The sequence below is a fragment of the Pseudomonas sp. LjRoot277 genome (assembly GCF_964253845.1).
Classification (GTDB): Bacteria; Pseudomonadota; Gammaproteobacteria; order Pseudomonadales; family Pseudomonadaceae; genus Aquipseudomonas.
In genome coordinates this window covers 2,941,336-3,054,934 of record NZ_CAXURI020000001.1, presented here as the reverse complement: position 1 = coordinate 3,054,934, position 113,599 = coordinate 2,941,336, and the positions used below count along the sequence as shown (strand labels likewise).

Genomic DNA, 113,599 nt, shown 5'->3' with positions numbered 1-113,599 from the left:
TTCGTTGAGATCAGCTAGAGCATCAGATATTGGACCGCTACCAATCGGCATTGCCTCGGGGTTATGCCGTGACTCTCGGATGATAGACCGTTCAACTCGACTCGCCAGCACAAACTTAACATACCCTGGGCTAAAGTATTTCAGTGGCAAATCATCGGGTATCTCACGATATGCAATACCCAAGGGAATTTTCACACCGAAAGGCGCCTTGAGATCAGTCCTCCAACTCCTCTCTTGAACTTGCTTAAAGTACTTTGTCAGATATAAGTCATCAGCACGGATTGCCACAAGACTCTCCACCAAATCCTCTATAGACTTAAAACCTACCCATGTCATACGTAGACCTGTACCAACGAAAAACACTTGTAGTTCTTCGAGTGCACATAACGCCTCTTCAGCCGTAATATTCCCCCGACGTCCCATATGTTCATAGAGGGCTGCCGGCGTCACGGCCAAATACGTCTTGCGATCGCTCCAACCTGTTACAAACCTAGTGAACACAGTATATGACAATGCCTGCAGATCGCGGTTAGCATCAGTCAACCTGTGTTTAAAGGACTGAATAATACTATTATCTAGCACCAGATGCATCGGCCCTTCGAGTTCGTAACTTACTGCATACTTCCTTGCAAATGTCGCAGTTGACCTAAAGAATTGCAAAATCTCCTCATCAGAGCGCCCAGCCAGGCTCTCAGCAACTTCAACTACAACTCTATCCTTAATTCCTTCCAGCACTTCCATAGCCCCATAACGACAACTGAAATCAAAAACCGATCACACCCAGCTCGAATAATCTGCTGACGCTCTCTCTTCCCTCGGAGATCTTAATTCCAGACCAATGTCGGGACCAACAAAATGTCCGTTTTTCCTATTCGTTTTCTCATGCTCACTCTGATCGCGGCTCACAGCGACAGCTATGCAGCGGGAGAGCAGGAGCAGCAGCTCACTCTACTCATCCGACAGCTCGATACCCTCGACACGTTGGTACAACGGGCGTCACGTTTTGAAGCACCAGAATCAAATACACGTTATCGCTTTGACTACCCTCACCTGACTCACGATATCCAGCGCATTCGCCAAGGTGTGAAGGGCTATCTATCCCCTTCCCGCGCTCAACCCCGCGATCCCAGTGAACTGGTCGGTGATTACCGCCTCGACACTCCGCCCGCGGAGCCTTCGCCATGAGCATGACTGACGCCCAAACCTCAGCGTTCCAAAACGCCTCCGGTTTCTCCCCGCAGAGCAGCTCGACGCTCTGGCTATCCCTGGTTCTCGTTCTGGCATTGCTTTGGTGCGCCTGGGTGATGTGGACGGCTTACCGGGGATGGGCGACAGGCAGTGTGCGCTTCGGCGCGTTTGGCGGCAGTGCCGCGCGCGTGCTGCTCGCATTGTTGGTCCTGATGTTCTTCACCCTGTCCTAACCCAGGAGATCGCCGTCATGCTCAAGTGCCTTGTCCCCCTGAAAAACAACCTGCGTGATCGTGCCAGTCAGCGCCTGATCGGTCTGCTGTTGGTACTCGGTCCAAGCCTGGCTTTTGCCGAACTCCCGACCATGGAAGCGCCTTCACGTGGTGAAGGTTCCGGGTTGATCGAGACGATCAAAAACTACGCCTACGACGGCGGTATCCTGCTCGGTTTGCTGATCGCCCTGCTCGCTTTCTTGGGTGTGGCGTGGCATTCCTTGACCGTTTATGCCGACGTGCAGAACCAGCGCAAGACCTGGAAAGACCTCGGCGCAGTGGTTGGCATCGGCGCCCTGCTGGTGGTGATCATCATCTGGTTTCTGACCAAGGCCGCCGCTATTTTGTGAGGTTGGCATGAACGACACTATCGAACGCCTCGCCGACGGCACCTTGGTCTTTCTGCCAGAGCGACTCAATCGCGATCCTGCCGTATTGCGCGGTTTAACCAATGATGAGATGTGGGTAGCGCTCGGCACCGGCGCTGTCATTGGCCTGCTGCTAGGCGTTCCTCTGGCGATCGCCACCGCCTCCATTGCCGTGGCGCCGACCAGCATGATCGCAGGTATGGCGGTAGTGTTATTTGCCGGTGGCACACTACTGCGTCGGGCCAAACGGGCTCGCCCCGAGACCTGGTTGTACCGCAAGCTCGAATGGGTACTGGCTAGCCGCTGGCGCCTGGGTCGAGGGACTTTGATCCTTCACTCCAGCGCCTGGACGGTTCGCCGTTCGCGTCGACTGCGCCCTGCCCTGTCCCGGTGGCAGCCATGAGTCGTTTTCGGAACAAGGTGGATGCTCAGCAGGCCCACATCTTCAGCCTGCGCCTGGCGGTAGTGATCCTCGCTCTTGTCTGTGCCGGACTCTGGTATGGCTGGCGCTCGGCGCCGACCGATCTGACCGTGCATGTACCGCCAGATCTGCGCTCGGGCAGCACTCGCAAGTGGTGGGATATTCCCTCAGAAAATGTCTATGCCTTTGCCCTCTACATCTTTGGCCAACTCAACCGCTGGCCCTCGGATGGCGAGCAGGATTATCGCCGCGCCATCTATGGCTTGCAGTCCTACCTGACACCCGCCTGCAAGGCCTTCCTCGACGGCGACTACGAGTACCGCAAGGCCGCTGGCGAACTGCGCCAGCGGGTGCGTGGCGTCTACGAAATCCTGGGGCGAGGTTACAGCGAGGATCCGGAACTCAGGGTCAAGCAACTCGACCGCGACAGCTGGTTGGTCAAACTCGACCTCAATGCCGATGAATATTACGCCGCCGAACCGGTGAAACGGGTGGTGGTGCGTTATCCATTACGCGTAGTGCGTTTCGACCAGGATCCCGAGCGCAACAAGTGGGGGCTGGCACTGGATTGCTATCAGGGCACTCCGCAAAAAATCTCCCTGCCTGGAGGTGAGCCATGAAGCAGATTTCTACCCTGGGACTCACCGTCGCACTGATGCTATGGGGAGCTGCAGCGCAGGCCGTCGAGCTGATGCACTGGGAACGCCTACCCCTCGCGGTCCCGCTGGTGATCAATCAGGAACGGGTGGTCTTTGTCGATGAGGATGTTCGAGTCGGCGTGCCCTCAACCCTGACAGGCAAGCTGCGCGTGCAATCAACCGGCGGAACGCTGTACCTGCGCGCATCGGAAGCCATTGCCCCGACCCGACTGCAACTGCAATCGGTCACGACGGGCGAGATTATCCTCCTGGATATCGCGGCCACTCCCGGCGATCAACCGCTGGAGCCCGTACGTATTCTCAAGAATGCTCAGAGGCAAGCTACCGAGGCTGAATCTAGCGCCGTCCCTGTTCCAGAACGCACACCGATCCCGGTCGCTTTGACGCGCTACGCCGCGCAAAGCCTGTTCGCGCCGCTGCGCACCGTGGAGTCCCTGCCCGGTGTACGCCGCGTCCCGCTCAAGCTGCGCACCGAACTGCCAACCCTGCTGCCGACCGAAAACGTGTCCAGCACACCCATCGCCGTCTGGCGACTCGGTGATTACTGGGTGACGGCGGTGAAATTGCGCAATCGTGGTTCAGAGACGGTGCAACTCGATCCACGTCGACTTCAGGCCAAGCTGTTCGCCGCGGCCTTCCAGCATGCTTTCCTCGGGCCTGTCGGCAGCGCTGAAGACACCACGATCGCCTACCTTGTCACCCGCGGTGCCGGCCTCGAGCAAGCCGTGCTGCTCCCGCCCGTTGCGCGAGGTGCTGACGATGAAAGCTAACGCCTTGCTCAAATGGCTGGTACCGGCTGCGCTGCTGGGCGTGGTGCTGATCATCCTGAAAACCTGGGTCCCGGGTGGCAGCACACCTTCTCCAGAGCACCCAGTTGATCAGGGCAATATTCAATTATCCGCCGAGCAAGCCAAGTCGCTCGGCATTGCGGGCGATACCCCACGCGACACGGTCGCCACCCTGGTCGGCCAGGTGAAGGCCATGCGCAGCGACATGCTCGGTTTGAAGAAACACAATGACTCACTGCAGACGGAAAACAACCGCCTACGCGAGCGGGAAAACAGTGTCGATTCGCGTATCCAGACCGCGCTTGGCAGTGTGACCCATCAGGTCGACGAAGGCCGCCGCCAAGCCAACGAGGCCCGACTCAAAGCGGAACAAGACAGTCGTCAGGCCCGCGGCCTGCTGACGCAATTGCAGGAACAGTTGTCGGGGCTGACTGGCAAAAGCAAGGACATGCCGATCGGATTGGGGCTTGAGCCCGGCGACGGCGCTCAGTTCGAAGGGCGACACTCTACCAATGATGCGCTGCAGTGGATTGAACCCTCGGATGCTCCGTCCACCGACGCCAGAGGCAAAACCACGACTTCTTCCGCACTGAGCCTGCCTACCGCTTTCAACTCTCTGGAAGGCTTGAAAGACAACGCGATTGATCGCAGCCAGAAACAGCTACGTGCAGTTACCAAGGGTGAGCGCGACCTGACGCGATCCGTTGATCGTACCGAAGGCGCGAAGCCGGTCTACACGATCCCCGAAAACGCCACGCTGATGGGCTCGGTCGCCATGACCGCGCTGATCGGCCGAGTCCCGGTGGACGGCACCGTGAATGACCCCTATCCCTTCAAGGTGCTGGTCGGTCCGGAGAACCTGACCGCCAACGGCATCGACCTGCCGGACGTCGCGGGGGCCGTGATGAGCGGCACGGCGTCCGGTGACTGGACCCTGTCCTGCGTACGCGGACAGGTCGAGTCAATTACCTTTGTGTTTACCGATGGCACCATCCGCACGGTGCCTCAGCCGAAGGCGATAGCCAGCCGCACTGCCTCCACCACCCAGAGCTCGAACACCGACAAGATCCGTGGCGGGCTCGGTTACCTGTCCGATCCGTATGGCATTCCTTGCATTGCCGGCGAGCGCCGCTCGAACGCCCAACAATACCTCGGCAGCCAGAGCTTGATCACCGCGGCCGGCGCGGGTGTCGCTGCCTTGCTCGGGGATGAGCGGAACAACAGCAGCATGATCAGTTCGGGAGGCAGTACGCTCGGGGTCACCAATAGCAGTGGCAATAGCGCGCTGAATTCAATTCTCAGTGGTGGGGTCAGCGACATCCGCGAGTGGGTCAACAAACTGTATGGCGAAGCCTTCGCTGCCGTGTACGTGCCACCGGCCGCCCAGGTCGCACTGCACCTCGACCATGAGATCACTATCGACTACGAGCCCAGGGGCCGGAGCGTTCGCCATGAAAAAGACCATGCTTCTCTGTCTGACCTGGATTAGCTTGATCTGCTGGGTCCTGACGGGGTGTTCCACCGACAAGGAGACGCTTTTGCCCCATGGCGAGCAAACCATGCTGGACATCTGGAACGGTGCCGGTTCGCAAGGCACTCAGCAGCAACTGCTGGATGCTCGGCAGCAGTTACGCCGCCCGTTGACTCAAGCAGATTTCTCCGTTGCTCTCCAGGAACCGTACACGCGTACAGCGACGAACGAGATCCGCATTTTGTTCCCTCGCCTGCCCAATCCCGATCTAGTGCTGTACGTGTATCCGCATTTGAGTGGTACCGAGCAGGCACCGGTTCCGGGTTATTCGACAGTCTTTCCGTTTTACCAGCGCGTGCAGTACGCGCTGCCCGGTGAACGTCAGGAAGACTTGTGATGCGAACCGGTGCTCACGCGTGGAAAACCTGGCGCAACCCATTGCGCCCTCGCGCAACCTTGGCCGATGAAGCCACACTCTATGCGCACAACCCCAGCTTCACCGATCACCTGCCTTGGGTCGAATACCTCGACACCGAGCAGTGTTTCCTGCTCGATGACAATCGCTCAGTAGGTGCGGTGTTCGAGTTACTGCCCATCGGCACCGAAGGGCGCGAACCTGACTGGCTGATGGCGGCTCGTGATGCCCTCGAGGATGCCCTGCAGGATAGCTTTGACGAGTTGGATCAAGCGCCTTGGATAGCGCAGTTTTTCTGCCAGGACGACAACGACTTCACCCCCTATCTGACCCGACTCACCGACTATATCCGGGACAGCGCGCGAGGTACGGTCTTCACCCAGGCATATTTGGAGCTCAGCCGTCGTCATCTGAGGGCCATCACCAAGCCCGGTGGTCTGTTTGAGGATAAGGTGGTTACGCACCTATCCTGGCGTGGCAATAACCGACGGGTGCGCCTGGTGATCTATCGCTGGCTTGAGTCTGACGCTGAGGAGACGGGACTCACCCCGGTGCAATCCCTGCAACAGGCTTGCGAACGTATCGCGGCTTCATTGAAGGCGTGCGGGGTGCAATCGACGCGAGTCGATGGCCGCGGTCTTTATGCCTGGTTAGTGCCCTGGTTCAATCCTGCGCCCACGCTCACCAATGAAGTCCCCGAGGAGTTCTATCACCGTGTCGCCTATCCGGAGTCGGGCAATGGCGAGTCACTGGAACTGCCCTTCGATCATGACTTTGCCGAGCGGCTGTTCTTCAACGAACCGCGTTCGGATGTGCAGCACGGACTCTGGTTTTTTGACGATCAGCCACACCGGGTCATGGTAGTGGATAAGCTGCGCCGGGCGCCCATGATTGGTCAACTCACCGGAGAAACCCGCAAGGGCGACGCGGTGAATGCCCTGTTCGACCAGTTACCCGAAGGTACGGTGATGAGTCTGACCTTGGTGGTCAAGCCCCAAGATGTACTTGAGGATCAGTTGAACCGCCTGGCGCGCAAAGCCATCGGTGAAAACCTGGCCTCGACCCAGACCCGTCAGGATGTCGAAGAGGCCCGCGCGATCATCGGTCGTCAGCACAAGCTGTACCGAGGAGCCCTCGCGTTTTACCTGCGCGGTCACGATGAGCAGCAATTGCATCAGCGCTCGGTTAGCCTGGCCAACGCGCTGCTGGGGGCGGGCCTGCAACCGGTACGCGAAGGCGATGAAGTCGCCGCCTGCAACAGCTACCTGCGTTGGTTGCCGATGGCCTACAACCCGGCCCGCGACACGCGCAACTGGTACACCCGCCTGATGTTTGTTCAACACCTGGCGAACCTGGTTCCGGTGTGGGGGCGCAGCACCGGCACCGGCCACCCAGGTATCACCCTGTTCAATCGTGGTGGCTCGCCGTTGAGCTTTGATCCGCTGTCACGTCTGGACCGGGCCATGAACGGCCATCTGCTGTTGTTCGGCCCGACCGGCGCCGGCAAGTCGGCGACCCTGGTCACCCTGCTGATGCAGGTCATGGCGGTGTACCGCCCTCGCTTATTTATCGTCGAGGCCGGCAATTCGTTTGGCTTGCAGGGTGACTACTTCGCGACACAGGGCTTGTCGGTCAACAAGGTCCAGTTGAAACCTGGCGCCTCGGTCAGCCTTGCGCCCTTCGCCGATGCCTGGCGCCTGGTCGAGCAACCGGATCAGGTGGCGAGTCTGTCGATTGATGAGCTGGACGATGAGGCGGTAGCCAATCGCGAAGACCAGCGCGATGTTCTCGGTGAACTGGAAATCACCGCCCGATTGATGATCACCGGCGGCGAGGCCAAGGAAGAAGCTCGCCTGAGTCGAGCCGATCGCAGCTTGATCCGCGAATGCATTCTGGATGCGGCGCAGTCCTGTGTCGCGGCAGGTCGCCAGGTCCTGACCCGCGACGTGCGCGACGCCTTGCTGCGCGTCGCCGCTGACACGCACTTGCCGGAGAAACGCCGCGAGCGTGCCCAGGAAATGGGTGAGTCCATCGACCTTTTTTGCCAGGGTTTCGAGGGTGCACTGTTCGATCGCGAGGGCACGCCTTGGCCCGAGAGCGATGTGACCATTGTCGATCTCGCCACGTACGCTCGCGAAGGCTACGAAGCCCAGATGTCCATTAGCTACATCAGCCTGATGAACACCGTGAACAACCTCGCCGAGCGCGACCAGTACCTGGGCCGACCGATTATCATGGTCACCGATGAGGGCCATATCATCACCAAAAACCCGCTGCTGGCGCCCTTCGTGGTCAAGGGCACGAAGATGTGGCGCAAGCTTGGCGCATGGTTCTGGCTGGCAACCCAGAACCTTGCTGACTTTCCAGCTGCCGCGCAGACCATGCTCAACATGATTGAGTGGTGGATTTGCTTGAACATGCCGCCAGCGGAGATAGAGGAGATCGCCCGCTTCAAGAAGCTCACGCCAGCGCAAAAGGCCTTGTTGCTTTCCGCCAGCAAGGAACCAGGTAAATACACCGAAGGGGTCGTGCTATCGAAGAAGCTCGAAACGCTGTTTCGCGCCGTACCGCCTAGCCTCTATCTCGCGCTGGCCATGACGGAGCCGGAGGAAAAAGCCGAACGGTGGGCATTGATGCAGGAGAGCGGATGCACAGAGTTGGAAGCGGCTTACAGGGTAGGTGAGAGGATCGATAGTTGGCGTGGAATAGAGCAAAAAAAGTAGGTGGTAAAAATTGCCCGCTCCGCTTTATGCGATCTACGAAGAATACCTCTCCCTTGCTTAAACATTCGGATAACAGCTGGGCAGTGAGTTTGCTCATGTACACATCACACGATGTCGATAGCGGTATAGTCAGCGAAACAAGCCGGTAAGGGGCAGCCTCAATTGAACTTCATCATAAAAAATGGTGTAAATTTTACGCCATTCGGTGCCAGATCTAGTCGCAGAGGATAATAAATTGGCTGACCCACAAAATGTGCCCCAACAAATCCGCCGCATTTCGGCCGCGACTAAGCGCGAAGCCTTTAGGCGCTCAGGTAATCAATGTGCGTTTCCTGGATGTGAAGCTTCCCTGCTTAGCCCAAATGGCGCGATCGTTGGAGAGTTTTGCAACATAGAATCACTATCCTCTGGTGGTCCTCGCTATAATGCCCAATCTACCGCGCAAGAGCGCTTAGGTTTAGATAACCTTCTTGTACTCTGCCCTACTCACCACCGTTTGATAGATGCAATGCCTGACCTTTACACCATCGGATGGCTGCGTCAGATACGCGAAGGTTACGAGACCGCACTCGATGAAACGCGTTCAGAACAGGCTCCATTGGTACCTCGCCTTGAACCGGCAGCGCTTCGCACTTTCAAAGAGGCCATCTCTTTTTGGGAAAAGAATTCGACTAACCAAGATGAGGAGTTTTGGCAAAACTTCTTCAATACCAATCCGTTTGTGCTGGCCCAAGCATTCCCTGATAGCCTTTTAAAACTTAAGGACAAGTGCTATATGGGAGGGAAAGATATATCCAACCAAAATGGCAACTTAATCGACTTCCTGTACAGATCTAGCACAACCAAAAACGTAGTTCTTATTGAGATCAAGACGCCAGCGATGCGTTTGCTTGGAAGACAATATCGCGGAAATGCTTATTCAATTTCCGAGCAGCTTTCCGGTTCGATTGTACAAGTCCTAAACTATCGCGAGGAACTACTTAAAAGTTATTACATGCTCGCTGGGAACAGTCCTGATCGGTTCAATGCTTCTGCCCCAAGGTGTGTAGTCCTCGGCGGAAGCCTTTTAGGCGAGGAGATGGACACTACTCAGCGCCGCTCATTCGAGCTATTTAGGTGGTCCCAGCACACAACTGTGCTTACATACGATGAGCTGTTCGCGAAGCTCAGGGACATCGTGGATCTGGGCGATACATGAGAGTATTACGGATGGCTGCCCCGATCTATTTGCGGCCTGACTTCTCTGCCGCGATCACGTACGGGGCAAACCGATGCGGCGATTACCAATAAAGGATCAGCGACAATCCCCAAGAAGCCGCTGCTGAATCCTCAACAGGAATCCGGCTTCAAAGGCATCCTGGTAGTCACCGACAGGAAAGGTTTTGCGCGCTTGCGCCAACTCCCACCACAGTGGAATCTCGCCGGGCATATCAAGCCAAGCCTGAGCGCATTGCACGCCACGTTCGATCATCGGGGCAAATTCGTTGCCCCAAGGCGTCAGAAGACTTGGGCTACCATCCGCCGCAGGAATTGAAATGTAGTTTTCGTCCATACACACCCTAAATTTCTGATTTTTTGTTAGACGCTGGGCCCAGCTTCGAAAAGCTTAACGACACCAAATGAACGCTCGATAACAGACATGAACACCAAATGGCCTAGATCAATGCCAATGTAGACTATATCCCGTGGATTGAGAGTCCCTCAAGGCGCAATTTGCGCGCATGACTCAAGACTACGAACAGCTTCGTTTGCAGCTGGCGGAAAACATCCGTTTGATGCGACGCGTGAAAAACCTTACCCAAGAGCAGCTGGCGCTCATGGCCGAGGTGGATCGCACCTACGTCAGTCAAATCGAACGATGCACGGGCAATCCGTCGCTGTTGGTCCTGTGCAAGCTCGCCAATATTTTCGAAATTACCGCAGATCAGTTACTTGTGGAACCCGATAGCCTGCGCAGCGCCCTTCACGTCAAATAATAGTCTCACGTCTCACAAACCCGATAGATCCGCCTTCATAATTTCCACTGACAGTCTTCAGCCCCTAACCGAACCTGCCCAGGCCATACACCGAGAGCCTGGATCATGCCTGTTGCCTGCTCGTCAATCCCGCCCACAAAGCTACGGCCCTTGGCGCTGAGCCTCCTGCTGGCGTGCGGCCCAAGCATGGCGCTGGACACCGGCAGCATCACGTCCTCCGTGCTTTCGCCAAACTGTCTCGAATACCGGGTCGTCGGCATTTGTTTCTGGCTGCTCTGCACGCCCTTCGGCTGCACAGTCAAAACCTCAACCAAGGTTCATCATTTCATTCCTGAACAGGTGGTCTCGAGCTACGCCACCACCGGCAGTAACCCCTGGACCGAGATGGCCACCCTCTCCGCTCCCATCAGTGGTGCGGAAGGTGGCGGTAACCTGATCACGCCGAATACCCAGCGCGACAACCTACCCCGCTTCAAGAACGTCGATGGCATCGGTCACCCCGGTGGCTGGGTCGCCACACAACTGGCCTCGCAATCCGGCTACGCCTGCGCCAGCGGCGCTACTGCGTTCATGCCCTACTACCTGAGCACCCTGGACTCACTGGCCTGGCGCCATGGCATTCCGGAAAGTCTTTACCCCGAGTCGCTTATACCGGGGATCCGTGAAATTGGTCGCCAGGCTTCGGGAAACATGTGGGGCAACGTCTATCCTCGGCAGGGCTTTCTCGTGCAGCCCGACGACTTCAAAGCCGCTGCAGTCATGGCACAACGGGCCGGCGATGTGATTACCCGCAACTGGCAGCCGCATGTGTACTTACCGCTCACGCCCGCCAAACGAGACGGCTACTGGCCGCCTGGCCCGATCGTTGAAAACGACGCCTCGACCCACAAATGGCAATTGCTCTACCCCCAGGTTCAACCGACTTGCGCCATCTTCCCCAGTGATCCGGTACAGAGCGCGGATGGCGGCTACGCCTGGTCGCTGTGGCGTCCCTATCGCTGTTGCAAACGAGAGGGACAGACCTTCCTGTTCAGCATCGACTTCGAAGGAGGTGCTTCATGAGTCGGCTTCTCGCACGACCCTGGTTGGGCGTGATGAGTCTGTTGCTCTGTGGACTGCTCGCCATGGCCACGCATGCCTACGCCGCCGAGGGCAATTACCGCCTGGGTACTCAAGGCGAAGTGCTCGACGACCGGGTGATGTACACCATCGGTGGCGGCTCGACAGTCGGCTCACCGAGCTCGCTCTACCGACCTAGCGGTCTCGGGGTCGGCGGGTCCTGGCGAGCAAACATGATGTGCGGAAACATGAGCCTCACCAATACTCTGCAAAACCAGCTGAACGGCGCCACCGAAGGTTTCCAGCAGATCATGGGCAGCGTCGTGCAGAACGCGACCCAAGCGGTGATGTCTCTGCCGGCGTTGATCATCCAGCGCGCCAACCCCGGTCTCTATGAGTTGCTCAGTAACGGGGTGATGCAGGGCCGTATCGACTTCGATCGCTCCAAACTGACCTGCCAAGCCATGGCCGAGAAGATGGCGGACAAGGTCGGTCAAGCCGGTTGGGGTGCGCTGGCCAAGAACCAGGAGATGCAGGGCAATCTGGAGCAAACCGGCGGTGATGCGGTGGCAGCGGTGAAAAACACCGAAGCCCATAACGGCAACAATGGGGTGTCCTGGGTCGGCGGTTCGAAGGCCGGAGGTAACGGACAGACGCCCATTCGGGTGACCGCCGACGTGGTCCGCGCAGGATATAACCTGCTGCATAACCGTACGGTGGATGACAGTGCCTCGATCAGTAGCAGTGATTGCCTGGGAGGGGCTATTTGTCAGACATGGGCTTCGCCCCAAGAGGAGTCCGACTGGGCCGTTCGGGTGTTGGGCGAGAGCGAAGTCGCGACCTGCGACAGCTGCGAAACTCTGCGTGCGACCGCTGGCAGCGGACTGACGCCGCTGATCCAGGAGGCCTATAACGAGCGCCTCAAGGCCCTGCAAGGGCTGTTGTCTGGCTCTCTGCCGCCTACCCCTGACAACCTGGCGAAAGCCTCCAGCCCGATGCTGCCGGTGACTCGTGGCGTGGTTGAAGCCCTGCGCGACGATCCCGATCAGGATCTGTTGGCACGGCGCCTGGCCAGTGAGACGGCCTTGTCCAGCGTGCTCGACAAAGCGTTGCTGCTACTGCGCACCCTGCTGGCGGGCAGTCACGAGCCGAACATCGCTTCCGCCGAACCGGCCCAAACCGCCTTGACGAAAAACATCGACGCTCTGGAGCGTGAAATCCGCCTGCTGCAGACAGAACTGCAGGTCCGGCAGATGCTGACCACCAATACCGCCAGCCTGGTGCTCGATCGGCATGCCGGCGGTGCTGATGCTTCGCGCACCGTCGAGCAAGGCGACCCCGAGCCCGGTCGACTCAATGATGCTGACGCCAGGCGCAAGTGAGCCATGAAACGCTCACCGCTATTCACTTTGCTTTCGAGTCTGGGGATTGCCGCAGTGATGATCCTGACCGCCGCACTGGTCGCATGGATCGGCCGCACTGCGCTGGGTAGTTTCGAGGCCTGGCAGCAGGCATTCGAATCCGTACGACCGTATCTACGGGGGTGGCGTGCCCTGCTCTACGGCGCCCTCTTTGCGCTCTGGTGGGATCTGCTTCAGCGCTACCGATATCGACCCCAGGATCGACTGCGCGTGAAACGCATCGGGACATTAGGGCTCGTGCTCTTTACCTGCGTCGAACTCACCCGACTGTGAGGTCACCACCATGCTCCTGAGCACCAACAGCTACCTGGAATTTTACCTCTCCCTGCTGGCCTGGATCATTAACAACGGACTCTGGAACGTCCTGTCCGACACCGGGCTGTTTGCCGCGCCCTTTGGCGCAATCATCCTGCAGGAGTGGCTGTCAGCCCGCCAGCAAGGTGCGGATGAAGGAAACAAGGGACTGCTCTCGGTGCCTCGAATCGAGAACCGGCTGTGGCTGGCCTACATCGTAGTGTTGTTCGGCTGCGCGCCCGTCTTTCCGTTAAGCCTCGCCTCAATGGCGTTCGATGATGCGGCGAGTCAGCGCTGCGGCGTGAGTGTGGCCAAACCGACGGAAACCGCCTGGGGGACGACCTTCAATACTATCGGCGAACGCTCCGCCAATGTGCCGATCTGGTGGTTTCTGGTGCATGCCTTGAGCAAAGGCGTGACTGCGTCAGCCACTGCCTCTATCCCCTGCGCACCGGATATCCGGCAGATGCGCATGGAGATCGACAGTTCGCGCATCGACAGTCAGGTACTGCTGCAGGAAGTCGCCGACTTCACCCGCGACTGCTATGGCTATTCCCGTTCTCGGTTGTTTACCAATCGCCCGCAACTGGACAAGGCACAAAGTCACAACGCGTCCTGGATCGGCTCAAGCTATCTTCTCGACACGCCCGGCTACTACGACACGGATCGTTCACGCACACCGCGAATCAGTTGGCCGTATGACGAAAGCCGCGATGTTTCCTTGCCGCGGCTGGAGAATGGCGCGGGCTACCCCACTTGCAAGCAGTGGTGGAGCGACAGCGGTGTTGGCTTGCGCGAGCGGTTGATCCAGCAGGTTGATCCCTCTCTGCTGACTCAGCTGAAAGGTTGGCTGACTGGCCGCTCGAGCAACGAGATCGAGGATGCCACCCTGCGCGAACTGGTCAGTCCGCGCCAGCAATCGATGTCCATGTCGCCCGGACAGGTGTACCAGGACTATGGTTCCAGCGCTCGTGGCGGCTCGATCAATCAGGGGCTTAATAACCTGGCCACCAATACTGGCTTGGCCCTCGGCTCCTTCAGCAACTTCCCGGCGATGAATGCGCTACGCGCCGCCCTGCCGATGGTGCAGGCTTTCCTCATCATGGGCGTCATCATCAGCTTGCCGTTGATACTGCTGGTCAGTACCTACCAGCTGAAGACCGTCATGACGGTGACGTTCGCGCTGTTCACGCTGCACATGTTGAGCTTCTGGTGGGAGTTAGCACGCTGGGTCGACTCCAGCATGCTCGACACCTTGTACGACCAAGTTTCGGCTTCCAATCAAGTGCTGTTATCGCTGCCCACATCCGGCTTCATGGAGGGGACAGTTACGGCGCAGGTAATTGAGTATGTGATGGGTGCGATGTTCATCGTGCTGCCGATGCTATTTCTAGGAGCCATGAGCTGGGCAGGATATTCAGTCGGCAACGGGATTCAAGGTATGTTGGCGAACGGTAGCAAAGCTGCAAGTGACTCGGCGAGCAAAGGTACGGATCAAATATTGGGTGCTGCTAAGCGCTCAATTAGATGACTTGCTGTCGCCTATATAATGCCCGTTGTCGTCGAAGTCACCGATGTAGAGGTCAGCACCTAGGTAGTCTGGCCCTGGATTTTTCTCTTGTTGATCGGCACCAATAAAAACCCTGAGCCATAGCAAAGTAGTGACAGCCAGCATCATCACAATGAAAGTAACCATCCAAGCACTGACAAAGAGCAATCCTCCGATCAATGCCAGTTTGGCAATCAAAAAACTCCCGCGAACAAGTAATTTACCTGCGGGCATACCTGCCGTCACCGCACGCTCAACCACGCGGTACTCAAACGTTTTCAACTTACGGTAACCACGCTTTACCGACATGCCACATGCGTAGGCCCAGCGGTGGGCACGGGAAACTTGAACGGGGTTCTGCGTCTGCATGTTCTCGCCCTCTTCTGAGCGTTTGCATGGTTGAGACAGGAGTAACAGCCTACTACTGAAAACTGTCCGTGCTTGACCGTTTATCAGTTTTCCCGGCCAAAAAATCTTCACTGGAAGACAGAAGACAAGTCCCGTGAAACAGCTTCTTTACAGTGATTGACCCATATAAATCGTCCGGCTAAATACAAGGTATGGATCGCTGTTATCGACAGCACCTTCCCAGGTAGCCAGAGCCTTCAAGGCTACGTTCACTTCGGTGATGGTTCTCCCCAAGTGCGATTAGCGTTCGGTAGCTCGCACGGTGACCGTTTCTACGGTGATGAACGCCTACTGCTCTCCGGAGCGCCTTTCGAGCTCTGCTCGTCAGGCAAACTTTCTTGTTTTTCTTCAATCCACTGCGGGGAAATTCTTTCCCGCACGGGACAGGTTTCTTCGCGCTTTCAACGGAGGCACACCATGTCCGACTCACTGACACCGGAAGCACTGAACACCCTTCGGTTGCCCATTGTGTTCACGCCTGGCGCTTGGCAACGCGCAGCTCTGCTCGAATGCTCAGGTCCTCCTGAGAAGCTGCAGGTCGATCGGCTGAGCAACGTATTGCGCGCAGCCTTCGAGGCTCACCTGGCTTATCCACACGAGCCCTATGTAGTGTTCGAGGTAGCCCAAATCGCCTCAACGGGTCATCCACGCCATGACCCGTTGCTGCAACTGAGCCTTAGCCTGCTCCTCGAGCCAGACCAGCCTAACGCCTTACTGATAGCTCTTGCAGGAGAACATCAACGCTAAACGCATACGGCCGTACTCGGCACCCAGATCCACACTCAGGCATGCAAGTCCTGCATCAATCCAACCCACCGGGGAACCCTCCCCGACGGGTAAGGCGTTCCTCCGTTTTCTCTCGAGGAAAATGCCATGCGCGATATCTACCAAGACGTGACTGACAAGATCGTTACCGCTTTGGACCAAGGCGTTGCCCCCTGGATCAAACCCTGGTCCTCAAGTGGCTCAGCTTACATCGGTCATCAACCCTACCCCATCAACGCAATCACGCATCGTCCCTATTCAGGTATCAATTTACCGTTGCTCTGGGCCGAGGCCAGGTTGCAGGGGTTCACCCAAGATCGTTGGCTGACCTTCAACCAAGCCAAAAAAGCCGGTGGGCACATCCGTAAAGGTGAGCACAGTGCCCTAGCAGTGCTCTACAAGCCAAAGGAGCGCGAGGAACAGACCGAGTCAGGCCAACCCGTACTCGATGAAAACGGTCAGCCCAAGGTCGCTCACTTCGGTATTCTCCGGACGCATTTTCTGTTCAACATCGAGCAAACGGAGGGGCTCGAAATGCTCAATGAAAACCTGCTCGAGACGGAACCGAGTGATCCCTTCCAGCCCAACAGCGTTGCGGAAAACCTGCTGTTAAGTTCGGGTGCACACATCGTTCATCGATCTGCCGACGAAGCCTTTTACCATCCGATCAGGGATCTCATCCAACTGCCGACAAAAGCGCAATTTCACGATGAAGGTGGGTACTACGCCACCGCACTGCACGAGCTGACGCACTGGACCGGGCATCACGCTCGGTTGCAGCGCGAAGGCGTGACGTCATCCTGTCCGTTCGGCTCGCCAGGCTACGCGTTTGAGGAGTTGATCGCCGAAATGGGCGCTGCGTTTTTATGTGCCTACGCCGGTATACAGGGAGAGCTGCGGCACGAGGGCTACATCGACTCCTGGCTCGGCCTGCTCAAGGCTGACAAACGCGCGATCTTTCGTGCCAGTGGTCACGCCCGAAGCGCCTCGGAGTATGTACTCAACCTGGAGCAGCAACTGAAACAAACTGCCTTGGATGACTCGCTGTGCATGAACGATGGCGTTCAATCGTTACCTCGCCGCTGCAATCGCTTCACAGGGCCCAACGCAAGTTGAGCCCTTTTTTTTTGTGCTCAGAAAACAACCATGCCGTGGGACTCTGACGCAAGGAACAAGACATGGGAGCACACCCACGGTGTGTCAGTCCGCATCCAAGTTCTGCGCCAGAAAATCCACCAGCTCGAGCGGACTTCGGCTGTCGATCACCTTGTAGATCAGATCGCGTTTACTGCGCGGTAACTTCTTCACCACGCTCTTCGCCGAGGCCCTGACGGCTTCGTCTGTCCCATGGATACGTGCCGCGAGCAGCAGCACGAGCGTGGCGTCAGTGAGGTTCATGGCAAGACCCAGAAGAGATGCACCGCAGTGTACCGACTCTTGTCTTTTCCGTACCAGCCCTCCAACAAAACGATGTCGAGCAGTATCCATATTCCGATTGCCGCACAAAGGGACACGAGCCAAAAGGACGGGTAAGGGTTGGAAGGGAATGGGGACTCAAGGGTAAGAGCTCTATCCGAAAAGGCTAAAAGGCCACTGACCCAACCACTTCCCGGAGGTCACGATGCTCGGCCTGTTTCGCCGCAAAAGGCAGAAGCCCCCTCCGCCACCGACCGTCAACGTCGCCGAAGGTTACCTGCCCATCGAGTTGGCTCACAGCTTGTTAGCCGCAGAGCACCGCCGCCAGTTGCTCGATCGCATCTGGCAGTACACCGCCCTCTCCCACGCGCAGTTCATCCAACTCTATTTAAATCCGATCCATCGCTACGCCGAACAGGTCCAGCAACTCCCGGCCAGCGAGACGCACCACCATGCTTATCTCGGCGGTATGCTCGACCATGGACTGGAACTGGTCGCCTGCAGTTTGAAACTGCGTCAGTCGTATCTGCTTCCCACCGGCGCTGCGCCCGAAGATCAGGCCGCCCAGACTGACGCCTGGTCCGCCGGCATCGCCTATGGCGCGCTGCTGCATGACATTGGCAAGATCGCCGTGGACCTGCAGGTCGAGCGTCAGGATGGCCGTCTTTGGCATCCTTGGCACGGTCCCCTGGATCAGCCCTACCGTTTTCGCTATGTCAAAGGTCGCGACTATCACCTGCACGGCGCCGCTGCAGGTTTGCTCTACACCCAGATTCTCGACCGTCCGATCCTCGATTGGCTCAGCGGATTTCCATCACTGTGGGCCAGTCTGCTGTATGTCCTGGCGGGCCAGTACGAACGTGCCGGCGTGCTCGGTGAGTTGGTGATGCAGGCCGACCGTGTTTCCACCGCACAGAACATTGGTGGTAACCCGAGCAAGGCGCTGCAAGCGCCGATTCATTCGTTGCAACACCACTTGATCAGCGGACTGCGTCATCTGGTTCAGCAAGAGCTGAAACTTAACCAGCCAGGTGGGGCGGGATGGCTGACTCAGGACGCACTCTGGCTGGTCAGCAAGACTGTCACCGACAAGCTGCGAGCCTATCTGCTGTCGCAATCAATTGAGGGCATTCCCTCATCCAACATCGCCGTATTCGACGAACTGCAATCGCATGGATTGGTCGAGTCCACTCCGGAAGGCAAAGCCATCTGGACCGCGCTTATCGCGCAGGGAAACTGGCAGCAGAGCTTTACCTTTCTGCGCCTTCAACCGGCGTTGATCTGGGGGAACGAAGACCGGCCCGAAGCTTTCAGCGGAACAGTGAGCATTGCGGCCGATGACCACTCAACTGACACTCCGGTACCACCACCTACGCCCGAGATAATCAGCACAAGATCGCGTCAAAGCAAATCGCAGCCAGATCCCACGGCGCTGGAAGATGCCGATTACCTGGGCACGGTGCTGGATATGTTCGAAATGGGTGAAACCGAGGTGCGTGATGCACCGCCCGCAAGTGCTCTCGAAATCTCAACTCCCCTTCCGGATAACCCTGGTCAGGTATTTCTGGATTGGGTCAAGGGAGGCATCCAAAGCCACAAGCTGGTCATCAATGACAGCAAGGCCAAAATCCACACGGTGAGTGGCAGCATATTTCTGGTCACGCCTGGTCTCTTCCAACGCTACGCGCAGGAGTTTCCTGGTATCTCACAGGGTGCCGATCAAGGGATTGAAGAATGGCGTTGGGTGCAGAAGCAGTTCGAGAAACTGAAGGTCCACAGGAAGCGAGACAACGGTCTGAATATCTGGGCATGCCAAGTGCAAGGCCCTAGGAAGAAAACCACCCTGAAGGGATACTTGATTGAGGATCCGAAGCTTTTTTTTGAATTGATGCCACTCGATAATCCGTTTCTTGAAATCGAAAAAGATTAAATTTCACTGGCACTCCATTGGTGAGGGATCGAAATGCAGAGTTGACTCTGTCCAACTCCTGCTTGGTTATACGAAGCTTGAAAGCACCGTCAGATACCTGGGAATCGAGGTCGATGATGCCCTGGAAATGGCGGAACAGACGGAAGTCTGAGCATCTATAGCGACGGTCGATACTAGACCGTCGCTATCCGACCCAAAGCTGCCCTTCACGGAGGGCAGGAATCGACCCTGGCTGTGTGAAAACGCATGCCCCGTTTTGAAGTCTGCGTTGCTACGTAAAATCTGGCAGCGTTTGGCTGGTCAGCAGACCTAAAAGTTGCGTAGGAATGCGATTTCCGTTGCGGTTCTGAGTGTCAAACTCACTCCAAAACGTTTTCACACAGCCTGTACCAGAAGCTGCCGCTCGATGGTGTCTATTAACCAGGGGCGATTCACATCGCCAAGGTCAAGAAGTAGAAAACTCCGCACTTGCCTCAGAGCTTGAGGAGGGAAAATGCTTCAAATCTGACTTGCATTGTGGATGGCCTCACGCCACCATTCAGTGAATCCAGAAAGGAATTCTCTCACGGGCGAGAGACATCAATGGAAGGTGGCATGGACAGCATTACCCGAAACAATCAAGGCGCACTGCTCAGATCGTGCCCGCCACCCGCACGCAACTATTGCAAACCCTCCGCGATACGTTGCGTAGTTCGTGAGCGTGATCCCGGAAGGGAAACTGCCAATGAACATGCATTCAATCTACAACCAAGAAGTTGCATTTACGTTATCCACAACGTATCGCTCAACACTTCGCCACCATTCGACCGCAATGATTGCTTCTGCATTACACCTAAAAGCCCAGCATACTCTAGGGCGCTCTTAATTCAGCATATGCGAAACTAATCCATATGAAACTTCATGAAGTCAGCCCTAGAGAACAAAGCGGACGGGATACGATCGACCGTTTCCGAGCACAGTTCAAAGCAGCCAGCTTGGAAAGCCTGGCTCTATTAGAAAACGGGAAAATGGATAGGGTGTACTGTGATGTACACGAGGACTATGTCGTCAAGCACATAGTCAACTCAAAATCCAAATACCGGTTTGTTCAAGTAAAGACTAAAAGTAAGCTAAATCATCAATACACCATACTTGAAATTTTTGGCCTGAAGAAAAAACCGAAAAACAGCCCGACTCATGACTTGGCGGGCAGCTTCGCAGGGAAGTTACTGCTTCACGTTGAAGAGTTTGGTGAAGCGTGCAGCTCAATTGAGATCTGTACAAACGTAAACTTCGACGATGAAGTTGAACAGATTTGGCAAGAAGTTGCAGGCAAAGCAAGTCCAACCAAAAACACCGCAAGCCTGATCGGCGAGACTAAGAAACTGATACCTTCTCTCGCCACGAAAAGCGATGCCGATGTAATGGCGTTCTTGTCACACTTGGCGCTGGTACCTCGAAAGCAGATCCTCAATGAAGAAGAGGATGTTTTCGTTTCCCAAGCATCAAACCAGATATTCAAGTACAGCGAAATCAATCTTAACCCCCTTGAGGTTAGAAAAATAATCATCCAGCTTCTATCTTTAATTGAGGATAGATCTGCCGTTCCGCTTTCCAGCGGTATTACCGAAAAAGAATTGGATGCAAAGGCGAGTGTCAATCTGGATGATATCCTAGACATTCTCTGCATCTCCAGATCCGCCTATTATGTTCTTAAGACAGGCGGAGATGATAGAGCTATAAAGTCGGTTTCTATCCTACAGCGAATGCTCAAGCGCTCAGGCTTCTCAGATGACACAGTGGATACATTTGCAGGTTTCAAGTGTAGCTGGGAAGCTTGGCACAGGACCAATAGGCATGCGCTCTTGGAGTTTCGCTTGGCCGTAGCAAAGAACAAAATTATACAAGTGGCGAGAAAGATCGCTATTGGCCAGATTGACATGGACTCAATCACCGAAGAAGTTTCAAGCTTGACGATCCAAATCAGTAAAGACCTTGGGCGATCAGATATCACTGAAGAGCTGGCCTTCGGCGCCGTGCTCTCCGAATTGGTGAAAGGAGAGGCGCAATGAACTTCCGCGAGGCCGTCTCGACCGCCAAGACTGAGTCCATGGCATTGTTGACCGAAAGCAGCCCCAGGGGGCGCTATGACGTACTGGGAAATGAGAGTCTATTCCATACTCCGCTGATTGCGCTGACCATCATTTTACTCGCGCGTTCCAGAGCCAAGCCTAAGCAAGACGAGATTGGAATGTTAGTAGGCGTTTGTTTTGAGAAAAGCCTTGTAGGTTTCAAGGGGTCGAGCCAAGAACTGGGCTGGTCTGCAAACCTGAGAATCCGTACCGTGAAGGCTTTTACATTTTTAGAAAACACCGGATTCATTATTATCGACAAAAGCACTTCCCGGATTGAAGCAACAGAGTCTGGAAAAAAGCTGATTGATAATATTCTCAAAGATGAAAGCAGGCTCTGTATTGCATTACTGATAATAAAGCGTGCGTACCGTAACATCTGTAAAGAACGTGCCGTTGAGGTTAAGTTAAATGAAATTTGAATCACTTGAAATTATCCAGAACAACCCAGATGGGTGGCACTCAGGTGAGCTTGAGTTTGGTGTTGCCATAACTCAACTGTACGCAAAAAATGGTAGTGGCAAGACCCCATTGATCCAAGCCATGATGTTCTGTCTTGGACTGCATGTTCAGTTTAGGGATGATATCGTCCGAAACTGCAAGATGGCGCGATTAAAACTGCTCCTCATGGGGAAACGATTCACCCTAGACCGAATGATGGGAGACTCTTTCGATTTGACCGTGAAGGTTGACGATAAAACCGAAAATCGCTTTTACAATGAAGATGACTTTTCGAGGTTCATGTTAAAATCACTCAACCTCAGAAGTGACAGACTCATAACAAACGGCAACACTCCAACCACTCCATATTTTTCGGCGTTGCTGCCTCTTTTTTATCTGGACCAGGATCAAGGCTACTCCGAATACTATGCACCTCCGCGGCCAGGCTTCATAAAAAACCAGTTTTCAGAAATGGTAAGACTAGCTGCTAATTTTCCTCCGCAGAACTCGTACGACAAAAAGAAAAAAGCGATTGAGGTCAAAAAAGACCTAGCTTACTTGGACACCACAATCGTTGATAGTCGCAAACTGATGGAGCGCATTATTCAAGATCTTCCATCACCTCGCCGAAAGATCGAAGATGTTGATAGACTCATCGCTGAATTAAAGTCTCGCCTCGAAGACCTTAAAAAATCGAAGGATATAAAAAGCGATTCACTTTCAAGTTTAGATTATGTTATTGGCAACCTGAGGAGGAGGCATCGTGAACTGCAATCGGAAGAGGCTGCTCTCGACTCAAAAATTTCCAGTGCAACGCAAATACGTGAAGAAATACAGAGTGAGATTGAGACACTCAACCTAAATGAAGAGGCTAAGCGAGCCTTTATTTCGTTCTCTGACATATGCACCTCGCCATCGTGTGGAATATTCATGGTGAGCGCAGACTCGTACGGAAAAAGCTTACTTTACCTAAAAGATCAGATCAAGGATCTTGAGATTTCCACTGCCTCGAATATACAAAAGTCGGAGGCGATATCCACCGAGAAAAAATTTGTTGAATCGCAAATCGCGCAACTGGCCCAGCAAAGAGGTCTGGCAGAACGGGAAGCCGGGATTGAAATTTTCATTGAGGCTATCAGCAGAATTTCTTCGGAAATTTTTGAACTCGGATTAGAAAAGAATAAGCTAGAAAAATCAGAGCAACAAAAAAATACTCATCTTGATCTTTTAAAAAGAAGAGATATCGCTCTTACGCTTGAGGATTCGCTACAGACGTCACGTGAACAGTCTCCAGACATTCTTCGATTCAGGATCGAACTGGGACAAAAAATGGCAGAATGGCTCGACGTCCTCAATTCCAAGAATATTTCGAGGGACATCCGAATCGATTCAGATCTAAAACCTATATTGGGCACTGAAAAGCTTGGGATCATCAAAGGCAGCTCAAAAGCTCGAACAGTGCTGGCGTTCCACGCTGCGCTATTTGAACTGTGCACCAATGATCCGCTCTCTCCTTTCAGAGTACTGGTGTTCGACACACCTCGGCAGCAGGAAATTCACTGGGAAGATTTAGATGCCTACATCAAAGCACTCAAAGCTGTTGCTCTACGTAACAATGCCCAAGTCATTTTCTCAACTACCAGTTATCAGTACGCGATCGATGACAAAACAGACAAGGAATGGTTGCCGAAATTTGCGGGCTCCGAACAGCCCATGTACCTCGGCGGAGTTGGTCAACCTCCCATTGGTGCAGCGCCTTGACGTAAGCGGCAAAGCCGCCTTAGTTAACCGGCATCAGCACTAAACAAGGCCAGGGTGCAACTGCCCCTGGCTGGGACAAATTTAATCTCGCCCCTATCAAGTTGCTGAACTAGGTGCGGGTAGCTGAGATGTAAGCTTACGAGCTCGGAATGGCTAACGCACATCGGCGCTCCTTTCAACTGTGTCCACGAGGATGGCTAGCCAGAATAGTGGTCACTAACCACCCAAAGCTGCCGATCGTCGCTGACTGCTCCTGGACAGTAGCAACCGTTTAGACGATCACATAGCCCGGCGGCGGCCATCCGTTAGCATGCATCCGAATGCATCTATGAAGCTTTGCGCAACTCACACCCTGATATAATTTTTATTAATAGAAAATCAAATTTCTGAGCTTAGCTTGGCATTTTAGGGAGTGGAAACCGTTTAAGAGCTAGAGTCGATGAATCTCGCAGCAGCTTCAAATATCCGCTCGGCCTCATCAGGATCCGTATTAAATAAAGTTCGGAATGATCTTGCGCAATTAGTATGCTCCGATTTCGGTGATGTAAAGCCATCAATAAGCATCTTGGCTATGGCCTTTTTATTCGCGGGTTCATTTCCAGCGAAAGTCAAAAGCTGAGGATACAACGTGGTAATTACGTGAGCCCTCCCCCTAACTAAGTTCTTCCGACCTATAGCATCATCTAGCTCAAAGAAGGCAATGGTTGTAAGGGCTTTATGTCTCTTGTATCCCTGTTGGGGAATCGCCTGAGGCGATATACCGTGGAAGCCAATTAACTCTTCTGGATCATGATCAAAATCTCCAATTGGGTAAACTAGCAGCGGTTGCTCCCCCAAAAGAGTGACAGGATCATCCCCAGTGAACTGGTAAGTACCCGCAATAGGAAAACAATCGCTTTTAATAGCACTATTACAAGGTTTACAAGCGGCGCTGTAGTTGAACAGATGGTAGGGGAGTAGGTGATAACCAGGTGCCGGTTTACCAGGCTGAGTAAGTGAAACGCCTTGCTTACTCAGTGCGGCAGATATTTTCCATGTGCGAACGCTGCTTTTAGGACGAAAATGCTCGACATCATGTTCAGCCTTGCCACGCTCCTCTCCTTCTAACTTTCGTTCGCAGTACACGCACTTGGCTTCACCTTGCAGCCGCATGTACACAACCTTTATCTCGCTCCAAATCGTGCTGGGTTCATCATATTTACCAGCTATCTTAAACTTCTTTGTGCGTTCATCCGCACGAGTGCGCCATCCAGTGACTTCGGCATCTATAAGATTTTCGAGTTGGGCTAGGCTTATACGGTAACCTATCATTCGGTCGACTCCATGCCTCGACTCATTTGTGCGAGTAGTGCAAACGCAGCATCCGTATCACCCTGTCTTGCTTTCAGGCTCAGCGACTTTAGGGTGCGCTTAGCAGCCGATGCTCGAGTTGAACCCAGCCCAAAAAAATCGGTGAGAAGTACCTGATCGGCATCCAGGCCATGAACGGCACTACTAATTCTTTTGAGGTTGCTGGACTGATAGGGGCCAGACTTCATGGTAATGATGTTCATCCACTCCAAAGATCCGACAATCAGAGGGCTATGCGAAGTCACGATGAATTGGATTTTTGGAAGAGCTGCTGCAAGTGTTGGTAACACAGATAGCTGCCATTGAGGATGCAGATGAAGGTCAATTTCATCAATCATCACAATCCCTTGGTTCTCGTCGAGTCGCTTCCCGCTCGGGCATGTGGTGCAAATGTGGTAAAGCAGATCCCCGACCCAGCCCAGATAAGCTCGGTATCCATCTGAGAGAGCACGGAAAGGTACCTTAAGCCCCCCCCGCTCAAAAAGGTACTCCCCTGACTCTATCTCACCAGTAAATTTGTAGTGCCCTGTTCCGACTAGTTTATTAAGGAGGGTAACTACCTGCGTATAACGCCCTTTATTCTCGGCTTTATACCCTGGTAGCCAACTAGAGAGAGGCACTAGAGAATAGGTGTCTTCGAAGAGGCTTTGTATCCGCTGAGCACGAACGAATATGCGGCTATGCCGCATTCCTGAGTCGAAATTTTCCTTTTGCTCCACACGGCGCATTGCGCCGTAGCCTACGAAGAAGAATGCGTCGGACTCTGAGCTAAAAATGGGATGCCAGACCTTTTCGTCTAAATGAGCCCACTCAATATACTCGAGATCTCCCCGGAGATTTATGATGGTTTCAGACTCAAGGGATGAGATGCCTTTAGGCACTCGGTCTTGATGATGCGGAGTAAAAAAGGCCGAGATCGACGCTCTAGCCAAGTTTCCTCCATTTTTTTTAGACTGGTATGTTTCAGGTTCACGGCGGATCAGTCGATAGGGATAAATACCTGACTGACTAACTGCTGGCCCAAGGCAAGCCAATGATATCGCCTTCAGGAGCGTGGTCTTGCCTGCGCCATTATTGCCCAATAATAAATTGACGTTTTTCAGCTTGGGAGCCGGCATTCCGAGCTGTTCAAAATCCTGATCGGGATGAACAAAATCTATTTGGGTTTTTCGGAAGCTGCGGAAATTCCGCAAAAATATTCTGTCGATGTACATAGGAAACCCTGACGGCCGCTCACCGGAAAATTTGAGCAGTGGCTAGCGTAGCAGCTTAAATAAGCCAAAGTTAACGATTAGCCCCAATCCCCAAAATAAACCTGATTGCCAACCAAGGGTAAGAAAGAAGGCCTCCGTCAACGGCCGCTTCTGGCCCAAAGTGTGTAAAAACGCCTCCGCGAACCCTTGCTATGATTTCTGAGGACTGAATCGCCCCGGGTTTCGTAGACACCTCTTTGCCTTAAACTGAGGCCAATTAGGAGGTGCCATGAGCAACCCGCGTTACCCTGAAGAATTCAAAATCCAAGCGGTCAATCAAGTGACCGAAAAGAAGCTGCCTGTCGTGAAGGTAGCGGCACGTCTTGGTGTGTCGACGCATAGCCTCTATGCCTGGATAAAGCGCTACAGCAAACCTCAAGAGGAGCGGCAGCAGGACGATGATCAGCCATGCAAATGAGGAGTTCTACTTCTGAGCCGGATGCACCGCTTGCAGATGGTTGGAAAAACCTGCCTCAGTTTCACAACGCCAGGTCGCCCACAGCTTGCAACCGGTCTCGCCTCCCATGTCCAATTCAAACGCCAACCAGTTCCGGGCCGGCATCACATACCGATTAAAACCCGGGAACAACATCATCTCGACACAGTGCTGCACATCAATGGATTGGACCTTGCTGGCTGTATGGTTCAGCAACTGAAGAAACAGCCGTTCGGCCACTCCAATCAGCGACGGATGCACCACACCTGACGAAGTAAATTGCTGAATCTGCGCCCAGTTCGACGTCGGTGGAATATCCCGACGATAGCAACTGCCCCACGCCGCGACATGCACATCCCCAGAAGCAATGGATACACGCAGCATTCTCTGCTCAGCAATACGAGTCAGCGACTCTAGGAGTCGCTTACGCTCCCCCTCGTGATCCCCGTGCGACCAATGATCCTTAAGGTCATCAGCATTGCTGTCGAGCACATGATCCTGCCCAAACGTATCGAGCAACCCTTCAGCCAGCGACAATTTGGGGTGCGCGACCGGAACCGAGGACATGAAGATCAAGTGCTGACATTTGCTTCCCGGATGAGCAGGCTCACCGTCACGGAGCGTGTTGAGCCAAGCCTGCATAGCAGCCCAGGTATCGGCCCCCAGTACCTGGGTACGTGAACGCTCAGTGCGCAGATCAGCAACAAACAACGATACCGGCCCCAAGTGATAGCCGAAACTAAAGCCCGGTTGACCATCCAAGAGTGGCAAGGCCAATCGATCTCCCTTTAATCGGGCACTCCATTGCACCGGCTCATACTGTGGGTCCTGCTGGGAAACGTTTGCACGTTGGAGCAATTGCAATGGCGGCAGATCATCAAGGGCATGCTGCAACTGAAACACCCAGAACGCCTTGCGCGCATGACGCATCAGCACCTGGAACAGCTCGCAGTGCTGCATAGCCGGACTGTAGGACCCCCAACCGTCGAAGATGTCATGGTCGTCCCACATCATCACCGTAGGAATTCTCGCCATCGCATCAGCGGTATCAAGATTCGGCTTGGGGTGCCCCCAGTCACGCCGCGTATCTGGCAGCCAACGATTGGCATAGAGCCCGAAATAGTAAGACTCGATCTCTTTCTCCAGCGCCGCGCTTACCTTGAACGCCAATTGCTCCTTGCGCGACAGGCCGACCCATTTCTTGAGGGACTTCACATCCTCCCAAATCGAGTCAAAGTAAATTTGGTCGCCGCCCATCAGCAGCAATTGGAACCGCTTCAAGCCCTTGTCATGAATTCGTCCTTCGTGCCAAAGCTGTTCCTTGTCCAGCACGTAACCTGCAGCACGCAAGTCACTGTCATGATTGCTGATCAGGTCAGCCCAGACGGCGTTTTCTGGGCGCACCAACTTGCGCATCCCACTAGGGTCCGAAAAGCCATTGCAAGAGACGTAGGCCATTCGTGGGGCATAGTCTCGACCGGGAATGGAGAACTGCCATTGCGGCCCTTCCTGCCCTACACCAAACTTTACTGTTCGCTCCTGCGCCTGCTGATCACAGCTCAAGTCGTAACGAAGGATGGTTTCTTTCGGACGCTCCAGCAAAACCTTCGGCGTCGGACAAGCCTGACCGTCAACAGAAAGAGCAGGAAATGCGGCGCCAGCTACAACTCCGACTAACGCGGTCACCTGCCACTGCCCAGTTTTGCTGACGCCTCGGAAGGACAGCACGGGCCCCACAGTAAAAAGTGCTTTTGACATCCCTGTTATCTCCCTTCAAGTTCGATGGCAATAACTTTGACAATCTTGGCGCGTGAAGCGGCTCTCTTGGCCAGAATTTGCGCTTCACCTGTTTGATCCAACCATTCCCTAAAACGCTGGAGCGCATGGCGCGTTTGCGACGCATCGCGACAGTTGGCCAGGAAGGCAAACTGTACTTTCTGTACATCATCAGCGACAAAAATACCGAAGGAACCGCTGACAACTGTAGCATCAGGAAAGCCTAACAACGCAGTGGCCTGAGTCTCTGTCGCTCCACGGTGACAGGCGATTAAATGCAACGGTCCTTCTGCACCTTTCAACAGATCAGCATGCTCATGGTCACGCAGAAAAGGCTTACCCACCAGCTCACGCGCAGCAGCAACCGTGAACGCAGCCGGGATTGCATGGACAAACACAACGACATTCACTCCAGCAATTGGAACAATGGCGAACGCTTCGCTAGCAGGAACTTTGCCACCATTGAGCGCCTGCAGTAACACCGCTTCCATCGCTAGTTTGCGCTGACGGAAGTCCATCCGTGTCCAATCCAGCGCCTGGCCCATATCGAAACGGCTCGAAGCCGCAGCGGTTACACCACGCTGGGTCAGAACGACCAACGCATCGAGAAGCGCTTCCTGGACGCGGCTACGCAATTGCTCAACGGTTGAGACCATTCCACCTCTGAAGGGTGTCTGTTGTGCAATAAAGGCCTGGAAGCGTTGATTACGTGCTGTCTCAGCTACCTGGCCATCGCCTGCTGGGATATTTGGCATAGCGATGAAGCGCACCTTCCCCCTAGTAGTGGCTAGTCCCTCCATGTACTCCGCATGGCAAATACCAATGTCGCCGTCACCGCTGGCCCAGCCGGCATTGCCATTGGACAGCACCAGTAGCACGTCGCAATCCCTCACGGCTTGCAAACAGGCATCCCAGCTGTCCTGTATTCCGTCCGCAGGAGGTGCATCTTCGTTAATCCAAACTTCAAATATCTGTTTGCCAAATAGCTTCGTTCCCTCTATCTCACGTTTAAGTTGCTCTCGGATATTGCTGAGCGTTTGATCGCTGTCCGCAGGAAAGCGGTCGTTACAACGACTGGACAGCATTACTTTGATTCTCTTTGACTGGGCCATCCCTGCTCCTGCCCCAATTCCGAGGCTTCAACACTTTGATCAATGATTAGACGCGGCGTTGGCAGTGGTCGATTACCTGCTACAGACACGTCCGATTGTCGGTGCCTAAACACCTGCCCGGTTATTGGGCGCCGATTTGGTGACGTACTTGCCGGGCTCAGGTGAGTTAAATGATAGGTCGCATTTAGTACGCGATGCTGCTTATGCTGAGCGTCCGTATATGGACTCCTCCTCATTGCAAGCCCCGTTGCTTTGGCGCCCGTGCCGACTGCACACGTATATTCGGCCTCTTAATACGGCATCGTTTCGATGCAGGGCCATGATGGGCTATTCGCGCGCCGGCTCCCGATCGCTTTTTCGTGCTTTTCGCACTTGGACATTCGAGGGTTTTGCCGACGCCGGTTCGACCGGCATGCCATCGTTCAGGTTGCTTCGCAATCGTGGTTAAGAGTTGTTTCTCTCGTAGAACACGCCGGGTAAATAGATCAGGCCGCTGCCTGATTCGGTTGGTAATCAGTACCGTGACGCAGCATCGCCCAAGCCATGCGTGCAGTTTTGTTGGCCAGCGCAATAGCGGCCACATTGGGATGCGATCGCTCGGCTAAACGAACGGCCCACTGGCTGAGCCGATCCTCTTTGGATTTGGCTGTGCGTAGCGCCGAGCGTGCGCCATGCACCATCAATGTTCGCAGATACGTATCACCGCGCTTGCTGATACCGAGCAGTCGATCCTTACCACCAGAACTGTGTTGCCTCGGTGTCAGTCCCAGCGAGGCGGCAAACTGTCGGCCATTGGCAAACTGACGGGCATCACCGAAAGCGACGACGAGCGCTGTGGCGATCATTGGACCAACACCGCGCAGCTGTTGAAGGCGAACGGCGGACGGCTCGTTTGTCGCGATCGCAGTGATCTCGCCGTCGAGCTTGCATACACGCCCATCCAGCGCACGAAGGTCGTCCCACAAACCATCCAGCAGACGACGAAAGCGTGCCGTCAAACCGTTATCCGCATCCTCTAGCCAGCACGGTATTGCACGACGCAGCATCAGCAATTCCTTCGGTGCAACGAGACCGTACTCGGCGACCAGCCCACGGATCTGATTGGCTTTGGCCGTCCGCTGTTCGATTAAGCCGGCCCGGATGCGATGCGTCGCCTGGATATCCTGTTGTTCGATCGTCTTGATGGCGACGAAGCGCATGCTGGGACGGCTCATCGCTTCGCAGATCGCCTCGGCATCGTTCGCGTCGTTCTTGTTGCTTTTGACATAAGGTTTAACGAACTGAGGGGCGATCAGCTTGACTCGAAATCCGAGAGCTTCTAGTTGCCGCGCCCAATGATGGGCCCCACCACAACTCTCCATGCCGATCTCACAACCAGGTTCGACCTTTTCCAGCACCGTTTGAAGCCAGCGATCACGTGGGAGCCGCTGCCTCCAGACCGGCTTCTCATGACAATCCACGCCATGGATCTGAAATACGTTCTTGGCCAGGTCGACCCCAATTCGCATAAGCTTCATGTGTGGACTCCTTCTCACTGTTGACTGTGGTTCGCACTTTCAGTCTGGCACCCAAGATGCCGAAGTGAGGAGGAGTCCATCCCATTGCTTTTGGCTATGGATTCAACCGGTCCTTCATGACTTGAAAGCGAATCATCTACGCATCGCTCTGACCCTGAGAGCATGGCTTCTGACAGTAACTGTTGGCGCTGAAAACGGCACCTAATCGAGCCAATATTTCAGAATTGAATCAGGTCTAAATTTGTTCCTGAAGTTCTTTATAGGCTCGCTTGATATCCCATCGAGACAGAGATGCCCTCGCTCGATGTGCAGTTGCATGTAGCCTACAACAAGCGAATCGACGGCCACACCCACATGGACACGGCAGCTTGTTAGCCCTTCTGCGCTTCCTTGAAAGCAGATCAAGCAATCCCATGAGGACGCCAGTATCCTTCACTCCAAATATCATCCTGTAGTCGTCGATCAGCCCCTGGGAACCATGTGCAAGCTCCCCGAAAGGAAAATTAGCAATGTCCCTCTCCCTTAACGACTGCGCATACAAAAATGGCACCAAACACAGCTCGACAAACCGAGTAAGCGTCGGTGTGGCACCCAGCTGCAGCCGTTGGCTAAGCGGTGATCCTAGGCACAATGAGCTATCCGGATTTACGTGATTGTCTCTGGCAGATGAAATTCTTCCTCCAGTCTCGTAGATGACAGGAAGCGCCTTGTCCAACGGATCAACGATGTCGATCCGTATCCGGTACTCGTCAGTTACATCGGGAAGCCCCGCAGCTGACGCAGAAAATGGCAATCGACCGACAAGTGAAATCGTTCCGTCCACCGTCGGCCTAAACCTCATACGCGGGTAGTCGGCCAAAAATGATTCGATCATCGAACCATGCTTAATCAACCGTTGCTAACCCAAGGACGAGGCGGCTGAGAAACTACAATGGCAGGGGCAGCGACCTGAAGCGGTGCTGACGCAATGCCCAGAGCGGCGGTCGAGATCGGCGTTTCGAAACAATCCTCGATGTGCTCCACCAGACGTTGCCCATCCAGATCCCTGATTTGCTTGAAATCTTGAAGAGCCTGGCGAACCCAAAGGTGGAAGTGCTCTTTCAATCGATCTTTCTCCCCCTCAGGCATCTTCCAGCGATCGGCGAAGTTCTCCTTAGGGTTCACAGGGTTCGGCACAGTGTCGGAATTACTGGCCACAAAGGTACTAAGGGCGGCGAGGCACGAGGCCACGGCTTCCTTCAATGAGCCACCTGGCTGATAGGCTTGCGCCGCCAGCGTGGTGATGATGACTGAAATTGGTTTTGAGTCGGGATTGTCACGGTACATCACATCACGATGACGCTTGAGCAATTGAATTGCCCGCTGAAGATTTGTCTTTCGTTGATAAAATGGAACCTCATCAACTTGCGCTTCCAGCGTGACTAATCCTTTCTCAAAAACTGGCTCTGACTTGGACTCGAACCATTTGCAGTAACCGTCCGGATTGCTGACCATCCAGCCAGCGTTGACGTCCTTATAATCTGGACGGCGTTTGTCGGTAATGTAGACTGCAAGATTAGAAACGTCCTGAGCTAGTACCTGCTTGACGCCATAGCTCTCCATGGTGATAGCCAGCTCCTGGCGCCTACCTTCCTCCACGGGAATTCCGGGCACAACGTCCATATGGAAGCTGACCCCATCTTGGTAGTAGAGACGCCAGCATCGATTCTTTTCTTCCAGAGCTTCCTGAATACGCTTGGCTTCGCGGTACCCCTCCAACTCAATTCCCACCAACTCCTTCAGATCCGACTGGCTGTGAGTCTGCGGGTAAATCCCCTCCCTCAGTTTGCACGATAGATCCAAGTCGTAGCTCTCTCCAGCAAGCAACGGACGGATGGCCGTACCCAAAGCGAACGATCCTTGAACAAAAATGTGGGGATCGTTCGTGGCGACGGTTGATTCAGGTCGGCTGAACCACTCGCCCAGTGATTTATACCGCTGTACCGCTTTCTCATAAGCACTAGGCGGAAGCTCTAAAGCCTCTACTGCGACAAGCAAGCTGCGCTCTTCGATATCCATGTGGAAAGCCCTCATGAAGGTAATGTTGAAAAGATGTTGCTTGTACTCAGCAGGCATCCAACTGGAGCACGCTGCCAGGTGCATGCGGCGGCACGCTAATCGCATGCCTGTCCAAAGTGAAGGCGTGGAACGGCAAGGCTTTAGGAGCCATTTGGAACATGTGGATTCGCGGGTGCAAACGCGACTGAAGCTTCATGCCGAGAGCAAAAATTGCCGCCGCAGGGGCGACCGTACAAATTGAAATTTCTGAGGCGTGGAGCACATCGACCGCATATGCCCATGCTTCCTGGCAGGTATTTCTGAATCTCTCCATCGCCTCTTTGGGTGCCACAACATCAACACCATAGGTGGTGGATAAAATCCGTATGCGGGACATGTTCAGCATTTCCGCCGTTAGCGCTGCATCGGTGATTTCTGAGGTGATCTCCAGCGTGATCAAGACATGCGAGCCAACTTTCACGCCTGGGGGCTTAGTCCACTCGAATTTCACAGCAGGCTCGGAATCGTCAGGGCGTACCCAGGTTCCCGGGTTACGTCGGAAGCTAAACAGCTCCACTCGTCTCGCTTCTCCCACCAACCACCCGCCTAGCAGCATTGCCGGCATGTTGCCCAGTGGGAAGACTGCGAGCTCCTGGGCTTGAGCACCGAACGCACCATCGCCCCTGATCGCGGTATGGATGTGGAGAATTTGTGCCCGGAAAACTCGCAAGAAGTTAGCCCAATATCCGGGATCGTTTACATCGTTCCCGCCTTGGGCATCGCGCAAGAGATATTCGGCCACACGTTCGCTCACAGGCGTAAGGTGCGCGGCCAACAAGGCCTGTCGGCCATCGTGCTGTGAGTATGTCGTTGTGCGACCGGCGATATCACCTATGAATGCCAAGGCATGCACAATCGGGTAAGACAAACTAGCTGCTTGATTGGTACGCCAGTTGACCCTAGTGGCGACCATTCCCTGAAGTCGTTCCCGGCTAAAACTATCCGGATCGACCTTATCGATCAGCCGATGATGGATGTCACAACACAGCATGATATTCGAGGGTGACTGCGCCAGTTCTGCTGACAGGTGGTCATCACCGCGCGGGCCTTTTGGCTTGGCTGCAACGATGTGGGCGAGGTAACCGTAGTACCCGTAGTTGCCCAGGTTATCCCTGAACAGCTCCGCGGGGCAGCCCTCGAATTCACAGATCCCGGCTGACCTTGCGAAAACCCAATTGATGACTTCGCCCGGCAGGTTGGGGCGCTTCATGTCTTCCAGCAGAGCGTCGCGCTGCTTCAGAAATGCCTGGACAGCTTTCTTTGTTGCCTTAGCGGGCACAGATGCAAGCAGTAGAGCCGCGAACAACTCAGTGTTAACAGATACATGTGGTACGTCGTCCATTACCGCATATTCAAGCTTGGCGACGAGTTGTTTGTCGCCTGCCCATTGCAAGGCCAGGTCTCTGGATAAAACTCCGAAATCCCCGGTGATGGCTTCTTGCGGATCAGAGGTGGTTGCGTCGAACCGAAAAAAAGCAAACCTCCAGCCGCCGGCTTCCGTTGCCAGAACCACGCGGCTGGTCGAAGAGTGCTGCCATGCCTCAAGCGCGGCACGTAGCTGTTGGTCATACATCGCATCAAGAGGTACCGACACATACCACCCCTACTACCGGCCAAGGTCATGGAAACTAACCAGAACTCTTCAGCTCATGTCCCTAGCGGCGAAGATCAGTTAGCTTTCGACAAAATATGCCATCATCAGATCTAAAACACAACATATACCAATATAAAAAGAATATAGCACAACATATAGTGCTAAGCGAGGAAGAAGAAAAACCGCATCTGCTCCGCGCGCAATGCTATTGCTGTACATACAACCACCAAAAAAGGGAAAGTAATTGGATCTATTTCTCAATACGCATCTCGATCTGCAATGTTGGCTTGAGATAGCTCAACCGCTCTTGAAATGTCGCAATCTTTCATTGAGAGACAGCACGCGAAACAGCGAAGGCGCTTACTTCGGCTTCACCCCACCACACAGAGCAGACGATCCGTACCACAAAAAATTGGCTATGTGGGCGTAGACACATGCGGGTGGGCGGCGGGATTGTGCCCCCCATTTTCCCGGAAAATTACCGTCTGCGTATGGTCACCAGAGTTAAGTGCTGCGGACAACTCCCTCACCGGGATGGCGGCGCTGGAGTTTCCTCAGTTTGCGGATGAGGTGGTCGGTTTCCTGATTGGAGACGGGGCTAGGAGCAGATATTTCATGCTTCTGGGCAGCTAACGGCCATTAGCCGCCTCGTCCAACGGCAGCTTTGGGTCCAGGCTGTGTGAAAACACCTGCAATTGTCTAATCTTCTGATCGTCGAGATCGTATCGGGGGCGATCATGAAGCGATTCATCGAAGGTGAGGCACGGACGCAAGTGACGTTGCTGCCGGAGTGTCTGGACGATTACGTAGCCGAAGAAAATCCAGTGCGCGTGGTTGACGTTTTTGTCGATGAACTCGACCTGGGGGCGCTTGGTTTTGAGGGCGTCGATCCTGCCGCAACTGGTCGTCCGGCCTACCACCCTGCGGTGTTGCTGAAGATCTATATCTACGGCTACCTCAATCGGATTCAGTCCAGCCGTCGGCTTGAGCGAGAGGCCGAGCGCAACGTCGAGTTGATGTGGTTAACGGGGCGTTTGGCCCCGGACTTCAAAACCATTGCCGACTTTCGCAAGGACAACGGCAAAGCCATTCGCAGCGTATGCCGCCAGTTCGTAGTTCTTTGCCGCAACCTCAATCTCTTCTCCCAGTCGATCATCGCCATCGACGGCAGCAAATTCAAAGCCGTCAATAATCGCGACCGCAACTTCACTCAGGGCAAAGTGAAGGCACGCATGCAGCAGATCGAGCAGAGTATTGATCGCTATCTTGCGGCGATGGATTCGGCGGATCGGGCAACGCCCGAAGTCTCCGAGGCCAAAGCAGAGCGGCTTAAGGAAAAGATAGAAACACTGAAAAAGCAGATGCAGAAACTCAAGGAAATCGAGGCGCAGCTCCACGAAAGTCCAGACCAGCAGATCTCCCTCACAGACCCAGATGCACGCTCAATGGCCACGAGCGGTCGAGGCACCGGAACGGTTGGCTACAACGTACAAACAGCTGTCGACGACAAACACCACCTGATCATTGCCCACGAGGTGACCAACGTTGGTAATGATCGTGGGCAACTGAGCAATATGGCGAACCAAGCGCGTGAAGAAATCGAGGCTGAATCGCTAACGGTGGTGGCCGACCGAGGCTATTACAAAGGTCTGGAAATCCTTGCTTGCGAGCAAGCCGGCATCACTACCTTCGTACCGAAACCCCTCACATCTGGCAGCAAAGCCGAAGGCCGATTTGGTAAGCAGGACTTCATCTACCTTGCTGCATCGGACGAGTATCGATGCCCTGCGGGACAGTTACTGACCCGGCGGCATTCTTCGGTGGAAGACGGCATGCTTCTGCACTGTTATTGGTTCTCGGGCTGCCAGTCCTGCGCAATGCAGAAGCAGTGTACGACCGGTAAGGAGCGCCGGGTAAAGCGCTGGGAACATGAAGCCGTAGTCGATGCGATGCAGGTACGGCTGGAAAATGATCCAACGATGATGAGACGTCGCCGACAGACCGTTGAACATCCTTTTGGAACGCTCAAATACTGGATGGGAAGTACCCACTTCCTGACCAAAACCCTGCCGAAAGTGAGCACCGAGATGAGCCTTCATGTGCTCGCCTACAACCTCAAGCGAATGATGAGCATCTTTGGCGTCTTGGGATTGCTTGAAGCGATCAGGGCGTGATCATGCCGCTGGATCGTCGGTAAGTGGCTGTTGGGACCGCTGACGCGCCCCAACAGCCATATGAGCGCCGATGTTGGCCGCACAGACAATCTTTACTTCCTACTACCAACTTCGCAGGCAATCCAAAAGAAAATCTCAGCGCTGAACATATCAAGTGTGTTTTCACACAGCCTGGGTCGATTCTGTTGAAAAAGTCGGCCATAGTTTACTCGGCAAAAAAGTACACGCTTGGGATTGAAATCTTTACATTGAACAGAGGATATCGGGGCTCAGATTTCGCGTAGCTGCACGCAAAAAGACGTATTCAGCGGTCAGTATGGAAGGACCGACTATTTCAACAGAATCGGTCGAATGCGGACGCTTACATCTGGCCCCCATACCCAAGCCTACAGGCGCTCGTGTAAGAATACTTGCAGCCGGAAACTCGCTCATTGAGTCCCGCGGCGGAGCGCTTCTGTTAACTGAACCCTCGGGCGCTCAAACAGTGATTGGAAGCTTCCCTCCACGGGCATCTATGGAAATCGGGGTAAAAATCAAGGTCCGATCGGAGTCCGGCCTACCCCGCCCGTAGTCTGCTCGAATTCGCTGACCGTTCGCGGACGGCGATCAAGATGCTGCTTGATTCGCGCGCGAGACCAACGTACAGATCATTCGCTCGAAACCATCAATTTAGATTCGGCGTCCAGGATCATCTTTCTGATCAGCTTCACATCCATCCCAACATTCCCATAGGTAAAGCTCGACTCGACGATCTTCTTCTTGGACTTTCTCAGGTCAGGATGGAGATGGTCTGGGCCGTAGGGCACCTTATGATGGTTCGCCGAGTCGACTCGCGACAAATTCGTTCCGTCGGGCGCTTGAACGTTGTAAGCGTAATTCATGGGCGATACGTACCTGACGATAACGGCCACCCCGGAAGGCCTTCGGGCCGTGATGGCTTGGTCTTGCACTTTCTCAACAGTGCAGTCGAGTTCCGTTTTGAGGGCTTCGCACGCCAGTTCCAGTGCCTCACTCGCGCTTACTTGCTGGAAATTGTCGAACATCACCATCCCACCCAGATGCTTGGCGACGTAGTTCAGCAACGTTGATTGCTCTTGCGCCTCTGCTTCATGTGTCGAGCAAAGTTGCAATCCGATCAACAGACCTGAGCCTCCCTGTACCGTGGTCGTTGACACCCGGCCTGCTTCTGCTCCGCACACCAAACACTTGCCATTGGATGAAAGCCAGATCGCTCCGTCCACCGCCGTATTTTTGCGACGGCCCTTAAAAAGCCCTTCAAATGAGCGGGTCTCACTGTCGCGCTCCTGGCGCCAGTTGCTGAAGCGCTGAGGATAGTCACGATCTTCTATAAGCTTGGAGAAACCGGCGTCGTTGATCGGTTTGAGGGTAAATCCGTTACTCTCAAGAAATACCCCAATGCTGCCGACGTCGAGCAAGTTTCCGGTCTTTAGGTAATAAATTCTCGCCGCAGGAAACCTGTCGGCCGGTTTGTAGAGGGCGTTGAAATGAAAGACTCCCGAGACCACGTAAATATGAACGTCGTCTGCCCCTTGCATCATCCACAAAAGCGTTTCCTTGCTCCGAACCTCAATCGGCAATACCGGTTTTTGTTCGGAAAGGAAATTGCCACCGAAGACTTGTATCGCGCCATCAGTCGCGCGGCCATCGAGCTTTAGGGTTATGCAGTCTTTAATTACATCGTTGAGCTTCAACGTTATATTCCACGCCTGTGATTGTCTTGCACTCAAGTTGGGGGCAGCCAGGCGACTTCACAAGCCATCTTCATCAACAGAGCTTCGTCGCACGACAGCGCATGAACCGCCTCTGGATTTTCTATACTTTCCCTAAGGACTGCTTCGGGTCGTTTTCACCCACCCCAAGCCAGTTCGTGCACTTACATCGCGCGTACCTTGGGACGTCCGCCCTCCACCCGTTACGCTTTCGACTCCTTGATTGGAGTCGAAACGAAAGCATAAAGAATGCAGCCCTTGTGGCGCTGTCTTGGCGCCTAACCCTCTCTTCCAGAAGGCATGATCGGCCCAGGCGCTCACTCACCCCTATGAGGTAGCGGCAGGCGCTTCATGGCTGCCGTCAGCCAAGCCAAGCTGAAGATCCAGAAGATAGTGGTAAATATGGACATCCGAGCCCTTGACTGGCCGCGTTTCCCGGTAGACCTTCAAATGAGGGCGCTCTTTATCGAGCGTGAGCGTGCCCTGGCTTTCGAAACCGGAATAAGGGGTTCGATCAATACATCGCGCGTATTCAGTGCACAGGTGCAGGAAGTTGCCGGTCGAGTAGATGACAATGGCAATGGAGGTGACCCCCGGCGAATTGTACCCCGCGACCTTATTGAGGTGGTCCTCGATCGTCTTGCGCTCGAAGCTGCGCAAGCGGAAGGCCTCGACAATCGAAATGCAATGCGTGCCTACGTAAATGCCACCATCAATTTCCCCTACCCCGTTTTTCGAGGCAGAACTGCCCACCCTCGGCTGGTCTTTCACCGTCCAACCCAGGTAATCCAAACGTTGGCCCAGCAACGAAGTCAACCAGTCATTGATCATGTTTTCCTGGTCTATCACCGTTCGTTCGTCACGGTCCGTGGGGCGGTACAGGTTGTTTTTTCGAATTAGTAGCTCCTGGGTAACGCCGTGGATATTGCTGGCGATAAACTGTTCCAAGGCATCTTCGTTTTCCGCCTGACCAAACACCAGGCTTTGGTCGTGCGGTGCCAACGCGCGAATCTCCTGCCACATGACCCTCGCGTGCGTATGGTCAGGCTTGATGTACAGGTCAATCACATCACGGGAACGTTTTAAACGAGAGGCGTTGTTCTTCCTGAGGTCCATTGCCAGCATTTCGAATGCCTCTTTCTGCTCGGCAGGTAATTCGACATGCAGCTTTTCGACCTCATGCAAATGCGCCAGTGCCTCCTCCACCTGACCTTGTTCTTGAAGGTACACGCAACGGACATGCACGAGCTCGCAAGACAGTAGAAAGCGCTCCGGCACATCACGCCAGATACAATCGAACTCTTGCCACTGCTTGCATTCCAACAGAAGCCCCAGTGCCTCCTCGAAATCCAAGGCTCCTACGTCCTGCGATTCAACAGCACGATAGACCTCGCGCCACTGCACATAGCGTTGCCAGCTCTCGCTGCCTACCTTGCTCGCCCCCTCCTTTTCTGCGAGGGCACGACTCGCCTTGAGCCTTCCCGTCGCACAGGAGATCTGCCGCTGCACCTTTAGCAGGGCATCGAACAGGTTGAACGCACGCTGGGCATCGATACTCAAATAACAGGTCGCCATCAATTGCCGGGCATACCGAGAGACCTCATCACTTGCCTGCGTGGCGTCGTCGAGGAACGCGTCCAGCCTGGCAATCCGTTCCTTATCGTTGAGGGTCGCGTCGTCGGCAATCGCTTTAAGCTCAATCAACTGGTCCAGCGGCTCAAATGAGACAGAGGAATGGCTGCGTTTACAGGAAGCGCCATACTTCACCAGACGCTGTGCAAGCTTTAACTGGCCGGCGTTGGCTGCCATCACGGCCACTCGGGAAATCTCTGGAATCCAGACAATCCTTTCAGACTCGAAGTCCAGCGTGGCCACCTGCTCGAGAATGCGCGACTTCCTTGCAGACGATCGCGTCGCCTCATACAGCTCGAGCCACCCGCCAAGGGGCGTTGGCCGGTCTTGCAGTACGCCCAGGAACTTCGTGAAGTCATCTTCCGGGAACAAGTTGCTTGCCTGGCACACCCGCGACCACAGCTGGACCTTACTGTGGCCAACACTATCGTTGAAGACTTCGAATACCCCCGCCAAGCGATCGGCGGCAAATCCAAAATCCTGAATCAAGCACAGCAAGGCGTCGAACACATCTTTTCTGCATTGGGGGTCAGCATCGACGACAAGCCGTAGCAGAAAACGCAAATGAGTCCTTACCGCGCCAAATAGCCCCCTGTGAGCTTCTTCAGTGGCCCCGGCATCATGTGCGAGTAGGCCATCAAAGGCATGAATCACTGTTCGACGCAGGCGCTCATTGCAACAGCGCAGCAGCCCACTCCAATCAAAGCTGTCGAAGACGGGGCCGTCATCTATGCTGACACGCGCGCTGCCAAAGCGCTGTTTCAGATGCCTCAGGTAGTCATTTGCCAATAACGTGGCAACCTCCGCTCTTTTCCGCGCATCGCTGCCTGTGTCCCCCTCTGACAACGCCTGGATGCACCAGAACGAAAACATCCACTCAGCAACCGGTAGCTCGTCATTTCGATCCCACAGCCGCTTGCGCCTGGACACCAGAAAATCAGCAGCCAGGTGGCAATGGTCTTTGAACAGACGCGAGGCCCTGCCGTCTTCAGGCCCGCGATACTCCATACGCTCGACTGCCTGCTTGAAGCCCGGCAGCAGCCCCTTGCTCTCGGCATGAGATGCGGTCTCACGCTCCGCCATCCAGGCGAACACCTCGGCAATCGCCAGCACGGTGTCCCTGGCCGCCTCGGCGTCAATCGTCTCATCGTGGGCAATGGCATACACCTCCAGGGCCTGGGCGAATACCAATTGCTGCCACGCCATGTCGTAGTCGTAACGGTGCGACAACCGCTGAGCGGCACGGTGCAGCCACTCATGGATCTGGATCAATCCGATATGACTGGTCGCCCTGTCGCGCAGCAGCAGGCACGCATAATGTGAAGAGTGGATTTTCCTGAACAGGATTTCTGCCAGATGCGGCGCCTGCGTCGAGTGCTGCAACAACAGGCGCGTGTAAGGAGAACTGTCGCGCCCTGCGCCCTCTTCGCATTCGTACTTCACGATGCCTGCCACGAGATGATGGGTCGTCCCGTATTCGTAATAATCGCTCGTCTCTCTCCACCACTGGAAACAATCAAAAATGCGCTCGTTCGGCAGGTGCCGATAACGCTCGATCACCTCGTCCAATTGGGACAGGTCCAGTGCTGGGCAATAGGCCTCCTGCTCGCTCGCAACGGAGCCGATAAGCACCTCATCTGAATCCCGCCGTGCAGTTCGCACGATGGCATTCATGCGATTCGGGGACAATGCGATATCCGCCGCGCATTGCTCCCAAGTGTCCTGCAGGGAATCATCAGCCATCACGTACTGAAATGCACAGGCTAGAAAGTCCTCGCGCGCCTGTGCGGAGCGGAATTTTAGGTGAAAAACATACGGCTGCCTGTAAGCCAGCACCATTTTCAACCACCATTCCTCGAACGCCACCTCCGGGTTCACCCTTGAGGCCCTCAACTGCTCCCACAGCAGGGTGCCGACTCCGACAAGGTCTTCGTCCTCGAAGGAAACCTCGTACCCACCGTATGACGCAGACAACTTGTGGCATGCTTGCAAGTAGCCCAGTTCGGTGACATAGCACTCATCGACGCGCACATGCGGCGCCACCCAGCCGTCGCCACCGTGCTTGATGTCATAAAGAGAAGCCACTGTCGCAAGCTGTTGCTTCAGCTTTTGCGGCATGTCGTCGGCGACGGGAACCGGCCTGACCACCTCCAGCAGCCCACTTTTGAAGGTCACGACACGCTGCTGTTCAAGTTCGGCCAGCGGCACAGGGTCTTTCAACGCCTGCCAGCCCTCCTCGTCATGTAACCAGGTCGCCTGCCCTTGCAAAAGGCCGAGCACCGTGGCGCGGTTCAGAACGCGAGGATAAACATTGCCGGCCGCCAGCAACTCAGCGATATTGCTATGCAGGGGTGTGATGACGTCGGGGCCGCCCCAGTTCGGACTTTCGTAAAAGTCGAGTTTCTTCTCGAGATCTTGAATGAGACGAGCGGTATTCACCCCATGCTTCCTTGCGACACTGGAAATAGCCGGTCACGCTACCATTCTAGCGCCAGGGGCGCATTTGAATTTCGTGCGCGCAGCTAGATGAACGAATCTTCATGTTGCCCGTTCTTCTATACTCGGTGATGGATTTCTATCCAAGAGTATCACCACCGCAGCCCCACCCAGCACGACCACGCCGACGCTCAGGAAAGCCGGTTCGAATGAGGCACTACGGTCTTTGACCCAGCCGATCAGATAGGACAGCACGAGACCGGCTGATGCCCCCAACGCCGCGATCAAACCGATGCCCCACCCAGGCTGCCCTGCCCGACAGCAATCTGCTGGGCAATCGCCAGAACGGCGCCATCGAAGAAAAGCAGGCCGCGCAAGCGATCACGAAAGCCGTCATGATTAGCACTGGAGAAGGCTGCGCCAGTACGACGCCGATGGACACCGCGCACACCACCGGGGCAGCGCGATATGCCAGGCCTTGTTGCCTGACCTTCCGGTGTAGAGTGCGCGCAGCAGCATGCTCACCGCAGCGAAATCGAAGCGAATGGCAGTGATCTTGCCGATCTCGAAGGCCGTGTAATGAGTCTGGAAAGCTTGCTCGAAGGACTTGATCACCAACGGCCAGGCGCCTCCTCTGCAAGCCGAGACTGCCGTACACTAAAAACCATCAACGACCACCCTGGTCCGTGTCAGGAATCGCCCTTCGTGATCGCTCGTATACGGCATGTGAGTGGGGGCAAAATTGGGGGCACTTTTAACGTTTTTCTGCCTGAAAATATTGTCCTAGAGCCCAGTCAAAATGTTTTTTGGAGAGCAAGAGTTTGACTGTAAATAACAGACTCTAGACCCGCAGCGCTTTGTACGCGGAGCAAGAGCCATAGCTGGACTTACAGAGACAATCGGCAGTACCGGCGGCAGGGCTGGATGGTGGCGCATTCAACTCAAGCGCGTAATTTTTCCCTCGCAGTTGAGATGTCTTGCCAAATGGTGTTCTCCTGCGCAATAAAAAATCCGACTCAAGGGCAGCGTATCGCGATCATTAGCCCGTAGAAATCAGATGTTGACCGTCATTTTTCGAGTGTCTTCCGGTGCCTCATATGGCGCGAGAACTCCTGCCCTCCAGCGGCAACTCGAAAAACAACGAACTCCCATCAGAAGCACTCAAGTGTAGCGGTAACATCCATCGTCACCGCTCGAAGTTAACGCCTCAGTTTGAGCCCAGGGCACTACACACGATCCGCTTGGTCACGTCGAAATTATCCGAAGTGAGGGCATCAATTGGCGAACGATCTTTTTGTCGCCAATCGAGTGACATTCTCGCCTGCCAGATTCGCAAACTCATGAGGCGTGACATGCTCCTGAAGATTCGCCGTAAGGTACCGGCTCCACCAGTTCATGATCAACCGACGCTCCTCAATGAACTCTGCCTTGTGAATGTAGGCAGCTCGAACGCTGTTGCGCTCTCTATGACTCATTTGCCTTTCGATGGCCGTCTCAGACCACAGACCTGACTCGATCAGTGCGCTACAGGCCATTGAGCGGAATCCGTGGCCACAAATGTCTGTCTTCGTGTCGTATCCCATGGTGCGCAACGCTTTGTTCACGGTGTTTTCTGACATCGGCTTCCAGGCCCTAGCATCACCGGCAAACACCAGGTCGAATGTGCCCGTGAGGGTGTGGATCTGTTCAAGCACGGCCACAACTTGCGGCGATAAAGGCACAAGATGAACATCGCCCGCCATTTTCGTCCCCCGTGTTGAATGGCGTACGTCCTCCAGCTCCGGCCGAGTATCCGGGATCTCCCATACGCAACGCTTGAGGTCGAACTCACACCAACGAGCGAAACGTAACTCACTAGAGCGAACAAACACGTGCAGCGAGAGCATGAGCGTTAGCCGGGTCAGCTCTCGGCCCTTGTAGGCATAGATTCGTGCCAGCAATTCAGGCAGGCGTGACAGGGGCAATGCAGGCCGATGAGAGACTCGCGGCGCTTTGATCAAGCCCTGAAGATCGTACGCAGGGTTTATCGGAATAAGACGAAGGCGTTTTGCCTCACGCATAATACTTTGCAGGTATCTTTGTACCCTTAAGGCGACGTCAATCGTTCCACGTTTTCTGATCGCCTCCAAAGGTTGCATCAGATCATAAGTATCGAGATCAGCAATCGCGCGAGCACCGATAAACGGGAACACATAGTTATTCAGACGGTTGAACACATTTTTGGAATGGTCGGGTGTCCATCTGGCCGACATGTTCTTGTGCCAGTCCAACGCAACGCTTTCAAAAGTACGGCCGTTAACAGCATCTTCCGTTTTGGCTTTACGCTTGTTCTCGACGGGATCAATGCCGTCTACGAGCAACCGCTTCGCATCTAAACGCTTCTGGCGAGCTTCGGCCAGCCCAATCACGGGATAGCTGCCGAGGGAGGTCAACCCCTCCCGGCCGTCAGGCTTTACATACCTGAGACGCCAGCCTTTACGACCATTGGGTTGAATTAGGAGATAGAGACCGTCGCCGTCGAAAAGCTTGTAGGGACGGTCCGTTGGTCTTGCTAAACGGCAAGCAGCGTCGGTAAGCGGAGCAGTTGTGCGCGACATAAGGGTATCATCCTTAATCGAACCAAAGACTACCCCTAACTCTACCCTCTAAATGACTGGATTCCAGAAGAATGGACGAGAATCCGACGGAATGCTAAAACGAAAAAACCCGCCAGAAGGCAGGTTTTTCAAGGCTTCCAAAGAACTCAAAAGCGCTCAGTGGAATGCAAGATGGTGCCCGAAGCCGGAATCGAACCGGCACGCCCTTACGAGCGGGGGATTTTAAGTCCCATGCGTCTACCAGTTTCGCCATTCGGGCGGTAGCGCGGTGAAGCAGTCTGAAGACTGTCAAATAACGATTTGGCAGTTCTGACGCCTGTGCAGCAGAGGGGGAAATATATACATCCCGCCCCGGTGAAGCAAGTTTGCGACGGACCTTTTCAAGACTAAATCTTGCAGGACAGTGCAAATAAAAAAGCTCCGTAAATCATAGATCTACGGAGCTCGTTTAAAGTGGAGGCCGAGGTCGGAATCGAACCGGCGTAGATGGATTTGCAATCCATCCACAAAACAAGCTATTTCAATAGGTTAGCAGCTTTACCGTTCCGCAAGCTACTGATTTTTAAAGGCCTGTATCCTACGGCCCTCAAGGAGCCCGTTTTGGGTTGCGGAACGGATTTTTCCTCTTTCTCCCCCAGTCTCCGGCCCGGCATCAGCCCAAATGTACCCTTTTGGCGCTCTGGATCTGCGCCTCCGTATGTGTCACTGCCATTGCCGCCTGCTACGCTGAATCTTCCACAGAGGAATCGCCCTTGCCACATTCAGACCTGCTCCCTTCCCTGCTATTCAAGATCAACGAAAATCAGCTCGCCCTCGAAACCGCCATCCTAGAATTCACAAGTTCGGTATGTGCTGCGGGCAAGATGAGGGCTTAGTTAACCATCACCTCGTCCAGTGTCTGCTCGAGGGGGCTGACCGTGCGCTCAATATTGTGCAGCTTTTCGAGTCCGAACAGACCGATGCGGAAGGTCTGAAAGTCGGCATCATCGGCGTAGCTCACCACTACGCCAGGGGCCTGAAAACCGGCTGCGGCCACGCTTTTGATGCCTTTGCCGGTCAACATTGCGCGCACCCGATCGCCCAGAGCCTGTTGTTCGCCGCGGATCTTGTCGAAACCGTAGGCTTGCGTCTCTTTCATCACTTCGTTAAACCGCGCGAGGGAATCGCTGGGCATGGTCGCATGGTAGGCATGTCCGCCCCCTGCATGATCTGAAGCCACTTTTTCAGGTCGCAGGCGAAGCTGCTGCTATGCGTCTGTTCGATGCGCTCGAGGGCCAAAGAACTGAGCATCACCAGGGCGCAGCAAGGGGAGGCGCTCCAGCCTTTCTGCGGTGCGCTGATCAGCAGGTCGACTGCTGCCCTTCTCACAACCGGCAGTTTATCAAGATGACGCTTGCGGTCCTGATGACGCCCTTACACCTACGAGGGTCGGGTTGGATTATTGGCCGCAGCGTACTGGATCACCTCTTTAAGCGTGTCAATGTTTGGAGCATTGCTCACTAACGCTTCCGAGCGGCACCACGGGTAATCCAGATGCGATACCCACTCCATGATGCAGTGCAGATCAGTCGCTGGCAGGGTTTTCATGTGCTCAATGGTGATAGTGAGCCTCTCGACAAGTCCCGACTCGGGGCTGAACTGCCATTCATACAGACCGCAACCGACACGGGCTTCGCCGGAGTTCTTGTCGGACATGCCGACCAGCCATTTGCATTGGAATGTTTTGGCCTCCAGTTCAGGTGGGCGTCCCAGGCAAAAGGTATAGACGTTTTCGAAGGTCTGGCCGAATCGCCTGACCAGCACATCGCCGATAGGTCCAAGGCCTTCAACGTGGGAGGGAAACGAGATAGATCCCGTGTGCACGATCATGTCCAGTATCGCGTCTGGCGCAAAGGCTTGGTGTAACAAATGTGGGCGGTTGCCGTCCTTGGCTTTTATGTACTGTCGAATCGATAGTTGAGCAGTGTTCATTGTTTGTCCGTCGCATCCATATCAGGTTGAGAACAGCCTAATCCAAGGCTCACGATACTATTACACGCGAGCCTGCATGCATTTACAAAGCGTTATTCCACCGTCGAAAGTAGCTGATCGTGAAGGACCGCTTTCATAGCTGACGGTCGCGATCAGGCAGAAATCGGCCAATAGGAGCCCGTCGCAAGTGTCCAGCAACAAGATTCGAGGGACCTGTATTTATTTTTAGTGTCAGGATGACCCACTACACGGCATAAAAACGTTTGCTCACTGTTGAAAGTCTCCTGGACTGCTCTACGCTCCACGACAGGGCGTTCCGACCAACTCACAGGCTTGGCCTGACGTTGGTGCCCTGTTGTCAGTAATACTCAGCCCCAAGACTGTACTGAGGCCCTCAGCTGATAACAGGGGTGCGCCCTGTCTTTTCACCGCGAATTATGTCAAATGGAGAATTGCAAATACTCGGCCTAGCCCTATAGGTGGTCCCTAAATTGAACGAATTCATTCCTGACGCTGTGCGGTTGTCGCAAATCTTTTCACAAGCAACAGCCCCGACGTTTTTCCTCGGTGCAATAGCTGCGTTCGTTTCGTTAATGACTTCGAGGTTATCAGTTGTCATCGACCGTACACGGGTACTCAATGCGATCCCCGAAGACGACCAGAGGCGTGCGCACCTCAGGGCCGATCTGGAGCGATTGAGGCGGCGGGCTGAATTATTAAACGCTGGTATCCTGTCTTCTTTGCGCGGCGGACTTTGCGCCACCCTGCTGCTCGCTGTCATCTTTTTAACTGAGTTCATGGGCTTCAAGTACGCCTATGGTGCCGGCCTTCTTTTTGTAGTTGCCACATTCTTCCTCGGTGTGGGTCTGTTTCGCTTCGCCCAAGAAGCTAAAATCAGTGTCAGTGCGGCGGATGAACACCTTTGACCGATTCAAATTCTTGGTGATAAGTCTGGAGCCCTCGAGGCACTGCCCCCAGATGCGACGAATTTCCCCTGACTTCGGGGGCATCTCTGATAGTCCGCTATAGGTTCATTACAACCCTTCGTGACAGACTGCAATCGGCCGATTGTGACGAAAAAGTCGGCCGGGCCTGGCTAGCAATGCATTGAACGGTGAAAGCGTCTTTTTTTGCACGCGGCCACATCAAATCTGGTCCTGAGTTTTCTGCGCAAGTCTCGGACTTTAATCTCAAACGCGTACTTTTCAGCCATGACAACCGAAGTCGAGTTTTTCAACAGAATTGGCTCAATGTGAAGTCTCCCTGGTCATTGCTCGAATCAAAAGTACCGTCATGACTCCGTGCAGGATGACCACGGGCCACAAGAGAACCCCACTCGAATTGCCCGAGATGCCAACGTAGGTGAGATACACCGTCACGGCTGCGTTATAGATCAACATGCCGAACAAGGGTGAGCCGGGCCAGCAGGCGACGGCCAATGCGATGAGGGCGATACCGGCAACGCGGACGATGACGCCCGTTAGTTCGATGCCAAGCAAAAGTTGCCCTACCAGCGACGGGACAAGTATCAGCGCCACGCCAGTGGCTGCCTCGATGATCGCGGCGAAAACAAGCAGTCCTTTCGTCATATGGGCGCTCCATCCCGGGCTGCATGGGTGCAAGACTGGGGAATTGGTTAATCCGATTGCGACTAAGCCTTAGTGCTTATCGTGATTAGCCTTGGTGGAAAGTTCCAATCCAACAGCAATACTCCACTGTGCTCGAAAACCATTCGAGTATAGCGTGGGGCAATAAGTCATGAACTTAAGCGTCTGCGAAGCGAAAGAATCTCGACTTTCGTTAATCAAGCGATGCATTCGCCAGCCGTTATTGCACTTTCTAATCGCCGGTTTTGCACTCTTTGTGCTGTACGGAGGTTTACACCGCTCAACCCTTAATCAAGATCCGCAACGGATCGAAATCACCCCTGACGTTGTTCAGCGGATCGCGATTTCCTGGCTGGCGCGATGGCAACGACCCGCATCGGAGCAACAGTTGCAGGGCCTGATTGAGGAATATGTGAAAGAGGAAATCCTCTATCGCGAAGCACTGAAACTTGGCCTGGATAAAGACGACACTATTATTCGCCGCCGACTGGCGCAAAAAATGGACTTCCTCGCGGAGGATGTAGCGTCACTTCGCGAACCGGCACCCGGTGTACTGGAGGCCTGGTACAACCAGCATCAGGACCAATATGCCCCGCCGCCACTTTTGACCTTCCGTCATTTGTTTTTCGCTTTGGACAAACGTGGTGCGGATGCGCAAGCGCAGGCTCAGTCCGCACTAAGTGGGCTGTCTGACAAGAACAGTGGTGAAGGCGATGCCTTTATGTTTAAAAACGCCTACTCAGAACAATCCCAGGATCAGGTGGCGCGGATCTTTGGTTCATCGTTCGCCATTTCATTGTTCAAGCAAACGCCGGGTAGCTGGGTGGGGCCTGTGGAGTCGGGTTTTGGCTGGCACCTGGTGTGGATTGATGCGCTGGCCAAATCATCTCCTCCGCCTTTCGAAGCCGTGGCCCAGCAGGTCAAGTCCGATTGGTTGTCCGAACAACGCAGCGCATCGAAACGCGCGAATTTCGATGCACTGAAAGCACGCTATGAGGTGGTGGTGATGATACCTGCATCCGCCGGTGCGATTGCCGCCATACCCACGGAGCGGCCGCGATGAGGCGCGCAGTATGGCTGATGTTGGTGCTCTGGTTCATGGGGCTAACGGCCATCGCTCATGAGTCACGCCCCGCTTACCTGGAACTCAACGAAACGGCCGCCGGGCGCTATGACGTACTGTGGCGCACGCCTGTGCTTTCTGGCATGCGGTTGCCGATTGCGCTCCGGTTTGCCGAAAGTGTGCGCACTGTCGTTGAGCCCGTGGGAAGCGAACTGAACGACTCACTGATCGAGCGTCGGGTCATTGAAGCCGGTCCCGCAGGACTGGTCGGGCAACGTATTGAATTCATTGGCCTGCAAGCGAGCATCACCGATGTGCTGGTGCGTATCTCGCTCCTGGACGGCAGCCTGACGACCACCCTCGTCCACCCTGCGCAACCCTGGATAGAGATCGCTGCCACACCGGGAGCGTTCTCGGTAGCCGGTGCATTTCTGGTTCATGGCATGCAACACATCCTGGGGGGCTTCGATCACCAGCTGTTCGTCTTCGGTCTCCTGCTGCTGGTGGGTAATGGCTGGATGCTGGTGAAGACCATCACCGCATTCACCCTCGCCCATTCCATCACTCTGGCACTCGCGACACTGGGTGCGGTGAGGCTGCCCGGCCCTCCTGTGGAAGCGACGATTGCGCTGAGCATTCTGTTGCTGGCGGTGGAAATCGCCCGCAAGAACCGTGATGAAACCAGTTTCACCATCCAGTGGCCATGGGTGGTGGCGTTCTGCTTTGGCTTGTTGCATGGCTTCGGTTTTGCCGGTGCGCTGGCGGAAATCGGTTTGCCGCAGCGCGACCTGCCGCTGGCGCTGTTCACCTTCAATGTCGGCGTCGAGATCGGCCAGCTGATGTTCGTCGCCGTCGTGTTGGGCCTGCGCGCATTGTTGCTGCGTTGTCGACTGCCATGGCCCGCAGTCCTGTATGCCCGACCGATTGCTTCTTACGGGTTGGGTACGCTGGCTGCCTTCTGGTTTTTCGAAAGAGTCTCGAGTTTCTTGTCCTGAGTTGCACCCTGTCATTGCCGTATTCCGGAGACGTGGAATATGAAATCCCCTACACACTTCACCGCGCCAACACTGCTCGGTTGCGCCGTGCTAACTGTCAGCACGCTGGCATTGGCAGAGGGCAACCCGGATCGCGAGGTTTACTTTGGCCAGACGCACTCGCACAGCTCCTGGTCGATTGATGCCTACCTGATCGGCAACCACCAGGTCGATCCCGAGCAGACGTACCAATACTCACTTGGGATGCCGATCAAGCATCCAATGGGGTTTGAGGTGCAGCTCAAGGGTCGTCCGCTGGATTTCCATGGCGTGACCGACCACTCGGAATACGTGGGCGTGATCGCCCTGGCCAACGATCCGAAGTCAGACTTCAGCAAGCTGCCCATCGCGCAAAAGCTGATTGTCAAAACCCCGGAAGATTTCAACCGGGTGTTCAAATGGATCGCCGGCAGCTTGAGCCACCCGATCAAGGAGCTGATTGATCCGAAGGTTGCCGGCAATATCTGGCAGCAGAACATCGCCATCGCCGACAAGTACTACAAGCCCGGCAAGTTCACCACGTTTGTCGCCTATGAATGGACCTCAGCCCCCAACAATCAAAACATGCACCGCAATGTGTTTTTCCGCGACTCGAAGAAGGTGCCGGACCTGCCCTTCACGGCCATCGATTCGGACAAACCCGAGGATTTGTGGGGCTGGATGGACGATCAACGCAAAAAAGGCAACGAGGTACTGGCGATCTCCCACAATGCCAACCTCAGCAATGGCCTGATGTTTCCAGTGGACGTAGATGACCGTGGCCGCCCCATTGATGCCGCCTGGGCCGAGACGCGGATGCGTAATGAATCCCTCACCGAAATTCACCAGGTAAAGGGCACCTCAGAAACCCACCCCGAACTGTCGCCGACCGACGAATTTGCCAATTATGAAATCATGAATTTCCTGCTTGGCATCGACAACAGCACGTCGAAACTCAATGGCAGTTACATCAGGCAAGCCTGGCAAAACGGCATGGCTTTGCAACAAACCCGTGGATACAACCCGTACAAAATGGGTGTGGTCGGCGCCAGCGATTCGCACAACGGGGTGATCCCCTATTCGCAGAGCTACAACTTCGGCTCCCACGGTTTTACCGACAGCACCCCAGCAGCGCGTATTTCCGGCAAACAGAACTCGGGCATGGTGGCCCTGCAAACCAGCACGTCCGGATTGGCCGGCGTGTGGGCTGAAGAAAACACCCGTGAATCGATCTTCGATGCCATGAAGCGTAAAGAAGTCTATGGCACCAGCGGCGTGCGCATCCCGGTGCGCATGTTTGGTGGCTGGGGCTTCGACAGCAGTTTGTGGAATGAAAAAGACTGGGTGCATGCCGCCTACGCCAAGGGCGTCCCCATGGGCGGCGACTTGCCGGCAAAACAGGGTAAACAGACGCCGTCCTTCGTGGCGTGGGCGGTCAAGGATGCCGACGATGGCAACCTTGACCGAATCCAGATCATCAAGGGCTGGACCAAAAACGGCCAGACCTTCGAGAAGATCTACGACGTCGCCTGGTCCGGGGATCGCCAACCGGACCAGGCCACCGGCAAGCTCCCGCCAGTGGGCTCGACGGTCGATGTTTCCAAGGCGACTTACACCAATACCATTGGTGCCACCGAGCTGAAAAAAGTTTGGGTCGATCCGGACTTCGATCCGGCCCAACACGCGTTCTACTACGCCCGCGTATTGCAGATCCCGACACCGCGCTGGAGCACCTATGACGCGGCCAAGCTGCAAGTACCGCCGCCGGCCGACGTCTCGGCCACTGTCCAGGAACGCGCGTGGACCTCGCCGATCTGGTACACGCCAAATGCTGAGGACAGCAAGCTTGTCACTGGTGGCAAAACCATCGACCAGCTGAAAACCGAAGGCGCCAAAGCGCTCACTAACGAGCAATTACAAACCTACGTGGTGGGCAAAACCATCAAGGTGCGCAATACCGTCACCGGCCAGACGTTCGAGATCGTCTATGGCCCCGAAGGCCAACGCCTGGTCACCAGCGTCGATGGCAAGCCGTCTATGCAAGGGGAATACCTGAACATGCTGCATGGCGGCCAGTTTGGCGTGCCGGCCAAATATGAAATCAAGGACGGACATCTAGTGACAACACTCGGCGGCACCCCCTTCGAGGCCACAGTTTTCGAGCAAAACGGCAAATACATGGCGGCTCGCAACAACGAGTTCGGCTACGTGAATTATGAGGTTGAGGAGGTCAAGTAGCGCCGAAGCCAGTACAGATGTTCTGCATACATCGGTACTGGCAGATTGACGCGGACAGATATTGCCGTGGATTGGATGTTGACCCATCCACCCCGGTCGCTCTTTTTCACTTCGGTGTTGAGACTTCTTTGGCATAGGCCTGACAGGCCGCCAGGGCGATCAGTCCTTGGTCGCCGACATCGGTGATGCCGATAATTCGTTGAGCATGCGCTGGGTCAAATTGGGCTCGAGTGCCTCCATGAACCACGCCGCCGGCTGAGGTGGCGGCTGACACTGTGTCGCTATTGGTTGCATCGGTGGCGTCGAGTAGGACTGACAACCGCAGATCAGCAGTGGCAAGGCGATCGCGCAGGCGAGCCTGGTTGTGTTGAGCATCGCTCAGTTCCTTGTAGTGAGTTTGTTCACTGGCCGACAGCCGCTGCTCCAGGGCCAGACGATTGTCCTGTGCCGTGCGCACTTGGTCAGCGGCGGCGTTGCTGATGGCGATCAGATCGTCCTTGTGCAGGCCGGCCTGTTCGGCGAGTTGCTGGCCGTAACGCCAGTCCTGAACCTTCCAGGCCGACGCGGCAGATCCGCCGGCCAATGCGGTAAGCAGCACGCCAATGGCTAACAGCCGGTACGATGCGGGGATCAGGTCGACGACACGCATAACACGGCCCTCGCCCGGGTCCACAGTTGCAGCCGATCCTCCAGGCCATTGAGACCCCCGTTGATCTTGCGGGTGATCGCTTCGAACTCATCCCGATCCGCCAGGGCGTTCAGCTCACGTACCCACCAGAACCACGCCGCTGACTCGGCCGCCCATTGCGGCAGTTCGAGCAGCTCAGGGGTGCGCAGCAAACGCTCGTCGCCGAACAGTGCCAAGCTGCAGCGCAGGTAGTTATTGCGGCCGGTCACCTGGATCAGGCCGCGACCGCGATAGCGCTGGCCATCTCCATCCGCCTCTGGGGTGTTGCCCAGTTTCGCGGCCAAGTTGCCGGTGTCGTATTTGCTCAGTTACTGATCGCCACCCAACTCACGGACGTACTGCAGCTGGCCAGACTCGTGCCCGACCTGGGCCAGGAACGCAGCCTGCCGCGTCGGTGTGTTGATCTGCCGATGCGCCATGGCCGCATTGAGGGCGGATACAAAAACGCCCGCTTGGCGGCGGGCGTTTGGGAGGATTCGTAGCAATTGCTGTTTCGTGATGGACATACAAACTCCTGGTATAAAAAAACCGCACGCAGCGGATTAATCGGGACTAGCGCACATCAAAACCAGCAATGTAACAAACGGTGATGTCGAAATTCAAATCGCCAAATAGTATTTTTTACTAAATTTCTCGCTCTAGCTTCAGCTTGGTATGAATACTAAGCTGAACACGAAAGCGCGACTGTCTTGTAGCTGGATAAAAATGCTCGTATCACAAGATGCGGGCATTTTTATGCACCCGCATTATTATATTTATTCAAAGCACTCAGTTTCGATAGTTTGGCTTTAAACCACTTCTGATGTGCTACTCAGCTTTGAAGGCTGAAGCCTATATCTCCAGTATGTTGTTCCTGCCAAGCTTTAGTTCAGATTATCTAAAAAAATGACTAAGGACAAATGGCAGCATGCACCGTCTTGAAGTCTGCACAGCAACGTAAAATCTATCGGCGTTTGACTGATTAGCCAGACCTGAGAATTGCGTAGACTCGCGACTTTCTTTCTGGTTCTGACCGTAAACCTGCTCTAGAACGTTTTCCCACTGCCTGGATCGACGGCAGCCTGTCATCCTCCTGACCATAGGCGCTTCTATCTTTCTCAGTTGCGGAACACCACCTGAAAATTGCGGAACACTTCACTTTTCTACGCGCAATAAAAAACCCCGTAGATCATTGATCTACGGGGTTTTCAAGAGTGGAGGCCGAGGTCGGAATCGAACCGGCGTAGGTGGATTTGCAATCCACTGCATAACCATTTTGCTACTCGGCCTCAAACATCTGATGTCATGTAGCACAACACCAAACGCGTACAAACTTGGAGTAAGATTCGCGATCTAACTCCTTGAAAACATTGAGCTTTTTCAGCGATCAGTGCTTTCGATGGCGTGAATTATGTACTGATTTCCCAAGGCTGGCAACCCCTTGATTTCAAAAAAAATTCCGTCAGGTGGTTTCCATGTTTCTACAGGGTTGCTCAGCCCTTCAGGCCGGGATCGTCCGTCACGTCTTCGACTGAGATCAACGGTTCAATGCCCCAGTCGCCATGCAGATACCAATCGTCTCCGATCATTTCGGCTGGATGCATTGTCCTGTCGGAGCCATTGCCACACGCCAGGGAATTGGCTGGACAGTATCTGTCGCAGCCCCAGCAAATGCGCTCGGGGTGCTTGGGGCTGATGGGAAAATTCTTGGCCATGTCGCTCCCCTGTTCGCCTCTAGGATGAGCCTCCAACCTACATCGCCTGCGCAAGAACGCCCTTGATACGGATCAAGGACTGAAATCGAATGCCTTAATCGCTGAAAACTTGATAACAATCATTATTGTTCGCAGGAAAGCTTCCTAGACTCGGGCTCCTACTCGTTAGTGCCCAGGAAGACATCATGCGTACGACCTTTTCGCTGTCACTCGCCCTGCTCTTGCTCACACCGTTGGCTCAGGCCAAGGAATACCCGATCGGGGAACCCCAGTTGTGTCCGGGGCTGGAAGTCGGGGCGGTGTATTTGCAGCCGATCGAGATGGCACCTGCCGGCATGATGCGGGCCACTGCGGATTCCGATGTGCATCTGGAAGCCGACATTCGCGCCACGGCGGACAATCGACAGGGCTTCCAGGAAGGCAGTTTCGTGCCTTACCTCAATGTCTCGTTCAACCTGAAAAAGCAGGGCAACGAGAACGAACTCAAAGGCGATTTCCACGCCATGGTCGCCAATGACGGCCCGCACTATGGCGACAATGTAAAGCTGCTCGGCCCAGGCAAATATCAGCTGACCTTCACCGTCCTGCCGCCCGGCGGTCATGGGTCCCTTGGCCGCCATACCGATAAGGAAACCGGTGTGGCTCCCTGGTTTGAACGCTGCGAATTGCACTACGAATTCATCTACGCCGGCATCGGTAAAAAAGGCGGCTATTGAATGAAGCGCCTGCAGATTGCCTGGCTGATGCTTGCCGGAGCAGTGGCGCCGTTCACGGCCTATGCCGAATTACCGAGCTATGAACTCAACCTGCGCGATGGTCACTTCACTCCGGCCCTGCTGGAGGTGCCGGCCGGACAGCGCTTCAAGATCATCCTGAAAAATATCGGTCAAGGGCCAGCAGAGTTCGAGAGCACACCGTTGCGGGTTGAAAAAGTACTGTCGCCGGGCGTGACAACCTTCGTGGTCATTCACCCACTCAGGCCCGGCCACTACCCCTTCTTCGACGAGTTCAATCCGCAACTGCCCGAGGGCGGCATCCTCGCGAAATAACCCGTTCAAACACGGAGTTTTGATGAATCAATCAATGTTCATTGTCTGGCGCGAAAGCGTCGAGGCGCTGCTGGTGATCGGCATTCTCCAGGCCTGGGTCAGCCAGCAGCATCAGGGTGATCGACTGGCGAAGTACTTGTGGACGGGTGTCGTGCTGGGGTTGATGCTTTCGGGCCTGCTGGCGGTATTGATTCTGTTTGCCGGTGAGGCCATGAGCGGCTCCGCCAGTGAATGGTTCCAGGCCGCACTCGCGCTGGTGGCCAGCCTGCTGATCGTGCAAATGGTCGGCTGGATGCACCGCCACGGGCGCACGCTCAAGCACGATTTGCAACGACACGCCGATAGCCACCTGGCCCGGCAAGGTGGCGCAGGTCTGTTACTGCTGGCCATGCTCGCCGTCAGCCGCGAAGGCAGTGAAACGGTGGTCTTTCTCTATGGCGCCGGTGCTCAATTGCGAGGTCCGCAACTCGGGTTGTTTACTATCGGCGGTGCATTAGGACTGGTGTTGTCGGCGCTGACTATTACCCTGCTGCACAGCAGTCGCCGGTTCATTTCGTGGCAGCGATTCTTTGCCATCAGCGAAGCTGTTTTGCTGGTACTCGGCGCGGCATTGCTGGTCAGCGGCACCGAGCGAATCGGCGGTCAATTACTTGCCATGGATTTACCGGAGGTGATGTACCGCCTCGTTGGTGATGCGCTTTGGGACAGCAGCGCATTGCTCAGCGACAGCCATGGACTGGGTGGTTTTCTCGCGGGTTTTGCCGGTTATCGCGCGACGCCCAGCGGCATGACGTTACTGGTGCTGGCCGGCTATTGGCTGGCCGTCGGCGGTTGGCTGCGTCAACGTGCTGCGGAAAAAGTCCCATGCCTGAGCTGAGTCGCCGCAATCGATGGCTGCAGCGCCTGGGCGACGGCATGCGTCGTCACGCGCCCGTCATTCGTGCCGTGCAATGGGCCGTTGTACTGTTCTACGCATTGCTATTGGTGGTACCGGCGGTGTTGCCGCTGCCGGACAGCCAGGCACGGATGCTCGATAACCTGACCCTGTTCGCGCAGTTTTTGTTCTGGGGCGTTTGGTGGCCGTTCGTGCTGCTGTCGATCGTGCTGTTCGGACGACTCTGGTGTGGCGTTCTCTGCCCGGAAGGTTCACTCAGCGAATGGGCCAGCCATTACGGCAAAGGTTTGGGGGTGCCGCGCTGGTTGCGCTGGGGCGGCTGGCCAACCCTCGCGTTCTGCCTGACGACCCTCTACGGCCAGTTGATCAGCGTCTATGACTACGCCCAGGCGGCGCTGTTGATTCTGGGTGGTTCGACCGTCGCTGCGGTCGTTGTCGGGTTTCTGTTTGCTCGGGGCAAGCGGGTCTGGTGCCGATACCTGTGCCCGGTCAGCGGCGTCTTCGCCCTGCTCGCCCGCCTGGCTCCCGTACATTTTCAGGTCGACGAACAACGCTGGATGGACAATGCCCCGCCACGCCTGCCGCCGCCCAACTGCGCGCCCTTGCTCGATATCCGTCGAATGCGAGGCGCCAGTGACTGCCATGCCTGCGGACGCTGCAGCGGACAACGCGGCGCCGTTCAGCTGATCGCCCGCTCCAGCAACCAAGAGATTCTTCACGCTACAGCGCAGACGCTGTCACCGTGGGACGCGCGCTTATTGCTGTTCGGTGTGATCGGCCTGGCCATGGGCGCGTTCCAGTGGACAGTCAGCCCATGGTTCGTCGCCCTCAAACAAACCCTCGCCGAATGGCTGGTCCAGCACGACCAACTCTGGGCATTGCAGGACAACGCGCCCTGGTGGCTGCTCACCCATTACCCACAGCTCAACGACAGCTTCAGTTGGCTCGATGGTTTCAGCATCGTCGTTTATCTGGGTTTGAGCTCGATGGTGTTGGGCACGGCGTTGATGATCCTGCTGCGCCTGACGGCTCGACTGGCGCAAGATCCTGCACTGTATTGGCCCCTGGCGCTGACACTCACGCCCCTGGGTGGTGCGGGATTGTTTCTCGGGCTGTCGGCCACAACGGTGAAATTGCTGCGCTATGAAGGTCTGCTGCTGGAATGGGTACAACCGGCCAGGGCTTGTCTGTTAATGGCCGCGATGGGCTGGAGCCTGTTGCTGGGATGGAAACGGCTTAACCGCGAAGGCCTTTCCCAGGTTCGTCGCTGCGCTGGCAGCACTTGCCTGTTACTCGCAATCGGCTTGGTAGGGTTCGGCTGGTGGTTGCAGTTCTGGGGCTGGTCCTGAGCGCCCTCATCCACAACCACCACCCCGAATTACCTAGACTTTAAAACGCGCCACCGTCTGGTGCAGCGCCCCGGCCATCTGCGCCAAATCATGACCCGCCGTGTGAGTATGCTGGGCACCCAGCAAGACCTGCTCGGACAAGTTGCGAATCCCCATCAGATTGCGATCCACCTCCCGCGCCACCAATGCCTGCTCCTCCGTGGCACTGGCAATCATCATGTTGCGCTCGTTGATCTGCGAGATCGACCGGGTGATCTCATCCAATGCATCACCCGAGCGTTGCGCCACTTCAAGGGTGGCCCGCACCAGGTTGCTGCTGCTTTGCATGGCCGTCACCGCGTGGCCGGTATCGAGGCGAATGTTGCCAATCATCTGCTCGATCTCCTGGGTGGACTCTTGAGTGCGATGCGCCAAGGCGCGCACTTCATCGGCGACCACGGCAAAACCGCGTCCGGCATCACCGGCACGGGCCGCTTCGATGGCCGCGTTGAGGGCCAGCAAATTGGTCTGCTCGGCGATGCTACGAATCACGTCCAGCACCTTACTGATGTCCTGCACCCGGCCCGCCAGTTGCTCGATGCGTTGTGAGGTGTCGGTGACGCCCTCGGCCAGTGCACCGATTGAAACCACGGTTTCCTGAACCTGTTCACGCCCGCGCTGTGCGGTTTGCTCGGATTGCCGCGAGGCCTCGGAGGTGCTGACCGCATTGCGCGCCACTTCATCGACCGCAGCGGTCATCTGGTTCACTGCGGTGGCCGCCTGCTCGATCTCCAGCCCCTGCAATTGCAGGTTGCTGCTGGTCTGGCTGCTGACCGCACTCAGCTCTTCGGAGGAACTGGCCACCTGGTCAACCGAAGTCGCGATGTGCTTGACCATGGCATTCAGACTTTGCTGCATCTGGTGCATGTTCATCATCACGCTGCCGCCGACACTTGAGTTCACGGGCACCTGAATCGTCAGGTCGCCTTGAGCGATCTGACTCAAAAACCGTGCGGCATCATCCGGTTCGCCGCCCAATGGACGGGTCACACTGCGCGTGACGATCACCGCCGCGGCGATAACCAGCGCCACACAGAACAAAAACAACCCGAGCATATTGCGCCGGGCATCGCTGTACAGTTCCTGCGCCGACTGTTCCCGGTCGGCGAATATTTTGCCTTGCAGCGCCATCAACTGATCCAGGCTGCCATAAACCTCGCGCTCGGCCGGCACGACCTTTTGTTTCAGCTGTGTCATGGCGTCATCGAAGGCCCCTTGCCGGATCAACACCTGCACTTGAGTGAACGCCGCCACGTAGGCTTCGCGATTCTTCTTCAGCGCGGCATAAGCGGTTTTGCCCTCGGGCAAATAGAACAACGGCTCAAGCGTTTCGAGTGCCTGGGTGATCCGTTTCTTGGTGGTGTCGATCGACTGCTGAACTTGCTGATTGTCTTTATCGATCAGTAAGTCCCGAGTGTTCCTGGCGTTATCGCGCACGCCGGTGGCAATGACCATGATCGGATCGATCTTCGGCCAGTCCTGCTTGACGATGACTACCGCCTGTTCCTTGAGCGTTGCCAGATCGTGCAACGCGTAAAACGCCATGCCCATCAAAGCCAACGGCGCGATGGCAAAGCCGATGACGATACGTTGTGCTGTGGTTAATTTGGCCATATCAAATGCTCCCCGTTTGATACCTGCCGATTGGCAGCGCATTTGAAAACCTAATGATGGATGTCCCTGCTAAACGTAAAACCTCAGCCTCGGTTACCCCCGTAACACGAAGGCTGGAAACAATTCGCGCATGGCTTCCCATAAGTCAGGAAGCAAGGCTTGTGCCGAAACGCTTGGCAACAGCGGATCGAACATCCGCTCGGTGCGAACCAACTGCACGGCGAAGCGCTTGACGCCGAGTTCGCTCAAGCGCTTGGCGAGGATCAGCAGACGCGCCGGCTCAAACAGATGCCAATGCACGGTGGTGCGGCATTCGTAGTCGACACCGCTGGCCAGCAGATGCTCAAGGCTGCGCCAGTTGGCCGTTCCGCTGCCCTCGACCCGGGTGATCGCCTGGCAGTCTTCGGGCAACGCCTTGACATCGAAACCGACCCAGTCGGCCCCGGCCAGTGCCTTGGCGAACGCTACGGGCTTGATGCCGGCGCTGTGCAAGCCGATGCGAAATCCCATCGCCCGCACCTCATCCATGGCGCCGAGCAAACCGTCCTGCAAGGTGGGCTCTCCGCCACTGAACACCACCGCATCGAGCAGGTCCTGACGCCGTTGCAGAAACGCCAACACCCGCCGCCAATCCACTTCGACTGTGCCACGAGGCGGGATCAACTGCGGGTTATGGCAGTAACGACAACGCCAGGCGCAACCCTGGCAAAACAGCACGCAGGCGAGCTGTCCCGGATAGTCGATAGTGGTCAGGGGCACCATGCCCCCGACCCGAAGCGTTCGACTCATTGGCGCCCGGCCAATGCCGCGCCTTCAGTGAAGTGCACCCGCTCGCGGTGCTCCGACTGTTTGCCCGGATTGAACGCCGACACAGGGCGGTGATAGCCCATTACCCGAGTCCAGACTTCGCAGCGTTGACGTTGAGCCTGGGGCAATGTTTGCGATGCAGTCATGGTGAAGCTCCTTGCAGTTGAGTGGATCGAAATCAATGAACGGTGCCGGGTTTCTGTTCTTGCAGCAGCAGTGCTTCGTCGCACTTGGGGCAGAACTCATGCTCGCCATCGAGGTAGCCGTGCACCGGGCAGATGGAGAACGTCGGGGTCACGGTCAGGTACGGCAGGCGGAAGCGGCCAAGGGCTTTGCGCACCAACTGCTTGCAGGCCTCGGTCGAAGAAATTCGCTCGGCCATGTACAGGTGCAAGACCGTGCCGCCGGTGTATTTGCATTGCAGCTCGTCTTGAAGTTCCAGGGCCTCGAAAGGGTCTTCGGTGTAGCCCACGGGCAGTTGTGAGGAGTTGGTGTAATACGGTGCTTGCACGCTGCCGGCCTGGAGAATGTCGGGGTAGCGCTTGAGGTCTTCCTTGGCGAAGCGGTAGGTCGTGCCCTCGGCCGGCGTCGCTTCCAGGTTGTACATGTGGCCGGTTTCTTCCTGGAATCGCAGCAACGTGGCGCGCACATGATCGAGCATCTTCAGGGCAAACTGCCGGCCGTGCTCGGTGTGCATGCCCTCCTCGTCGCCGGTGAAGTTGCGCAGCATTTCATGCATGCCGTTGAGGCCGATGGTCGAGAAGTGGTTACGCAGGGTTCCGAGGTAGCGCTTGGTATACGGGTACAAACCGGCATCCATGTGGTGCTGAATCACCTTGCGCTTGACCTCCAGGCTCTCCATCGCCAGTTCCATCAGCGCGTCCAGGCGCTGCAGCAAACCGCTGGTATCTCCCTTGAACACATAGCCCAGCCGCGCGCAGTTGATGGTGACGACGCCGAGCGATCCGGTCTGCTCCGCCGAGCCAAACAAGCCGCCGCCCCGCTTGAGCAACTCGCGGACATCCAGCTGCAAACGGCAGCACATCGAGCGCACCTGATTGGGTTGCAGGTCCGAATTGAGGAAGTTCTGGAAATACGGCAGACCGTAACGCGCAGTCATCTCGAACAGGCGGTCGGCGTTTTCACTGTCCCACGGAAAGTCGTGGGTGATGTTGTAGGTCGGGATCGGAAAGGTGAACACCCGCCCTTTCGCATCGCCGGCCTGCATCACCTCGATGTAAGCGCGGTTGAGCAGTTCCATTTCGACTTGCAGGTCGCCATAGGCAAACGGCATTTCCTCACCGCCGATGACGGGTATCTGCTCACGCAAGTCTTGCGGGCACACCCAGTCGAAGGTCAGGTTGGTGAACGGCGTCTGGGTGCCCCAGCGCGAGGGGACGTTGAGGTTGTAGATGAACTCCTGGATCGCCTGGCGCACCTCCTGAAAACTTAGCTGATCCTTGCGCACATAGGGCGCCAGGTAGGTGTCGAACGAGCTGAACGCCTGGGCGCCGGCCCATTCGTTTTGCAGGGTGCCGAGGAAATTCACCATCTGCCCCAGGGCACTGCTCAAGTGCTTCGGCGGACCGGCTTCGACTCGTCCCGGCACACCGTTGAGCCCTTCGTGCAACAGGGTGCGCAGCGACCAGCCCGCGCAGTAACCGGCGAGCATGTCGAGGTCATGCACATGCAAATCCGCCTCGCGGTGGGCCTGGCCGATGGCTTCGCTGTACACCTCGTCCAACCAGTAGTTGGCGGTGACCTTGCCTGACACGTTCAACACCAGACCGCCCAGGGAATAGCCCTGATTGGCGTTGGCCTGGACCCGCCAGTCTTCACGGTCCAGGTATTCGTTCATCGAGGTCGCCACTTCGACCAGGGTCCGGCGGTCGCGGCGCAAGCGCCCGTGCTGTTCGCGGTAGACGATGTAGGCGCGCATGGCGAGGAAGAAACCGGCGTCCATCAACACCCGTTCAACACGGTCCTGGATTTGCTCGACATGGAGTCTTGGCAATCCTTCGAGCCTCGCCAATACCGCCTGAAGCAAGCCTTCAACCTCAACCTCGCCGTACTCCCCCGTCGCCTTGCCGGCGGCGATCAATGCCTGACGGATTTTGTCGGCATCGAAGGCGACCTGACTGCCATCGCGCTTGTGCAAGCGGTTACATCCTACTGCGATCAGCGTGCTCTGCATTTGGCCTCCAGACACTACATATAGACTTAAATAAACTTAAAACCACAAGATGCAGTGAAGGCTACGGACAAAGTGCTGATTCGCAATTGATCGATATCAAGATTTGCCGGCAAAAAAAAACCGCCCTGAGGCGGCAAAGGAAAACTGTTGGTAAGCCAGGGGTAAACACTCTGATCTGAAATCCACCCCTCACCCCAGCCCTCTCCCCAGAGGGGCGAGGGGGAAAGGGAGCAGATCTTTATCGCTTCCAAAACTTGAGTTCAACCTGAAGGCCCAGGTCGCAGAGTTTCGTATATGCAACTCGGTCAGTCCCCTCGCCCCTCTGGGGCGGTCCGACGTTTCGGGAGGGTTAGGGTGAGGGGTGGATTACGGATCAGCACACAGCCCCCGAATCAACCGCCACTCATGTTCATGAAACGCACAATCTGCACCTCCCTGTCGGGACTGAAATCATGCCGCAGCGGTTTACCGCGCAAGGCCTTCTGCACCGCATTGATCACCGGTTGGTCATCCAGCGGATAACGCCTCAGCAATCCACGTAAATCCAGAGCATCGTCCTGTCCCAGACACAGCAACAGCTTCCCTTCAACAGTCATCCGCACCCGATTACAGCTGCCACAAAAGTTGTGACTATTGGGCGAAATAAAACCGATCCGGGTCTCGGGATGGCGTTCCAGACGCACATAACGCGCCGGCCCGCCGCTGTTCTCGGTGCTGTCGAGCAAGCGATGCTGGCTGGCGATCAACGTGCGCACTTCGTCGCTGGAACAGAACGATTCACCCCGGGAACGACCGACGTCGCCCAAGGGCATTTCCTCTATGAAACTGATGTCGATGCGTTGGTCGATGGCGTATTGCACCAACGCCGGGACTTCATCGAAATTGCGTCCTTTCATCACCACGCAGTTGAGCTTGATCCGCTCGAACCCTGCGTCCCGCGCCGCTTCAATGCCGTTGAGCACCTGATCGAGATCGCCGTTACGGGTGATCGCCCGAAACTTCTGGTCGTCCAGGCTATCGAGGCTGATGTTCATCCGCTTGACCCCGGCGTCGACCAACGGCCGGGCCAGACGGCCCAGTTGCGAGCCGTTGCTGGTCATCACCAGTTCGCGCAAACCGGGCAACGCGGCGATGTTGCGGCACAGTTCGACAATGCCCGGACGGATCAGCGGCTCGCCGCCGGTCAGACGGATTTTGCGTACACCCAAGCCAACGAACAGCGTCGCCAAACGCTGCAACTCCTCCAGCGTGAGCACCTGCTGACGCGGCAGGAACGTCATGTTTTTCGCCATGCAATACACACAACGAAAATCACAGCGGTCCGTCACCGACATCCGCAGATAATCGATCTGCCGCCCAAAACCATCCTGCATCACAGCGTTCATCACTTCTCCCGGTTTGCCTCGATGCTCACTGCACCAGCGGTGAGTCGGCGCCCTGCAAGTGGATGCCGCGAATATCCGCCGCACCGATCAGGGTTTGCAGGTATTGCACCAGCGCTTTCTGCCAGACGCCTTGCTGCAACTGCGTGCGGATCGCCGTCGACACCACTTCATAGGGCAACGGCATGCCTTCGATCCGCTGATCGACACTGACCACATGCCAGCCGTAGCGACTTTCCAGCGGTTTGCTGGCCAGACCCGGTGCCAGAGTGAACAACTGACGCTCCAGTTCGGGCACGGTCTGGCCCTTGCTAATTTGTCCCAAAGAACCACCCTGAGCCTTCGACGGGCAGGCCGAATATTTCACGGCCAGCTCGGCGAAACTGCCGGGGAATTCTTCCAGTCGTTGCAGCAGAACTTCCGCCTGATCATGCGCAACGGCGCGCGCCTCGACATCATCCGGCGCGCATTCGAGCAGGATGTGCCGCACTGCCAGCAACGGCGCGCTGTGGAAGCGTCCGCGATTGTTTTCGTAGTAACGAAGGCTGGTTTCCTCATCGCACTGAGGCACGTGCACCTCACGTTCGAGCAGCAAGCGCGTAGCCGCTTCTTCTTCGTTCTCACCGGCGCCGATCTCCAGCGACACACCGAGCTCGGTGATGCGCTGCTGCAACAACTCGCGGATCACCAGCGCCCGGGCGGCCAGGTAGACCGCCTCCTCACGGCTTTCGGCCGGGTGATATTGCAGCTCCTGGGCCATCGCCTCCGGGGTGATCGACACCTCGTTGACGCTGATGATCGGCCACTCCTGTTCACTGCTGGCGATCAACTGCGCCGGGGCGTCATCGGCCCCTGCGGGCTCAACCGGCAGGGCTTCAAACTGCGCCTCTGCGACCGGCGCGATGTCGAGAACGTCCTCGGCTTTTTTTGAAGAACCGCAGCCACCGCTGCCCCCGTTACCACCACCACATCCACATCCACCTGACATGATTGTCTCCTCAGTACTTCTGACGAACGATTTGATAACGACGCCCCAGGTACCAGATCGGTGCGCTGATCATGTGTACGAGACGGGTGAAGGGGAACAGCACAAACAGGGTCAAACCGAGAAACACATGCAACTTGTAGATCAGACTGACCGGCGCGATGGCCGCCGCTGCTTCCACCGGACGCAACAGCACGGTGTTCTGCGCCCAATCGGCGAGCATCACCATCACCGAGCCGTCCATGTGCCCGGTGGACGCGACGATGGTCAGCAGACCGAGCAGCAATTGCGCCAGCAGCACCAGCAGAATCAGGATGTCCGAAGGACTGGAGGTGGCACGGACCCGAGGGTCGCTGAGCCGCCGGTTAACCAGCATCAGCAGGCCGATCAGGCACAACAGACCGAAGAACCCGCCCGAAACCATTGCCAGCAACTGCTTGTTCTCAGTGCTGATCACGTGGTGATAAATCGACGCCGGGGTCAGCAGGCCGACGAAATGCCCCGCCAGCACGAACAACACACCGATGTGGAAGAAGTTGCTCGCCACGCGCATGCCGCGTTGGTTGAGCATCTGGCTCGAACCTGCTTTCCAGGTGTATTGCGACAGGTCGAAGCGGGCCCAACTTCCGATCAGGCAAATCGCCAGGGCTACGTAGGGATAGACCCCGAACAACAACAGGTTCCATTTAGACATTGCCTACCTCCTTGGCTGGCACGGCGGCCAACCCTTCATGCTGAAAATCCACCCAGTGCAACGGCACCGCGCTTTCTTCCCGGGCCTTGCCCGGAGCGCTAGGCAGCGAACTGCAACGGTCCTGCTGTTCGGCCTGGAGGAAGTCCACGGCCTCCTCTTCCCAGATCTTGTCGAGGGCTTCAAGGGAGTCGTCGCGAGGTTCCGCCGCGACCTGCGCCCGCAGGTCGGCGACCGCTTGATGCGGCTCGGCCCCGGCAATTTGCAGCAGCGCCCGGAAGCAGCTGGCATAGGCGCTTTCGCGCTCTTCCAGACGTGCAGCGAGCAAGGCCAGCAAGTGCGAAACATCCGCCAGGCCCTCGCGGGCCTCGATGTCTTCGCGGGTGGAGAGGAACTCCAGGTACAGCGGAATGTAATCGGGCAGCTCTTTGACGCCGATGGCAAAACCGGCTTCTTCGTATTGCGCCATCATGTCGACCATCGCCTGGCCACGGTCGCGGGATTCACCGTGCACATGCTCGAACAACAGCAGCGACAGCGAGCGCCCCCGACCGAACAGCGCACCGTAGTGCTCCTGCCCGTCCATCAGGTCATTGCCGCAGATCAGCTCGAGCAATTCGAACAACGCACCACGCTGCGTCGGGCTGATTTCCCGCGACTGGATGATCGCTTGCTCCAGTTCGTCGCGACCGCTAATCAGCGTCTCGGTCGGGTAATCGAGCAGCAGCGAAATCACTTTGAGAATTTGCATGCTCATTCCTCCCACAACTGGACGGTTTTCAGGATGTCGCGGCGGTTGGCTTTCTTGGCGCCGAACATGTTGGTGTCGGAACTGCCGCTGCAGCCGCTGCCGAAACTGAAGCCGCAACCGGAACGCTCGGCGAAGGCGTCGCTCATGGCGTCTTCACGGTGGGCGCTCGGTACCACGAAACGGTCTTCGTAGTTGGCAATCGCCAGGTAGCGATACATCTCCTCGACCTGGGCCACGCTCAAGCCGACATCCTTCAGTACTTGCAGGTCCTGAACGCCATCGACTTGCTCGGAACGTTTGTAGGCGCGCATCGCCAGCAAGCGTTTAAGCGCACGCTTGACCGGTTTTTCATCGCCCGCCGTCAGCAGGTTGGCCAGGTACTTCAGTGGTATCCGCAGGCTGTCAACATCCGGGATCACCCCGTTCATACCAACGGTGCCGGCAGTGGCAGCGTTCTGGATCGGCGACAGTGGCGGTACGTACCAGACCATCGGCAAAGTGCGGTATTCCGGGTGCAGCGGCAGTGCGAGTTTCCAGTCCACGGCCATTTTGTAGACCGGCGAACGCTGGGCTGAGTCGATCACCGACTGCGGCACACCATCGGCCAGAGCCTGACGAATCACCGCCGGGTCATTCGGGTCGAGGAAGATCTCCAGTTGTTTCTCGTACAGGTCCTGCTCATTGGCAGTGCTCGCCACTTCGCTGATCCGGTCGGCGTCATACAGCAACACACCGAGGTAGCGGATGCGCCCGACGCAGGTTTCTGCGCAAACGGTCGGCATCCCGGCTTCGATACGCGGGTAGCAGAAGATGCATTTCTCGGACTTGCCGCTCTTCCAGTTGAAATAGATCTTCTTGTACGGGCAGCCGCTGATGCACATCCGCCAGCCACGGCATTTCTCCTGGTCAATCAGGACGATGCCGTCTTCTTCACGCTTGTAGATCGCACCGCTCGGGCAAGCCGCTGCGCACGTCGGGTTGAGGCAGTGCTCGCACAGGCGCGGCAAATACATCATGAAGGTGTTTTCGTACTCGCCGTAAATGTCCGCCTGAATCTTGTCGAAGTTCTTGTCCTTGCGGCGCTTGGCGAATTCGGTGCCGAGGATTTCTTCCCAGTTCGGGCCCCACTCGATTTTCTCCATGCGCTTGCCGGAGATCAGCGAACGCGGGCGCGCAGTGGGCTGATGCTCGCCCAGTGGTGCGGTGTGCAGGTGCTGGTAATCGAAGTCGAACGGTTCGTAATAGTCGTCGAGGCTCGGCAGATCCGGGTTGGCGAAAATGTTCGCCAACACGCGGAATTTACCGCCGATGCGCGGGTTGATCGTGCCGTTGGCATTGCGGATCCAGCCGCCCTTCCACTTGTCCTGGTTTTCCCATTCTTTCGGGTAGCCGATGCCGGGTTTCGATTCGACGTTGTTGAACCACGCGTATTCCATGCCTTCGCGGCTGGTCCAGACGTTTTTGCAGGTAATGGAACAGGTGTGGCAACCGATGCATTTGTCCAGGTTCAGAACCATGCCGATTTGTGAGCGAATCTTCATCTCAGTTCTCCTCGATATCGGTCGGCAGTGGACGCGGCAGGTCATCGCCACTTGAACCATCGAGCCAGTCGACTTTGGACATTTTGCGCACCACGACGAATTCATCGCGGTTGCAACCGACCGTGCCGTAATAGTTGAAACCGTAGGCTTGCTGGGCATAGCCGCCGATCATGTGGGTCGGCTTGAGCACGACGCGGGTGACCGAGTTGTGGTGTCCGCCACGGGTCTTGGTGGTTTCCGAACCGGGCACGTTCACGATCCGTTCCTGTGCGTGGTACATCATCACCATGCCGTCCTTGACGCGCTGGCTGACCACCGCCCGGGCGGTCAGTGCGCCGTTGACGTTGAAGCACTCGATCCAGTCGTTGTCCTCGATGCCGGCGCTTTTCGCGTCGTTCTCCGAGAGCCAGACAATTGGCCCGCCACGGCTGAGGGTGAGCATCAGCAGGTTGTCGCTGTAGGTGCTGTGAATGCCCCATTTCTGGTGCGGGGTAATCCAGTTCAGGACGATTTCCTTGTGGCCGTTGCTGCGCTTGCCTTTCACCCCTTCGATGGTGCGGGTGTTGACGGGCGGGCGATAACTCATCAGTTGCTCGCCGAACGCCTGCATCCACGGGTGATCCTGGTAGAACTGCTGGCGACCGGTGATGGTGCGCCATGGAATCCCTTCGTGAACGTTGGTGTAGCCGGCGTTGTAGCTGACGTGATCGTCTTCAAGACCCGACCAGGTCGGGCTGGAAATGATCTTGCGCGGCTGTGCCTGAATGTCGCGGAAACGGATGGCCTCATGGGCCTTGGACAGCGCCAGGTGGCTGTGGTCGATACCGGTGAATTCCGACAGCGCGGCCCAGGCCTTGACGGCGACCTGGCCGTTGGTTTCCGGCGCCAGGGACAGAATCACTTCTGCGGCATCGATGGCCGTGTCGATTTTCGGCCGACCCTGGCTGATACCGGCATCGCCTTCTTTGTGATTGAGTTCACCTAGAAATTTCACTTCGTCTTCGGTGTTCCAGTTGATGCCTTTGCCGCCGTTGCCGTTTTTCTCCAGCAATGGCCCGAGGGACGAGAACTGTTTGTAGATGTTCGGGTAGTCACGCTCCACCACATGCAGGTTCGGTGCGTTCTTGCCCGGCACCGGTGCCACGCCGTCGCTTTTCCAGTCGGTGCCGCCAAACGGTTGGGCCAGTTCGCCGACGCTGTCGTGCATCAACGGGATGGTCACCAGATCCTTCTCAACGCCCAGGTGCCCTTCGGACATGCTGGAAAACGCCTTGGCGATGCCTTTGTAGATTTCCCAGTCGGAACGCGATTCCCACGCCGGGTCGATCGCTGCCGACAACGGGTGAATGAACGGGTGCATGTCCGAGGTGTTCATGTCGTCTTTTTCGTACCAGGTCGCGGTCGGCAACACGATGTCGGAATAGACGCAGGTCGAGGACATGCGGAAGTCCAGCGTAGTGACCAGATCGAGCTTGCCAATGGCGCCCTCGTCCACCCATTCGGCTTCTTCGGGTTTGCAGTCGCCGACCTGGCCGATGTCTTCGTTCATCACACCGTTCTTGGTACCGAGCAGGTACTTGAGCATGTACTCGTGGCCCTTGCCCGAGGAGCCCAGCAGGTTGGAACGCCAGATGAACATGTTGCGCGGGAAGTTGACCGGGCTGTCCGGCTGTTCGCAGGAGAAGCGCAGCGAGCCGTCCTGCAGCGACTTGACCACGTAGTCTTTCGGGTCCATGCCGGCCGCAGCCGCGTCACGGCAAATGTGCAAAGGGTTAGTGTTGAGTTGCGGTGCGCTGGGCAACCAGCCGGCACGTTCGGCGCGGATGTTGTAGTCCAGCGCATGCTCAGGGAATTGCGATTTATCGGCCAGCGGCGAGAGTACGTCGTGCATGCTCATCTTCTCGTGGCGCCACTGCGAACTGTGGGCGTAGAAGAAGCTGGTGCCGTTCATTTGGCGAGGCGGACGGTTCCAGTCCAGGCCGAACGCCAGGGGCAGCCAGCCGCATTGCGGACGGAGTTTTTCCTGACCAACGTAGTGCGCCCAACCGCCACCGGTCTGGCCGACACACCCGCAGAGCATGAGCATGTTGATCAGCCCGCGGTAGTTCATGTCCATGTGGTACCAGTGGTTCATCGCCGCGCCGACGATGATCATCGAGCGACCCTTGGTCTTGTCGGCGTTGTCGGCGAACTCACGGGCAATCTGGATGGCTTTCTCGCGGCTGACGCCGGTGATCTGCTCCTGCCACGCCGGGGTGCCAGGCACGGAAGCGTCGTCGTAATCCTTGGCCACGTTTTCGCCGCCGAGGCCGCGATCGATGGCCAGGTTGGCGGCCGACAGGTCGAACACGGTGGCGACTTTGGCCACGCTGCCGTCCGCCAGCACTACGTTATGCACCGGCACGCGGCGGTATTGCACGGCATCGCCGGCCACGTGCTGGAAGTGCTCGTGGGACTCGCCGGCAAAATACGGGAACGCCACTTCGGCAACGTCATCGCCGATCAGGCTCAGCTTCAGATCGATCTCACGGCCTTCGCCGCCTTCACGGGGCAGGATGTTCCACTTGCCCTTCTCGCCCCAGCGATAACCGATGGAGCCCTGAGGGGACACCAGTTCGCCGCTGACATCGAGGGCGATGGTTTTCCATTCCGGGTTGTTTTCCTGGCCGAGGTTGTCGGTCAGGTCACTGGCGCGCAGGAAGCGGTCCGGCTGGTAACCGGCGCCCGGTGCCTTGTCGACCATTTGCTTGAGCAGCACCAGCACCGGCAAATCGGTGAAGCGCTTGGCGTAGTCGGTGAAATAGGCGCTCGGTTTGTCCAGGTGGAATTCTTTGAAGATCACATGGTTGAACGCCTGGGCCAGCGCCGCATCGGTGCCTTGTTTAGGGTTCAGCCACAGGTCGGTGAGCTTGGCGACTTCCGAGTAGTCCGGGGTGATCGCGACGGTCTTGGTGCCCTTGTAACGGACTTCGGTAAAGAAGTGCGCGTCGGGAGTACGGGTCTGCGGGACGTTGGAGCCCCAGGCAATGATGTAGTTGGAGTTGTACCAGTCGGCCGATTCCGGCACGTCGGTCTGCTCGCCCCAGACCATCGGCGAGGCCGGTGGCAAGTCGCAGTACCAGTCGTAGAAACTCAGGCAGGCGCCACCGATCAGCGACAGGTAACGCGAACCTGCGGCATAGCTGACCATCGACATCGCCGGAATCGGCGAGAAGCCGACGATCCGGTCAGGACCGTACTGTTTGATGGTGTAGACGTTGGCAGCAGCGATGATCTCGTTGACTTCCTCCCAGTTGGAACGAATGAAGCCACCCATGCCGCGCTTGCTTTTATAGGAGTCGGCCTTGGCCTTGTCCTCGACGATGCTGGCCCAGGCCTCGACCGGCGCCATGGTTTGTCGCGCATCGCGCCAGAGCTTGAGCAACGGCTTGCGGATTTTCGGGTACTTGAGTCGGTTGGCGCTGTAGATGTACCAGCTGTAACTGGCACCACGCGGGCAGCCACGGGGCTCATGGTTGGGCAGATCGTTACGGGTACGCGGGTAGTCGGTCTGCTGGGTTTCCCAGGTGATCAGGCCGTTCTTGACGTAGATCTTCCACGAGCAAGAGCCGGTGCAGTTCACCCCGTGGGTGGAACGCACGATCTTGTCGTACTGCCAGCGCGAACGGTAGACGTTCTCCCAGTCGCGAGACTCTTTGCGGGTCTCGCCATGACCGTCGGAAAACTCGTTTTGCTTGCGATTGAAAAACCGCAATTGATCCAGTAAATGACTCACGGTGTAGTCCTCTCAGGCTTTGTCGCGGAGTCTGTGCCCCGCCCACGCAATGGTTGGATTCGGCTCGATTCAGCAGGGTGTCGCGGCACCTTTGCGCGCGTACCACCACCACGTCACCACGATGCAGCTCAGGTAAAAGCCGACGAACATGTAGAAGGCCATCTCCGGGCCGCCGGTCAGGGCCATCGAAGAGCCGAAGGATTTTGGAATGAAGAACGCACCGAAGGCGCCCATGGCCGAACTGAAGCCCAGGACCGCAGCGGACTCTTTGCCGGCATTCTTCAGCGCTTGTTCGCGCACGGCGGGTGGTTTTCCGGCCGAGGATTTTTCGTGCTGGGTGCGGAAGATCACGGGGATCATGCGAAAGGTGGAGCCGTTGCCGATGCCCGTGGTAATGAACAGCAGCATGAACATGCCGAGATAGCCGTAGAAGTTGCCGGGTAAACCGTTCTGCGGCAGGAAGTGCATGACGCCGAAGACCATCACGATCATCGCCACGAAGTTCCACAAGGTCACTTTCGCGCCGCCGAGCTTGTCCGCCAGCCAGCCGCCCAATGGGCGTACCAGCGCACCGACCAACGGGCCGAGGAAGGCGAATTTCAACGCGATGACATCAGGGAACGAGGTTTTGATCAGCAGCGGAAACGCGGCGGAGAAACCGATGAACGAACCGAAGGTCGCCAGGTACAACCAGCACATCAGCCAGTTGTGTTTGCGTTTGAAGATGACCGCTTGCTCGCTGAAGGAAGCGCGGGCACTGGACAGGTCATTCATGCCGAACCAGGCCAGCACAGTCACCAGGACAATGAACGGCACCCAGATGAAGCCGGCGTTCTGCAACCACAACTGGCCGCCATCCGGCAACGCTTGCGGCGAGCCGCCCATGAAACCGAACACACCGAAGGTAATCACCAGCGGTACACAGAACTGCATCACCGAGACGCCCAGGTTACCCAGCCCGGCGTTGAGGCCAAGGGCCGTGCCCTGCTGCGACTTGGGATAGAAGAAGCTGATGTTGGACATGCTCGAGGCAAAGTTGCCGCCACCGAAACCGCAGAGCAAGGCAATCAACACGAACACGCTGTACGAGGTGCTCGGGTCCTGCACGGCGAAGCCCATCCAGATCGAGGGCAGCAACAGCGACGCGGTGCTCAGGGCGGTCCAGCGACGGCCGCCGAAGATCGGCACCATAAAGGAATAGAAGACGCGCAACGTCGCCCCGGACAGCCCCGGCAACGCTGCCAGCCAGAACAGCTGGTCGGTGGTGAAGCTGAAACCGATGGCGTTCAAACGCACGATCACCGTGCTCCAGACCATCCACACCGCAAAGGCCAGCAGCAGCGCGGGAATGGAAATCCACAAGTTGCGCGTGGCGGTCTGTTTGCCGCTACTTCCCCAGAATGCTGGGTCCTCGGGGCGCCAGTCATGAATGACCGGGCCTTTGTCAGGCTTTTGCAGAACGGACATGTTCTTCTCCTAGGGCAATGCTCGAAATCGGGGACGGGGTCAGCAGCGGCGCTTTACCCAGCACCGGGCTTTTGCGTATCTCGCTGAAGTACATCCAGGTGAGGGAGACCCAGACCACGCCGTACATCAACATGAAGCAGGAAGAGCGCACGCCGGTGAGGTCCACCAGGGCGCCGAACAGGATCGGCAACACGAAACCGCCCAGGCCACCGGCGAGGCCGACGATGCCGGACACCGCACCCATGTTTTTCGGATAGTCGTTGGCGATATATTTGAAGACCGAGGCCTTGCCGAACGCGAAGGCGATGCCCATGACGAACAGCAGCACGGTGAACAGCGCGGGATTGAGGCCGATGTGGAAATCCACCGGGCCGTTGATCGTTTGCACTTGCAGTTGGGTCTGGGGATACGAGAGCAGGAACAGGCAGATCCAGCTGACCCACAACACCCACCAGGTCACGCTTTGCGCACCCCAGCGATCCGACATCCAGCCACCGACGGCACGCAGCACGCCACCGGGCAGGGAAAAACAGGCCGCCAGCAGCGCCGCGCTTTGCAGGCTGAAACCGTATTCCTGCACGTAGTACTTGGTCATCCACAGCGCGAGGGCGACATAACCACCGAAGACGATCGAGTAGTACTGGCAATAGCGCCACACCGCCGGGTCCTTCAGCGAGCTCAATTGCTCACGCAACGAGGCGCCGGTGGCACTGCGGTGGTCCTTGTTTTCAGCGCTGAGGAACCAGAACAACAGCGCAGTAATAAAGAGGATCGCGCTGAAGACTTTCGGCACCAGCTGCCAGCTGCCGGCAGCGATCAGTGCCGGGGCGAGAAACTTGGTCACCGCGGCCCCGGCGTTACCGGCGCCGAAGATGCCCATCGCGAAGCCCTGATTCTCTTTGTCGAACCATTTGGCGACGTAGGCAATCCCGACCGAGAACGAACCGCCGGCCAGGCCGACGAACAAGCCCAGCACCAGGAACTGCCAGTAGGCGGTGGCGTGACTGATCAGGTAGAGCGGCGCCACGCAGGCCAGCATCAGCAGGAAGAACACGCTGCGCCCGCCAAAGCGGTCGGTCAGCAGCCCCAGCGGCAACCGCACCAGCGAGCCGGTCAGGACCGGGGTCGCGGCCAGCAGGCCGAACTGGGTTTCGTTGAGCTGGAGAAGGTCCTTGATCGGTACACCGAGCACGGCAAACATCATCCAGACCATGAAACAGACAGTGAAGGCCAGCGTGCTCATGCCCAGCACCAAGCCTTGTCGTACACGCGGTGGGTTCACAAATGCTCTCCAATCAATTAGCCATGGCGGCAGACTAGAGAGGCCAACCCCGCAAAAACTTGATCCATGTCAACGAAGCCCATGTGGGCATAGGCCTATGCTTGTGCGGTCTACCTCTAAGGAGGTAGTACAGGAAAACCCTAAAACCGTTGATTTATCAGCGCCTTAAGGTTTTCCACCAAGGTTTTTGCTGACAAGGATCAGTCGACAACTCTTTAGAGGTAGCGCGCCCTGGATCGGCGGCAAAACCCATCCTGGAGCTGCACATGCTCGGTTTTCCTGATTTTTTCCCGGACCTGCGCCGATGATCCGCTGGTTGCGCAGCTCCCTGCCCGCTCGCGCCGGGCTGGCGGTGATCCTGATCGCCGTGCTCGCCCTCGCCAGTTCGTTGAGCGCTGGACTGATCGCCTGGTTCAGCCAGGGCGATGCGGCCGCCATCAACACCGCAGGCTCGGTGCGCATGGAGACTTACCACCTGAGCTGGAAACTGGCCGCGGGTGCAACCGGCGAAGAAATCATCGCCATCAGCGACAGCCTGCAAACCCGCCTCAACAGCCAGTCACTCAAGGCGGTGCTGGAAGATGGCCCGACCGCGGCCCTGCAAATCAGCTACGGGAAAATCCAGCAAAACTGGAATGAGGATTTGCGCCCGGCACTGGAGCGCGGCGATGCCGCCTATTTTCAGGTCCAGGCCCTGCCCTTCATTGAACAACTGAACCAGTTCGTCAACCTGTTGCAGCGCCAAAGCGAACAGAAGCAAGGCTGGCAACAGGTGATCCAGGGCCTGGCCTTGTTCACCACCCTGTTCGTCCTGCTGGTTGGGCTCTACGAATTGCAGTACGGGGTCGTCATGCCCCTGAAAGAGTTGGTGGACGCGACCCAGCGCTTCCGTCGCGGCGATTTCAAGGTGCGGGTCAACCATCAGTCCCAGGACGAACTGGGCCAGTTGGCCATGAGCTTCAACGCCATGGCCGAGACGATCGAAGACTCGCATCGCACCCTTGAGAGTCAGGTCCAGCAAAAAACCCTGAACCTGCAACAAGCCAATGCCGCCCTCGAGTTGCTGTACCAAAGCAGCCGAAGCCTGGCCACACGCCTGGCCAATGCCGAAGGGCTGGATGAGTTGATTCGACGCTTCCAGCAACGCCTGCCCGGCTTGCGCCTGTCGCTGTGCCTGCAAGGACAAATGCAGGCACCGGCCCAGCAGTTGCTCGCCCTGCATGGCGCGAACATCCGCGAAGTCTGCGCCAGCAGCGATTGCGCCACGTGTCAGAAGCACCATAAAGCCAGTCCGCAAACCTTCAGCATCAGCAACCAAGGCAGTGAACTGGGTGAACTCAAGGCGCATTTTGTCGACGGACATCCAACCCAAGCCTGGGAAACCCAACTGATCCAGGCCCTGGCCAACCTGATCGGCACCTCGCTCTCGCTCAAGCGTCAACGGGAACAGGATCATCGCCTGCTGCTGCTCGACGAACGCACGATCATTGCCCGCGAGCTGCACGACTCACTGGCCCAGGCCCTGTCCTACATGAAGCTGCAAGTCAGCCGCCTGCAGACCCTGATGCGCCGTGGCGAACCGGTCGAAACCCTGGAAAACGTCACCGCCGAACTGCGCGAGGGACTGAACAATGCCTACCGCCAGTTACGCGAGTTGCTGACCACCTTTCGCTTGCAGATTCACGATGCGGGACTGGTACAGGAACTCAAGGACACCGCCGAGGAGTTCTCCCGTCGCGGCGAATTCCAGGTGCACCTGCACGTCGATGCGCTGGCCTTTCAATTATCGGCCAGCGAGCAAATCCACATCTTGCAGATCACCCGCGAAGCGCTCTCCAACTGCCTGCGCCACGCCCATGCGCAAAACGCCTGGCTGCAACTGCGTCAGGACGGTGAGACCGTCAGGCTCATCGTCGAAGACGACGGGCGCGGCTTCAGCGGCAACGTCGACCAACGCGAACACCACGGCCTGAAAATCATGGATGAGCGGGCCCGCAGCTTGCGCGGTCAACTCGAAATAGTCTCCAGGGAGCCACAAGGCACCCGCGTCCAAATGGAATTCCAACCGGAGTTTCTCGGGCAGCAAACAGAAGGTAGCGTCACATGAACCCCTCCCTGCAACACACCATCCTATTGGTCGACGACCACCCGATGATGCGTCACGGCATCCGCCAGATGCTCGAACTCGAAGATGATTTCCTGATCGTCGGTGAAGCCAACAACGGTGAAGAAGCACTCAGTCTGATCGAACCGCTGCAACCGGACCTGGTGTTGCTCGATAACAACATGCCGCTAATGAATGGCATTGAAACCCTGCGCCAGTTACGAGCGATGCACTACACCGGCAAGGTGCTGCTGTTCACGGTCTCGGATGCCGAAGACGATATTCGCGACGCACTGCGTCTGGATGCCGACGGCTACCTGCTCAAGGACATGGAGCCCGAACTGTTGATTCAGTACATCCGCAATGCCTTGAACGGCGAATTGGTGATCAGCCCGGGGCTGACCCAAGTCATGGCCCAGGCACTGCGCTCACCGCAGCGCCAGACTGTGGTGGAACTGACCGAGCGTGAACGTCAGGTGCTGAAAACCATCGCCAGCGGCTTCAGCAACAAAGTCATCGGGCACAAGCTGGGCATCACCGAAGGCACGGTCAAGGTTCACGTGAAAAACCTGCTGCACAAACTCGGCTTGCGCTCGCGGGTAGAGGCGGCGGTGTGGGCCATGGAGCATCTGCGCAATGCCGGCTGACGGGCATGCCTCTTTGGAGGTAAGCCGGCAGAGGCATAGGTCATCCGGCCGGCGCTCTCTACTATGAGCGCCAGCGGAGGTACGCCATGCTGACCCACCCTTCCATCGTTTTAACGTTGCGTCGTCACCATCTGTTCAGCCAGTTGCCGGAGAAAATCTTCGAGGAAGTCTGCGGCCTGGCGATGCTCAAGCGCCTGGCCTGTCACAGCACACTCATGCACCAAGGGGATCCGGCCAAGCGCTTTTTCCTGCTGGTCAGCGGCCAGATCAAGTTGTACCGGCTTACCGGCGAAGGCCAGGAAAACCTGGTGGAAATCATTCAGCCCGGCCAGACGTTTGCCGAAGCCTTGCTGTTCAGCCAGGCCCGCCTCTACCCTGTGAGCGCCACGGCGCTGAAGGACAGCGTGCTGGTGAGTATCGAGGGCAGCCATTACCGCAACGCCCTCGAAGACCAGCCGAAAGTTTGCCTGGCGATCCTGGCGAGCATGAGTGTGCATTTGCACCTGCGTCTGCGCGACATCGACACCTTGACCATGGCCAGTGCGAGTCGGCGGGTGATCAATTTCCTGTTCCAGGAACGCAACCCGGTCAGCGGTTTGATTGTTTTGCAGGTGTCCAAACGCCTGGTCGCCTCGAAGTTGGGTATCCAGCCAGAAACCTTTTCGCGGATCTTGCACCGCCTGGTGGACAGCGGCCTCATCGCCATGGAACGACGCAACATCAGCATCCTCGCCGAAGAGGATCTCGCGGCGTTCCAATAGACGGAATTGACCGCCGTCAATGCGCAACGCCACCGGCGCTGCACACTGAAGAAGTCCATCCATGGAGAGCGCTCATGCCCCGTTCAACCTTGCCCTTGATTTACTCCTGCTCAGGCTGCTCCAACGTCGCCCAACTGGCCAATACCCTGGCTGTGCGGCTCGATCGCAGCGGCCTGGCGGAAATGTCCTGCATCGTCGGGGTCGGCGGGCATGTGGCGGCGCTGGTTAACAAGGCACGCTCGGGGCGGCGGATTTTTGCGCTGGATGGTTGCCCGTTGCAATGCGTTGAAAACTGCTTGAAGCAGCATGGTCTGCACGCGGATGTGCATTTGATTCTTAGCCATTACGGGTTGCGCAAGCGCTATGGCGAGGACTGCACGGAGGCTCAGGGGGATGAGTTGTTTGAAGGGATCAAGCAGTTGATTGCCAGTGATGCTCGGCAGCATGAAAGCCGCCAGGAAACGATGGCCTGAGGGCTAACGAAAATCCGATGTGGGAGCGGCGGTGCGGCGATCCGGCTTGCTCGCGAAGACTGACCGCTGACCGCTGACCGCTGACCTATGATTTTGGTCGGGGTACATATCCATTTCTGCGGTAACGGCTGCTATTGGTTTCGCTTTTACAGCGAGTCACTTTGGAAAAGCGCCAAAGTAACCAAAGCGCTTTTGCCCCTCCATTCGGTGCCTCGCCTAGGCTCGGCATGTCCTCACTCCGGCATTGCTCCGGGGGCCCGCCGCCATCGGCCATCCATGGCCGGGGGCGGCTACCGCGGCATCCTTGCCGCGGTGCCCCCTGCGCAACGCCTGCGTTCGGCCTCTGGGAAAGGGGCAACAGATCAAAAGCAACGGCAACGGCAACGGCAAGATCAACAGCTTCGCGAGCAAGCCCGCTCCCACATAAAGCAGATCGACGTACAGCTTTTGCTTCTCACCACTCAACAGGCCGAGCGTTAGCTCGCCTGCAGCTTTTGATCTTGATCTTGATCTGCCCCGTCGGAAGGCCGAGCGCAGGTTCTGCGCAGTGGGCACCGCGGCAAGGATGCCGCGGTAGCCGCCCCCGGCCATGGATGGCCGATGGCGGCGGGCCCACGGAGCAGGACCGGAGCGAGGGTATGCCGAGCCTAGGCGAGGCACCGTACGTCAGGGGCAAGAGCGTTTGGTTACTTGGCGCTTTTCCAAGTGACTCGCTGTAAAAGCGAAACCAATAGAAGCCGTCACCGCAGAAATGGATATGTACTCCAACCAAAAAAACAGCTCGGCTAACCGGCCGCCAACCCCTTCCCCGCCCGCTCCAAATTGCGCCACAACCAAACAGGCAACACATCAGGATCAAGACTGTCGATCAGGTTCTTCAACGCCAACCCCAACTCCGTATCACCCTCAATCACCAAACGCCGGCGAAAGAACAACGTATCCGGATCCTCCTGACGACTCGCCAGCAATAAAAACTCGCGCCAGTTGCCACTGATAGTCACGTGCGCGTTGGCGCGTTCAGCAATTCGCAACCCTTGACGGGTCAGCGTCAAATACCAGGACAACCCCAAATCCGGAATCCGCAAACACAACCAACGCCCGCGCAGCACTTCAAATTCACCATCGCGCAACGGCTCGGCAAGGCAACGATTCAGCGCCTGCTGCAACGCCAGACGCTGCACCGCAAAAGGCACCCGGCGCACCAACGGCAACAACCGGTCAGCACCTTTCAACAACCACTTTTTACGATTCAACACAGTCCAACCTCCTCGACGCGCAACATCCCGGCCTGGCCATGCCAGTAACCGTTGCAACCGTCGACGAACAACGGCGGTGTCTCGCCCAGACGAACCCGTTGATAGGCAGCAATGACCTCGGCCATGCCCTGAGCGCGAGGGCTCAGACGCAACAGGTCGGCGCCACAGGCCACCAACCCGGTGTAATCCGCCAGCAGATTGGTCACCTCCGCCGACATCGTTTGAATGCCGTTAATGGTGAACAGCGCCTGCCCTTCCTGACTGGTCAGTGGCAGGCCGTCGGGGTAGTTGAGGCAGCAAAACCGGCAGTCATCCTTGGGCAAGTTTTCCGCCCGAGCGGTGAAGCAGCGTGCGGAATAGGCCAACGGCAAATGCCCATAAGCAAAGATCTCGACTTCCGGCACCTCACGGCCCAGTTCGCGCACCTGATCGAGCACATCGCCAATCAGCGCCGCCGAGCATTCCACCGGCGGCACCCAACGGGTCATCCCGCAGTCCAGCAGTTGCGCCAGCGTATGACCGTTGTACAAATTCAGCGCCGGGCCGCCCACGAACGGCAACTTGCGCTCGGCCAGAAACTGCACCGCGCCCATGTCGTTGGCCTCAACCAGCAATTGGCCGTTGTCGCAGAGCCGGCGCAGGCTGGACAGTTCGGAGGCCGCTTCGATCAGCGTCAGGCTGGAGATCACCAACTGTGCCGGGCTGCATTCCTGCAACTCGCGCCCCAGACCCAGCCATTGATCCAGTGAAAAGGCCCGGCGTTTCGAACACACGGTTTCCCCCAGATAAATCACATCCAGGGGCAAGGCCGACATCTCGGCGTAAAAGTTGCTGAGTTGCTCTTTGTCCCAATAAAACAGGACCGGTCCAAGGCTGAGCTTCATGTCGCCTCCCTCATTGCCATGATCGATGGTAAGCACCCAGGGTGGTCTGGCTGCCTTCGGACAAACCGGCCAGCACCCGACGCCATTCTTCCTTGACCCGAAAACTGCCCGGCGAGCCACGATGGGCATCCAGTGCCGCGCGCCAGACTCGGGTGACTTGTTCGACATAGGCCGGGCTGCGTTGCCGGCCTTCGATTTTTACTGCTTCAACGCCGATGGCCGTCAATTCCGGTAGCAAATCCAGGGTGTCGAGGCTGGTGGGTTCCTCCAGCGCATGGAAGCGTTTACCGCCGACCAGGAAACGGCCCTTGCACAGGGTCGGATAACCGGCGGGTTCGTCTGGGGTGTAACGGTCGATCAGCACTTCACTGAGCCGTGCGCTCAAGCCTTCGGCGTCTTCGCTCCAGCGCACCGCTTTGGCCGGCGAACAGACGCCACAGAGGTTCGGCGACTCGCCGGTGATGTAGGAAGACAGATGGCAACGCCCTTCGGCCATGATGCACAAGCTGCCGAAGCCAAACACTTCGATGGGCACCGGACTGCTCGCGGCGACCTGGCGCACTTGCGCCAACGACAACACCCGTGGCAGCACCGCGCGACGAATCCCGTAGCGTTGCGCATAAAACTCCAGCGCCGCGGCATGGGTTGCCGAGCCTTGGACCGACAGGTGCAACGCCAGCTGTGGATGCCGCTGGCTGGCGTAGTTGAGTACGCCGGGATCGGCGGCGATCAGCGCATCCACGCCGAAATCGGCGGCGCGATCGACCGCCCGCTGCCAGCGTTCCCAGCCCTTGGGTTGCGGGTAGGTGTTGACCGCGACGTAGAGTTTGCGTTGATGCTGACGGATGTGAGCGACCGCCGCGTCGAACTGTTTGTCGTCCATGTTCAGCCCCGCGAAATGCCGGGCATTGGTGTCATCGCGAAAACCGACATAAACGGCATCGGCGCCTTGGCGCACCGCCGCTTTTAGCGCAGGCAGGTTCCCTGCCGGGCAGACCAGTTGCATGGGTAATCCTCATGGAAAAACGCGTCTCGACCCTCAATCGATGCCTGTGGCGCAGCGATCGAAAAAGGCGCTGCCAGTCTAGCGAGACCGGCAGCCAGAGCCTTGACGGCAATCAATTGCCATCAATGCATCAGGTCGGCGAAGGACAGGAACATCACGTTGTCGTGCTTGAGTACTTGCTGCTCGCACTCGATCACCGCCAGCCCGTCGGCCCAACACGCGGCGGTCAACATCGCCGAGCTTTGCTGAGGGTGCAGCTCCACGCTCAACTGGCCGTCAGCACCCGGCGTCAACCGTGCCCGCAGGTACTGCCGACGCTTGTTGCGCTGCAACCAGTCGAATCCGGCGGGCACGGCCATTGGCACCGGCAACACGTCTTTCACGCCTTGGGCCCTGAGCAGGAACGGACGCACCACCACCAACGCGGTAATCAGCGCCGCCGAAGGATTGCCCGGCATGCCGATCCACGGTTTGCCGGCCACTTCGCCGAAGGCCAGCGGTTTACCCGGCTGAATGGCCAGCCGCCAGAAATCCAGGCTGCCGAGTTCCTCGATGGCCTGTTTGAGGTGATCTTCCTCGCCGACCGAGACGCCACCGGAACTCAACAGCAGGTCGCACTCCGAAGACGCCAGGCTCAAGGCATGCCGGCTGGCGGCCAACTCATCGGCCATGACGCCATAGTCGTGCACCTCGACGCCCCAACCGCTCAACAACGCCGCGAGGCAGTAACGATTGCTGTTGTAAATCTGCCCGGGCGCCAATGGATCGCCCGGCTCACGCAGTTCATTGCCGCTGCTGAGCAAACACACCTGCAACGGGCGGTAGACCTCGACCCGCGCAATGCCAGCGCCGGCCAGCAAACCCACTTCTTGCGCACGCAGGCGTTTACCGGCCTGGAGCAAAAGATCTCCCCGGCGAACCTCCTCACCTTCCTTGCGCACGTGATCACCGGCGTTTACGGGCGGAAACCAGACGCGTTCGCCATCGATCCGACAGCGCTCCTGCGGCACCACCGTGTCGGCACCCGGCGGTAATGGCGCACCGGTAAAGATCTGCACCGTTTGCTGCGCGAGCAACGGCGAGCACGCCTGATCCCCCGCCGCAATTCGCCCGCCAATCAACAAACAGCCACCGTCCGGTGGCAGGTCAGCGACCCTGAGGGCGTAACCGTCCATGGCACTGTTGTCCCAGGCCGGCAGGTTGACAGGGGAATGAATGTCCGCCGCCAGCACCCGCCCCAAGGCTTGATCCAGTCCGATCTTTTGCGCCAGGGGCGGCGGCGGTGCCTGGTCCAGCAGACGACTGATGGCCTCGTCCACCGGCATCAGATTGCCGAGGTCGCACACCCGGCCGGTCATGAGCGTGTCTCGCAGGCGTCGATGACCCGCTGTGCTTGCGGTTTCAAATGCGGGGCGAAATTGCACGGGCCGGTGCGGCTGTCCAATTGTTCGAGCAGGATCTGGTTCCAGGCGGTTCGACACGCGCCCGGCGAACCCGGAACGCAGCACACCAGCACGCCGTTGCTCATGCCGGCCAATGCCCGTGACTGCAGACTGGACATGCCGATTTCCGCCAGGGACACCTGACGGAACAATTCACCGAAGCCTTCCACGTGTTTGTCCAGCAATGGCAAAACCGCTTGCGGAGTGTTGTCGCGCGCGGTGAAGCCGGTGCCGCCGGTCATCAGTATCACTTGAACCTGAGGGTCGGCGATCCAGTGGGAGACCTTGGCGCGGATCTGATAGATGTCGTCCTTGACCAGATCACGATCGATCAATACATGCCCGGCCGTTTGCAGCAAATCCGTCAGGGTCTGCCCCGAGGTGTCGGTGTCGAAGGTGCGCGTATCGCTGATGGTCAGCACGGCAATGTTCAAGGGTTCAAACGTGCGTTGCGCCAGATGGGCCATATCCAAGCCTTCCCGTGTATGAGGGTATGGGACAAAGCCTGAACCGGAATTCGCAGTGAGCCTATTCCTCCAAGGAGGTACCTCCACGGGGACATAAGCAGAATGTACAGGCCACACAAAACCTGTGGGAGCGGGCTTGCTCGCGAATGCGGTGTGTCAGGCAATATCAATGGTGACTGACACACCGCATTCGCGAGCAAGCCCGCTCCCACACTGTCCCCGATCGGTCTCAAGGCGCCAGTCGATTTCGCTGCCACACGCCATCGCGCAAACGGTAATCAAGACGATCATGCAAGCGGTCGGCACGCCCCTGCCAGAACTCCAGACGCTCAGGGTGCAGGCAGTAGCCGCCCCAATGCTCGGGCCGCGGCACGGTCTTGCCGGCAAAACGTTGGGTGGTTTGTAGCAACAGCGACTCAAGCTCGGCCCGATTGGCCAGCGGCCGGCTTTGCGGTGAAGCCCAGGCGCCCAGGCGACTGTCTTGTGAGCGGGAATCGAAGTATGCATCCGACAGCGTCGGGTCGAGCCTGGAGACCTGGCCTTCGATACGCACCTGACGCTCCAGCCCCGGCCAGAAAAAGGTCATGGCGGCATGCGGGTTAGCAGCCAGTTGCTGGCCTTTGTCGCTCTGGTAATTGCCGAAAAAGGTGAAGCCTTCATCGCTCAAGCCCTTGAGCAGCAGGACCCGGCAGTGCGGGCGCCCTTCACTGTCGACCGTCGCCAACATCATGCTGTTGGCTTCGACAGGCGCGCGTTCGGTGTCGCGGGCCAGCTGCATCCATTGCCGGAACATCGCCATCGGGTCGTCCAGTGCCGACTCGTCTTGCAGGCCAAACAGGGTGTAGTTGCGGCGCATCTGTGCCAGGGAAAGGGGCATGACGGTGATCTCCAAAAAGGTTCTGCCCAGTGTGCTATGCACTGCGTAAGACCACCTTGATCACCATCAACACTGAGCACACCCAGCCTTATTTGAGGCGCAGACGCCGAGCCAGTTTGTGCAGGTTGCTGGGATCGACTTCCAGAATCCGCGCGGCGCTGGCCCAGTTCTCCCCGGACAGGCTCAAGGCCTGGAGAATTTTCTTGCGCTGGTAATCGTCGACCGCTTCACCCAAGGGCTGGAACGGCTCATCAGCCATCACGTCCAGGGGACTTTCGACGACCGCGCCCTGCCCGCCCATGGCACTGTCGAGGTCCAGAATCTCGGGTTCCAGCGTCATGATCAGGGTGCGACTCGTGCCGCGACTGAGCTGCTTCAACGCGGCTCGGCTGATCACATGCTCCAGCTCGCGCACGTTGCCCGGCCAGCTGTAAGTCAGCAGCGCTCGCTCCGCCGCCGGCGACAGACGCAAGCCACGCAGGCCGAGCCGTGCCCGATTGAGTTCAAGGAAATGCCCGGCCAGCATCAATACATCATTACCCCGCTCGCGCAGCGGCGGGATCGGCACCGGGTACACCGAGAGCCGGTGATACAGATCGGCCCGAAACAGGCCGTCGCGGATGCTGTCCGGCAGGTGCCGGTTGGTCGCGGCGATGATTCGCACATCGACATGCAACGGCTTGTCGGCGCCGAGGCGCTGGATCTCGCCGTTCTGCAGGGTGCGCAGCAACTTCGCTTGCACGGCCAATGGCAATTCACCGACTTCATCGAGAAACAGCGTGCCACCGTTGGCGGCATCGAAACGTCCGGCACGGTCACTGGTGGCGCCGGAAAACGCGCCTTTGACATGGCCGAACAATTCACTCTCTGCCAGAGACTCCGGCAAGGCGGCACAGTTAACGTGTATCAGCGGCTTGTGGTGGCGCCTTGAAAGACGATGCAAGCGCCGGGCGAACAACTCTTTGCCGACGCCAGTCTCGCCCAACAGCAATACCGGCAGATCGGAGTCGGCCAGTACGTCCAGTTCATTGAGCAACTGATGCAGCACCTCGCTCTGCCCGAGGATCTCGCCCTCCTCGACGGGCATTCGCAAATCCTGGGGATCGCTGCGGGACAGACGCAAGCTGCGGTTTTCCTGCTCAAGCCGGGTGACTCGCACGGCGGCTTCGATCTGCAAGGTGCAGCGCTTGAGTTCTTCCCGCGCACGGCTGTCGAAGGTTCCGGCGTGCAGCGCATCGAGGGTGATCGCGCCCCAGATCCGCCCCTCCACATACAGGCTCACGCCCATGCAGTCATGCACCGGCAGCGGTTCGCCGACGTGATTGTCGAGCAAGCCGTCATAAGGATCCGGCAGGCGACTGTCGGGCTCGAACCAGGTGGGTTCGCGCGACGCCATGATCGCCGCCAGCCGCGGATGCTGGGCGATGACGAAGCGACGGCCCAACGCTTCATGCACCAGCCCCACCGTCGCAACCGGCCTCAGACTGTCGTCATCCAGACGCAGCAATCCCACGGCGCCACTGTTGAAGTACTCACGCAGGGTCTGGACCAATCGTTGCAACCGCACAGCATTGGGCAACTCGACAATCAGGTCGGCCGCCAGGCTTTCACGCAGCATGGTAGTTATTACCCTCTATGGTTGGATTCACCCTAAAGCGTCCGGGTGCCTATCACCACAACTAAAAAATAAGTCATATCTTTCAATACGTTAAATATGGCATGCCGGATGCAATGAGCCTGGGGAACCGTTGAAATCCAAACAAGGAACCCCCTGATGAGCCTGACCCTACTGGAACAAAGCCTCGGCCAACTGGCTTGCGACATTCCCGGCGCCACGCGGATTTTTCACACCTTCAAACTGGACTTCTGTTGTGGCGGGCATAAAAGCCTGCGTGAAGCGGCCGCTGGCAAAGACCTCGATCCGGTCCTGATCGCCGATGCACTGCACCAGCTGCAAGACACCGGCGAAACCCAACACGACTGGCGCAACGAACCGTCGGAGCTGTTGATCGCCCATCTTCTGGCGCGCTACCACGCCCGCCATCGCGAGCAACTGCCGGAACTGATCCGCCTGGCCCGTCGCGTCGAGCAGGTCCATGGTGCGCGCAGCAGCTGCCCCAACGGCCTGGCCGATCTGCTGACCGACATGCAACAAGAACTCGAAGGCCACATGCTCAAGGAAGAACAAGTGCTCTTCCCGATGCTGCAACAGGGCATCGGCCCTCAGGCCGCGCCGCCGATCCAGGTGCTGCGCTTTGAACATGATCAACATGGCGAAGCATTGGAGAGGCTGCTCGCGCTGACCAACAACATCACCCCGCCGGCCGATGCCTGTAACACCTGGCGTGCCCTGTATCGTGGGCTGCTGGAGTTTCGTGATGACCTGATGCAACACATCCATCTGGAAAACAACGTGTTGTTTGTTAATGCCTTGAACCGTCGTCATTGATTGATTGCCGCTCACACCCGACCCGCGCCAGCCCACCGGTTGACGCGGGTTTTGTCTGTCAGGGACGGCGGGCGATCAACCGTGCCAATAGAACATCGCCTTGGCCAGGATCACGATCAACACCATGTGCCCGAGGATGCTGCGGCGAATCCAGCTGGCGCGGGTCGTGGTCAGTCGTGCGCTTTTCAGCCAGTACGCCAGCAGGAAGTAATGGCCGATGATGCTCAGCGCCAGGACGATCTTCAGGCTCAGCAACGTGCCAAAACTGCTGGCCAGCGGCTGACTCAATACGCCCCGGTGCTGCCACGCCAGGCTGATGCCGGCGCCATACAACAGCAACACCACGCCATGCAGCACCTTGCGCGAGCGCACTGCAATCGCTTGATCTGCGGTCGTTTGCGCGGTATCCGCCAACTGCTGACGGGCGCGGTGCCAGATCACCACCTCGAAAAACAGCGTGCCGATGAAGGCAATCGCCGCCAGCAAGTGGGTGACCAGTAAAAAGGGATATAACACCGGCAGCCTCCATCAGTTCACGTGGTTAGCCCGGATGACCGTCCACCCGGGCCCGCAGCAGCATCGGCCCATAGCGCCAGGCGTACAGCGCAAACGCCAGCGCCCAACACAGGCCGGCCAGCCACAATGCAGGCAGGGGAAAGAACAGGATCAACACGACCCGGCTCAGACAGGCCAGGTTGAGCAGAATGAACGCCAGGGTCATGCCCGACGGCGGCTCCAGCGCGCGGCCGGTATGACCCAGGCTGACCCGTGCGATCATCGCCAACACCAGGCCACCCATGGCGCCGATCGTCAGGCAATGCACCGCCAGACTCGGGTTGATCGACACACCGAAATGCCACAGTGCCATTGCGAGACAGGCCACCGCCAACCAGGCATACGCCAGGTACAACGACCACAGCAACGGCACGTGCCAGAGGGCGCGATCATGCCAGCGAACCAGGCGTACCAGATGCCCGGCGGCCAACACGGCGAACAACAGGCCCACCACGAGATTGGGCTCAAGCGCAGGTCCGGCGGCATACAACAACGCCACAAGAGGAGAGCCAATCAGCAGCAGCCAATCCAGCCACGGCCAAGGAGTAACGCCTTCAACCTTGCCGAGGCCACGCTGGATGAAGAACGGAATGACGCGCCCGCCGATCAAGCCCATCATCGCCGCCACCAGCCAGAGGCCGGTCAGCACGCCTTGACGCTGCCAGCCTTCATGACTTTCGACCAGGCCGTACAGGGACAACCCGTCGGCCGCCGCTAACAACAGCAACACCACCGCAATCGGGTAGTTACGTTTCTGCCGCACCTTCCACAAGGTGAAACCCATGAGCGCGGCCACCGCCAGCGGGAACGCCAATTCCAGCACCGCAAGCACCGGCAACGGTGCATTGACCAGCCAGGCCACGCGCGCCAATAACCACAGCAACGCCAGCGCTGCCAGGGGTCGCCCGCTGAGGCCGGGGCGTCCGGTCCAGGTCTGCACCGCCGTCAACAGAAAACCCGCGATGATCGCCAAGCCGAATCCGAACAACAATTCGTGTCGATGCCAGCCCAGCCAGCCACCCGCCGGCTGCCAGCCGGAAAGCGCACCACTGAAGGCGGCCAGCCAAACTGGAATGGCCAGCACTGCCAGAAGGCAGCCGGCGAGGAAAAATGGCCGAAAGGCCAAACGTAACAGCGGCGCGATGGCCATCGCTTTACGGCGGTCGAGCACTTGCATAAAGCCACTCCTTTACCTTGCTGCTGACCTGACGCAAACCCGCACGCGTCGAAGTAAGTCCGGGGGCAATGATCGGGTATTGGCGATCAATTGCCTTTGTCGCAGATCAAGTGTGCAAGGGGCGTGCCCTTGCTCATTCGAACCCTGTGGTGAGGGGACTTGCCCCACAGGGGTGTCTGGATCAGGGTACAAATGACCATTTAATGGTTATTTAAACCCTAAACCTTGTGGTCGTTTTTACCCTCCTATCTGACAACCCCAATAAACAAAGGCCTCCAGGCATGGCCCGCGTCTTGCTCAAGCTTTCAGCATCAAAGAAACCTTGATCCTTCTCGATCCCCAGGAGTCGTCATGAAAAAAGTCATCCAGCCACTGGCCTGGTTTGTGGTGTTGACCTCGGTTCTGGCGTTGGCCAGCGGCGTCTCGCTGGGCCTCGTTTGACTTGATCGCCACCCCCTCCTCAATCCTCAGGATGAATTCTTATGGTGCTTCATCGCGTCCATCACCAGATTCTGCGCAGTCATCACTTGTTCGAGCCGTTGAACGAAGAACAGCTGGATGAATTGATGAGTACCAGCCACTTGCTGAGCATCGACAAGGGCGAACCGTTATTCCGCCAGGGCGAGCCGGCAGACTCGTTCTATTTCGTGATTGCCGGGGCGGTGAAAATCTACCGACTGACACCGGATGGGCAGGAGAAAGTGTTTGAGGTGATCGGCGACCGGCAAACCTTCGCCGAGGCGATGATGCTGATGGACACGCCGAACTATGTGGCCTCGGCCGAAGCGATCTGCCCGACTCAGCTCTATCGGTTATCCAACAACACCTACATGCGCCTGCTGCAGAGCAATAGCCGACTGACCTTTGCGCTGCTCGGCAAACTCTGCGTTCGCCTGCACCAACGGGTCAACGAAATCGAAACCCTGTCCCTGAAAAACGCCACCCACCGGGTCGTGCGTTATCTGCTGACGCAGCTGGTGCGCCAGCAAACCGTTGACAGCCAATTCGAACTGCCGATGGCCAAACAACTGATTGCCGGGCATCTGTCGATCCAGCCGGAAACCTTTTCGCGGATCATCCGTCGCCTGATCGATGAAAAAATCATCACCCAGGACGGCCGCCAGATCGCCATTCTCGATCGTCTGCGCCTGGAACAGTTCGAGTGAGTGCCATGCCCGTCTGTTTGTATTGCCAGCACGTAAACCCCGCAGAAGAAACCGAGTGCCGCCAATGCGGCATGCCCCTGCCGGCATTCGCCGCACAGGCGGGGGAACGCCGGCTGCGCCGATTCATGTGGTTCTGCATCGGCCTGACGATCTTCTGCGTGACGATGTTTTTCTGGTTGCCACGCAGCGTCTGATCCCCACACATACCCCCTGTAGCAGCTGCCGAGCCTGCGAGGCTGCGTTCGGCTGCGAAGCAGTCGTAAAACCATTCACCGCGGTGTATCAGTTAAACCGCGGGTTCAGGGTTTACGACTGCTGCGCAGCCGAACGCAGCCTCGCAGGCTCGGCAGCTGCTACAGACCGTGTTCATCACGGCTGGGTCAACTGGCGATACAACTGCGGCAAGCGCAGGGGTAATTGCTCGGGCTGGCGGATCAAGGTGTAGCCGTTGGCGCCGAACATGTAAGGCAGGTAATCCCCGGCCTCGCGATCAATCGTGATACAGAACGGCGTCAACCCCTGGCGCCGCGCCTCCAGCACCGCTTCGCGGGTGTCTTCAACACCGTAGCGCCCCTCATACAGATCCAGATCATTCGGTTTGCCATCCGTCAGCAGCAGCAACAGTTTGCTGCGGCGTTTGCTCTTGCCCAGTAATTGGGTGGCCTGGCGAATTGCGGCACCCATGCGCGTGTAATAACCCGGCTTGAGCCCTTGAATGCGACCGCGGGTGTTGTCGTCATAACGCTGGGTGAAGGACTTGAGTTCCTGCATGCGCACTTGATGACGACGCAGCGAGGAAAATCCATACAGGGCGAAATCATCACCGAGCACCGACAGGGTTTCGCCGAACAGCAACAGGCTGTCGCGGATCACATCAATCACCCGATGCTCATCGTTCAAGTGCGCGTCAGTGGACATCGACACATCGGCCAGCAACAGGCACGCCAGGTCGCGGCGCGTCTGCCGTTGTTCCATGAACAGACCGCGCTCCGCACACTGGCCATGCTCGCGTTCTACGTGAAAATCCAGCCAGGCCTGCATGTCCAGTTCAGACCCTTGGGGTTGCTGGCGCAGCCATTGACGGTCATTGCGCAGGTGCTCGAACTGGCGGCGCAGACGGTGCGCCGAGGCCTTCAGCCGTGGTGGCAGTGGCTGCGCCTCACAGTCGCGGGGCACCATCATTTGCAGATTGACGAAGCTGTCCTGCATCTGCTGTTTGCGGTAATCCCACTCCGGCAACTTGATGCCTTCGCCCAGGGGAATATCGTCGACATCGGCGGGCGGCAAATCCAGGTGCAGCTTGAGGCCGCCACCCTTGCGCAGACGGGTGCGCGACAGGCTCAACTCGTCCAGGTCCTCGGCGACTCTGGCGGCGTCCGGGTCTTCGCTGTCGTCTGACCAGCGATCGAGGTCGACGTGTTCGGTCCAGCTGAACAGGTTCTCCAGGCGCACGATTAACAACCCGCCGTCGCGGCTGCCTTCATCGATCCGCTTGGCACGTTTGCTCCCGCCTTTCTGCTCACCGGGCGGAGTCGTCAGCGACTCTTCCGACTCGTCACCGAGGTCGGCCGCCTGCGGGCTGGCGAGGTTTTGCGGCGGGTACAACCACAGCGGCAGCGGCCACGCCGCGCGTTCGCTGCGAGGGAAATGTTCGACACTGCCCGGCTCGCGTAGCGCCTGGCATAACGCTCGTTCCAAGGCCGCTTCACCGGGATTCAATGTTGCCGGATCCGGGCGTAGTTGCAGATGGGCATCGACCAAACGTTTGTACCGGGCACGCAACGCGGGATAGCGCCGCAACAGCTGTTGCGTCCAGCGTTGATTGTCCCGCCCCCAATGACGCATCTGCCCGGCCTGGGCCGCCAACAACGCGAGCCAACGATAGAGTTCCTCGTTCAGCGCGACTTCAGGAAACACCGCGAGGCTCGACGGTAGACGAAGGTTGGTCTCGTCGCACCACGCCAAGGGCACTTGCTTGCAGGTGCCGGCGATCTGCTGCAGCACGTTGCGCCGCAACAACAGATCGCGGTCGCTGGCGGCTTCCACGCCGACGCCATTGGCGCCACCCATGGCGCGAAACAACAACGCCAGCGGTCGCTGCTGGTGGATCAGTTCGACCCGGGCCTCGGGAAAGTCCGGGCTGGCGCGCCGGGTGATAAAGCGATGCCAGACGCTGCCGACCCACTCTTCCAGTTCGACGGTAAAGGCCATGGTTTTTTTCCTCTGAAAACCAATGTGAAACGGCCCGCTGTACCAGCCGGGCCGTCTTCCTTCAGGTTGTTATTGACTCACGAACGAACAGCGGAGGCGGCAGTCGCAGTGATCCCCACTGGCACCCGCCGCTTGAAGCTGGACAGGTAGCAGAGCAGCCCTGCGAAGAAACCGAGACCGGCGCCCAGACGAGCCCAGAACAGCACTTGCAGATGATCGACAGTGGCCATGAACGGTAACGCTACGCCATCCACTGGCCAGCGTTGCAGGTAGATCTGCACGACACCGGCAGCGGTGAGCAGCAGCGTGATCATTACCATCGACAGGGTCATCAACCAGAAACCCCAGATCTCGAGTTGCTGCGAACGCTCGTCCGCTGCTTCGCCGAGCCCGCGCAGTTTCGGCATGGCGTAGCTGATCAAGGTCATCACGATCATTGCGTAAGCACCGTAGAAGGCCAGGTGACCGTGAGCCGCCGTTAACTGCGAACCATGGGTGTAGTAGTTGACCGGTGCCAGGGTATGCAGGAAACCCCAGACGCCAGCGCCGAAGAAGGCGGTGACCGTGGTGCCCTTGGCCCACAGCGTGGCCGCGCGGTTCGGGTGGTCCCGCCGACGGTTCTTGACCATGCTGAAGGCGAATATCACCATCGCCAGGAAGGGTAGCGGCTCGAGTGCCGAGAAGATTGAACCGACCCACAACCAGACCTCAGGTGCACCGATCCAGAAGAAGTGGTGACCGGTACCGATGATCCCCGTTATCAGCGCCATGGCGATGATCACGTAAAGCCATTTCTCCACGACCTCCCGGTCCACACCGGTGATCTTGATCAGGACGAAGGCCAGCATCGAACCCATGATCAGTTCCCACACGCCTTCTACCCAAAGATGCACCACCCACCACCAGTAGAACTTGTCGCGGGCCAGGTTGCCGGGGTTATAGAAGGAGAACAGGAAGAACACCGCGAGCCCGATCAGCCCGGTCATCATGACCATGCTGACGGTGGTCTTGCGCCCTTTGAGCAAGGTCATGCCGATGTTGTAGAGAAAGCCCAGGCAGACCACCACAATGCCCATCTTGGAGATGGTCGGCTGCTCCAGGAACTCCCGACCCATGGTCGGCAACAGCTCGTTGTGGGTCAGCTTGGCCAGGCCGGCATAAGGCACCAGCAGGTAACCGAGGATCGTCAGCACGCCAGCGGCGGCGAATACCCAGAACAGGATGATCGCCAACTTCGGACTGTGCAGTTCGCGGTCAGCCTCTTCCGGAATCAGGTAGTAGGCAGCCCCCATGAAGCCGAACAATATCCAGACGATCAGCAGGTTGGTGTGCACCATCCGCGCCACGTTGAAGGGGATGATCGGGAACAGAAAGTCTCCGATCACGTATTGCAGGCCCATGATCAAACCGAACAGTATCTGACCGAGAAACAGGATCAGTGCAAACACGAAGTACGGTTTGGCCACGGCTTGCGAGGCGAATTTCAGATGCGGATTAGCAATGCTCATCGCTTAGCCCTCCTTGTTTGGCGGCCAGCCATTGGTGTTGATTTTCGAGCTCCATTTGAGGAACTCGGCGATGTCATCCACCTCCTGGTCACTCAACTTGAACTGAGGCATCGCGCGACGGCCCGGTACGCCCAGTGGCTGCATCTTCATCCAGGCGTGCAGGAAGGGTTTGAAACCCGCCTCTCCGCCGCGACGCTGGAACACGTTGCCCAGTTCAGGCGCGAAGTAGGCGCCCTCGCCCAGCAGCGTGTGGCAGCCGATGCAGTTGTTTTGCTCCCAGACCAACTTGCCGCGCTCGACTGATTCGGTTAACAGCGCTTCATTGCTGCGCTCTGGAAAGGTCTGTTCCGTGTGATAGGTCAAAGCCAGGAATATCAGGAAGAAGAAGATGCTTCCCCCGAAGTAAATATTCCTGGCCATGCCTTTGGTGAAGGTGTCTGACATGATCGCTTCCTCTTTGCTAGGCCCGTCCATCATAGGAAGCGAAGGGTTGAAACCTGCTTGATGGCGATCAAGAAAGTCAGATGGTTATGGTCGGGTATAGATCGTATGGCTGACGGAGATCCAATGTGGGAGCGGGCTTGCTCGCGAAGGCGGAGCGTCAGTCAACAGGGATGTTGAATGTGACGGCCCCTTCGCGAGCAAGCCCGCTCCCACATTGGAATCGCGGTGTTTTACGGGCTGTATTCCTTCAGCGGAATAACACCAATGTCAGGCCTACCACCGCCGCCAACACCAGCGCCCAGCTCAACATCAATCGCCGCCACAGTCTCGGCGCGTGGCGCATCTCCATGAAGCCATCGGTGATCAGCCACGCCTTGCCGACCGCCACCATCAAGATGGCAATCGACAGCAACCACGTCGCACCGGCCTGGGCCAGCACCACGGTGCAGACGCTTAACGTCGCGAGCGCGGCCCAACAGACGAGCAAAACCCTGGAAACAGTCATGAGAACCTCGTCAACTCAGCACATAGACCAGCGGAAACAGCATGACCCAGATCAGATCGACCATGTGCCAATACAACACGCCGGATTCAAACCCGCTGCGCGTGTTGGCGTCGTACAGGCCACGGCGACAGCGCTCGGCCAGCCATCCGAGAATGACCATGCCGAGCACTACGTGGAGAAAATGAAAACCGGTAAGGATCCAGTACAACGTGAAAAACGTGTTGTGCTCCATGCCCAGCCCCGAGGCCAGCAAGTGCCGGTATTCCGTGAGTTTCAGCACCACGTAGACACTGGCGGCGAGCAATGCCATCAGCAGGAAGACCGCGCCGTGGCGGGATCGTGAGCGCCTGACCTGCTCCTGCGCCAGCGCGGCGAACAGGCCCGCGGTGAGCAGGCTCAGGGTCATCGCCAAGCCGGTTGAGGTGTTCAGCAACAGACGGCTTTCACTGAACATCTGCGGCTTGAGCGCCTGGGTCACCGCGAACGCCAGGATCAGGATGGCGAACACCGACAACTCGGCGAGAATGAAAAACCACATCGCCAGATCGCCCGGCAAGTGACGGCGCGAGAAGCCCGTGGACTCAGCCGAAGTGGACATCAACCACGTCCATCAGCGCAGCAACGGTCAGCGGATCATCGCTCAGCGGCTCGGCCAGGCAGGCCATGCAGGCCTCACGCGGGGTCATGCCGGAGCGGATCATCCGCGCCGTGAAAATCAGCAGTCGCGTTGAGGCGACCTCCTCCAGATCATGTTGATCGAGCCGGCGCAGCGCCTGGCCCAGCCGCACCACTTGCGCCGCCAGCGCGTTGTCCACCTGAGCCTCCCGGGCAACGATGCGTTCCTCATCGGCCACCGGCGGATAGCCGAAGCGCATCGCGACGAAGCGTTGGCGGGTGCTGGGTTTCATGCCTTTAAGCAGGTTCTGGTAGCCGGGGTTGTAAGACACCACGAGCATGAATGACGGCGGCGCCTTCAGCACTTCGCCGGTGCGTTCCAGGAATAACTCCCGACGATCATCGGCCAGCGGATGCAGTACGACCACGGTGTCCTGGCGCGCCTCGACCACTTCGTCGAGGTAACAGATGCCGCCTTCACGCACCGCGCGAGTCAGCGGTCCGTCCTGCCACCAGGTGCCCTGGGCACCGATCAGGTGACGGCCGATCAGGTCGGCTGCGCTCAGATCGTCATGGCAAGCCACGGTGTACAGCGGCAGTTTCAGCCGATGGGCCATGTGCTGGACGAAACGGGTCTTGCCGCACCCTGTCGGGCCTTTGATCAGCACCGGCATGCCGTGTCGCCAGGCTTGTTCGAACAGCGCCTCCTCATTATTCAGCGGTTGGTAGAAGGGTTCGATCGGGTGTTCGCAAGACTGGATACGGTCCATGGGCTGCCTGTTCCAAAAGCGGATTCAAGGAACACGCTACGGGCCCCTGCGACAACCTGGCAAGTGAGATGGCCGGCAAACTTGATCGTCGTCAAGCGAACATTGGCCTGCTCGGGCATAGCCTTGCACGGCACTAAGAACCTGCGTTCTGCGCTGCCGTTTCAGCACATCGCAAAGGTCTTGCCTGAGGAGAAATGGAATGCTGATCAGCAATAGAAAAACGTTTGCCCTGACCCTGACCACGCTGTGTTCGGCACTGGCCCTGGCGGTGAGTCATGCCGCCAGCGCTGAAGAGCCCGCCGCCGCTGCGGCCAATCCGCCCATGGTCAAAACCGCCGGCGCTCCCGACATGAGCCAGGCCGAGTTCGACTCATCCAAGGAAATCTACTTCCAGCGCTGCGCCGGCTGCCACGGTGTTTTGCGCAAAGGGGCCACGGGCAAACCGCTGACACCGGACATTACCCAGAGCCGCGGGCAACCGTATCTGGAGGCCTTGATTACCTACGGCTCACCGGCGGGCATGCCGAACTGGGGGACGTCCAATGCGCTGACCAAGGATCAGATCACGGTCATGGCCAAGTTCATCCAGCACACGCCGCCGACGCCACCGGAATGGGGCATGGCCGAGACGCTGAAAACCTGGAAAGTGCTGGTCAAACCCGAGGATCGTCCGAAGAAGCAGCTGAGCAAACTCAACCTGCCGAACCTGTTTTCGGTGACGTTACGCGATGACGGCAAGATCGCCCTGATCGACGGTGACAGCAAGAAAATCGTCAAACTCATCGAGACCGGTTATGCCGTGCACATCTCGCGGATCTCTGCCTCAGGTCGCTACCTGCTGGTGATTGGTCGAGACGCGCGGATCGACATGATCGACCTGTGGCCGGTCGAGCCGACCAAGGTCGCCGAAGTCAAAGTGGGCATCGAGGCGCGCTCGGTCGAGACCTCCAAGTTCAAGGGCTACGAAGACAAATACACCATCGCCGGTTCTTACTGGCCGCCGCAATTCACCATCATGGATGGCGAAACCCTGGAACCGAAACAGATTGTTTCGACCCGCGGCATGACCGTCGACAAGCAGGAATATCACCCGGAACCCCGGGTCGCGGCGATCATCGCCTCCCACGAATGGCCGGAGTTCATCGTCAACGTCAAGGAAACCGGCAAGGTCATGCTGGTCAATTACCAGGACATCAAAAACCTCACCGTCACCTACATCGACGCAGCACCCTTCCTGCATGACGGCGGTTGGGACAGCACGCACCGCTACTTCATGACCGCCGCCAACAACTCCAACAAGGTTGCCGTGATCGACTCCAAGGAGCGCAAGTTGACCGCGCTGGTGGACGTCGGCAAAACCCCTCACCCGGGTCGCGGCGCCAACTTCAATCACCCGACCTACGGCCCGGTCTGGGCCACCAGTCATCTGGGTGATGACGGCATCTCGCTGATCGGCACCGACCCGACCAAACACCCGCAATACGCCTGGAAGCAGGTCGGCTCACTCAAAGGCCAGGGCGGCGGCTCGCTGTTTATCAAAACCCATCCCAAGTCTCGCCACCTGTACGTCGACACCACCCTCAACCCGGACGCCAAGCTCAGCCAATCGGTGGCGGTGTTCAACCTCGACAAACTCGACGCCGGCTACACCGTGCTGCCCATCGCTGAATACGCCGGCATCAAGCAAGGCGCCATGCGTGTCGTGCAACCGGAATACAACAAGGCTGGCGATGAAGTCTGGTTCTCCGTCTGGAGCGGCCAGGCAGACGAGTCGGCGCTGGTGGTGATCGACGACAAAACACTGAAGCTCAAGTCAGTCATCAAGGACAAACGACTGATCACACCCACCGGGAAGTTCAACGTCTACAACACCCAACACGACATCTATTGAGCTCCATCAATGCAAGGAAACACCATGAAAAATACTCTGTTCTCACTGTTCGCCCTGACCGCTGCGCTGAGTGTGCAGCCGGCCATGGCCCAAGACGCGCTGGAGCTGTTCAAGAGCAAACCCTGCGCAGCCTGCCACTCGATCGACACCAAGATTGTCGGCCCGGCGCTCAAGGATGTGGCGGCCAAGAACGCTGGCGTACCCGGGGCCGTGGACACCCTGGCCGGCCACATCAAGAACGGCACACAAGGCAATTGGGGCCCGATGCCCATGCCGGCCAACCCGGTGACTGAAGAAGAAGCAAAAATTCTCGCGACCTGGGTACTGACACTCAAATAACCGCCTGGAGGGCGCCATGATGGTTTATCGATACGCTGTGATTCTGGCGGCCCTCCTCCTCATTTCCGCAACCGCGGTTGCAGCGCCGGACGCCCAGCGTCAGGCGCAACTCGAACACCTGCTGACCCAGGACTGCGGCGCCTGCCATGGGCTGCACCTGACTGGCGGGCTGGGCCCGGAACTGACGCGCGCAGCGCTGGCCAGCAAATCACGGGACAGCCTGATTGCCACCGTCACCCAAGGCCGGCCTGGCACCGCGATGCCCGGTTGGGCCCCGTTGCTCAGCCCCGACGACATCCGTTGGCTGGTCGATCTTCTTCTCCAGGGATATCCCGCACCATGATCCGTTCAATCCTGCTGTCAGCGGCGACCGGGCTGTTGTTGTCCGCTTGCGTTCAGCCACCGTTGCGTGGCACCGGCGACTTGGGCGTGGTCGTGGAGCGCGCCACCGGTAGCGTGCAAATCATTGAAAGCGACACCCACACCGCGCTGGCCCGACTCGAGGGTTTCGGCGACCTTTCCCATGCCTCGGTGGTGTTCTCCCGTGACCAGCGCTACGCCTATGTATTCGGCCGCGACGGCGGGTTGAGCAAAATCGATTTGCTGACCCGGCGTATCGATCATCGCGTCATCCAGGGCGGCAACAGCATTGGCGGCGCCATCAGTCAGGACGGCAAGTTGATCGCGGTGTCCAACTACGTGCCCGGTGGGGTCAAGGTGTTCGATGCCGACACCCTGCAACTGGTGGCCGATATTCCGGCGACGCCCCTGGCCGATGGCAGCAAGCGCTCCCGTGTAGTCGGCCTGGTCGACGCGCCGGGGCAACGTTTCGTGTTCAGCCTGTTCGATACCGGCGAGATCTGGACCGCCGATTTCAGTCAGGGCAGCACACCGCAGATCAGCCGTTTCACCGGCATCGGCCAGCAACCCTACGACGCCCTGATTACTCCCGATGGGCGCTATTACATGGCCGGCCTGTTCGGCGAAGACGGCATGGCCCAACTCGATCTCTGGCATCCGGAGCGCGGGGTGCAACGAGTACTCGGCGACTACGGACGCGGCCAGGCGAAACTCCCGGTCTACAAGATGCCGCACCTGGAGGGCTGGGCCGTCGCCGATAACCAGGCCTTCGTGCCTGCCGTTGGCCGTCATCAGGTGTTGGTGATGGATTCGCGCACCTGGCAGCAGACCGCGGTGATCCCGGTCGCCGGTCAACCGATATTCGTCACCTCGCGCCCGGACGGTCGGCAGCTGTGGGTCAATTTCGCCTACCCGGACAACGATCGGGTTCAGGTCATCGACACCGAAACCCATACCGTGGTCGCGGATCTGAAGCCAGGACCAGCGGTGCTGCACATGGAATTCACCGCACGCGGCGACCAGCTGTGGCTGTCGTTACGCGACGGCAATCAGCTTCAAATCTGGGATCCGTACCGCCTGAAGCTGCTGAGCACCCTGCCCGCCAGTGCGCCGAGCGGCATCTTCTTCAGCAGTCGTGCACAAAAAATGGGGTATTGAAATGGACCTTGAACTGCTCAGTCGCCAACTCATCGACCGCTTCCAGCACGGCATGCCGCTGTGCCCGTCACCGTACAAGGAGATGGCCAGGATTCTCGGTTGCCGCGAATCTCAAGTGATGGCCTGCCTGGAAGAAATGGATCAGGCCGGCACCCTCTCACGCATCGGTCCGGTGTTCGAACACAGCCGCGCCGGGGCCAGCACCCTCGCGGCCCTCGCCGTACCCGCCGAACGCCTGCAACAGGTGGCCGATCGCGTCAGTCAGTACCCGGAGGTCAATCACAACTACGCACGGGAGCATTTCTACAACCTGTGGTTTGTGCTGACCGCCCCTGATCGCCAACACATCGACCGCGTACTCAAAGAACTGGAGAACGACACCGGCCTCATGCCGCTGGACCTGCCGATGTTGACCGCCTACCGCATCGATCTCGGCTTTGCCCTGGGAGAAAAATCATGAAGCCCGGATTGAGCCCCCAACAAGCGCTGGCGCTGCGTCGGCACCTCGAAGGCGGATTGCCGCTGGTAGCACGCCCCTATCAGGAACTCGCCGAACGGATAAACACCGACGAAAACCAGGTGCTCGAGCAAATGCGCCAGTGGAGCGAACAAGGGCTGTTTCGCCGTATCGGCCTGGTGCTGCACCATCGCGCGCTGGGTTTTACCGCCAACGCCATGCTGGTGCTGGATATTCCCGATGCGCTGATCGACGAAGTCGGCCAGCGCCTGGGGCGAGCGCCCGGCATTACCCTCTGCTATCAGCGGCCACGGCGCTTGCCGCAGTGGCGGTACAACCTGTTTTGCATGGTGCACGGGCGTCAACGTGAGCAGGTGGAGGCGCAGATCCAGGCATTGCTGGAAGAGCATCTGCTGAGCGACCTGCCCCATCAATTGCTGTTCAGCACCCAGGTCTTCAAGCAGTGCGGCGGACGCTTTGCGCCCTCGCGCACAGGAGCACCGACCCATGGATGACCTCGACCGTCGCCTGATCAACCGCTTGCAACTGGGCCTGCCGCTGGTGCGCCACCCTTGGCGGGTATTGGCGGCCGAACTGGAGAGCAGCAGCACTGAACTGCTCGATCGACTGCATGCCCTGCTCGATGACGGAATGCTCACCCGCTTCGGCCCAATGTTCGACATCGAACGGCTGGGCGGCGCCTTCACTCTCGCCGCGCTGGCGGTGCCGGAAGAACGTTTTGAAGACGTCGCCGAGCAACTGCAGGGCCTGCCTGAAGTGGCGCACAACTATCGACGCGAGCACGCCTGGAATATGTGGTTCGTGCTCGGCTGCGCGACCGAACAAGGCATCGCCGAGACGCTGCAGCGCATCGAAACCCTGACCGGCCTGCCGCCGCTCAACCTGCCCAAAGAGGAGACCTACCATGTCGGTCTGTATTTCCCGGCCTGAAGACACCCTCGTCCAGCGCCTGATCGTGTTGACCCAGGCCGGTCTGCCGCTGCTGGACGATCCGTGGGCGTGGCTCGCCGAACAGCTGGGGCTGAACATCGAAGCCACCCTGGATCTGCTCAAGCGCTTGCAAGCCGAGGGCGCGATTCGGCGGATTGCCGCCGTGCCCAATCACTACCGACTGGGCTATCGCCACAACGGCATGACGGTCTGGGATGTACGCAACACCGACATGCCGCGCCTCGGCGCGCTGATCGGCGCGCAACCCTTTGTCAGCCACTGCTATCGCCGTCCGCGCCGAACCGACTGGCGTTACAACCTGTTCGCCATGGTTCACGGCCGCAGCAGCGATGAAATCAACAGCTACCGCGAGCACCTGCGCTACTTGCTGGGCGACGCCTGTGCGGCCGACGAGATGCTGGTGAGCAGCCGCATCCTGAAAAAAACCGGCTTGCGTTTAACGCCAGTCAGTTCAACGCAGACCTTGTAGCAGCTGTCGAGCTTGCGAGGCTGCATTCGGCTGCGAAGCAGTCGTAAAACCGGTGTGCGAGGTTTATCTGAAACACCGCACTGCCTGATTTCACGACTGCTGCGCAGCCGAACGCAGCCTCGCAAGCTCGACAGCTGCTACGGGTATCAGGCTTGCGTTTGACTGTTGCTTCACGCTGAACACGTTCCCGACTCAAGGAGAGTTGCATGTTGAGGATCAGCCAATACCTGCGTGCGCTGGCCGGCCAGGCGCCTGCGCCCAGAACCAGTCCACCGGGCAGCATTCGGGCGCCGGTGGTGATCTGGAACCTGCTCAGGCGCTGCAACCTGACTTGCAAACATTGCTACGCCACCTCGGCCGACAGTGTCTTTCGCGACGAACTGGAGACGGCCGCTGCGCTGACCGTGATCGATGACCTGCACGATGCCGGCGTCAAGGTGTTGATTCTTTCCGGTGGCGAACCACTGTTGCGCGAGGATCTGTTTGTGCTCAGTGCCTACGCCCGGACCAAGGGTTTCTTTGTGGCGTTGTCCACCAACGGCACGCTGATCGATGAGCACAACATCGCGCAGATCAGCGCGGCGAATTTCGACTACGTCGGGATCAGCATCGATGGCCTGGAAGCCACCCATGACGCCTTCCGCCAACTCAAGGGCAGCTTTGCACGTTCCATGCAGGCAATCCGGCTCTGTCGCGAACAGGGCATTCGCGTCGGGCTGCGCACCACCCTGACCCAGGAAAACCATCCGCAATTGCCTCAGTTACTGGCGCTGATGCGCGAGTACGACGTGCAGAAGTTTTATCTGTCGCACCTCAACTACAGCGGTCGCGGTAAGCGCAGTCGCAAACTCGACGCGCACCAGCAGATGAGCCGCGAGGCCATGACGCTGATCTTTGAGCGCGCCTGGGAAGACATCCAACAGGGCTGCGACAGCGATTTTGTCAGCGGCAACAACGATGCCGACGCCATTCTGCTGCTGCAATGGGCAGGCCTTCGTCTTCCCGAGCATTACCCACGCCTGGAAAACATGCTCCGCGCCTGGGGTGGCAACGCCTCCGGCAGCGGCATCGCCAACATCGACAACACCGGCGAAGTGCATCCGGACACCTACTGGTGGCAGCACTCGGTGGGCAATGTCCGGCGCACGCCGTTCCGCACGTTGTGGCTGGATCAGCCGGATGCCCTGCTATCGCGCCTGCGTGAGCATCCCCGCGCTGTCGGTGGTCGTTGCGCGCAATGCCGCTGGTTGCCCATCTGCAACGGCAACACCCGAACCCGCGCCTGGGCCGAGGGTGATCTGTGGGGCCAGGACCCCGGTTGCCACCTCAGCGATGACGAAATCGGCATTCCGCCGTCAGTAAACATCCCTTGCATCACCTACTGAATAGCCCGTCCGGCCACCCACCTGACAAAGGCTGGGGCCGGTCAACCTGATGAAGCACCAAGGACGTCCCATGCCTCCATCGATTGCTATACCGGCCACACTTGAGTCCCCGTTCCGGCCGGGCGAAGTTGCCCTGGTCGGCGCCGGCCCCGGCGATCCACGCCTGCTGACCCTGCGCGCCTGGAGCCTGTTGATGCAGGCCGACGCCGTGGTCTATGACCGACTGATCAGCGCCGAACTGCTGAGCTTGATTCCCCTGACCTGCGCCCGCCATTACGTCGGCAAGGCCAGCGGCTGCCACAGCCTGCCCCAGGAACAGATCAACGAACTGCTGGCCGACCTCGCCGATCAAGGGCAGCGCGTGGTCCGCCTCAAGGGCGGCGACCCGTTCATTTTTGGTCGAGGCGCCGAAGAGCTGGAGTACCTGCTGCAACGCGGCATCGACTGCCAGGTGGTCCCGGGCATCACCGCCGCGTCCGGCTGCAGCGCCTACGCAGGCATACCGTTGACCCACCGCGACCTGGTCAATTCCTGCCGGTTCATCACCGGCCATTTGCAACGCGATGGCGAGTTGTCGCTGCCCTGGAGCAGCCTCGCCGACAGTAGCCAGACGTTGGTGTTTTACATGGGCTTGTCGAACCTGGGGATCATCGCTCAACGCTTGATCGAAGCCGGGCTGTCGGCCGATACACCGGCGGCGCTGATCAGCAACGGCACGCGGCCTGACCAGCACGTCGCCCGTGGCAAGCTGCACCAATTGCCAACCCTGGCGCTGGATTGTCCACCGGGCATTCCGACGCTGACGGTGATCGGCACGGTGGTCGATCTGTTTGGCACAGAACAACTGGAATACCCGGCACGGCTTTACCCGGCCCAAGCGCTGCAACGCCACGCCAAGGTGGCGATATGAGGCGCATCGTCCTTGCCCACCTGTTATGGATCAGTGCGGCGCATGCCGGCGCAGCGGTTCCGGCACTGGAACACGCCGCGGAAAACTATCAGCAGCATTGCCAGAGCTGTCACGGGGTCAACCGTCTTGGTGGTGCGGGGCCGGCGTTGTTACCGGAGAGTCTCAGCCGGATCAAACCCGATGAAATTCGCAGCGTGATCCAGAACGGTCGCCCCGCGAGCCAGATGGCCGGCTATGCCAACGTGTTCAGCCCCGCGCAGATCGATGCGCTGGTGGATTACCTTCAGCAACCGCCCGCCACCCCGCCCACCTGGAGCAATGACGACATTCTCGGCAGTCACACGATGCTCGCGGACCTCAGCAAATTGCCGACCACGCCCCAGCATGGCGCCGACCCGCTGAACCTGTTCGTGGTGGTGGAAGCCGGCGACCATCACATCGACATCCTCGACGGTGACCGCTTTGAGGTGCTGGCGCGGTTTGCTTCGCACTTCGCCGTGCATGGCGGGCCGAAGTTCTCGCCGGACGGGCGCTTCGTCTATTTCGCCTCCCGTGACGGCTGGATCAGCCTGTATGACTTGCACAATCTGAAACTGATCGCCGAAGTTCGCGCCGGGCTCAACACCCGTAACCTGGCGGTGAGCAAGGATGGACGCTGGGTGCTGGTGGGCAACTATTTGCCCGGCAATGTGGTGGTGCTCGATGCCCGCGATCTGTCTTTGGTCAAAACCATTCCCACGATTGGTCAGGACGGTACTGCGTCACGGGTCAGCGCGGTCTACTCCGCCCCGCCGCGCGACAGTTTCATCGTGGCGCTCAAGGACGTGAAGGAAGTCTGGGAACTGTCCTGGGCCGGCACACCGGATTTCCAACCACGGCGGATCCCTGCCGGGGACGTTCTCGACGATTTCTCCTTTTCGCCGGACTACAAACAGCTGCTGGCGACGTCGCGCAAGGCCCAGGGCGGTCAGGTGATCGACCTCGACAGCGGCAAGGTGGTCACCGACATCCCGCTGCCGGGCATGCCGCATTTAGGCTCGGGGACCTATTGGAAACGCAACGGTGAGTGGGTGTTCGCCACGCCGAATATCAGCAAGGGGTTGATCTCGGTCATCGACTTCAAGACCTGGAAACTGATCAAGGAAATCCCGACACTGGGGCCGGGTTTCTTCATGCGCAGTCATGTCAACTCGCGGTATGCCTGGAGCGATGTGTTCTTCGGGCCTGACAACGATGCGATCCACCTGATTGACAAACAGACCCTGGAAATTGCCCACACCTTGCGCCCGATGCCCGGGAAAACCGCCGCTCATGTTGAGTTCACCCGGGATGGCCGTTTCCTGCTGTTGAGCATTTGGGCCACCGACGGTGCGCTGATTGTTTACGACAGCAACTCTCTCAAGGAGATCAAACGCATTCCGATGAACAAGCCTTCGGGTAAGTACAACGTGGGGAACAAGATTGAGTTTGCTGAGGGCACGTCCCACTAACCTTTATGCCCCCACCCGAAACACCGAGATCACATTGCACTTGTGGCGAGGGAGCTTGCTCCCGCTGGGGCGCGCAGCGGCCCTAAGATCAGTCACTGGGTAGACTCAGATCAAACGCATGCGCTGGTTTACGACTGCTACGCAGCCGAGCGGGACGGTGCGGCGATCCGACAAGCTCCCTCGCCACAGGTTTGCGTTCTGGTTCAAGGTGTAACCGTTGATGATCGCTTTGCTTTGCTTTGGCTTTTGATCTTGATCCTGATCTGCCCCGTCGGAAGGCCGAGCGCAGGTTCTGCGCAGTGGGCACCGCGGCAAGGATGCCGCGGTAGCCGCCCCCGGCCATGGATGGCCGATGGCGGCGGGCCCACGGAGCAGGACCGGAGCGAGGGCATGCCGAGCCACAGCGAGGCACCGTACGTCAGGGGCAAGAGCGTTTGGTTACTTGGCGCTTTTCCAAGTGACCCGCTGTAAAAGCGGAACCTTAAGCCGCCGTTACCGCAGCAACGGATATGTACTCCGAACGTAAATATTCAGCCCAAGGTATAACCGTTATCAACCTTCCAGTCCTGACCATAAACACCCCGAGCCCCCTGCGACAGCTGAAAAACAATCACATTAGCCACCGCCGCCGCATCAAGAAAGTGCCCCGGCAACAGACGTTTACCAAGCGTGTCGGCAACATCGCCAAGCTCCCCATCGCTCAACCCCAGGTTATCCCACATCGACGTCGCCGTCGGCCCCGGCGAGACCAGATTAATGCGCACATCAAAGCTAGCGAACTCCACCGCCAACGTCCGCGCCTGAGCCGCCAAAGCAGCCTTGCTGGCAATGCACGCAGCCAACCCCGGAAAGCTCGAACCGGTCAGGAAACTCCCGACAAACACCACCGACGCCGGGTTCGCCAATTCACCCCGCAACGCCGCCAGCGTATTCAACGCCCCGGCACCATTAACCGCCCACTGGCGCTGAAAGGCCTGCATATCCAGGCTGTCCGCCATTTCGGCGATGCCCGCGTTGGGCACCAGATAGTCCACGGGGCCAATCGCCGCAGCGCGCTCGGTCAGCTCGCGCAGGTCTTGCTGACTCGTGACGTCCCCGGCAAACCACTGCAACCGTTCACCGTAGATCTGCTGCAACGTCGGCAGTTCACCCGGGGTCCGTGACATCGCCAGCACCTTGACCCCGCGCGGTAACAACGCGGCGCACAGTGCCAGGCCAATCCCGGAGCTGGCACCCGTGACCACCGCCAAACGGTCCTGAAACTCGGTTTTCATCATTTTCTCCTGGGCATCACGGATGCCAAGCACTGGGGACATAGCGAGCCCCTATCTTCGAGCAGGAAGAAAAAAACCGACTTGACGGCGATCAGGCTTTTTCGACGGCGTTAGTGTTGCTGCAGCAGCGCCGGAGTGATCTCGCTGAACCGCAGCAAGCGACCGCCCTGTTCAGCGGCTAGCTTTTCAGCGGCCTCGCGACTGGAGAACGACGCCAGCACCACGCCCATGGCGCCTTTGAGTTGCGTGCCGACCACGTAGAACGCGTCTTTGGCATCGATCAGGTGGGCGTCATCCGGCGCATTCCACGGGCTGCGGCCCATGTCGTGGACATACAGCTTTGCATTGCCATGATGATTTTCCGGCTGCAACCACCAACCGATCATTTCCGCCGTGGAACAGAACTTCTTGACCCCGGCCCGCTCGACCACTTCGCCCTTGGGCCCCGGGAATCCATTGATGATCATCCCGCAGACATGGCATTCATCACTGGGATGAAAGGCTGCGGCGGTGTCGCTGTAAGTGGCTTGCGCTGGATTGTCACAAGCCGTCAGCAACAGACACATCATCAGGCCCGCCACCGCGCGCACCGTCATCAGATAAAAGGTGTTCATCGTCAACTGCTCCAAAACTATCAAAGTGAAAATTCATGTCGCCCGGCGACGAAACAACAGCCAGGCCGAGCCCAATGGCACCACCACCCACAGCGACAGGCACAGCCAGAGCATCGAGCCCGGCATCGGCAAATCGCTGCCCAGCGTCAGCACACCCGCGGTACTGGCGCCAGGCTCAAAACCGGAGAGGTTGATCAGGCGATAGATGTCAGCGGGGTTGAGCAGCAGCAACCAAGGCAGGACTTTGGGGTTGAACTGCCCTTCGCTGAGCACCAACAGCGCCAGCAAAGCCAGATCGAACACCAGCACGAAGAAGAACCAGACACCCAGCGCCAGTCCGGCCGCCGTAGACTTCTCGGCGGACACACTGCTCAGCACATAGGCCAGCCCCAGAAACCCCCAGCCCAGCAACGTCGACGACGCCATGAACCGGCCAAAGGCCCAGAGCAGCAGGCTCAGTTCGACATCGTCCACCAGCACGGCGATGGCCAGCATGGCGCAGCCGAAACCGATCAGTGTCGCCAGCGCCAGGATCAACCCGTGGCCGACGAATTTGCCCAGCAGAATCTGCCCGCGACCCAAGGGGTACGTCAGCAACAACAGCAACGTGCCGCTCTCGTCCTCGCCGACGATGGCGTCATAGGCCAACAGCAACGCAATCAACGGCATCAAAAACGTTGCCAGACTGGCGAGGCTGGCGATGGTGGCCGGCACCGAGGTGAAACCCAACTGCCCGGAAGCTGCGGCGCCCAGCCAGGCGATGCCGATGGCCAGCACCGCGAACAACACACTGATCGCCAGCAACCAGCGATTGCGCAAGCCGTCACTGAATTCCTTGCGGGCCATGTTCCAGACAGCGTTCATACGGCCTCCCCGATCGACGCCGCACCGGCCCGGCTCATGTAGTAGCGGTAAATATCTTCCAGAGACGGCTGATGGATTTCCACGTCGGCCGGTTCGTCTTCATTGAGCAGTTGGCGCAACAGCCCGAGCTTGCTGCCATTGAGCGCGGCCACTTCAAGCCCTTCGACGTCCCAGCGTTCGGTGACGTGCCCGGCGTTGTTCCAGCGTTGCTGCAAGGGTCCGGCGTGCTTGAGGCCGTTGGCGCGAATCAGCGTCGGCAACCCGGCTTCCTCGCGCAAACTGCGAAGACTGCCGAGGGCCAGCAGGCGGCCCTGGGTCAGAATCGCCGCGCGGTTGATATGCGCCTCGACGCCGGGCAACACGTGAGAACAGAGAATGATGCTGGTGCCCTGGCTGCGCAGGCGATCGAGCAACCGATAAAGGTCCTGGGTCGCGATCGGATCGAGGCCAACCGTCGGTTCGTCGAGCAGCAACAAACGCGGCTCGCCGAGCAGCGCTTGCGCCAGCCCCAGACGTTGACGCATGCCTTTGGAGTAGGTCTTGACCCGCCGATGCGCCGCACCGGCCAGGCCGACTTCCTCCAGCAGTACGTCCACCTGAGCGGACGCGGCGCCTTTGAGCCGCGCAAAATGGCGCAAGGTCTCAAGACCGCTCAGCTGCGGGTAAAACGTCACGTTCTCCGGTAGATAACCGAGCATGCGCCGCACATGCGGATCACTGGGCAAACGGCCGAACACCCTGACCTGCCCTTCGCTGGGCTGGAGCAGGCCAAGTACCAGCTTCATGCTGGTGGTCTTGCCCGCGCCGTTGTGCCCGAACAAACCCAGCACTTCACCTTCCGCCAGGCTGAGGTTGAGCTTATGCAACACCGTAGTGAAGCCGTAGCGCTGACTGACGCCTTCGATATCGATGACGTTCATGAGGTGGGCTCCTGGGACAGGGTTTGAGTGGATGACTTCATCAGCGGATGACTGTCGAGTACCCCCGGCGATTTCATCACCGGAAAGGCCCGTTGCACCCAGCGCAGCAACTCGATACCGGGGCTGTTCATCAACAGCCGCACCTGCGGGTACAGCCACAGCAGACGGTCGACGTTGTCGTTGGGTTCGTAGGCGATATCGCCGAGGCCATCGTTGTTGCGGTCCCAGCCCAGGTAATCGCTCCAGTAATTGCCCCGGCCATCCACCGACCATTCCTGCAAGCGGGTGGCGACGTACTTGACCTGCCGCTGATTGCCGACAAAAGCGTTGTCGGCGATGCGGTTGTCCTCCGAGCCGGCGGTGAGATGAATACCCACGGCGCTGTGTTCGAAGTGGTTGTGTTCGATGCTGTTGAACAGCGAGTTGTAGATGAACAGCGCCTTACCCTCGGCACCGCTGATCATGCTGTCGCCGGTCGAGCCGTCGCGCACGTCAGTGACGAAGTTGTCACGCAAGGTTGAATAGGTGATGTAGTTCATCAGGATCCCGTAGTTCTGATCCTGTTCGGAGCGATTGCCGATCACCGTGAGCTTGCGGCTTTGCATCAAGGCGTAGCCGGTGCGGGTGCGGCGGGTGGTGTTGCCGATCAGCTGGTTATCGTTGGCGAACATGTAATGCACGCCGTAGCGCAGGTCTTCCAGGGTATTGCCCTGCAGCAGGTTGCCGTTGGAGGTGTCGATGTAGATGCCATCGCGAGTGTCGCGCACCTGGTTGCCAATGACCTTGGCGCCATGCACGGCATACAGATGAATGCCGTTGCCGCGATCTTGCGAGCGCATCGTCGGATCACCCTGAATGCGGTTGTCGATCAGGCTCACATCCTGCGTACCGTCGACCCAGATACCGAAACCCTTACCCTGCAGGCGATTGCCTTTAATCACTGCGCCATGGGCTTTCGGCTGGATAAACACCGCTGCATTCATGGCGGTGAGGTCGTGCCCCCAGTCCAGGAAGGTGCAGCCCTCGATGCCGACATCCGGCGCATTGATGATCAAACCGTTGCCCTGCCCCTCGCCCTGAAATACCGCGCCCGGCTCGCAGACAATCTGCATCGATTGATCGACGCTGAACGAACCACGGTATTCCCCGGCCGGCAGGTGCCAGCGTTGATCGGCGTCCACCGTTAACGGCAGCGTGGTGATGGGTTGCACCGCCAGCGCGCTGCCGGACATCAACAGGAGCGCAAGCGCAATGACCTTCACCGGGTTTCCCTTGCTATCAGTCATTGCTTCGCTCCTGTCGATGGGCAACGGTCAGGCCTTCTCGACCTTCATGCGGCCGACCATTTCCATGTGCAGCGCATGGCAGAACCAGCTGCAGTAGTACCAATGCAGGCCGGCCTTGTCGGCGATGAAGGTGATCGATGAGGTCTGCTGCGGGCTGATCTCCATGCTCACGCCATGGTTGGTCATCACGAAGCCGTGGGTCACGTCTTCAATCTGGTCGATGTTGGTGATGGTCACCGTGACCTCGTTGCCCTGTTTGACGGTGAATTCCGGCAGGCCGTAGGCCGGAGCCATCGAGGTCATGTAGACGCGGACTTTGTTACCGTCGCGGATGACCTTGTTGTCGGTCTCCAGCTTGATCCCGTCCTTCGCGGCGATGACCACGGTTTCGGCGAAAAACGGGTCGTTGCGGTCCCAGATTTTCTTGGTCTTGATCTGGTCACGACGGGCCATGACGCAGTCGTGGGGTTCGGCGAAGGCCGGGCCGTCGTGCACCAGTTTCATTTCCTCACCGGAGATATCGATCAGCTGATCGTTTTCCGGGTGCAGCGGGCCGGTCGGCAGGAAGCGGTCCTTGGAAAACTTGCTGAGCACCATCAGCCATTGGCCGTCGGCCTCGCTGGTTTCGGTCAGCGACGCATGGTTGTGGCCCGGCTGATACTGCACATCGAGTTTCTGCTTGATGTAGTTGACCTTCTCGCCGGTGTACGCGCGAATCGCCTCCTCCACGTTCCACTTCACCACCTGGCTGTCGATAAACAGCGTGGTGTAGGCATTGCCGCGGCCGTCGTAGGTGGTGTGCAGCGGGCCCAGCCCCAGTTCCGGTTCGCCGACCACCACGTCACGCGGGTCCTTGAATTTGTCGTCGAACAGATCGTCGAGCTTGGCGATGGCAATGATCGTGCAGGTCGGTGAGAGCTTGCCGTTGGCAATGAAGTACTTGCCATCGGGCGAGGTATTGAGGCCGTGGGGGTTCTTCGGCACCGGAATGTAACGGGTGAACGCGCTGTCCTTGCCTTCGGTTTTACGACCGTCGACCACCGGCACTTTCGAGCCGTCGAGGGTGATGAACTTGCCAGCCTTGATCGCCGCTTCGATGCGCGGGATGTTGAACACCACTACCCAATCGCGCTCGTTGCGCATCATGCCGCCCAGGTCGTAGGCCTTCTCCGAGTTGTAGCAGGTCGAAGCGGCATACTTGCCGGTGTAGTCGGCGTCGGTGTTGTCCAGGTTGCCGTCGACGATGACCTGGAAGGACATCTCCATTTTCTCGGCATCGATGGCGTTGAACATGGTGTAGCTATTCTTGTCCTGCAGGTCGAAGGTGCTGCCGTCATTGGGGTGCGGAATCACGAATTCGGCATTGGCGAACACGTACTTGGTGTGCGGCACTTTTTGCAGGCGCAGCCCGTGAACCGCCTGCACATTGGGCACGGTGAGCATCTTGTCGCACTTCATGATGTCCAGACGGATACGCGCAACGCGGCTGTTGGCCTTGTCATTGATGAACAGGTATTTGCCGTCGTACTTGCCATCGGTCATCGACAAATGGGGGTGGTGGCAGTCGCCATTCTGGAAATGCGCGCTGTCGCCCATGATCCGTTTGCTTTCGTTGGTCAGGCCCCAACCCGTGGCGGAATCGACGTTGAACACCGGAACACGCAACAACTCGCGCATCGACGGAATGCCCATGATCCGCACTTCGCCCTGATGGCCGCCGCTCCAGAAACCGTAGTACTGGTCCAGTTCGCCCGGCCCGACGTGGGTTTTCAGTTGCGCGTCCTTGGCCGCTGCCGCCCATGTTTCACGGGTGAACACCGCGCCGCCGATGGCCGTGGCACCGGCCAGTACCGCGCCGGTCACCGCGCTGGTGCCCAGGAAGCCGCGACGACTGAGGCCGGTCGGTTCCGGCACTTCAGCGGTTTTTTTGGATTCTGTGTCGTTCATCAGGTGTTTTCCTTGAAGGGATAAAAACGGTCACTGCGGACAGGCGCTCGCGGGGTTCATTCCAGAGCGGTCACTTCCACGACAGGTATCAGTTGCGCAGCGGTGGGTGCCGGTTTGCCGCGCTTCTTGCGCTTGTTGATCAGCGGCGGGCATTTGTTGTCGTTCTGATACGTCATCTGACAATCGAGGCAGTAGTGGCACTCGTTGGCATTGATCCGGCCATCGGGATGAATCGCCTGAATCTCGCATTCCTTGGCGCACAGTTGGCAGGGCGTGCCGCAGTCTTTACGGCGTTTAAGCCAGTCGAACAGGCGAAATTTGCTCGGAATCGCCAGCGCCGCACCCAACGGGCAGATGTAGCGGCAATAGACTTTGCGCGTGAAAATATTGATGACCAGCAGCGCCACCGCGTAGAGCACGAACCACCACTGGCGGTCGAACCTGAGGGTGATGGCGGTCTTGAACGGTTCCACCTCGGCGAACAGTTCGGCGGTGGACATCGACTCCAGGGAGATGCCGAACAGCAGCAGCAAAATGATGTATTTGATCGCCCACAGCCGCTCATGCACGGCGAAGGGCAATTCGTATTGAGGGATTTTCAGCTTGCGCGCGGCCTCGTTGATCAACTCTTGCAAAGCGCCAAACGGGCACAGCCAGCCGCAGAACACGCCACGGCCCCACAGCAGAATGCTGGCCGCGGCGAAGACCCAG

101 protein-coding genes, 2 tRNA genes and 5 pseudogenes (2 of these 108 running past the window's edge) are annotated in these 113,599 nt (G+C 57.8%); 50 read left to right on the top strand and 58 right to left on the bottom strand.

The annotated features are described in order from the left end of the window. Positions 1–741 carry the 5' portion of a hypothetical protein gene (locus tag ACSQ87_RS14460; protein ID WP_436273702.1) on the bottom strand. It extends 351 nt beyond the left edge of the window, so only the first 741 of its 1,092 coding nucleotides appear in the window; the start codon lies at positions 739–741; its stop codon lies off the left edge, out of view. Positions 742–855: 114 nt separating this feature from the next. Between ACSQ87_RS14460 and ACSQ87_RS14455 the strand changes: the two genes are divergently transcribed. The 10 genes from ACSQ87_RS14455 to ACSQ87_RS14410 all read left to right on the top strand — a co-directional run bounded on the left by ACSQ87_RS14455 (position 856) and on the right by ACSQ87_RS14410 (position 9,503). Then, the gene (locus ACSQ87_RS14455) at positions 856–1,185 is read left to right on the top strand and encodes an RAQPRD family integrative conjugative element protein (protein WP_100845521.1); all 330 of its coding nucleotides are present in this window, start codon (positions 856–858) and stop codon (positions 1,183–1,185) included. Next, complete coding sequence (locus tag ACSQ87_RS14450) at positions 1,182–1,421, top strand: TIGR03758 family integrating conjugative element protein (RefSeq protein ID WP_012723194.1); 240 nt, start codon at positions 1,182–1,184, stop codon at positions 1,419–1,421. Before ACSQ87_RS14455 ends, ACSQ87_RS14450 begins: the two co-directional genes overlap by 4 nt. Positions 1,422–1,438: 17 nt before the next feature. Further along, positions 1,439–1,810: a TIGR03745 family integrating conjugative element membrane protein gene (locus ACSQ87_RS14445; protein WP_003174125.1), complete on the top strand. Its 372-nt coding sequence runs from the start codon at positions 1,439–1,441 to the stop codon at positions 1,808–1,810. A gap of 7 nt (positions 1,811–1,817) precedes the next feature. Next, positions 1,818–2,231 (top strand): TIGR03750 family conjugal transfer protein, encoded by a 414-nt coding sequence (locus ACSQ87_RS14440; protein WP_436273701.1) that lies wholly within the window; start codon positions 1,818–1,820, stop codon positions 2,229–2,231. Then, positions 2,228–2,869, top strand: coding sequence for a PFL_4703 family integrating conjugative element protein (locus tag ACSQ87_RS14435; protein ID WP_367247053.1), 642 nt, complete (start codon positions 2,228–2,230; stop codon positions 2,867–2,869). The genes ACSQ87_RS14440 and ACSQ87_RS14435 overlap by 4 nt, the downstream gene beginning before the upstream one ends. Continuing rightward, positions 2,866–3,678, top strand: a complete 813-nt coding sequence (locus ACSQ87_RS14430) for a TIGR03749 family integrating conjugative element protein (protein ID WP_436273700.1) — start codon at positions 2,866–2,868, stop codon at positions 3,676–3,678. Before ACSQ87_RS14435 ends, ACSQ87_RS14430 begins: the two co-directional genes overlap by 4 nt. Further along, complete coding sequence (locus ACSQ87_RS14425) at positions 3,668–5,185, top strand: TIGR03752 family integrating conjugative element protein (protein ID WP_436273699.1); 1,518 nt, start codon at positions 3,668–3,670, stop codon at positions 5,183–5,185. The genes ACSQ87_RS14430 and ACSQ87_RS14425 overlap by 11 nt, the downstream gene beginning before the upstream one ends. Continuing rightward, positions 5,148–5,564: a TIGR03751 family conjugal transfer lipoprotein gene (locus ACSQ87_RS14420; RefSeq protein ID WP_436273698.1), complete on the top strand. Its 417-nt coding sequence runs from the start codon at positions 5,148–5,150 to the stop codon at positions 5,562–5,564. The genes ACSQ87_RS14425 and ACSQ87_RS14420 overlap by 38 nt, the downstream gene beginning before the upstream one ends. Continuing rightward, complete coding sequence (locus tag ACSQ87_RS14415) at positions 5,564–8,305, top strand: conjugative transfer ATPase (protein ID WP_436273697.1); 2,742 nt, start codon at positions 5,564–5,566, stop codon at positions 8,303–8,305. The genes ACSQ87_RS14420 and ACSQ87_RS14415 overlap by 1 nt, the downstream gene beginning before the upstream one ends. A 235-nt stretch (positions 8,306–8,540) precedes the next feature. Then, positions 8,541–9,503: a Shedu immune nuclease family protein gene (locus ACSQ87_RS14410; protein WP_253397462.1), complete on the top strand. Its 963-nt coding sequence runs from the start codon at positions 8,541–8,543 to the stop codon at positions 9,501–9,503. Between the two features lie 96 nt (positions 9,504–9,599). Here ACSQ87_RS14410 and ACSQ87_RS14405 read toward each other — a convergent pair whose 3' ends face one another. Further along, positions 9,600–9,857 (bottom strand): LasR-specific antiactivator QslA, encoded by a 258-nt coding sequence (locus tag ACSQ87_RS14405; protein ID WP_100845510.1) that lies wholly within the window; start codon positions 9,855–9,857, stop codon positions 9,600–9,602. Between the two features lie 169 nt (positions 9,858–10,026). Here ACSQ87_RS14405 and ACSQ87_RS14400 point away from each other — a divergent pair, with 169 nt between their 5' ends. The 5 genes from ACSQ87_RS14400 (at position 10,027) to ACSQ87_RS14380 (ending at position 14,586) form a co-directional block, all read left to right on the top strand. Next, positions 10,027–10,281: a helix-turn-helix domain-containing protein gene (locus tag ACSQ87_RS14400; protein WP_100845509.1), complete on the top strand. Its 255-nt coding sequence runs from the start codon at positions 10,027–10,029 to the stop codon at positions 10,279–10,281. A 105-nt stretch (positions 10,282–10,386) separates the two neighbouring features. Next, a complete protein-coding gene (locus ACSQ87_RS14395; protein ID WP_436273696.1) occupies positions 10,387–11,343 on the top strand; it encodes a TIGR03756 family integrating conjugative element protein in 957 nt (318 codons plus the stop codon). Next, positions 11,340–12,722, top strand: coding sequence for an integrating conjugative element protein (locus ACSQ87_RS14390; RefSeq protein ID WP_436273695.1), 1,383 nt, complete (start codon positions 11,340–11,342; stop codon positions 12,720–12,722). The genes ACSQ87_RS14395 and ACSQ87_RS14390 overlap by 4 nt, the downstream gene beginning before the upstream one ends. 3 nt (positions 12,723–12,725) lie before the next feature. Continuing rightward, positions 12,726–13,034: a hypothetical protein gene (locus ACSQ87_RS14385; protein ID WP_236184617.1), complete on the top strand. Its 309-nt coding sequence runs from the start codon at positions 12,726–12,728 to the stop codon at positions 13,032–13,034. A gap of 10 nt (positions 13,035–13,044) precedes the next feature. Further along, positions 13,045–14,586: a conjugal transfer protein TraG N-terminal domain-containing protein gene (locus tag ACSQ87_RS14380; protein ID WP_436273694.1), complete on the top strand. Its 1,542-nt coding sequence runs from the start codon at positions 13,045–13,047 to the stop codon at positions 14,584–14,586. Here ACSQ87_RS14380 and ACSQ87_RS14375 read toward each other — a convergent pair. Beyond that, positions 14,575–14,973, bottom strand: coding sequence for a DUF3742 family protein (locus tag ACSQ87_RS14375; protein WP_008071408.1), 399 nt, complete (start codon positions 14,971–14,973; stop codon positions 14,575–14,577). The genes ACSQ87_RS14380 and ACSQ87_RS14375 overlap by 12 nt on opposite strands. A 456-nt stretch (positions 14,974–15,429) precedes the next feature. On the opposite strand from ACSQ87_RS14375, the gene ACSQ87_RS14370 reads away from it, so the two are divergent. Both ACSQ87_RS14370 and ACSQ87_RS14365 read left to right on the top strand, forming a co-directional pair. Further along, positions 15,430–15,759, top strand: coding sequence for a hypothetical protein (locus ACSQ87_RS14370; RefSeq protein ID WP_436273693.1), 330 nt, complete (start codon positions 15,430–15,432; stop codon positions 15,757–15,759). Between the two features lie 126 nt (positions 15,760–15,885). After that, complete coding sequence (locus ACSQ87_RS14365; protein ID WP_436273692.1) at positions 15,886–16,893, top strand: ArdC family protein; 1,008 nt, start codon at positions 15,886–15,888, stop codon at positions 16,891–16,893. A gap of 84 nt (positions 16,894–16,977) precedes the next feature. Here ACSQ87_RS14365 and ACSQ87_RS14360 read toward each other — a convergent pair whose 3' ends face one another. Beyond that, the gene (locus ACSQ87_RS14360; RefSeq protein WP_122513560.1) at positions 16,978–17,175 is read right to left on the bottom strand and encodes a DUF7740 domain-containing protein; all 198 of its coding nucleotides are present in this window, start codon (positions 17,173–17,175) and stop codon (positions 16,978–16,980) included. A gap of 223 nt (positions 17,176–17,398) precedes the next feature. Here ACSQ87_RS14360 and mobH point away from each other — a divergent pair, with 223 nt between their 5' ends. The 4 genes from mobH to ACSQ87_RS14340 all read left to right on the top strand — a co-directional run bounded on the left by mobH (position 17,399) and on the right by ACSQ87_RS14340 (position 23,436). After that, on the top strand, positions 17,399–19,123 hold the full coding sequence (gene mobH, locus ACSQ87_RS14355; protein WP_436273691.1) for a MobH family relaxase: 1,725 nt from the start codon (positions 17,399–17,401) through the stop codon (positions 19,121–19,123). A gap of 890 nt (positions 19,124–20,013) precedes the next feature. Then, complete coding sequence (locus ACSQ87_RS14350) at positions 20,014–21,174, top strand: dsDNA nuclease domain-containing protein (protein WP_436273690.1); 1,161 nt, start codon at positions 20,014–20,016, stop codon at positions 21,172–21,174. Beyond that, positions 21,171–21,656 carry a hypothetical protein gene (locus ACSQ87_RS14345; protein ID WP_261753990.1) on the top strand — a complete coding sequence of 162 codons (486 nt, stop codon included), beginning with the start codon at positions 21,171–21,173 and terminating at the stop codon, positions 21,654–21,656. The genes ACSQ87_RS14350 and ACSQ87_RS14345 overlap by 4 nt, the downstream gene beginning before the upstream one ends. Further along, the gene (locus tag ACSQ87_RS14340; protein WP_261753991.1) at positions 21,646–23,436 is read left to right on the top strand and encodes a hypothetical protein; all 1,791 of its coding nucleotides are present in this window, start codon (positions 21,646–21,648) and stop codon (positions 23,434–23,436) included. The genes ACSQ87_RS14345 and ACSQ87_RS14340 overlap by 11 nt, the downstream gene beginning before the upstream one ends. Positions 23,437–23,859: 423 nt before the next feature. On the opposite strand, the gene ACSQ87_RS14335 is transcribed toward ACSQ87_RS14340, so the two are convergent. Together ACSQ87_RS14335 and ACSQ87_RS14330 are read right to left on the bottom strand one after the other, a co-directional pair. Further along, positions 23,860–24,747 carry a hypothetical protein gene (locus ACSQ87_RS14335; protein ID WP_436273689.1) on the bottom strand — a complete coding sequence of 296 codons (888 nt, stop codon included), beginning with the start codon at positions 24,745–24,747 and terminating at the stop codon, positions 23,860–23,862. Then, on the bottom strand, positions 24,744–26,000 hold the full coding sequence (locus ACSQ87_RS14330) for an AAA family ATPase (RefSeq protein ID WP_436273688.1): 1,257 nt from the start codon (positions 25,998–26,000) through the stop codon (positions 24,744–24,746). Before ACSQ87_RS14330 ends, ACSQ87_RS14335 begins: the two co-directional genes overlap by 4 nt. Positions 26,001–26,268: 268 nt before the next feature. Here ACSQ87_RS14330 and ACSQ87_RS14325 point away from each other — a divergent pair. Further along, positions 26,269–26,445: pseudogene (locus tag ACSQ87_RS14325) on the top strand (transposase); the annotation flags it as partial. Positions 26,446–26,463: 18 nt separating this feature from the next. Here ACSQ87_RS14325 and ACSQ87_RS14320 read toward each other — a convergent pair. From ACSQ87_RS14320 to ACSQ87_RS14300, 5 genes are all read right to left on the bottom strand, one after another. After that, positions 26,464–28,233, bottom strand: coding sequence for an alkaline phosphatase family protein (locus tag ACSQ87_RS14320; RefSeq protein WP_436273687.1), 1,770 nt, complete (start codon positions 28,231–28,233; stop codon positions 26,464–26,466). 5 nt (positions 28,234–28,238) lie between these two features. Then, entirely contained in the window at positions 28,239–29,363 is a 1,125-nt protein-coding gene (locus ACSQ87_RS14315) for a DUF4062 domain-containing protein (protein WP_436273686.1), read from the bottom strand. 485 nt (positions 29,364–29,848) lie between these two features. After that, positions 29,849–30,880 carry an IS110 family transposase gene (locus ACSQ87_RS14310; protein WP_436273685.1) on the bottom strand — a complete coding sequence of 344 codons (1,032 nt, stop codon included), beginning with the start codon at positions 30,878–30,880 and terminating at the stop codon, positions 29,849–29,851. 888 nt (positions 30,881–31,768) lie between these two features. Then, on the bottom strand, positions 31,769–32,938 hold the full coding sequence (locus ACSQ87_RS14305) for a nucleotidyltransferase domain-containing protein (RefSeq protein ID WP_436273684.1): 1,170 nt from the start codon (positions 32,936–32,938) through the stop codon (positions 31,769–31,771). A 46-nt stretch (positions 32,939–32,984) separates the two neighbouring features. Further along, positions 32,985–34,571 carry an SAVED domain-containing protein gene (locus tag ACSQ87_RS14300; RefSeq protein WP_436273683.1) on the bottom strand — a complete coding sequence of 529 codons (1,587 nt, stop codon included), beginning with the start codon at positions 34,569–34,571 and terminating at the stop codon, positions 32,985–32,987. Positions 34,572–35,011: 440 nt separating this feature from the next. Here ACSQ87_RS14300 and ACSQ87_RS14295 point away from each other — a divergent pair. Next, a pseudogene (locus ACSQ87_RS14295) lies at positions 35,012–35,157 on the top strand (glutaminase); the annotation flags it as partial. Between the two features lie 151 nt (positions 35,158–35,308). After that, positions 35,309–36,745, top strand: a complete 1,437-nt coding sequence (locus ACSQ87_RS14290; protein WP_436273682.1) for an IS1182 family transposase — start codon at positions 35,309–35,311, stop codon at positions 36,743–36,745. Between the two features lie 647 nt (positions 36,746–37,392). On the opposite strand, the gene ACSQ87_RS14285 is transcribed toward ACSQ87_RS14290, so the two are convergent. The 7 genes and pseudogenes from ACSQ87_RS14285 to ACSQ87_RS14255 all read right to left on the bottom strand — a co-directional run bounded on the left by ACSQ87_RS14285 (position 37,393) and on the right by ACSQ87_RS14255 (position 47,111). After that, positions 37,393–38,457 carry a toxin-antitoxin system TumE family protein gene (locus ACSQ87_RS14285; protein WP_436273681.1) on the bottom strand — a complete coding sequence of 355 codons (1,065 nt, stop codon included), beginning with the start codon at positions 38,455–38,457 and terminating at the stop codon, positions 37,393–37,395. A gap of 345 nt (positions 38,458–38,802) precedes the next feature. Next, positions 38,803–42,546 carry a hypothetical protein gene (locus ACSQ87_RS14280; RefSeq protein WP_436273680.1) on the bottom strand — a complete coding sequence of 1,248 codons (3,744 nt, stop codon included), beginning with the start codon at positions 42,544–42,546 and terminating at the stop codon, positions 38,803–38,805. Positions 42,547–42,942: 396 nt separating this feature from the next. Continuing rightward, on the bottom strand, positions 42,943–43,161 hold the full coding sequence (locus ACSQ87_RS14275) for a hypothetical protein (RefSeq protein WP_436273679.1): 219 nt from the start codon (positions 43,159–43,161) through the stop codon (positions 42,943–42,945). 656 nt (positions 43,162–43,817) lie between these two features. Continuing rightward, entirely contained in the window at positions 43,818–45,140 is a 1,323-nt protein-coding gene (locus tag ACSQ87_RS14270) for a tyrosine-type recombinase/integrase (protein WP_436273678.1), read from the bottom strand. Between the two features lie 172 nt (positions 45,141–45,312). Continuing rightward, positions 45,313–45,399: transfer RNA gene (locus ACSQ87_RS14265), tRNA-Leu, on the bottom strand. Positions 45,400–46,011: 612 nt separating this feature from the next. Beyond that, positions 46,012–46,508: pseudogene (locus ACSQ87_RS14260) on the bottom strand (alanine--glyoxylate aminotransferase family protein); the annotation flags it as partial. Between the two features lie 51 nt (positions 46,509–46,559). After that, the gene (locus tag ACSQ87_RS14255; protein ID WP_436273677.1) at positions 46,560–47,111 is read right to left on the bottom strand and encodes a hypothetical protein; all 552 of its coding nucleotides are present in this window, start codon (positions 47,109–47,111) and stop codon (positions 46,560–46,562) included. A gap of 491 nt (positions 47,112–47,602) precedes the next feature. On the opposite strand from ACSQ87_RS14255, the gene ACSQ87_RS14250 reads away from it, so the two are divergent. Further along, positions 47,603–48,037, top strand: a complete 435-nt coding sequence (locus ACSQ87_RS14250; RefSeq protein WP_176471624.1) for a DUF2721 domain-containing protein — start codon at positions 47,603–47,605, stop codon at positions 48,035–48,037. A gap of 321 nt (positions 48,038–48,358) precedes the next feature. On the opposite strand, the gene ACSQ87_RS14245 is transcribed toward ACSQ87_RS14250, so the two are convergent. Continuing rightward, the gene (locus tag ACSQ87_RS14245) at positions 48,359–48,700 is read right to left on the bottom strand and encodes a hypothetical protein (protein ID WP_436273676.1); all 342 of its coding nucleotides are present in this window, start codon (positions 48,698–48,700) and stop codon (positions 48,359–48,361) included. 169 nt (positions 48,701–48,869) lie between these two features. On the opposite strand from ACSQ87_RS14245, the gene ACSQ87_RS14240 reads away from it, so the two are divergent. The 3 genes from ACSQ87_RS14240 to ACSQ87_RS14230 are packed head-to-tail and all read left to right on the top strand — an operon-like array spanning position 48,870 to position 53,032. Then, positions 48,870–49,781, top strand: a complete 912-nt coding sequence (locus ACSQ87_RS14240) for a peptidyl-prolyl cis-trans isomerase (protein ID WP_436273675.1) — start codon at positions 48,870–48,872, stop codon at positions 49,779–49,781. Further along, on the top strand, positions 49,778–50,776 hold the full coding sequence (locus ACSQ87_RS14235) for a HupE/UreJ family protein (RefSeq protein ID WP_436273674.1): 999 nt from the start codon (positions 49,778–49,780) through the stop codon (positions 50,774–50,776). The genes ACSQ87_RS14240 and ACSQ87_RS14235 overlap by 4 nt, the downstream gene beginning before the upstream one ends. A 39-nt stretch (positions 50,777–50,815) precedes the next feature. Continuing rightward, a complete protein-coding gene (locus tag ACSQ87_RS14230) occupies positions 50,816–53,032 on the top strand; it encodes a DUF3604 domain-containing protein (RefSeq protein ID WP_436273673.1) in 2,217 nt (738 codons plus the stop codon). 106 nt (positions 53,033–53,138) lie between these two features. On the opposite strand, the gene ACSQ87_RS14225 is transcribed toward ACSQ87_RS14230, so the two are convergent. The 4 genes and pseudogenes from ACSQ87_RS14225 to ACSQ87_RS14210 all read right to left on the bottom strand — a co-directional run bounded on the left by ACSQ87_RS14225 (position 53,139) and on the right by ACSQ87_RS14210 (position 55,414). Continuing rightward, positions 53,139–53,681: a lysis protein gene (locus ACSQ87_RS14225; RefSeq protein WP_436273672.1), complete on the bottom strand. Its 543-nt coding sequence runs from the start codon at positions 53,679–53,681 to the stop codon at positions 53,139–53,141. After that, positions 53,663–54,226 (bottom strand): annotated as a pseudogene (locus ACSQ87_RS14220) (glycoside hydrolase family 19 protein). Before ACSQ87_RS14220 ends, ACSQ87_RS14225 begins: the two are co-directional and overlap by 19 nt. 688 nt (positions 54,227–54,914) lie before the next feature. Continuing rightward, positions 54,915–54,988: transfer RNA gene (locus ACSQ87_RS14215), tRNA-Cys, on the bottom strand. A 204-nt stretch (positions 54,989–55,192) separates the two neighbouring features. Further along, complete coding sequence (locus ACSQ87_RS14210) at positions 55,193–55,414, bottom strand: DUF3079 domain-containing protein (RefSeq protein ID WP_223430076.1); 222 nt, start codon at positions 55,412–55,414, stop codon at positions 55,193–55,195. Positions 55,415–55,599: 185 nt separating this feature from the next. Here ACSQ87_RS14210 and ACSQ87_RS14205 point away from each other — a divergent pair, with 185 nt between their 5' ends. Genes ACSQ87_RS14205 through ACSQ87_RS14190 form a run of 4 tightly spaced genes read left to right on the top strand, consistent with a single transcriptional unit; the run spans position 55,600 to position 58,707 of the window. Further along, complete coding sequence (locus ACSQ87_RS14205) at positions 55,600–56,130, top strand: iron transporter (RefSeq protein ID WP_008153602.1); 531 nt, start codon at positions 55,600–55,602, stop codon at positions 56,128–56,130. Beyond that, positions 56,131–56,463 carry a cupredoxin domain-containing protein gene (locus ACSQ87_RS14200; RefSeq protein ID WP_223430077.1) on the top strand — a complete coding sequence of 111 codons (333 nt, stop codon included), beginning with the start codon at positions 56,131–56,133 and terminating at the stop codon, positions 56,461–56,463. It begins immediately after the preceding gene. Between the two features lie 22 nt (positions 56,464–56,485). Then, positions 56,486–57,340, top strand: a complete 855-nt coding sequence (locus ACSQ87_RS14195; RefSeq protein ID WP_223430078.1) for an FTR1 family iron permease — start codon at positions 56,486–56,488, stop codon at positions 57,338–57,340. Further along, on the top strand, positions 57,328–58,707 hold the full coding sequence (locus ACSQ87_RS14190) for a 4Fe-4S binding protein (RefSeq protein WP_223430079.1): 1,380 nt from the start codon (positions 57,328–57,330) through the stop codon (positions 58,705–58,707). Before ACSQ87_RS14195 ends, ACSQ87_RS14190 begins: the two co-directional genes overlap by 13 nt. A gap of 33 nt (positions 58,708–58,740) precedes the next feature. Here the strand turns inward: ACSQ87_RS14190 and ACSQ87_RS14185 are convergent, their stop codons facing one another. From ACSQ87_RS14185 to ACSQ87_RS14125, 13 genes and pseudogenes are all read right to left on the bottom strand, one after another. Continuing rightward, entirely contained in the window at positions 58,741–59,445 is a 705-nt protein-coding gene (locus tag ACSQ87_RS14185; protein WP_436275091.1) for a methyl-accepting chemotaxis protein, read from the bottom strand. 393 nt (positions 59,446–59,838) lie between these two features. Then, positions 59,839–60,360: pseudogene (locus ACSQ87_RS14180) on the bottom strand (MCP four helix bundle domain-containing protein); the annotation flags it as partial. Between the two features lie 93 nt (positions 60,361–60,453). Continuing rightward, on the bottom strand, positions 60,454–61,149 hold the full coding sequence (locus ACSQ87_RS14175; protein WP_223430081.1) for an anaerobic ribonucleoside-triphosphate reductase activating protein: 696 nt from the start codon (positions 61,147–61,149) through the stop codon (positions 60,454–60,456). Beyond that, the gene (nrdD, locus tag ACSQ87_RS14170; RefSeq protein WP_008153595.1) at positions 61,146–61,313 is read right to left on the bottom strand and encodes an anaerobic ribonucleoside-triphosphate reductase; all 168 of its coding nucleotides are present in this window, start codon (positions 61,311–61,313) and stop codon (positions 61,146–61,148) included. The genes ACSQ87_RS14175 and nrdD overlap by 4 nt, the downstream gene beginning before the upstream one ends. 32 nt (positions 61,314–61,345) lie before the next feature. After that, on the bottom strand, positions 61,346–63,361 hold the full coding sequence (locus ACSQ87_RS14165; RefSeq protein WP_263288528.1) for a ribonucleoside triphosphate reductase: 2,016 nt from the start codon (positions 63,359–63,361) through the stop codon (positions 61,346–61,348). A gap of 392 nt (positions 63,362–63,753) precedes the next feature. Then, on the bottom strand, positions 63,754–64,746 hold the full coding sequence (moaA, locus tag ACSQ87_RS14160; RefSeq protein ID WP_223430082.1) for a GTP 3',8-cyclase MoaA: 993 nt from the start codon (positions 64,744–64,746) through the stop codon (positions 63,754–63,756). 25 nt (positions 64,747–64,771) lie between these two features. Continuing rightward, positions 64,772–65,731 carry a peptidylprolyl isomerase gene (locus tag ACSQ87_RS14155; protein WP_223430083.1) on the bottom strand — a complete coding sequence of 320 codons (960 nt, stop codon included), beginning with the start codon at positions 65,729–65,731 and terminating at the stop codon, positions 64,772–64,774. 10 nt (positions 65,732–65,741) lie between these two features. Continuing rightward, entirely contained in the window at positions 65,742–66,422 is a 681-nt protein-coding gene (gene narI, locus ACSQ87_RS14150) for a respiratory nitrate reductase subunit gamma (RefSeq protein ID WP_154848639.1), read from the bottom strand. Then, complete coding sequence (gene narJ / locus ACSQ87_RS14145) at positions 66,415–67,170, bottom strand: nitrate reductase molybdenum cofactor assembly chaperone (protein ID WP_223430084.1); 756 nt, start codon at positions 67,168–67,170, stop codon at positions 66,415–66,417. The genes narI and narJ overlap by 8 nt, the downstream gene beginning before the upstream one ends. A 2-nt stretch (positions 67,171–67,172) precedes the next feature. Further along, positions 67,173–68,711, bottom strand: coding sequence for a nitrate reductase subunit beta (gene narH, locus ACSQ87_RS14140; RefSeq protein ID WP_033059086.1), 1,539 nt, complete (start codon positions 68,709–68,711; stop codon positions 67,173–67,175). Between the two features lies 1 nt (position 68,712). Then, on the bottom strand, positions 68,713–72,486 hold the full coding sequence (locus ACSQ87_RS14135) for a nitrate reductase subunit alpha (protein ID WP_223430085.1): 3,774 nt from the start codon (positions 72,484–72,486) through the stop codon (positions 68,713–68,715). Positions 72,487–72,555: 69 nt separating this feature from the next. Beyond that, a complete protein-coding gene (locus ACSQ87_RS14130; RefSeq protein ID WP_223430086.1) occupies positions 72,556–73,953 on the bottom strand; it encodes a NarK family nitrate/nitrite MFS transporter in 1,398 nt (465 codons plus the stop codon). Then, a complete protein-coding gene (locus ACSQ87_RS14125) occupies positions 73,931–75,235 on the bottom strand; it encodes an MFS transporter (RefSeq protein WP_436273671.1) in 1,305 nt (434 codons plus the stop codon). Before ACSQ87_RS14125 ends, ACSQ87_RS14130 begins: the two co-directional genes overlap by 23 nt. 304 nt (positions 75,236–75,539) lie before the next feature. On the opposite strand from ACSQ87_RS14125, the gene ACSQ87_RS14120 reads away from it, so the two are divergent. The 4 genes from ACSQ87_RS14120 to ACSQ87_RS14105 all read left to right on the top strand — a co-directional run bounded on the left by ACSQ87_RS14120 (position 75,540) and on the right by ACSQ87_RS14105 (position 79,220). Then, positions 75,540–77,342 (top strand): HAMP domain-containing protein, encoded by a 1,803-nt coding sequence (locus tag ACSQ87_RS14120; RefSeq protein ID WP_223430088.1) that lies wholly within the window; start codon positions 75,540–75,542, stop codon positions 77,340–77,342. Next, positions 77,339–77,986, top strand: coding sequence for a two-component system response regulator NarL (gene narL / locus ACSQ87_RS14115; protein WP_046047384.1), 648 nt, complete (start codon positions 77,339–77,341; stop codon positions 77,984–77,986). Before ACSQ87_RS14120 ends, narL begins: the two co-directional genes overlap by 4 nt. 86 nt (positions 77,987–78,072) lie before the next feature. Continuing rightward, complete coding sequence (locus ACSQ87_RS14110) at positions 78,073–78,747, top strand: Crp/Fnr family transcriptional regulator (RefSeq protein WP_033059073.1); 675 nt, start codon at positions 78,073–78,075, stop codon at positions 78,745–78,747. Between the two features lie 74 nt (positions 78,748–78,821). Next, the gene (locus ACSQ87_RS14105) at positions 78,822–79,220 is read left to right on the top strand and encodes a putative zinc-binding protein (protein ID WP_223430089.1); all 399 of its coding nucleotides are present in this window, start codon (positions 78,822–78,824) and stop codon (positions 79,218–79,220) included. Positions 79,221–80,005: 785 nt separating this feature from the next. Here ACSQ87_RS14105 and ubiT read toward each other — a convergent pair. The 7 genes from ubiT to norR form a co-directional block, all read right to left on the bottom strand. Continuing rightward, entirely contained in the window at positions 80,006–80,476 is a 471-nt protein-coding gene (gene ubiT / locus ACSQ87_RS14100; protein ID WP_223430094.1) for a ubiquinone anaerobic biosynthesis accessory factor UbiT, read from the bottom strand. After that, positions 80,470–81,360, bottom strand: a complete 891-nt coding sequence (locus ACSQ87_RS14095; RefSeq protein WP_223430095.1) for a U32 family peptidase — start codon at positions 81,358–81,360, stop codon at positions 80,470–80,472. Before ACSQ87_RS14095 ends, ubiT begins: the two co-directional genes overlap by 7 nt. 10 nt (positions 81,361–81,370) lie before the next feature. Further along, on the bottom strand, positions 81,371–82,366 hold the full coding sequence (gene ubiU / locus ACSQ87_RS14090; protein ID WP_150655791.1) for a ubiquinone anaerobic biosynthesis protein UbiU: 996 nt from the start codon (positions 82,364–82,366) through the stop codon (positions 81,371–81,373). A gap of 122 nt (positions 82,367–82,488) precedes the next feature. Beyond that, positions 82,489–83,724 carry a molybdopterin molybdotransferase MoeA gene (locus tag ACSQ87_RS14085; RefSeq protein WP_223430096.1) on the bottom strand — a complete coding sequence of 412 codons (1,236 nt, stop codon included), beginning with the start codon at positions 83,722–83,724 and terminating at the stop codon, positions 82,489–82,491. Continuing rightward, positions 83,721–84,275, bottom strand: coding sequence for a molybdenum cofactor biosynthesis protein B (moaB, locus tag ACSQ87_RS14080; RefSeq protein WP_046052662.1), 555 nt, complete (start codon positions 84,273–84,275; stop codon positions 83,721–83,723). Before moaB ends, ACSQ87_RS14085 begins: the two co-directional genes overlap by 4 nt. Positions 84,276–84,504: 229 nt before the next feature. Further along, the gene (pdxH, locus tag ACSQ87_RS14075) at positions 84,505–85,152 is read right to left on the bottom strand and encodes a pyridoxamine 5'-phosphate oxidase (protein WP_223430097.1); all 648 of its coding nucleotides are present in this window, start codon (positions 85,150–85,152) and stop codon (positions 84,505–84,507) included. Between the two features lie 88 nt (positions 85,153–85,240). Further along, positions 85,241–86,770, bottom strand: coding sequence for a nitric oxide reductase transcriptional regulator NorR (gene norR, locus ACSQ87_RS14070; protein WP_223430098.1), 1,530 nt, complete (start codon positions 86,768–86,770; stop codon positions 85,241–85,243). Between the two features lie 156 nt (positions 86,771–86,926). Between norR and ytfE the strand changes: the two genes are divergently transcribed. Beyond that, entirely contained in the window at positions 86,927–87,601 is a 675-nt protein-coding gene (gene ytfE / locus ACSQ87_RS14065; protein ID WP_046046535.1) for an iron-sulfur cluster repair protein YtfE, read from the top strand. Between the two features lie 75 nt (positions 87,602–87,676). Here the strand turns inward: ytfE and ACSQ87_RS14060 are convergent, their stop codons facing one another. Both ACSQ87_RS14060 and ACSQ87_RS14055 read right to left on the bottom strand, forming a co-directional pair. Next, a complete protein-coding gene (locus ACSQ87_RS14060; RefSeq protein ID WP_033059055.1) occupies positions 87,677–88,117 on the bottom strand; it encodes a CopD family copper resistance protein in 441 nt (146 codons plus the stop codon). Between the two features lie 25 nt (positions 88,118–88,142). After that, complete coding sequence (locus tag ACSQ87_RS14055) at positions 88,143–89,333, bottom strand: NnrS family protein (protein WP_223430099.1); 1,191 nt, start codon at positions 89,331–89,333, stop codon at positions 88,143–88,145. Between the two features lie 482 nt (positions 89,334–89,815). Here ACSQ87_RS14055 and ACSQ87_RS14050 point away from each other — a divergent pair, with 482 nt between their 5' ends. Next, entirely contained in the window at positions 89,816–90,499 is a 684-nt protein-coding gene (locus ACSQ87_RS14050; RefSeq protein ID WP_046046537.1) for a Crp/Fnr family transcriptional regulator, read from the top strand. Positions 90,500–90,504: 5 nt separating this feature from the next. Further along, entirely contained in the window at positions 90,505–90,693 is a 189-nt protein-coding gene (locus tag ACSQ87_RS14045; RefSeq protein WP_263288539.1) for a protein DnrP, read from the top strand. 175 nt (positions 90,694–90,868) lie between these two features. On the opposite strand, the gene ACSQ87_RS14040 is transcribed toward ACSQ87_RS14045, so the two are convergent. From ACSQ87_RS14040 to ACSQ87_RS14015, 6 genes are all read right to left on the bottom strand, one after another. Then, complete coding sequence (locus ACSQ87_RS14040; RefSeq protein WP_223430101.1) at positions 90,869–92,710, bottom strand: nitric oxide reductase activation protein NorD; 1,842 nt, start codon at positions 92,708–92,710, stop codon at positions 90,869–90,871. A 77-nt stretch (positions 92,711–92,787) separates the two neighbouring features. Next, positions 92,788–94,218, bottom strand: coding sequence for a cbb3-type cytochrome c oxidase subunit I (locus tag ACSQ87_RS14035; RefSeq protein ID WP_223430102.1), 1,431 nt, complete (start codon positions 94,216–94,218; stop codon positions 92,788–92,790). A 3-nt stretch (positions 94,219–94,221) separates the two neighbouring features. Further along, on the bottom strand, positions 94,222–94,662 hold the full coding sequence (locus ACSQ87_RS14030) for a c-type cytochrome (RefSeq protein WP_008156283.1): 441 nt from the start codon (positions 94,660–94,662) through the stop codon (positions 94,222–94,224). Positions 94,663–94,909: 247 nt separating this feature from the next. Continuing rightward, positions 94,910–95,167, bottom strand: coding sequence for a cytochrome C oxidase subunit IV family protein (locus ACSQ87_RS14025; RefSeq protein ID WP_223430103.1), 258 nt, complete (start codon positions 95,165–95,167; stop codon positions 94,910–94,912). 10 nt (positions 95,168–95,177) lie between these two features. After that, entirely contained in the window at positions 95,178–95,765 is a 588-nt protein-coding gene (locus ACSQ87_RS14020) for a cytochrome c oxidase subunit 3 family protein (protein WP_056739450.1), read from the bottom strand. Further along, on the bottom strand, positions 95,749–96,552 hold the full coding sequence (locus ACSQ87_RS14015) for a CbbQ/NirQ/NorQ/GpvN family protein (RefSeq protein ID WP_223430104.1): 804 nt from the start codon (positions 96,550–96,552) through the stop codon (positions 95,749–95,751). The genes ACSQ87_RS14020 and ACSQ87_RS14015 overlap by 17 nt, the downstream gene beginning before the upstream one ends. Before the next feature lie 199 nt (positions 96,553–96,751). Here ACSQ87_RS14015 and ACSQ87_RS14010 point away from each other — a divergent pair, with 199 nt between their 5' ends. The 11 genes from ACSQ87_RS14010 to ACSQ87_RS13960 all read left to right on the top strand — a co-directional run bounded on the left by ACSQ87_RS14010 (position 96,752) and on the right by ACSQ87_RS13960 (position 105,983). After that, positions 96,752–98,443, top strand: a complete 1,692-nt coding sequence (locus ACSQ87_RS14010; protein ID WP_411741484.1) for a cytochrome D1 domain-containing protein — start codon at positions 96,752–96,754, stop codon at positions 98,441–98,443. A 24-nt stretch (positions 98,444–98,467) separates the two neighbouring features. Next, positions 98,468–98,782, top strand: coding sequence for a c-type cytochrome (locus tag ACSQ87_RS14005; RefSeq protein ID WP_056739447.1), 315 nt, complete (start codon positions 98,468–98,470; stop codon positions 98,780–98,782). 19 nt (positions 98,783–98,801) lie between these two features. Beyond that, positions 98,802–99,125, top strand: coding sequence for a c-type cytochrome (locus tag ACSQ87_RS14000; protein ID WP_436275090.1), 324 nt, complete (start codon positions 98,802–98,804; stop codon positions 99,123–99,125). Continuing rightward, positions 99,122–100,300, top strand: a complete 1,179-nt coding sequence (locus ACSQ87_RS13995) for a cytochrome D1 domain-containing protein (protein ID WP_223430106.1) — start codon at positions 99,122–99,124, stop codon at positions 100,298–100,300. Before ACSQ87_RS14000 ends, ACSQ87_RS13995 begins: the two co-directional genes overlap by 4 nt. A 1-nt stretch (position 100,301) precedes the next feature. Beyond that, entirely contained in the window at positions 100,302–100,760 is a 459-nt protein-coding gene (locus ACSQ87_RS13990; protein WP_223430107.1) for an Lrp/AsnC family transcriptional regulator, read from the top strand. Continuing rightward, a complete protein-coding gene (gene ahbB, locus ACSQ87_RS13985; RefSeq protein ID WP_223430108.1) occupies positions 100,757–101,272 on the top strand; it encodes a siroheme decarboxylase subunit beta in 516 nt (171 codons plus the stop codon). Before ACSQ87_RS13990 ends, ahbB (ACSQ87_RS13985) begins: the two co-directional genes overlap by 4 nt. Further along, positions 101,265–101,708 (top strand): Lrp/AsnC family transcriptional regulator, encoded by a 444-nt coding sequence (locus ACSQ87_RS13980; RefSeq protein WP_223430109.1) that lies wholly within the window; start codon positions 101,265–101,267, stop codon positions 101,706–101,708. The genes ahbB (ACSQ87_RS13985) and ACSQ87_RS13980 overlap by 8 nt, the downstream gene beginning before the upstream one ends. After that, positions 101,683–102,198, top strand: coding sequence for a siroheme decarboxylase subunit beta (gene ahbB / locus ACSQ87_RS13975; RefSeq protein WP_223430110.1), 516 nt, complete (start codon positions 101,683–101,685; stop codon positions 102,196–102,198). The genes ACSQ87_RS13980 and ahbB (ACSQ87_RS13975) overlap by 26 nt, the downstream gene beginning before the upstream one ends. Before the next feature lie 206 nt (positions 102,199–102,404). Beyond that, the gene (gene nirJ / locus ACSQ87_RS13970) at positions 102,405–103,583 is read left to right on the top strand and encodes a heme d1 biosynthesis radical SAM protein NirJ (protein ID WP_223430111.1); all 1,179 of its coding nucleotides are present in this window, start codon (positions 102,405–102,407) and stop codon (positions 103,581–103,583) included. Between the two features lie 70 nt (positions 103,584–103,653). Then, the gene (gene cobA, locus ACSQ87_RS13965) at positions 103,654–104,493 is read left to right on the top strand and encodes a uroporphyrinogen-III C-methyltransferase (protein WP_223430112.1); all 840 of its coding nucleotides are present in this window, start codon (positions 103,654–103,656) and stop codon (positions 104,491–104,493) included. Beyond that, positions 104,490–105,983, top strand: a complete 1,494-nt coding sequence (locus ACSQ87_RS13960; RefSeq protein WP_223430113.1) for a nitrite reductase — start codon at positions 104,490–104,492, stop codon at positions 105,981–105,983. Before cobA ends, ACSQ87_RS13960 begins: the two co-directional genes overlap by 4 nt. Before the next feature lie 530 nt (positions 105,984–106,513). Here the strand turns inward: ACSQ87_RS13960 and ACSQ87_RS13955 are convergent. From ACSQ87_RS13955 to nosR, 7 genes are all read right to left on the bottom strand, one after another. Continuing rightward, on the bottom strand, positions 106,514–107,257 hold the full coding sequence (locus ACSQ87_RS13955; RefSeq protein ID WP_223430225.1) for an SDR family NAD(P)-dependent oxidoreductase: 744 nt from the start codon (positions 107,255–107,257) through the stop codon (positions 106,514–106,516). Positions 107,258–107,367: 110 nt separating this feature from the next. Then, a complete protein-coding gene (locus ACSQ87_RS13950) occupies positions 107,368–107,871 on the bottom strand; it encodes a nitrous oxide reductase accessory protein NosL (protein ID WP_223430114.1) in 504 nt (167 codons plus the stop codon). 33 nt (positions 107,872–107,904) lie between these two features. Then, positions 107,905–108,735, bottom strand: coding sequence for an ABC transporter permease (locus ACSQ87_RS13945; protein WP_223430115.1), 831 nt, complete (start codon positions 108,733–108,735; stop codon positions 107,905–107,907). Beyond that, positions 108,732–109,655 carry an ABC transporter ATP-binding protein gene (locus ACSQ87_RS13940; RefSeq protein WP_223430116.1) on the bottom strand — a complete coding sequence of 308 codons (924 nt, stop codon included), beginning with the start codon at positions 109,653–109,655 and terminating at the stop codon, positions 108,732–108,734. Before ACSQ87_RS13940 ends, ACSQ87_RS13945 begins: the two co-directional genes overlap by 4 nt. Continuing rightward, positions 109,652–110,941 (bottom strand): nitrous oxide reductase family maturation protein NosD, encoded by a 1,290-nt coding sequence (locus ACSQ87_RS13935; protein WP_223430117.1) that lies wholly within the window; start codon positions 110,939–110,941, stop codon positions 109,652–109,654. Before ACSQ87_RS13935 ends, ACSQ87_RS13940 begins: the two co-directional genes overlap by 4 nt. Before the next feature lie 27 nt (positions 110,942–110,968). Next, on the bottom strand, positions 110,969–112,891 hold the full coding sequence (gene nosZ, locus ACSQ87_RS13930) for a TAT-dependent nitrous-oxide reductase (protein WP_411741486.1): 1,923 nt from the start codon (positions 112,889–112,891) through the stop codon (positions 110,969–110,971). Positions 112,892–112,944: 53 nt separating this feature from the next. Further along, a protein-coding gene (gene nosR, locus ACSQ87_RS13925) for a transcriptional regulator NosR (RefSeq protein ID WP_223430119.1) crosses the window boundary here: on the bottom strand, positions 112,945–113,599 show its end. 1,559 nt of this gene lie beyond the right edge of the window; 655 of the gene's 2,214 nt are visible here — the last part of the coding sequence; the start codon falls outside the window, past its right edge — the gene reads right to left on this strand; it ends in the stop codon at positions 112,945–112,947.

What these genes read in the sequence shown, in the direction of transcription:
- ACSQ87_RS14405 (WP_100845510.1), bottom strand. Translation starts at nt 9,857, where the DNA reads ATGGACGAAAACTACATTTCAATTCCTGCGGCGGATGGTAGCCCAAGT.
- ahbB (WP_223430108.1), top strand. Translation starts at nt 100,757, where the DNA reads ATGAAGCCCGGATTGAGCCCCCAACAAGCGCTGGCGCTGCGTCGGCAC.
- ACSQ87_RS14305 (WP_436273684.1), bottom strand. Translation starts at nt 32,938, where the DNA reads ATGGATATCGAAGAGCGCAGCTTGCTTGTCGCAGTAGAGGCTTTAGAG.
- ACSQ87_RS14345 (WP_261753990.1), top strand. Translation starts at nt 21,171, where the DNA reads ATGAACTTCCGCGAGGCCGTCTCGACCGCCAAGACTGAGTCCATGGCA.
- narL (WP_046047384.1), top strand. Translation starts at nt 77,339, where the DNA reads ATGAACCCCTCCCTGCAACACACCATCCTATTGGTCGACGACCACCCG.
- mobH (WP_436273691.1), top strand. Translation starts at nt 17,399, where the DNA reads ATGCTCGGCCTGTTTCGCCGCAAAAGGCAGAAGCCCCCTCCGCCACCG.
- ACSQ87_RS14455 (WP_100845521.1), top strand. Translation starts at nt 856, where the DNA reads ATGTCCGTTTTTCCTATTCGTTTTCTCATGCTCACTCTGATCGCGGCT.
- ACSQ87_RS14375 (WP_008071408.1), bottom strand. Translation starts at nt 14,973, where the DNA reads ATGCAGACGCAGAACCCCGTTCAAGTTTCCCGTGCCCACCGCTGGGCC.
- ACSQ87_RS14380 (WP_436273694.1), top strand. Translation starts at nt 13,045, where the DNA reads ATGCTCCTGAGCACCAACAGCTACCTGGAATTTTACCTCTCCCTGCTG.
- ACSQ87_RS14400 (WP_100845509.1), top strand. Translation starts at nt 10,027, where the DNA reads ATGACTCAAGACTACGAACAGCTTCGTTTGCAGCTGGCGGAAAACATC.
- ACSQ87_RS14005 (WP_056739447.1), top strand. Translation starts at nt 98,468, where the DNA reads ATGAAAAATACTCTGTTCTCACTGTTCGCCCTGACCGCTGCGCTGAGT.
- ACSQ87_RS14015 (WP_223430104.1), bottom strand. Translation starts at nt 96,552, where the DNA reads ATGGACCGTATCCAGTCTTGCGAACACCCGATCGAACCCTTCTACCAA.
- ACSQ87_RS14175 (WP_223430081.1), bottom strand. Translation starts at nt 61,149, where the DNA reads ATGAGTCGAACGCTTCGGGTCGGGGGCATGGTGCCCCTGACCACTATC.
- ACSQ87_RS14290 (WP_436273682.1), top strand. Translation starts at nt 35,309, where the DNA reads ATGAAGCGATTCATCGAAGGTGAGGCACGGACGCAAGTGACGTTGCTG.
- ACSQ87_RS14105 (WP_223430089.1), top strand. Translation starts at nt 78,822, where the DNA reads ATGCCCCGTTCAACCTTGCCCTTGATTTACTCCTGCTCAGGCTGCTCC.
- ACSQ87_RS14025 (WP_223430103.1), bottom strand. Translation starts at nt 95,167, where the DNA reads ATGACTGTTTCCAGGGTTTTGCTCGTCTGTTGGGCCGCGCTCGCGACG.
- ACSQ87_RS14415 (WP_436273697.1), top strand. Translation starts at nt 5,564, where the DNA reads ATGCGAACCGGTGCTCACGCGTGGAAAACCTGGCGCAACCCATTGCGC.
- ACSQ87_RS14225 (WP_436273672.1), bottom strand. Translation starts at nt 53,681, where the DNA reads ATGCGTGTCGTCGACCTGATCCCCGCATCGTACCGGCTGTTAGCCATT.
- ACSQ87_RS14270 (WP_436273678.1), bottom strand. Translation starts at nt 45,140, where the DNA reads ATGTCGCGCACAACTGCTCCGCTTACCGACGCTGCTTGCCGTTTAGCA.
- ACSQ87_RS14120 (WP_223430088.1), top strand. Translation starts at nt 75,540, where the DNA reads ATGATCCGCTGGTTGCGCAGCTCCCTGCCCGCTCGCGCCGGGCTGGCG.
- ACSQ87_RS14420 (WP_436273698.1), top strand. Translation starts at nt 5,148, where the DNA reads ATGAAAAAGACCATGCTTCTCTGTCTGACCTGGATTAGCTTGATCTGC.
- ACSQ87_RS13980 (WP_223430109.1), top strand. Translation starts at nt 101,265, where the DNA reads ATGGATGACCTCGACCGTCGCCTGATCAACCGCTTGCAACTGGGCCTG.
- ACSQ87_RS13935 (WP_223430117.1), bottom strand. Translation starts at nt 110,941, where the DNA reads ATGACTGATAGCAAGGGAAACCCGGTGAAGGTCATTGCGCTTGCGCTC.
- narH (WP_033059086.1), bottom strand. Translation starts at nt 68,711, where the DNA reads ATGAAGATTCGCTCACAAATCGGCATGGTTCTGAACCTGGACAAATGC.
- ACSQ87_RS14155 (WP_223430083.1), bottom strand. Translation starts at nt 65,731, where the DNA reads ATGTCAGGTGGATGTGGATGTGGTGGTGGTAACGGGGGCAGCGGTGGC.
- nirJ (WP_223430111.1), top strand. Translation starts at nt 102,405, where the DNA reads ATGTTGAGGATCAGCCAATACCTGCGTGCGCTGGCCGGCCAGGCGCCT.
- ACSQ87_RS14085 (WP_223430096.1), bottom strand. Translation starts at nt 83,724, where the DNA reads ATGACCGGCCGGGTGTGCGACCTCGGCAATCTGATGCCGGTGGACGAG.
- ACSQ87_RS14240 (WP_436273675.1), top strand. Translation starts at nt 48,870, where the DNA reads ATGAACTTAAGCGTCTGCGAAGCGAAAGAATCTCGACTTTCGTTAATC.
- ACSQ87_RS14350 (WP_436273690.1), top strand. Translation starts at nt 20,014, where the DNA reads ATGAAACTTCATGAAGTCAGCCCTAGAGAACAAAGCGGACGGGATACG.
- ACSQ87_RS14450 (WP_012723194.1), top strand. Translation starts at nt 1,182, where the DNA reads ATGAGCATGACTGACGCCCAAACCTCAGCGTTCCAAAACGCCTCCGGT.
- ACSQ87_RS14245 (WP_436273676.1), bottom strand. Translation starts at nt 48,700, where the DNA reads ATGACGAAAGGACTGCTTGTTTTCGCCGCGATCATCGAGGCAGCCACT.
- ACSQ87_RS14165 (WP_263288528.1), bottom strand. Translation starts at nt 63,361, where the DNA reads ATGCAGAGCACGCTGATCGCAGTAGGATGTAACCGCTTGCACAAGCGC.
- ACSQ87_RS14435 (WP_367247053.1), top strand. Translation starts at nt 2,228, where the DNA reads ATGAGTCGTTTTCGGAACAAGGTGGATGCTCAGCAGGCCCACATCTTC.
- ACSQ87_RS14050 (WP_046046537.1), top strand. Translation starts at nt 89,816, where the DNA reads ATGGTGCTTCATCGCGTCCATCACCAGATTCTGCGCAGTCATCACTTG.
- ACSQ87_RS14430 (WP_436273700.1), top strand. Translation starts at nt 2,866, where the DNA reads ATGAAGCAGATTTCTACCCTGGGACTCACCGTCGCACTGATGCTATGG.
- ACSQ87_RS14390 (WP_436273695.1), top strand. Translation starts at nt 11,340, where the DNA reads ATGAGTCGGCTTCTCGCACGACCCTGGTTGGGCGTGATGAGTCTGTTG.
- nrdD (WP_008153595.1), bottom strand. Translation starts at nt 61,313, where the DNA reads ATGACTGCATCGCAAACATTGCCCCAGGCTCAACGTCAACGCTGCGAA.
- ACSQ87_RS14315 (WP_436273686.1), bottom strand. Translation starts at nt 29,363, where the DNA reads ATGGCCCAGTCAAAGAGAATCAAAGTAATGCTGTCCAGTCGTTGTAAC.
- ACSQ87_RS14365 (WP_436273692.1), top strand. Translation starts at nt 15,886, where the DNA reads ATGCGCGATATCTACCAAGACGTGACTGACAAGATCGTTACCGCTTTG.
- ahbB (WP_223430110.1), top strand. Translation starts at nt 101,683, where the DNA reads ATGTCGGTCTGTATTTCCCGGCCTGAAGACACCCTCGTCCAGCGCCTG.
- ACSQ87_RS14095 (WP_223430095.1), bottom strand. Translation starts at nt 81,360, where the DNA reads ATGAAGCTCAGCCTTGGACCGGTCCTGTTTTATTGGGACAAAGAGCAA.
- ACSQ87_RS14255 (WP_436273677.1), bottom strand. Translation starts at nt 47,111, where the DNA reads ATGAACACTGCTCAACTATCGATTCGACAGTACATAAAAGCCAAGGAC.
- ACSQ87_RS14330 (WP_436273688.1), bottom strand. Translation starts at nt 26,000, where the DNA reads ATGTACATCGACAGAATATTTTTGCGGAATTTCCGCAGCTTCCGAAAA.
- ACSQ87_RS13990 (WP_223430107.1), top strand. Translation starts at nt 100,302, where the DNA reads ATGGACCTTGAACTGCTCAGTCGCCAACTCATCGACCGCTTCCAGCAC.
- ACSQ87_RS13945 (WP_223430115.1), bottom strand. Translation starts at nt 108,735, where the DNA reads ATGAACGCTGTCTGGAACATGGCCCGCAAGGAATTCAGTGACGGCTTG.
- moaA (WP_223430082.1), bottom strand. Translation starts at nt 64,746, where the DNA reads ATGAACGCTGTGATGCAGGATGGTTTTGGGCGGCAGATCGATTATCTG.
- cobA (WP_223430112.1), top strand. Translation starts at nt 103,654, where the DNA reads ATGCCTCCATCGATTGCTATACCGGCCACACTTGAGTCCCCGTTCCGG.
- pdxH (WP_223430097.1), bottom strand. Translation starts at nt 85,152, where the DNA reads ATGCCCCTTTCCCTGGCACAGATGCGCCGCAACTACACCCTGTTTGGC.
- ACSQ87_RS13955 (WP_223430225.1), bottom strand. Translation starts at nt 107,257, where the DNA reads ATGAAAACCGAGTTTCAGGACCGTTTGGCGGTGGTCACGGGTGCCAGC.
- ACSQ87_RS14340 (WP_261753991.1), top strand. Translation starts at nt 21,646, where the DNA reads ATGAAATTTGAATCACTTGAAATTATCCAGAACAACCCAGATGGGTGG.
- ACSQ87_RS13960 (WP_223430113.1), top strand. Translation starts at nt 104,490, where the DNA reads ATGAGGCGCATCGTCCTTGCCCACCTGTTATGGATCAGTGCGGCGCAT.
- narI (WP_154848639.1), bottom strand. Translation starts at nt 66,422, where the DNA reads ATGTCTAAATGGAACCTGTTGTTGTTCGGGGTCTATCCCTACGTAGCC.
- ACSQ87_RS14230 (WP_436273673.1), top strand. Translation starts at nt 50,816, where the DNA reads ATGAAATCCCCTACACACTTCACCGCGCCAACACTGCTCGGTTGCGCC.
- ACSQ87_RS14035 (WP_223430102.1), bottom strand. Translation starts at nt 94,218, where the DNA reads ATGAGCATTGCTAATCCGCATCTGAAATTCGCCTCGCAAGCCGTGGCC.
- ACSQ87_RS14185 (WP_436275091.1), bottom strand. Translation starts at nt 59,445, where the DNA reads ATGACCGCTGCGGTCGATGAAGTGGCGCGCAATGCGGTCAGCACCTCC.
- ACSQ87_RS14000 (WP_436275090.1), top strand. Translation starts at nt 98,802, where the DNA reads ATGGTTTATCGATACGCTGTGATTCTGGCGGCCCTCCTCCTCATTTCC.
- ACSQ87_RS14020 (WP_056739450.1), bottom strand. Translation starts at nt 95,765, where the DNA reads ATGTCCACTTCGGCTGAGTCCACGGGCTTCTCGCGCCGTCACTTGCCG.
- ACSQ87_RS14370 (WP_436273693.1), top strand. Translation starts at nt 15,430, where the DNA reads ATGTCCGACTCACTGACACCGGAAGCACTGAACACCCTTCGGTTGCCC.
- ACSQ87_RS14055 (WP_223430099.1), bottom strand. Translation starts at nt 89,333, where the DNA reads ATGCAAGTGCTCGACCGCCGTAAAGCGATGGCCATCGCGCCGCTGTTA.
- ACSQ87_RS14205 (WP_008153602.1), top strand. Translation starts at nt 55,600, where the DNA reads ATGCGTACGACCTTTTCGCTGTCACTCGCCCTGCTCTTGCTCACACCG.
- ACSQ87_RS14440 (WP_436273701.1), top strand. Translation starts at nt 1,818, where the DNA reads ATGAACGACACTATCGAACGCCTCGCCGACGGCACCTTGGTCTTTCTG.
- ACSQ87_RS14190 (WP_223430079.1), top strand. Translation starts at nt 57,328, where the DNA reads ATGCCTGAGCTGAGTCGCCGCAATCGATGGCTGCAGCGCCTGGGCGAC.
- ACSQ87_RS14130 (WP_223430086.1), bottom strand. Translation starts at nt 73,953, where the DNA reads ATGTCCGTTCTGCAAAAGCCTGACAAAGGCCCGGTCATTCATGACTGG.
- ACSQ87_RS14195 (WP_223430078.1), top strand. Translation starts at nt 56,486, where the DNA reads ATGAATCAATCAATGTTCATTGTCTGGCGCGAAAGCGTCGAGGCGCTG.
- ACSQ87_RS14320 (WP_436273687.1), bottom strand. Translation starts at nt 28,233, where the DNA reads ATGTCAAAAGCACTTTTTACTGTGGGGCCCGTGCTGTCCTTCCGAGGC.
- norR (WP_223430098.1), bottom strand. Translation starts at nt 86,770, where the DNA reads ATGCTGCGTGAAAGCCTGGCGGCCGACCTGATTGTCGAGTTGCCCAAT.
- ACSQ87_RS14335 (WP_436273689.1), bottom strand. Translation starts at nt 24,747, where the DNA reads ATGATAGGTTACCGTATAAGCCTAGCCCAACTCGAAAATCTTATAGAT.
- ACSQ87_RS14310 (WP_436273685.1), bottom strand. Translation starts at nt 30,880, where the DNA reads ATGAAGCTTATGCGAATTGGGGTCGACCTGGCCAAGAACGTATTTCAG.
- ACSQ87_RS14030 (WP_008156283.1), bottom strand. Translation starts at nt 94,662, where the DNA reads ATGTCAGACACCTTCACCAAAGGCATGGCCAGGAATATTTACTTCGGG.
- ACSQ87_RS14010 (WP_411741484.1), top strand. Translation starts at nt 96,752, where the DNA reads ATGCTGATCAGCAATAGAAAAACGTTTGCCCTGACCCTGACCACGCTG.
- ACSQ87_RS14360 (WP_122513560.1), bottom strand. Translation starts at nt 17,175, where the DNA reads ATGAACCTCACTGACGCCACGCTCGTGCTGCTGCTCGCGGCACGTATC.
- ACSQ87_RS13940 (WP_223430116.1), bottom strand. Translation starts at nt 109,655, where the DNA reads ATGAACGTCATCGATATCGAAGGCGTCAGTCAGCGCTACGGCTTCACT.
- ubiU (WP_150655791.1), bottom strand. Translation starts at nt 82,366, where the DNA reads ATGCAACTGGTCTGCCCGGCAGGGAACCTGCCTGCGCTAAAAGCGGCG.
- ACSQ87_RS14210 (WP_223430076.1), bottom strand. Translation starts at nt 55,414, where the DNA reads ATGGCCAAGAATTTTCCCATCAGCCCCAAGCACCCCGAGCGCATTTGC.
- moaB (WP_046052662.1), bottom strand. Translation starts at nt 84,275, where the DNA reads ATGGCCCATCTGGCGCAACGCACGTTTGAACCCTTGAACATTGCCGTG.
- ACSQ87_RS13995 (WP_223430106.1), top strand. Translation starts at nt 99,122, where the DNA reads ATGATCCGTTCAATCCTGCTGTCAGCGGCGACCGGGCTGTTGTTGTCC.
- ACSQ87_RS14200 (WP_223430077.1), top strand. Translation starts at nt 56,131, where the DNA reads ATGAAGCGCCTGCAGATTGCCTGGCTGATGCTTGCCGGAGCAGTGGCG.
- ACSQ87_RS14385 (WP_236184617.1), top strand. Translation starts at nt 12,726, where the DNA reads ATGAAACGCTCACCGCTATTCACTTTGCTTTCGAGTCTGGGGATTGCC.
- ACSQ87_RS14045 (WP_263288539.1), top strand. Translation starts at nt 90,505, where the DNA reads ATGCCCGTCTGTTTGTATTGCCAGCACGTAAACCCCGCAGAAGAAACC.
- ACSQ87_RS14395 (WP_436273696.1), top strand. Translation starts at nt 10,387, where the DNA reads ATGCCTGTTGCCTGCTCGTCAATCCCGCCCACAAAGCTACGGCCCTTG.
- narJ (WP_223430084.1), bottom strand. Translation starts at nt 67,170, where the DNA reads ATGCAAATTCTCAAAGTGATTTCGCTGCTGCTCGATTACCCGACCGAG.
- ACSQ87_RS14110 (WP_033059073.1), top strand. Translation starts at nt 78,073, where the DNA reads ATGCTGACCCACCCTTCCATCGTTTTAACGTTGCGTCGTCACCATCTG.
- ACSQ87_RS14425 (WP_436273699.1), top strand. Translation starts at nt 3,668, where the DNA reads ATGAAAGCTAACGCCTTGCTCAAATGGCTGGTACCGGCTGCGCTGCTG.
- ACSQ87_RS14040 (WP_223430101.1), bottom strand. Translation starts at nt 92,710, where the DNA reads ATGGCCTTTACCGTCGAACTGGAAGAGTGGGTCGGCAGCGTCTGGCAT.
- ACSQ87_RS14445 (WP_003174125.1), top strand. Translation starts at nt 1,439, where the DNA reads ATGCTCAAGTGCCTTGTCCCCCTGAAAAACAACCTGCGTGATCGTGCC.
- ytfE (WP_046046535.1), top strand. Translation starts at nt 86,927, where the DNA reads ATGAGCCTGACCCTACTGGAACAAAGCCTCGGCCAACTGGCTTGCGAC.
- ACSQ87_RS14235 (WP_436273674.1), top strand. Translation starts at nt 49,778, where the DNA reads ATGAGGCGCGCAGTATGGCTGATGTTGGTGCTCTGGTTCATGGGGCTA.
- ACSQ87_RS13950 (WP_223430114.1), bottom strand. Translation starts at nt 107,871, where the DNA reads ATGAACACCTTTTATCTGATGACGGTGCGCGCGGTGGCGGGCCTGATG.